Raw genomic sequence first — 115,343 nt, 5'->3', positions numbered from 1 at the left:
CAAAGTTTTATCCGTAGCCATTACGATTTTTAGCTCGTCATGACCGGTTACAGTAATGGTATCAGCCCGATAACCAGTGAAGCTTATAACAAGCTTGTTGTCATTGTCTGGTTTTGTTATTTGAAAGCCACCAAAAGCATCTGTTGTAACGCCTTTGCCGTTGGTTAGCCATACGATGCTCGCGCCAGTGAGTGGAAGCAGGTTGCCCTTTTTATCGCTTTGCAAAACGATGCCCTTAACGACGTTGCCCGATGGTGTAGCCAGCGAATCATTGTGATTTACATTGTCAACTTCAGGCAACTCATCTCTGTATTTGCAGCACTCCGGAAGTTTATCATAAATGGTTGTTGCTGCTTTTTTATCGCCAACATCGTGGCCTGCAGCGAGTATATTGCTTGCAATCACATCAAGGGATGTTTGGCTTTCGTTGTATTGAACTGTTAAAAGATGAGAGGTTACATCCCATTTGGCAGATTTTACCCCTGTGATTTTTGCTGCCTTTTCGATCCTTGCTTTACATTGTCCGCAAGTGCCGGCTACGGTCACCGTTGCTGTAGTGTCTTTATGTGATTGTGCATCGGCGTTGGAATAAACAAGCACGATGAACAAGCTAAGAATTATATATATCGATAGTTTCATTTTTTCTGCGATTATGTGATGGTAAGAAAACGGCGTCAATTCATTAACAAGACAAGATCCTGCAACTAAGGAATTCTTTGGATCGTGCAATTGTTTTCATTGTTCAATTAATATTCTATAGTTCAAGTGTGCGACGCAACGGCCGTTTAATCAAGGCTATGCTGCTGGGCTCCAAAAGAAAAATGTAGAAATTAATGCGTGGTCAAATTGATGGATCGTCTGTGAATGAATGACGGACACAGCTGAGTTGCAGCTGTATAAAAGGAGGGAAGAAGTTCTAAATTCTGTAAACGCAGTGACGGATGTATAAAGGTATACCAGGCGAAGGCGGTGGTGCCTTTGCATAAAAACACTGTGAAATGGCAGATGGAATTTGCTGTGCTTCCGGTATTAAAAAGAATTGCTGAGGAATGCTCTCAAACTGGAATTTCGCAAAAGAGAACTTAACATCTGAAGCGATGTGAGAATCTTTAACCTGCAAAGAAATGATATGCGTTTTGCAACAGTTCTTCATGCTCGCGGCCATCGCAGGAGGACAGTTGTTCTCGCTTTGCGTGGACGTATGCAGGAGGGTGGCAACAGTAGATTTCAATTTGCCGCAGCAATAGAATTGCTCCACTCCAATGCCCAAAGAGGCGAGGGAGTAAACACAAAACAATATAATGGCGGCGAATTTCTTCATTGATGCAAGGTTACAAAAAATAATTTGTTTACGAAATGAGTAACCTCATCAACGGATTGTTAAAAGGGTGAACGGCGGGAGGGAGCACACAGATGACGCTGATTTGACTGATTTACACTGATTTTTTGATGAGAGATGGCAGGCAGATGGCACGCAGATGACACGGATTGGACGGATTTGCACGGATTTTTAATGACTTTCAAAATGATTATTCGATCAGGGAGATGGCGTTTAATTTTGTTTGATCGAATTTATGACAAGCCCCAGCGGGGCGAAATGTTAGTAGCGTCATGAATATATGAGGAAATCAATTCCAGCCCCAGAGGGGCGACACGTTAAATTGTTTTGGTCGATGCGTAGCCATGTTGTGTAAGCAAGACGTTGCGGGTTGCCAGACCTGACAGATTTTTAAAACCTGTCAGGTCTGGGTGCAGCACCGAAATTATCCGCAAACTATTCTAAAAGGAACATCGTTTTATTGATAAGGACGCATAGTAAATTCTTAACTTTGTGTATTCAATTTCAGGGACTTAGCTTTGTATTTCCTGAAATTACTTTTATGTCAAAAAAATTATTTACACGCAAAGCCCGTGCTATGGTGTGGAGTGGCGAAAGCCCCCAAAGTTCAGTAATAACTAGGACACCTAAGGCGCGGGCTATGCAATTCCTATTATTACAGCATGGCTGTTTCCTTTGAAAAAAATGCGCTGGTTTTACGATTTGAAACCAGCACCCCTGAATTTGCACACAAAATGATTTATGCCGGCCTTCTCGATGCCCTTTCCAGCAAAGCCTGGGTCAATGGCGGAGAGATGACAAAAAGAGATGATTACAATTATTTGTTTGAATTGCTTAAAGAATGGCAGATCGCTAAACCAGAGTAAAAGTTTTAAACTGAAGGCCGCTGAACAAGCGGCTTTTTGTTTGGCCTCCCTGATGTCGAAATTAAATTTGAAGTATTCGCTATAAAGTGTAATTTTATACTGTACATAGTTAAATTTTATACTATGGCGAAAACACGAAAAATTTCAAGAATGGGCAAAACTTCCTCTGTTGTAAAAGGGACAAAGGGCAGTGGCATGAAAGCCGTTGCCGGTGGTGGCAAGGTTTACAAGTTTGATTTTACCATACTCTCAAAGAAACCTGAAAGCCATATGACGCCAATAGAAAAAATGCAACGATTGTCGATTGGCATCAGTAAAAAGGATCTTGAAGATTTAAAAAACAGGGCCGAATTGGATTATGATAAACTTGCTGCACTGCTTTCGGTAACAAGGTCCACACTCATTAATAAGCAAGGATCGGAAAAGTTTAATCCTACTTTAGGCGAAAGGATAATAGGACTGGCAGATATTTATTCATATGGGTATGAAGTTTTTGAAGATGAAGAGAGATTTAATCAGTGGATGTTCAGGCAGAACACCGCTTTGGGAGGAAAAACGCCGTATGAAATATGTAATAATCAGTTTGGCAGAGAAGAGGTAAGAAATGTAATTGGAAGAATAGACTATGGCGTATACTCATAAATGATCAGCATGAAAGTTTATAGAGTTGGTAAAACAAGATATGCTAATGATCTAACGGGAGAAGGGGCGAAGCTGCACGGTGGGCGATGGAATCATATCATGACGGCATGTATTTATACGTCAGAAAGCAGGGCGTTGGCCCTGTTGGAATATACAGTTAATGTGAATATCGAGGATATTCCCAGGTCCCTGAGCATCACCACGTTTGAAATTCCGGACGATATGGCAATACAGGAACTCTCCATAGCCCAGCTACCGGGAGACTGGAAGGAGTTTCCCGCTCCATCTTCTACAAAAGATTTTGGAACAGGATTATTGGATGGTGCTAATTTTCCTGTAATAAAAATTCCTTCGGTGGTTGTGTCGCAGGAATTCAATTTTTTATTTAATCCCAAACATCCGGATTTTAGAAAAATTAAAATAATAGATGTAAAGGATTTGGTTTACGACGTTAGAATTAAGTCCACATAATGCGAGCATCTTCACGGACCGGGCCGGAGAATATAAATTAAATTGATATTTTTGCATTAATAAAAAGAGCCGATTATTCGTAGTAATCGACTCCCAATTCAGAAAGAGGTTCTTTCTTACTTTTGTTTTGTGCAGTTGCAGATAAAGAACCTGAAGAACTGGCTGTTCACAGGGTAAATGGTCTTGCCATTCCTTACTACATGTCTGGCAAACACCATTTTCATTTCTCTGTCGCATTTAGGACAAAACTTGCTAGTTAGCATTGCTTTTCGTTTAAGTTAGAAGATGTTTGTGAGGGTTCGTTATCGCTGCCTCATCATCTCAGCGCTTAATAAGAAGGTATATGACATAATATAAAAAGCCTCAGCTACGAACTGAGGCTTAATTAATTTAGTCTATGGGATATAGCCTATCTATTGGTAGGTAAGGGATACGCCCTTAAGACATTGGTAACTAGCATAGCAAATATACAAGTGCATTTGAAAATATGAGCGAATTGACAATCGTTTCGTGAGATATTTATTTGTTCAATGTTAAGATCTTCAAGATGTTGAGAGTTGCTGTTATGATTTGTATCCTCATGAACGATAATTGAACAATCAGATTGATTTCAATTCGTGCAGACAGGAACCGGAGTGAGGCATATAACGTAAAAAGCCTTAGCTACGAACTAAGGCTTTTTTATTTTAAAACGAATAAAAATGATTTCAAACTAACTCAAATGTACAAACGCTTTTTAAAGTGACATCTTTTTGACGATCGTTTCGTGAGATATTTGTTTAGTCAATGTGAAGCATTTTTAGATCATAGCTCATCATGACAATCATGAAAATCTGCCTGCCCGAATAAATTCATTCAGGCGGGCGTTTTTACTTCTCTCTTATAATATCTGCCACTACCTTGTCAATTGGCAATGACACACATTCTGCAGAAAAATCTTTGCTATCAATAAAGCGGAAGGTTTCTGTTTCTCCGGTTGCTTCGTACATCTTTAATTCTCTTTCATCAAAATCAAAAGGTGTTTCACGAAGTGGTGCTTTGATTGGTTCTAAAGCTTTCACCCAATAATAAATGGAAACAATTTGGTCGCCTTCGCGAAAGGCACTCATCTGGAAAAAATCAGTGGTGTATAAATGATCAAGCACCTCCACTTCCAAATCCATTTCTTCTTTAAATTCCCGTTTCAGGCAATCGCGCGTGCCTTCGCCAAACTCAAGCCCACCGCCGGGAAACTTCGTGTAATAAGCTCCGCGGATGAATTCATCGCTTACTAAAATTCTTCCGGATTCGTCTTTTAAAATGCCGTATACGCGAAGAGTGATCATTAATTAGAAATTAGGAATTAGGAATTAGTTTTTATGCAGCACGGTGCTCCTTCTTGAACCTTTCAGTTACTCAGTTATTCGATTATTGTTCTAGAACCATTTCTTTTTCAAAAAGTACCAACTTAGAATTATCGACGCAACTACCGACAGGATCAGCGGAATATAAAATGCGTGCGGATAAGTTTGATAAGGTATCGGTACGTTCATTCCGTAAATGCCCGCCACCAAAGCTGGTAATGATAAAATGATGGTAATAGATGTCAGGCGCTTCATCACATTGTTAAGGTTGTTGCTGATGATGCTTGCAAATGCATCCAGCGTACTGCTTAAGATGTTGGTATAAGTGTTCGCCATTTCAAGCCCTTGTGAAATGTCAACTATAAGGTCATTCAGAAATTCTTTCTCTTCATCATTCAGGCCAAGGAAGTTTGTTCTTTCAAGCTTCAGCAACAACAACTCGTTTGATCGAAGTGCTGTTACAAAATATACAAGACTCTTTTGAATGCGCATCAATTCCAGCAGTTCCTCGTTACGATTAGAGTCATACAGTTTTTGCTCCAGTATGTTCCTGCGCTGATTGATCTCTTTCAAATAGGCCATATAGTTCTGCACTATTTTTTCGAAGATCTTCAGCACCATCATTTTCCTGTTATCGGGATGGCGGTTTTGAAATGTGCTAAGGAATTTCTTTATCGCAGCATTCTCGAAAGAGTTTACAGTGATAATCTGATTATGCGTAAGAATAATACAAATAGGAATGGTAATGTAAAACGCATCACTCTCGTTGAAAGAGTTGTTCTCAGTAGGCGTTTTGATAACGATCAGCTTCACATTATCTTCCTCTTCGTAGCGTGAACGTTCATCAATATCCAGTGAGTCGGTTAGAAAGTCTAAGGGTACATCCAGTTGCTCAGAAAGGTCGTTAAACTCTTCCTGTTTCAAAGGTGGCAATACATTGATCCATGCACCGTTTTCAGCCTTGTCAATAGCAACCGTTTGGTGGTTAATGTTTTTGAAAATTTGTATCACTAAATATTAGGAATTAGGAATTAGAAATTAGGAATTAGAAAGTTTTGCAAGGAAGTGAAAAATTAGAGTTAAGTATTAGTAGTGCAGGTTATCGAATGATTATCAAACACCACTAATTCCCAATTCCTAATTTCTAATTCCTAATTAATCTCAATGCATCCGGCAAAAACCATGTCAGCAGGACCGCACAGCCAGATATCAGAATAAGAACCTTCTCTATGGCGATCATATTCCACAGACAGTTTGCCGCCTTTTGTTGTAACGATCACTTCGTTAAAACCAATTTCATTATGAAAGTTAACCAAAGCACTTGCTGTAACGCCGGTGCCACAACTTAGCGTTTCGTCTTCAACACCGCGTTCGTAAGTGCGAACAATGATCTCATCATCGTTCTTTTGCTCTACGAAATTTACGTTCACGCCTTGTTTTGCAAACTTGTTGCTGAAGCGTATGTCGTGTCCTTTTTGGTACACATCATAATCCATTACATCGCTCACCATTTTCACATAGTGTGGGGAACCCGTATCCAGTAAAAAATCTTTATGATTAAGCTCTTCAATAGTAGAAACATCTTTCATTTTCAAACTAACGGTGCCATCCATGTCAATTTCGGCCTCATGCGATCCGTCTGCTGCAATAAAGCGATAAATGGTCCTGGTAATGCCGCGGTGAAAAGCAAACTTCACCAGGCAGCGGCCACCATTTCCGCACATAGTGCTTGTGTTGCCGTCTGAGTTATAGTATTTCATTTCGAAATCGTAATCGGCAGCGCTGTTCAACAACATAAGGCCATCTGCACCAATTCCAAAACGACGGTCACACAAAAATTTTACTTGCTCATTGGTTAAGGCATCGTATTCATGGTTACGGTTATCAAGAATCACAAAGTCATTTCCTGTTCCCTGGTACTTAAAAAAATTAAGTTTCATATATCTCCTTTATACTTTTTGATTGAGTCGGACAATTACCAAAGGTAAGATTTGTTGCATATATAATGCTTAATGCTTGATGCCTAATGCCTAACGCCTAACGCCTAACGCCTAACGCGTAACGCATTCAGAGTGTAACGGTTCTCCAGATTGCTGGGTTTCGAGGGCGTTAAGCGTTAGGCCTTTGGCGTTCAGCTAAATTGTGCTCACAATGCCCAGCACCTTTTCTATGAGTTTATTAACGGCTGCCGCGCTGTCTTTCGAGAATTCTTTGACAACGCGGTTGGCTACAACAGCGTTCAAACTAAGGCAATGGTGGCCCAGCAGGCGCCCAAGGCCATAAATGGCAGACGTTTCCATTTCAAAATTGGAAATCCGGTGCTGTCCAAAACTGAAGTCTGTAAGGCGGTCCACCAGTTGAGGATTGCTGAGGCCAAGACGCAAAACCCGGCCTTGCGGGCCATAAAATCCCGGGCAAGTAACGGTAATGCCTTGATGGAAACCATCCACAAAGTTCTTTAATAGAGAAGCCGAAGCGCCGCTTATATAAGGTTGCGAAGAATTATTCAGTTGTGTTTGGGTCATAAAAGATTGCAACAGCAATTTTTCCTCATCATTATGTTCGTGCCGGTAGAAGTTAAGCAGATTATCCAGGCCAAGGCCGTGCGTAGAGGCCACGAAATTATCCACCGGAATATCTTTCTGCAACGAGCCGCATGTGCCGAGACGCATAATCTGCAAAGCGGTAAGCTCTTCTTTAATGGTACGGGTTTCAAAATCGATGTTCACCAATGCATCGAGCTCGTTAATGACGATATCAATATTGTCGGGGCCAATTCCTGTAGAAACAACAGACAACCTTTTGTTATTGATAGTACCTGTGTGGGTGATAAATTCGCGGTGTTGGCGCTTGAATTCTACGTTATCAAAATGCCTGCTTAGCAACGCCACGCGATCAGGGTCGCCAACAGTTATGATGGTAGTTGCCAGTTCTTCGGGACGAACATCCAGGTGATAGACTGCTCCACGGCTGTTGATTATCAGTTCAGAAGGTGCTATTTGTTTCATTTGCAGAAATTTTATAAGAAAAAGGCCAATACTCCCAAAGCTAACACCTCAGCCTTAATTGAAGATTAAATATTTTATAGAAAGTTCTTTTTTTAAACATAAAAATACCCTTATTTTTGCAACCCCTCGCAAAAGGGATATTTATAAGGTCCTGTGGCCGAGTGGCTAGGCAGAGCTCTGCAAAAGCTTCTACAGCGGTTCGAATCCGCTCGGGACCTCGAAATAAGGATTACAACTTTGTAATCCTTATTTTATTTTACTCCGCTTTATTTTCAAGTCGCTTATTTTCAACATTTTACAACACTGAGTTGAAAATTCTCATTTTATCTTTATTCAAAGCAGATATTATTTAAATCGACCAAAAATCGACCAAAATTCAGGCGCGTTGAGCTTTCATTTTTAACGCCTTTGAATAATCGATTTCGAAGTCACAAACTTTAAAAAATATGTTGCCTGTAAAAGCAATTTGTGATCGAAGAGAAAGGCGAGTAGGAAACCAAATTTGCATTCAGTATTGTTTTAGTTCGGAAAAACGGACTGTATTAGGGACCGAAATTTATGTTCCAATGAAATATTGGCATAAGAAACTCTCACGCATAAAGCCGGAGATGCCGCCGGAATATGGAGACTACAGAGTATTGAACGGTCAAATAGGAAGAATGCTGAGAAATGTAGAGGACTTGATATTAATTGCGGAAAAAAACGGCAAAGATCCACTCGAATTTGTAAAACGTCAGTTTAAGCCTGACATGGAAATTGATCAGGTTAGAATAACGGAAGCCGCTGACAAGGACTTAAATTTTTACAACGAAATAGAAGCTTATATAAAAGTCAAGACAAATCGAACCTGTAAGGATATGCCTCGAATTTACAGGAACATGCGAGATCATTTAAAAAAGTTCGAAACCTTCCGCAAGAAGCCCATCACCTTCGATTGCTTGACATTGACATTTTACGAAGAGTTTGTAGAATTCCTGATGTATCACTATGTACAAAAGGGAAGATATCCAGGTACAGTAGGTTTAAAAACAAATACGGTTGGCAAGACTATTAAACAGCTACGAACTTTTCTAAGAGACAGAATTAGAAAAAGAATAATTCCTCCAATAGATATGACAGGGTGGGTTATAGTTGAAGAGGAGGTGGATGCAATTTATCTCAACTGGACTGAAATAGGCAGACTGTACAATGTTAACCTAAGTAAGCATCCGCATCTTGAAGACTACAGGAACGACTTTATTCTTGGTTGTTTAACGGGTTTGCGATTTTCAGATTTGACTAAGCTTGAACAAATTGATTTAAGAAACGGCATGTTGTATAAAAAACAACAAAAATCCGAACATTGGGTTGTAATACCGTTGAAAACTGAAGCCTTGGAAATCCTTCAAAATAGATTCGCAAAAGATGTTCCTGCTCCAACAAACGCCGAATTCAACCGGCACATTAAAACAATTGGTAAACTCGCAGGTCTACATCAAACCATTAAGCACTCTCACAAAAAAGGGAAAAAGGAAATAATTGAATCCAAGCCAAAATATGCTTGGATAACCTCGCACACTTGTAGAAGATCGTTTTGCACAAATGAATTTTTAGCTGGTACACCTGTCGAACTAATAATGAAAATTAGCGGTCATAAAAGTGTGAAGGACTTTTACAAATACATCCGGATTTTGCCAGAAGAGGCAGGGAGAAAAATGCAAGAGTTATGGGCTGCCCGTGGTGAGCAGAGCATTTTGAGCAAACAGTAATCTTCAATTACAAACCTAATTTATGAAACTAGATAAGAACTATACAGAGCTAGTAAATACTTTAAAGCAGGAGATTGTTAATAGTAGGTATCAGGCTGCACGATTGGTTAATAAGGAGCAACTGGTCTTGTATTTACGAACTGGCAAAATGTTGTCAGAGAAAGTAAAAGCTCAGAAATGGGGAACAAAGGTGTTGGAACAAATTTCATCAGACCTGCAAAAAGAATTACCAGGCTTGAAAGGATTTTCAACAAGTAACCTAAAGAAAATCCGCCTTTTTGCAGACACCTATTCGGGTTTCTTAATTGGTTCGACACCGTCGAACCAATTTGACCAAATAGCCAAGGACAATGAATTTTCAGAAGGAGATATACAATCAGGCGAAACAAAAAGTAACAGCTTTCTGGAATCCTTTTATCGGATCAGTTTTTCTCACCATTTTTCTATTTTATCAAAGGTGAAAACTTGGTCGGCTCGTTCTTTCTACATACAGTCTGCTGCTGTAAATTTCTGGTCTCTTACGATCCTAGAACACCATATAGAAAACGACCTTTTTATCAAAGAAGGTAAGCTTCCAAATAATTTTAATCAGACCTTGAAAAGGGCTTTAAAGCCATCTGCATTAAGAATTTTTAAAGACGAGTATTTTTTGGATTTTATTTCAGAAGAAGAAATCGAAGATGAGCGAGGACTTGAGGAACAGGTCGTTTTAAATATTCGCAATTTTATTTTGCAAATGGGAAAAGGATTTTGTTTCGTTGGCAACCAATACCGACTTGAAGTTGAAGGCGATGAATTTTTTATCGATCTTTTGTTTTTTAATCGTCATTTGCAATGTCTTGTTGCGTTTGAATTAAAGAAAGGAAAATTCAAACCTGCAGATGTCGGGCAGTTAAATTTTTATCTAAATGTGCTCGACGAAAAGATAAAACTTCCTAAAGAAAATTCCAGTATCGGAATAGTGCTTTGTAAGGAGAAGAATAATTCTGTAGTTGAATTTGCCATTAAAAGTTTTGATAAGGCGATGGGAGTAGCAACTTATAAAACGTCGAAGGAAGTGCCTAAGGCAATTAAGGATGTACTGCCTAATACAAATGAGCTTCTTGATTTTATGTGACAATTCTTTATGATCAAAAGATTTATAATTGATAGCAGCGTTAAAAAGCTTTTTGCCACTTGATATTTCTGATAGTCGAAAAAGATTACAAGGAGTCAACGCCTTATATACAATTCAATGCCTTTTGCGTTGTGCTAATTCTAAATGAAAGAGGCTGTGTTATGTTTGATACAGCCTCTAATCCATTTTAGACCGGACGGAATACATAAAGGGTCTATTAACTCAAAGAGTTTCAACGTTCTTTTTCAAAATGATTTATGTTGCCAATAGCATTAGAATTTTTAGGTTCAACGAAATCAATCAACTCAATTTTAGCACCAAGGGCAAAAGCAATTTTCGAAAGTATATCTAAACCAACTGAATAACGTCCTTGTTCAATGCGGCTAAGGTTAGCCGCATCTATATTAGCGATTTGAGCAAGCATTTTTGCTTCAATGTTTTTTTCTTTTCGCAATTCACGTATTCTTGCCCCAATTCGTTCTCTTTCTTGGGAAAGTAAAATTCTTTCATCTTCCCTGTCCCCGTCGCCTCCATAAATTCCAAGGCCTTCGTCATAATTCATTTTTATCCAAATCCAATACGCTACACTCATACTCATATCGCCTTCAAAATATTTCTGATAGTAATATGGAAATCTTCCTGCAAAATATTGTTGATTTTGTTTGGGCACCGGGAAATAGGTTTTCCATGTGAATATTTCCCCGTCTGGTGCAGTGACCTCAATAGTAGAGTCATCTACAAATCTTGCTTGTATCATAATTTTATTTGCCGTGTTTATAGTGGTGTCGCCACTTTTAAAAATTATGAAGTGAAGATAAAAAAAATTTTACAATTGGCAAATTTGCCAATTGTAAAATTTTATAAATAGAAATAATGAGGCTAAATGAAAGCTGTGGCATTTTCTATTTTACAGGAGTTATTAGTAATGTTCGAATATTTTTCAGATTTGCAAACATTTCGAAATTAACACCATTGATTGTTGTTTTTGCATTTTTTGAAATATTGCCTTCGATCCAGCTTCTTGCTTGATCAGGGGCTGCGTTTTCATACGGTAATGTTGCAATAAAGCCAAGAAATTGTTTCGCAGCTTCATCAGTTTTTGTAGTTGACGTGTTTGTAAAAGATGCTCTTATCTCTACAATTTTTTCAGGAGCGTCGCCTGAAATTCTAACATGCTCACTTGAAATTGCAGTTGTTTTGTCACAATCAACAAACATTACGTGATCCCCCAATTGTTTATCTATTGAAAATCCTTTTTCGCTTAATGGTTGATATAACGAGGCAGCCGAAATGTTCTTGATGTACACCTCAGTTTGGGAAGTATTTGCCTTGTTGCTTTTTTCATTTGAAGTGTCTTGCGAATTATTTGAGCAGGCTAGAAAAGTACAAAGAAAAAATATAAGAAAGAATGTAACGTTTAATTTGTTGGACATAGTTAGGTGTTTAGTGGGTGTTTAATATATTATATATCAGTACTTCTCGCATGGCTTCCAACAGGGATAGAGTTATAGCTCTTCTGGTATTTGTTCCGATTCTACCATCAATGCTATCTTTATTTTGAACAACTAGATTATTTGCGAATTCCGCAAAGGTTTAAGAGATATTCATGAAAAATACAAATCAATGTTAGTAATAGAACTATTGTCAGAGTTATTTTTAACGAGTTTGGTAGCTTGTCTTTAAAAAAGCTTAGACTTAATTCATTTTCAATCCAGTCTGTCTGCATTTCGTAAAAAAATTTAAAATGAGCAAACCATTGAGACAAGAAAACTTGTTTGCTTATTGAATTGCTGTAGAAATCTGAAATAATGTTTTGATATTTTAGTTCATAATTTGAATATTCAAATTGATTGTCAGCTTTGACGCAATTATATAAATCTCGGATAGAGTTATATAGTCTGGTTAAGCGGATTCCCTCTTCGTTATATTTATCAACTTTATTTTTAAAAACATCAATATAAATTATCGCAATTCCAACAAAAATCAGAAGAATTGATAGTTCCTTATTGAACGGAATGTTTTGATATGCAATTTGGATTATACCAACTGCCAATGAAATAAATCCAGTCCAGCCAGGTAGTTTATTAATTAAATCATAAGATGCGAAATTTTTCTTTGCACCAAAGCCAATGTCAAAACCTTTTTGTGCGAGTGTTTTCAAAAAATCATTTTTGTTCATAACTCTGAATCTTTAAGGGGTGTTGTTGGGCCACTTATTTGTTGCGAAGAATTTATTAAAGCAGGAGACGACAACTTCCGGTTGTATAAATAATATCTAGGGAATTTCATGATGGGAATTTCGTCCCGAAAATTTCTCTCCATTTGGATTTAGCACTTGTGGGATAAGTTTTTTCTTTTTCGATTGCTTCTAACGCAAGATTATAGCATTGTTTAGATTTGTATGAAAAATTTCCTGTGCGCCAAACATATTGTCTTGCTCCTGGACTTAACCAATATTCTTGTTGGTCATTTTGCTCTGAAAGATATTTGAAAAAGTCTCGACTCATCCAATCATAATACAAATAGGATTTGTCTTTATGTTCCCAACTACTTAGAAAATTGTAAGCCATAGTGTCAATTAAAAGTCCCCCCATAGGCACGGACCACGTGTCTTTCCAAGCCTTTGCCATTCTTGCCAATCGTTTCAAGTTCTTATTCCATTCATCGTTTTTTGCTCTGATTTCTGTAATTTCAGGTCTTGGATTAGTTGTTTTCCAGCTGCCACCATTATTTGCATCCGGAAAAGTATAAGAACCCGCGTTGTTAACAAATACTGGGACTATTTCATAATTAATATCATCTGCGAAGAAGATCTGAATTACCTGTCCATCAGCTTTCATAAAAGTTGGATTGTAGGTTTTTTCGATAGAGGTTTTTACTGCTTGAAGTAATGCAGACTGTCCGTTGCCTGAATAATTATTATATTTTGTGTATTCTGATGAAGGTAATTCAAAAACAAAGTCAATGTCACTAACATGAATGTCCGTGTCCCGACCATAAGAACCCACATAAAGGCTATGACTGGTATCGGATTCGGTCGCCCAAAAATCTTTATTTAGTTGTTTGGTAATTCGCTTGTATCTATAAGCAATTGTGTCTACTGTGGAATTAGCGATTTGGATATTATTGTTAAAAGTTTCAAACCAATTCGAAACGCTCATATGATGTAGGGTTTAGGTATTGCTTCGCCACGTAAGTCACAGACGAAGGGTTTAATAGGTTAATTGTGAACTTACTGTTTTTATTCAACATCTTCAAAAAATAAAGAAGTAGTAAGTTAGAATAAATTCATTGTTATCTTCATAAAAATGAAAAGTGATGAAAGAAAATGTGAGTAATGGTAACCCGGTTACCCCGATGTTGTTTCCATATCAACCGGAGCAATTCTGGCAATTATTGAGGCAGGTAATTAGAGAAGAAGTGACAAAAGCAGAAAATGAAAAACCGAATGTTTCGAGTTTCGAGACACCCGGCATGACCTATAAGCCCCTTTACAAAATTACAGAAATCTGCACCATCTTTCATATTACAAAGCCGACAGTCTATGATTGGGTGAAGCATGGAAAGTTAAAGCCCTTTAAGGTTCGCTCCAGAGTATTTTTTTTATGGCAGGATATTCAACAACTATTACATGGTAATTCATCATAGTAAACTGTGTTTATCAGTTTTGATACAAAAATTGCAATTTGTTTTTGTCGTTGATATTTATTTCTGATGTCTTTAGATCGTAAACGATTTTCAGTAAATTCGATGTGTTAGTTTGGCAATTAGATTTGAAATGAATGGGCAACCGGTTAATTGTTGCTAGACAAATAAATGGCGCAAGGTCTTTTCACCAGAAGAGCTGTTGTTTTCGTGGAAATTTTCGGAAATTAACGCTGGCAATTTTACTATCAAGCGATCAAGATTGTTATGAATAAAATAGGAAACAATGCTACTATTCACATTGATTTGTCCAATGTTGTAGAGGTCAAAACCGAAGAAGAGATACAGGAGGATTTTCGGCTAGGAGAGGAAATGAAAAAATACATTGGTAAATGGTTGGATCTAAATGACGACCAGCAGTTTGGTAAAGCCCAATTGATGGAAAAGGATACGGAGTTCTATACACACATGGGCCGGTTCTATGATGAAGCCCGGAGATTTTTCGAAACAAGGTTAAAAACGGACATTGCTCCGGGGAATTTAGTTTCAGTTTTGAATACGCTATTTACGAAACAGATTAGTGTATATCGGTATCAGTTGGACGGCCCGGATACTGCAAAAAGTGATAGGATTAATTATCAAATTAAGATATTAGAAGACCTTCGTGCGTTTGTCTTTATTGTACATCAGGCTAACCAGTCGCAACGGAAAATGGAAGAATTTAAGAGCTGTGTCGACTTTTGTACACTTGTCAAGAAATATGGAGATAGTGAAAACTTGCGCCAGGAGTATCTCCAACAGGTGAAAAATGCGCCTAGTAAGAAGTTGATGCTTGAACGACGAATCTCATCGTTGGAAAAAAACAAGGAGAGAACTGGGTGTCGTCTTCATTCCTGGTTTCCCAGGCCGGAAAATAAAATAGAGTTTGAATTTGGAGAGTATTACCGTATTGGTTATGCGTGGATGATTGCGGGATATAATGCGACCTGGCACGATCTTGAAACAGCTACGCTTCGCAACTTATCAGTGAATGCGGTGTTTCCGCCAGAAAGGAGAAGCGAGGCCTATGTAATGCTTATTCATCAGTTGATAAGAGGCGGAGCTATGGCTATACATATTGCGTTCCTCCATGAGGAATTAGATCATATTAACGCTGCCGGTAGTAGTAGTTTCAGTGGGATTCATCGCATGACGCATAAGATCCATTTTGAGGACTTTTCTGGTCAGCAATTTGAAAGGCTGGTGTTGGCCTATTTACAAAGAGTTAGTACGTACGGCGATTCGCCCAAATGGTATGGCGAATCCGGGGCGGATGGGGGCCGTGATATTTGGTCGCAGCACAATGACAAAACCTGGTGCTTTCAATGCGCAAATTATCAATCATTAACTTTTGGGAAAATTAAAAAAGATATTGATAAGTTGGTAAATGGAAAGACTGTTCCTTCTTGCTATGTAGTCATTGCCGGAGGCAAGGTTAGTGCCGGAACCCGGAAAAAGATTATAAACTATTGCAATCAGCAAAATATCGACAATGCAGATATTTGGAGCGGTGCGGAATTCCAGGAAAAGCTGCAGGGTCACGCGCCTGACTTACTGAAGCGATTTTGTGAAGGCGACCCATTTCCTGAAATTGAAGGAGGTGCATCTTAGGTGAGCATTTATAAAATCGTCTTAAAATTATATTTCAATTCATTAGAATAAATTATTCGTTACACTATGATTAAGGAAATCTTCCACGAATTCTATTCAATTACCACCAATTCGAATAACCCAACATGGAATATTGAGGTGCAGGCGGATACTGTAACTCTTGAAAAGATTGAAGCCTTAATTGATCTATTGGAAGATGAGCTTGTTGAATGTAATGGCAATGAAATCTCCATGATTGAATATGCTGCTGCGTTTAGCAAAGATCTTGTTTCTGCAAGAGTCGCTGATACTGTAAACAAAGACTTATATTTAGTTCTACAATTTGCAGGTAGTACATCAATTCTTAAACATCTTACAAGAAATAAATTGTTTGCATATTGTTTCGACTGGCTTTTGAATGCATTTGATGATGAAATTTCTGATAAGAAAGCGCGAGAGTATTCACTTGCCAATTTTGAGGCTCTCCTGTTTTCGAGAAATGAAACAATTCGTAAAGCATTTGAACAATATTTTGTGACTTGGTCTTCATGTTTATTTTACTACTCAAAGTGTACTGGTGGTCATAACAAATTAGCAAAGGATTGTGTCAGTGATAAGTTTTTAATAGAAATTGTCAGAAAATATTGTCTTAAGAATCCTTCTGAAGACACGGTATTTGCATTGAGCAGCGTTTCTGCCTGGTGCAATAAGCATGGGTTAGAACAAGAAGAGGATCAAGCGAATCTTGCTTTAATTGAAATGTATGAAAATCCAAAATCCGAAGTTGAAATAAAGGGCAGGATTGCTATGCATTTTAGTGTAGCCAGTAAAGTTTACGAAAAGCTGACCAGAAATCAGTGGGCCGATCTCGCATTAACAGAATATAGAAAATGTTTGGGTCAACACGAACTATTTCAAGTTCTTATTAGCAGATATTCCAATGTAAACGATGTAGAGTATCATTTTGATGAAATTATAAATGCAATTCAAGATTATTCAGCAACAAGACCTACAAATAACACACTGTTATATAACTATCATCACGACAGGATTTTTACCTTGGTTGAGAAACTTATTTTCTTGCTTACTAGAACAGGCGAAATTCAAAAGATTGTTCAGGTTTACGGTGCATATTTTGGGATTGCAGAAAATGATCTGATACAGGGGCCGTTGGTGTATATTTTACCTAATAGTTTCAATGGCGCTGTTTTTTCATTTGAAAGAGATGTAAAGCATCATGATAATAATGTTGACTTGAAGACAATAATGAATTTAGAAAATAGCTTTTTGGGGACTACTGCCACATTTAATGATGATTTGACATTTGAATATTCTGCGCCTAAACGATATGGCGTTCCTGATAGGACTTTCGCGGCGGAGTATTTTTCAAAAGTAGCCGAACGCTTAGCGATTGAATCTCTAAAAATGTATCATCAGACGCGCAACCTCAATGGGCTATTTTTTCATTTTGGTTCCAATTGGCCTATTCAGGCGCTAATTTCCGAAACCTTTGGTGTTACCGTTCCTGTTATACAAAGTTTTCAAAATCCATTAAATCAGCGACCTATAAACAACGTTCTCGTTTGTAGTGGTTCTACCTTTATGTCGGAGCTACAAACAAATGGAATAAAAGAAATTTTTGAATCCAATAATATTCAAGTCACTATTTGGGAAAGTCGAAACAATACGCTCGCCAGCTTCATTACCGAATACTCATCTGCTGCTTATGATTTAATTTGGATATTGGGTCATGGAGAATATGATGCCTATCAAACGGAAAAAACCTTTTTAAGTTTATCCGAAGAAATTAATATTTCTGTTGAAGAGTTAAGGAAGTTATCACCCAGTTATGTTGATCGTAGATTGTTGATATTGGATACCTGCGATTCTGCAAGCCGCGGATTGGTTGGTCCCGGTGCAATTGGTATCGGTGCCGTGCTTATAAATAAACATCAATCAGTTATTGGACATAGCTGGCCCGTCGAAAATATTTCGAGTCTAATTATGGGACTTCTTTTGTCAAATGAGTTATCAAATGGAAATACTTATGAAAACTCCCACAGTGCAGCTCTTGGGCAATTTCGTTCTGGAAGAGAGAATGTCCTAGAAGTATTGCAGCCTCAAATAACAAATGAAGATATACTTGATAGAATTTCAAACTGTAGTATAGATTTTAGTAATCCGTACTATTGGGCATCACCTGTGTATTTCATTTAGTCGCTTTTTTATGATACCGATCGTCATTAACTGAAGGTAAGCTTATTCCCTAAACCGATATTTACTAAGGATATGACTGCTTTAAACTGGAACATATTTCGTACAAAATTTCATCAACGGGAGCGCGATGCCTTTGAGTCATTGGCCTATATGCTTTTTTGCTATGAGCACAATATTAAGATTGGCATTTTTCGTTTCAAGAACCAAACCGGTATTGAAACAGAACCCATTGAGCATAATGGCCAAAAAATAGGATTTCAGGCAAAATTTTATGATATCAAGCTTTCAGATAATAAGGATGATATAATCCAATCTCTTAGAAAAGCAAAGGAAAAAAATCCGCTGCTTAATAAGATGCTGATCTATACTAACCAAGAATTGTCTGAAGGTAGGGACAAACATCAAAAAAAACCAAGTTATCTCAAAACGATTGAAGAGGTAGCAATAGAAGTGCAACTTGAGATAGAATGGCGGGTAAATAGCCATTTTGAAAAGCAGTTATCGGTTCCTGAGAATGCTTATTTGTTTAACTGGTACTTTGGTGCTGAAAAAAATATTGTTGATTTTCTGGAACAGCTAACAAAGCATTCAGAGGTAATTCTGTTTCCCATTCATACCAGTATCCATTACGGTGATAGGCAGCTAAAAATTGACAGGTCTTCATTGGTTTCAAAAATATTGAGCAGTCCATCAAAAGTGATTATTCTTTCCGGCGATGGAGGAAGTGGAAAGACCGCACTGGTCAAAGAAATGTGGTCAAGGCTACGACCTATATATGTGCTGAAAGCATCGGAGTTCAACCGGCCTAGTATAAGTCATTTATTGAAAGATTTTGGCGAATTTGGATTGGTTGATTTTGTTGCAGCACACAGCGAAGAAGTTGATAGAACCTTTATTATTGATTCGGCTGAAAAATTGGCCGACCTCGAAAACCAAGATGTATTTATTGAGTTTTTGTCAACCCTAATCTCCAACGAATGGAAAATAATTTTTACAACCAGAAATAGCTTTCTTGATGATTTGCGTTTCCAGATGTTGGAAATATACCGGTTAACTTTCCAAACCATTGTGATTGAAAATTTAACGCCAAGCGAGCTTAGGAAGTTAGCGGAGGAGTTTAGATTTACCACACCTAAAGATGCTAAGGTTTTCAGCCTTATCCAGAATTTATTTTACTTGCAGGAATACCTTGATCACTTCAACAATACCAGTAATGACTTGGATTATGGTGATTTTCGTGAACTGTTATGGCAAAAGAGAATACAAAAGTCGAAAATAAAAAAGAACAATATTCATCTGGAGAGAGAAAAGTGTTTCCTTGAAATTGCTAAAAGGCGTTGCAATACCGGTGACTTTTTTCTCACCGACCTTCCGTGCTCAGGAGACATTCTTGCACTTTTGTCTTCCGATGAAATTATTCAATACGATGATTCGCAAAAGGGATATTTTATTACACATGACATATACGAGGAATGGGCGCTTCAAAGATTGATAGAAAATCAGTTTGCAAAATTTACAGATTTCGCTGTTTTTTTTGACACAATCGGCGAGGCTTTGCCTATGCGAAGAGCTTTTCGATCCTGGTTATCAGACAAACTCCTCCAGGAAGATCCTGGACTGCGAGTTTTTGTCGAGAATTCATTTATTGATGACAAAATTCCTCCCTTTTGGAAAGACGAACTTCTTATCAGTATTTTACTTTCAGAATGTAGTACCTGGTTCTTTGAAACTTTTGAATCTATCATTTTAGAAAATGATCAGTATTATTTGAAGTCGATCGTTTTTTTGCTACGTACTGCTTGCAAGGAAGTAGATGAAATTTGGGAAAAAATAAACCAGGTCAATGTTGCTCAGTCAGGTGTTTTTTTTACTAAACCGAAAGGGAAAGGATGGGAAGCTACTATTGAATTTTTGTATAAACACATTGCAGTTATCTCTGGCGAAGACCTGGGTATTATCTTACCATTGTTAAAAGATTGGAACAATCAACATTCCTCAGGCACTATAACAAGGTTGGCCGGGCTTTTCGCCCTACATTTTTATAAAGATTCGGAGCTCAATGAATCTATGGGGTATCCTTCAACGATTGAAGAACAATTGTTGCTTATAGTGCTGGCAGCTGCCCGCGAATTAAAAACTGAACTTACGGAGCTCGGAGAAACGCTTCTACAAGTGCCATATAGCAGACGAACAGTTTTCAATAGTTTACGGAATAAAATATTAATTGATAACAATGCGAGTATTTATTTTATCTATGAACTGCCAGAGCTAACCATTCGGCTGCTAGATCAGGCGTGGCATAAGCCACAAGATGAGCCGACAGCACTTGGTGGAGGCATGAACATAGACAAGTACTATGCAATTCGCAGTCACGATTATTATCCTCCCAGCGCATATCAAACGCCTGTCTTTTCATTACTTCAGGCGGACTTTTCGCAAACCGTTCAGTTTATCCTTGATTTCAATAATCGTTCGACTTTAGCGTATGAGGAGTCTAAATATGGAAACACGCTAGAGGTCGTTGAATTAGAAGTTGATGGCGTTATAGTAAAGCAGTTAATAAGCCAAAGTTTATGGTGTATGCATCGGGGTTCCAGCTCACCTGTCACTCCTTATCTTTTACAGTCTATGCACATGGCATTGGAAAAGAAATTGATGTCAATAGCTGCAAATTCTGACGGCAAGAATCTGGTACAGTGGCTTAAATATCTTTTAAAAGAAACGAGGTCTGCTTCCATCACGGCAGTAGTTGCAAGTGTGGTGTTGGCTTATCCTGAGAAACTGTTCGAAATAGCGCTGATATTGTTCCATCAGTATCTTTTCTTTGTGTACGATAACCAGCGTTTAATAAGGGAAAACGAGGTCGAAAGTATTTATTCCTTTTGGAGAGGTATGGATCCGCACACAAAGAAATTTGAAGATGAACGAATCGCATCCTGCAAAGAGCCTCATCGAAGAAAGACACTGGAATCACTTGTTCTTGAATCACAGTTTTTTCGAACCGGAGATGTTAGCCAGGTACAAGCAGATCGACACAAGCGAGCGATTTTGGATATTATAGATAAGATGTATGCTGCTACTGATGGGCAAGATTCGAAATCGGAAAAATATAAAGTTTTTCGAATATTTCTTGCGCGCATCGATAGTCGTAAGATGTCGCCTAAAGTGGAGCACAGAGATGGAAAAGCTTTTATTCTCTTTAACCCGGAACTTGCAAATGATTTGCAGCAATTTAGTGATGAAGGAGCCCAACAACACGCAGAGATGTTGAAATTTAGGTTACTTAAGACGTGGGGGCTGGACAAATTTAGAAATCGACATGCGTCTGGCACTTACGAACAATATGAAATGCATCCTAGAAAAGTCGTGGAAGAAACAAAGCTTTTTATTGAAGAATTGAAACAGGGAAAAAATGATTTTCGTTTGTTCGACAACTGCATCCCTGCTTTTACCTGCGCCGCTCTTCTCAAACAGTATCACAAAGAGCTTTCAAAAAAAGACTTGAAATTTTGCAGAGACGTAATCATGGAGTTCGCAGTGCAACCAATTGAAGAAGGGTATGAATACCAAATTAGTGATGGGGTGGAGGCGGCCATTAGTGCGATTCCTTATTTGTACACTTTATTTCCAAAAGATAAAAATTTATATAATTTCATTCTATTAGTTATTTTGTTTGATACTTATCGAATCGGAGAATACAAACGAGTATGTGACTATTCAACGGAAGCAATTAATAGTATCCTTTTCCACACAGAACCAAAGGAAGCTAATGCAATCTTGTCCTGTTATTTAAAGTTCAAACCTCTCCTGGATGATGTAACTGATCCTAGGAAATTATATTTTGAAAATACCACGCGTATTCAAGCCCTACATCAATTTATTGACAGGATGGAACAAGATATAGGTGAGGCATTGACTGATGAATCGCTGTATTATCAGATTGATTTTGACGCGCTGACTATTACAGACTTTGAAATGGTTTTCAAATCATTTCCCGACGGCACAAAAGATCCACTGCATTTGGAATTTATAAAAAAGGCGCTTGAGAAGTTTCGTAACAAGCTACTATTAAATGATCGTTGTGGTAATGACGACGATGACATTGATGAAGGCATTGAGTATCGCGTTAAGTGCCGCTTCATAAGGAAGTATGCCAGATTCTTGCTTTGGAGAGAAGCCAATACTGTTGCTGAATGGGTAACTCCGTTCATTTCTCCATTTAATGTTAGCAATTATATGGCTATGTTTATTTCAGATGTGGTGTTGGAACAAGACAGATTACAGAAGTATGAACAATTTTGGGAAATATGGCAAACTTTATATCAGCCAATTAAGCAGGCGTCGCTAGGTAGCGAAGGGCATCATCTCGATTCAATTATTCATAACTATCTTTTAGCTTGGGGGTATTGGCAAGAAACTGCAAAGGAATGGCACACATTAAAGTCTGGAGATAGCGTCTTTTTTAAAAAGATATGCGGCGAAATGGGGGCGCATAAGGAGGTGCTTTATTCTATTGCCAGACTATTAAATGAAATAGGGAGTTCATATTTAAATGAAGGTGTGTACTGGGTTGCTGATATGATCGTTAATAATAAAAAATATGTTAACGAAGACATTCACCCAAATACAATTTACTACCTGAATCAGATTGCCCGAAAATTTATTTATTTAAATCGTACGAAAATAAAAAGCAATCGAATGCTAAGAAGCAGAATTCTTATTGTGCTTAATTTTCTGTTTGGACAAGGGTCAGTAACTGGGTATCTACTGAGGGAGGAAGTGTTTTAATTTTTCAATCAAGATAATTACCTATTACCAGCTCTTTAAAGCCACCGTTTTTATGTTTTTAAACATTTGCAGGATACGAAATTGGTTGCTATTTTAAGAGCTAAACGCCGTAAAATAGTTTACTTAACCCCAATCACACCTACAAATGAACTACGAAAAGGAGCTTGCAGAAAATTCAACCGCACAAAAAATAACAGCCAAACAGCTTATTAATATGATAAAATCTCCAGACGTGAATCAATTGAAATATTCCGGAGATGAAACAACAATAATAATAAGAGATTACATTGTCCAGGATGAAAATATTATTTTCTCTGAAAGCCTAACCGTAAAATATAGATTAACATTTGAGAATTGTTTTTTTGTTTGTGACAAGGGGCTTTTTATTATTGGAATGGTTTGCGAGAATTTCTTAACATTTGAAAACTGTTATTTTACGCGAGGCATTTATTTGGAAGATGGTACATTCAAAAAAGAGTTGTTGCTTAAGTCTATTCATTTAGAGAACATTCATCTGGGCGGAGGTATTTACGAGGAGATAAAATTATCCGCATTTGATGTTCAGAGCTTTTGGATTTCTGATGCTAAATTTAAAAAACTTGATCTTGAAACATATGTTGGAGGTAATGATTTTGGTGATCTTACGATAATGTGTAGTCAACCGGATGAATTAGGGGACATTATTATTGCAAACAAAAAATTTGATAGAATTTCCATTTATGGAACCAATAAGGACAAGAGGTTTGATTTTAAAAATATTGAATGTGACTTCTTATCAATAATAAATTTTATAAATGCAGGGTCTTTAAATTTTTTTGGGGTTAAACCAAGAAAATTGCATAATGAAGAACGTTACTTTCAAATCGTTAATTCAAGTCTTGAAAAAGTTCAATTCTTCAGAGTATATTTTTCCCAATATAAAGAGTTTATTATATTGGATAGTCTAATTGCTGATGCAATTTTTATTAATTGTAAGTGGACTAACAATATACGGGCACTAAAGGGGCCTAATTTTGGAAATTATCAAGAGTCGATTCGGAATGGGCGTAAGATTACAAAGGATGAATTTAATACAATAAAAGAATCCTATCGACAATTGAAAATTTCAATGAATAAACAAGGTGATAAAATCTACGAAGGTAAATTTTATGCTGAGGAAATGAATTATTACAATAAATTACTCGATTGGACGTGTCCACTGGGTAATCAATTTTGGGAAAAGGTAATTTTGCACTGGAGTAGAATATTCAGTAATTATGGCCAGAGTTTTATTCGACCATTCCTTTTTTTATTAATCGGCCATTTTTTGCTATTTAGTCTTGCTGTTTGTCTAAACGGACTATTACCATTGCATTATTCATATAGCAATCCAACTTCTGAGGGATTTAGAGAGGCGTTTGAAAAGTTTTTTATTTACATTAACCCGCTAAGAAGATTGGAAATGTCACTTACAGGCTATTTAGTGGTTATAGATATTTTTATGAGAGTGTGGTCTTCCTATATGTTATATAATATCATTCGCGCAACCAGAAGATTTATATCGTAGGGGTTTGAATATTTATGTAATTGAAGTTAAGAATCTTAAGTACTGCAATATGATTTGGTAATGGGGCTGGTCAGTATATTCTTTGACAAGATCCATGGGAAATTGTAGGCCTGTACTTAAAAATGTTAAATAAGTAAATTATGATCTGATTAGATACCGCTGATTTTCAATCGTGTTCTCTTTCGATTTCTCTGTATTGTTTGGTAGTTGAAAACTTAATGTTGCAATAAATCCTCCTTAATTTTTTGGAATTATTTCTTATTTTATTTGAAACAGCCCGAGCACGTCTTCTAAAATTATATTCACTTAATTCTTCCTTAGTACTCATGTCTAATATGCAAGGAATTTTTTTGCGCTCTTGCATCTTACGGGTCGTAGTTGTAGCTGTCTTGTACCTAACAATTAACTGGACAAGAATAATTATTTCAAAAAGAATTGAATGAACTGTTTCCATTTTCGTTTTTATTATATTGCGAAATAAGAAACATTACCTTTGAAAAGATTGACAAAGCTGCATTTAGTTAGTTTTGTCAAAGTTGTTAGAGTTTTATTTGCGCCAGTTCGTTTTCGAAATATGCTTTAAAATCCTCCTTTGCCCGTTTGTTTGGTTGTCTGAATAGACTTTTTGAGATTTCTAAACCAGGAAAATTATGGATTAGCGTTTTTGCCCTTTCGTCATCATTTTTGAATACTTGAGTGAACATTTTTTTTCGTTCCAAAATGTCAAGCCATAAAATAAAGGCTCCTTTGTGGCGAAGAAATTCGTTTTTATCGTTAATTAGCGGTCTGTCGGGATTTCTCAGTAGACTTAAACACTGGTCAATTAGTTTGGGATTTATAAAAAGCTCTTCAAATGAAAGGACTTTAAATTTATCAATAACTGGTTTTTTGGCGTCAATCGATTGCTGATTCTTGGATTGAATTGAAAAATAGCCTGCACTTCGAATTGGTTCCTCCAAAAAGTCACTTTCATCAGAACATTTTTCCAGAAGTGATTTCAGATGTTCATAGTAAACGAAATATTTACCATACACAAATACCATTTCATCGCTTACAGTTAACGAGTCTTCTATGTTTCCATTTTTGATAAGAGCGTTTTTCCATAATGGATTGTTATAATAAAATCCACGTTTTAACCTATAGTAGATGTTTTCTCTTGTGTCTTGTTGTCCAAAAGGCAAAGCTTCAAATAAATTCGCCGCATCGTTGTAGTCAATAGAATCTGTACGAAGTATAAAGTTTTCGATACTTTTAATTTCCTCAATAATAACATTCTTTGTAAATGGGCCTCGTAAATCTTCATGTCGCATTAGGAAGTCATATAACTTCCATTTTCCATAAAAGGTTTCGAGTAATTGCATCATGTGATTTCCATCAGTTATTTTGGGATATTGACCATCTGTTAGAAAAGAAGCCGTTAGTTCATTTTGCATATTGGCATAATAGTCCCGTTTTGAACTGTTAATTCTAATATTCGAGTTGCTCATTTGTTCCAAGTCAGGCTGATTCAATATGACACTTGATTCTACTTGTGGAGTATTAGCAGGTGGTTTAAATAGTGGCTCAAATGCAATGTAATTATCCAAAATTAGATACCAGGCTTTATAAAAATAGCCGCCTTTTATTCCATCATTAAACCAGTTTTTAAAAGGCTCACCTCCACCAATTGATTCTGAAAAACATGGGTCGTTTTCTAACCAATTGAAAGCAAAATTCTTTATTTTCTTTAACCTGATAATTTCTGCGTTTGACAAACTATCCATATTATCAACAACGTCAGGCAAAAAACTATTGAAGCCTTTTTGAAACCCTCTCGCATAATTTTTTAGAGCCTTAAGAACTATATCTCTTTTCCAATTTTTAAAATGTCCATGCTCATCATTTGAGCTTTCTATATTTAGTTCAATCATCTCCCAATATTTCATTAGTGGGTAGGCTCCATACACCGATACTCTATATGGACTATTATGATAATTCAAATCCCCTGAGTAATATTCTGGAACGTCTTCTCTTTTTTTAGGTTGGGGGACCAAGGAAAAGTAAGCATTCAAAACGCTTTCAGGAATGTGAAGATGTTTACTGAGTAAAGCGCCGATAAATGGAACAGTGCATATTTTATCATCGTTAATCTCTAATTGATCTTTAAGGAATTCGTAAAAAAGAAAATAACGACCATATACCTGAGCTTCACTATTGCCAATTGACGATATCAGTGGGTATTTGCTTACCTCTAGGTGCTTGTAATATTCGGCTTTAATTCTACGATAAACATATTTCTCGCCGTCGCCAATGCTCTTGTTGAATTTTCCAATTGCTTCATTTAAGCTAACAGCGTTAGCATCTTTAATAAAATCTTCTATTGCCATCAACTCTGCCTTTATAGTGTCTTTATTATACACTTTGTACTTTTCAAGAAACAAGTGTTTTTCCAATTCCAGATAAACAGCGGCGTAATATTCGCTAAGCAAAGTGAAAGCTTCGATGCTTGTTGTATAACTCGGATCGTAAGAAATAGTATCTCCTTCCTTTAATCTAGGAAAATTTTCACAATCTTCTTTTGTTGCTTTTCTTGAAACTCGAAACCTACTTTTTATCTTTTCGAAATTCTCAGTAAATAATCTAAAGGACTCTTCTGAAGACAAGCTTTGTAAAAAAGCACTTATTTGAGACTCATTTTTTTCGAAATCTGTGTATTGCACAAAGATTTCAATAGTTAAAAAATTCTTGTATGAAGTTGTATCACCATAAAGCCAGTCCTTTTTGGAAATAAGCCAAGCGTCAAATTGGAATTTATATTTACTCCTAAGCATTAAAAAATTGTCCCCAGTTTGTTGTTCACCGAGTATTTCTCTTTTATTTATTTCAAAAAATAGTTCGTCGAAATTTCGGAATTCACGATCGTTTTTCGATTGGAGAATTTCATTTAAAGTGGTTTGCATTGGAACATTATTGTTGATGAAATTTTGCAAAGCAATGCCAGCAGCCCTAAGTTCATTTTGCTCCTTGAAGTTTCGTTTACAAAATTCTTTTTCAGGAGTAGCTCCTGGATAGTTTAAAAAAATATCCAACAAATCACGTTTGAAATTGAAATACGGGACAGAATCCTTTGTTAATGGAGATTCCAGCGGATAACCGCCAAACCATTTTATGATGAAGCCAAATAGAATGTGTTTTTCGAGGTCATCTAGCGGTAGTTGATTGAGATGATCAATAGCTTCCTTTTGTTCAGGTATATTTTCATTTATGAAATTGAATTGTTCCCAGAGTAAATTCAAAAATGTTAAAGGTTCAAAATATTCGCTTCGTTCATTTTCGAAATATTGAATTGTTTGGCTGACGAGGTCTTGATTAGGAATATTCGCTTCGTTCGTGAAAAAGGTTAAATCATATTTTGAAGAAATAGGTTCTAATCGTTTACTTTTTTGAAGTCCAAATGTAATTCCACTATCAACAAAATCAGTGGAGAAACTTAATTCTTCACAGGTGGAAAAAAAATCGATATTTACTCTAATGCAACACAGCTGAATTTCGTCAAAGAGCAGGGTGAAAAGCTGGTGAGAAATAACAACATAGTTTTCGAAACTGTCAAGCTTTCTTTCGTGTCCCTCTACACTTGTATGATAATATTGATGTCCATCATAGTTACCCAGACAGCCTTCTAAAAGTATTTTACTATAGTGCCTAAAAAAGCCCAGCAGTTCGTGAAACTCAAAAATGTAATACTTAATAAGATCAATTTGGCCTTTTTCTGTTTTTTCAGATAGTAAATTTTTGTTCAATTCTTTACGGAATGGGTTAACAAACTGGGTAATGATATTGACATCACTATTCAGCAATTCATTAATTACCGCATTGTCTTGGTTTAGCCAAAATCCAATTATATGAAGAGCATTCTCCAGTTCTTTTGTTTTCATAATAGAGATTTCGAAAAAAATCTGAGACCAAAATGGTTGAATAATGTGAACTTAATTTTTTATTTTAATTTATAGAAATTTGTTTTACAATGAAAACGAATGCTGCGAAGGGATAACGAGTCAGTTTTCGATATTCTTTACCAGTAGGTTTCTCAATTGAGGGTCATTTAGAACAATTTCGAAAATCGAGGTTGTCATATCAGAAATGTCCATTTTTATTGACTGATAATTCAATCTGATATTGTTGGTATTTTTGGAATTTGTAGCCGGAGGTAATTCAAGTTTTTCATTTTTTATTTCGACGGTGGAAATAGAAGAATGAAATGCCTTTAGCTTTATTTCTTCCCCAGGATTGTCCGCCACCAATCCGACAAACTCTCCCGATGAAAGACTGGAAATCGTACTTGCTGGAACAGATAATTCTAGTTGTTTTGATTTTGAAATAGAGGTATCGCTGCTGTTAATTGACATGCTCTCTCTATCCTGGAAAATCTTTGCAAATCGGTCGCTTAAATGCTTAGCAGTTTCGCCACTTACTTGACCACTAATAATGTTCCCTGTGATATTGAAAATAATTTCAGCTTCCTCTTTTGAATACATCAATTTTAACTGGCTAAAGTCTTGCACAGCAATGGACGTGATTATTTTATTAGATCTCCCAGTGGCGATTGTTCTCATAATGCTTGCTGCCCGTATAGACGCAAATTCGTCGCATACCTGTGCACAAGGATATTTGCCGGGCTGATTGATAATTTTGTTAAGCCGGTCAACAAATAAAGAGAGAATGGGAGCAAGCGCTTCTTGTTGTTGCGTATTGTTTCCCAGACAAAATAATTTCGGATATTCAGGATCGTTTAGGTCAAGAGTAAAATCATTTCCCGACAGCACATAGTAGAACTCCGGTGTCGAAATTCTGCCTAATGGGATTTTGACGGATGCTACCTGGTTCCCCAAAGTTTCCATATCATCGGCTTTGTACAGTTGCACAAATGGATTAACCAACGTTGCTATTTCGGTTTGGGTCTGAAGAATGGTTAGGAGTTTATCCAAATCGATGTGCAATAATTCTATGGCATGGGGCAAGGTGCAATAACGACCATCTTCATATTTGCGGAGGAACCAAATAACAGCCGCCAGTAAATTAATGGGCGATTCGATAAAAAAATCCCCTTGTTTGCTTACCCAGGTTCTGTTCATGCTCATCAACAGGGAGCGGGCTGCGTCGATTGCACTGGTAAGGTTGGGCAATGTATCGGGATGAAGCGGATTGCACCTATTGGTACGAGATAGATCGTCAAAGTTGATGGTATAAAATTTCGTGTTGGGAGGATAGTTTTTTTTGTGATGCTCAAACAAATTGTAAGTGAAATTGGTCAGCTCAGGATACTTGTGGTCAAACACAAACAGCGCCATTTTTTTGGCCACCAATTGACGCAAAAAGTTTTCGATAATGAAGTAAGTTTTTCCACTTCCGGGTGAGCCCATGATCAGTATTCCGCGAAACGGATTGATAAAATTGATCCAGCTTTTTCGTTGTTTTCCTTTAAAAGTATAAACCGCAGGCAGGTTAAGTGAATATTCATTTGAAAGCAATCTTTCTTCCTGCGGAAAGCTTTCATTGGCGGTATTGAAAACTTCGTTTCCGAGTTTGTTTTTAATTACCCGTGTAATGAGTCCTGCGCCGGTTAAAGCCAGGATAAAACCGAATGTAGTTATCGTTATGTAAATGATTGTTCGTTCAATACTTGAAAAGCCATCTATTTGTAAAATTGATCGGCTGATAAAATAGATAATTAGTCCAGTGGTAAGAATTGCTACAGACTTAGTAATGGTTGCTTTTTCAGACTTCCGTCCTTTTATTCCCAATGCGGACAATAAGAGGAATCCCAAGGCAATAAGCTTTGTCTTTTCAAAATAGGTAAACAGACCAGTGTGGCTTATGTTTTTTAAGAGCTGATCGCTAATATGACTGGTAAGTTTCCATTCTTTGAAAGCAGCATAGCAGAAGAAATAAAAATGCAAAAGCAATATGACGATGGCTATCATTCTAGTCATGTCTATAATCTTCTTTAACCCTTGTTGGTTTTCGCCGGTTTGCATTGTCATAATTTGTTTTTTATTAATGGCGTAATTTTCTTTTTCTTCTCAATCTTAGGTCATCATTTTTTAGTTCATTGTTTAATGATGATTGTTGTTCGTCCTGTGTAAGAACTTGCAATAAATCAGTTGCGGGAGTAGAGATCTTTTGAGGTTCTCGAGAAGGACTAATCAATTCATTGGACAATTGAAATCGATCAGTCAGTGGGAACTGTGTTAGTTTTATCGAAAGGGGGTGGTTAAGTCTTTCCTGGATCCTGTTTGCACTATATTCCTTTCCTAAATCGCTTCCATTCAGAACGCATTTTTGCTGGTGGTCAACATAGGTGATTCCATAAATAATTCCCTTCTCATTTTGACGCAACACAACGTTGATATTTTCCTTTTGCAGGTTTTTAGAAAGCCCTTCAATTGATCTTGATTTGTGTTGCAGGAAGTAGAGGTCAATGGCGTTTTTAATTCTTGGCTTTAAGGTTAGTTTCAGTGGTTCGTTTTTAAGAAACTGTGTCTGCAAAAATGAAAGTCCGGGATTATTATAAATAAGGCTTGCTTTAATGGGGACACCCACTTTTTGACCTTTCTCATCCAACACGCGATATACAAGCCCGTTGCTCTTATATATGCGCGAATTCTCACCACCTCGGTCCGCCATCACATTGTATTGTTTCAATACCGCATTGAGTTCAGGTAGCGAAGTGTATTTGTAGTTTGTAAGGACCGCTGATAAAACATTTGAAATCGCTCGCTTGGTTTCAGTTTTACCGTAGGTGATCTTGGGAACGTTGATGGGCTTTAATTCGTGTTTGATCTTTTGCTTTCTTTCTGCAATAACCAATTTGAATTCCTGTTCAATTTCTTTTCTCGCTTTTTCTGATTGGTTGCGACCAATGTTAAACATTTTAATGGCCCTACCTTCTTTTTGAATATTCGTTGAGACAATATGGAGATGCGGATGTCCCGCATCGTGGTGCTGGTAGACAAGATAGGGCTGCTCTCCAAAGCCGATCTTGTGCATATATGCATCAGCAATACGTTGCAAAGCTTCGGAACTTAATTTCTCGGAAGGATCAAAATTTAGAGAGATATGCGTCGTGCTTAACTGGGTCCTTTGGTTAAGTGACTGTAGCTTTTCAAATGTTTTTAATTTGTCGGTGAATCCTAGTTGCTCGGTGTCCTTTCCAAAGTTCATTGAATGTATCAGTAATGCCTTATTCTCGCTTATTTTTAGCTCATTATAATTGAGCACATTTCGGAGGCTTTTACTGGTATTTATGATTGCAACCATGCGTCATTGATTTTGCCAATTTGTAGTTTAATGTCATTCATTTTTACGGCCAATAAACCTGTTGCCTGATCATGTTGCAGGAGCCAGTTTTTGACCTCGTAAATATGATCCAGTGTGTACATTTTTTTGACAACCTGGTTATAGTTAATGCCAATAGCATTCAACTCGTTTTTTAGTCGAATGAGCTCATGCATACAGTCGTCGAGTGACTGGTTGCGGGAGTAGATGGTGATGGGTTTGTCGAAGACTTTGCTGCGGATATAATCACTCAATTTCCGGCAAGTGGAATGGCTAAATTTTTCATTGATGGCATCCCATTCTTTGATGGTAATCCGTACTTGCAGGATCTTTGATCTCGTTGTTTTTTGTTCACTCATCACTCTATCTTTTACACGTTTCAAAAACAAAAACTACCAGCAATCGATCAAAATAACCGCCCACGACTCCGGAGTAAGGGTGGCAAGATCGTCCGTTGTATGACAACGGAACATCTTGCCGGTAGCGGCGAAGCAGGCTACCTCAGGAAAATTAGATTTTCGCGGGTTTTGACTATTTGAAAACTACAATCAGCTAAAACTTCTTTTCCGGAATTTCAAATTGCCAACCTTTGGTTAAGCGTCATACCATGAGTTTGCTTTCTTGATTCAAAAATAAGTATGACAAATAAGCATCGATCTACACCTTCAAAATTTGAAGATGTGTGCATGTAAAAAGATGTTCAAAGTAGTTTTATGTGGTCAACATTTTTTGGTGCAAAAAATAAAATCTTTACTATGTTATCGTCAAAAGAAATCAACCTGGTTTACGAGACTTTGTTAAGTTCTCCCGGAATGAAAGATGTGATTAAATTTTCCTTTTCTGCCGCGAGAAAAGATGTACTCGTGCTGGCCGGAATTATCGACCTGGGACTTGCAAAATTGCAGGAGCCGGGTTCGGAAATAATGTTCGGTGGAACGGATACGAGCGAGGTGATAAATAAAATCAAAGAAGAGATATTATTGAAGTCGGAACTCTCGGAAATGAACGAAAGAATGAAGTCGCTTGAAGCAAGAAACAAATAACAGAAATGTAAGAATGCAAAAGCTGAAAGAATAGTTGTGGTTATGTATTTATATTTTTGAAAAGCTGCTCATTGAAAAATAAAAAAGGGCATTTTGACTGCCCATAAAAATACCCGCGACCCGAATAAGAAAATGACCTGCCGGCATTTTCTTATTCGGGTCGCTCCGCTATCACGCAAAAAGACACCCAGCCATCGGACGGGTGGATTTTTGCCGCCTGATTTTTTAAGTCAGGCGATTTTTATCGGATGGGTGTTGAAGTCTTTCAGGTTGTGAAAAAATCCCCTGTATATTGTCAGACCGTTTCGAAACATATTCCATAAAAGACTGCAACCCATTTGCACGAGCGATGCGTTAATATACAAATCCTGTTTTTCCAGTGCCTCGAAAAGTGAACAACTCGGCACATCATTCTTTTTTTCAGAGGCAGTGAGCAGGTCGCCAAATTCTTCTGTAACAAAGGGAAGATTATCAACTGTTTCATATTTTTCAGAATTAGGTTGCCTGATAGTGCCAATGGTTGAAAGTATCACCTGACCTGTGTGGTGGCTGTTGCCAAAATCCAACCAATATTTCAAGGTCGAAGTGCGTTCCCTTTTTCGTTGCAGCATATCTGCGATTTCAAAACGTGCCGTTACGTTGTCCACGCAGGATATAAAAATATTGGCCTCAAAATGTTCAGGAAAATATTCCTGTCTTTCATATCCAAGCTTTTTTGTTTCAGCTTTCCAGTTGGTGCCCGACCACCGATTACAACGATTGATTAACGCAACAGATTTGTTTAGCCCTATTTCGCATTCCGCAAAACGTTGCCGTCCAATGTTGGGATTCGTAATGACATCATCATCCCAAAGGCGAACAAGTAACCCTGCGTGTCCGAGTTCGATCAAACTATGGTTCATTTCCATCAAGGCGATTAAAACCTTTGAACCTGTACCTCCTGTACCGATCAGGTTAACCGTTACAGGATTGGTTGCGTTCATCAGGTAGTTGTCTGTAAAGTGGACTTTCGTTTTTTCGTTTGTCATGGCAGTAAATTTTTAAAAGTTGTGTTGGCTGGCTTTAATACTTCCTTTGGAAATGGACTTCCCGTTTCAACAAGGTTTTTCCAAAGGTTCACGCAATTGCCTTTTACGGGGTTGTGGTCATTAATGAGGTGGCTGAAATAACTATTGAAAAAGTAGCTTTCCCAAGCCTGTATAAATTCTTCCAACGAAGCGGATTTTTTGATACACACGTCCACCGTTCCCATGCAAACATCCCCATCGTAATAAACATTAAAAAAAGGTGCGTGATATAATGTTGTGTTTTCAGTTGGCCTTCGGTTAGAGGCAAGCGCAAAAACAGCAAGGGTTTGTTTACTGGCGTGCCAAAGCAATGCAGGAACTGCGGCTTTACCACTTGGTATTTCAAGGCTTTCGGATAAGTACAATTGCTGTATTCTCGCTTTGGTAAACCATAGCACCTTCCCGTTTTCGCTGGGATCGATATGCAGGACATTGGTAGTTAGAATGCCAGTCGGTTTTAAAAAGGCATGGCTTTCTTCCTTGTCGGTATTTAATGCTATTGCGAGTGCTTTTGCTTCCCTTGTTGTCAGAGGGTGTGCGTTGATGGGGCTTCCAGCTTCGTCCATGTCAAAATACTCTACATAGGTATCTTTATGGTTGCTCTTCGTTTGATAGCAAACTAGTGCTGATACCGGATGATAAAGCGTTCCAAGATCGTCTTTGATGTTTGTCATTTTGTTGTCTTTAGAAGTTGTTCAGGAGGTCAATTAAATCTTCGATCAGTGTGAATAATCGGGTTTCAAAATCAAGATTGTTGTCAGGAATGGCGCAACCATCAAAGTGTTTACGAATGGCGGGTTCTTCAATTTGCGAGTATTCCTGTAATTCGGTGTTTATGCTGTCAAATACGGTTTGGAACAAATAGCCTTTGGTGTCCGCACAGAAAGAAATGTATTTGTCCATTGTGACAATATTTTGATAGTAATCGTCCTCTTCTTCCGTTTCGTTATTTAGGTAAGCGTTCCGGTTAATGGTGGTGTTTGGATATTGCTGGTAAAGAGCGAATGTTTTACCAGCGAGCAGGAAACAATCTTCATCGAAACTGTCCCTGCTTTTAAAATGGTTCAGACGCTGTTCAAATCTTAGCAAATTCTGGTGATTGAAAATCTTGTGTTCCATAATGTCACCAACCCACTCGCTTTGTTTGATCTCACTTAGATCAGTTGGCGTTTCTTCGTTCTCGTCGTCGGAAACAATCCATTCTGTTACCATTTCATACATCCAATGGAGATAGCTGTTTTCCTGACGGTAGTACGGCACATCGACAATATGATAGAGGTAGGAACATACCGACTGTAATAGTTGAGCGGCTTGTTTCCGATTCTTGTTTTTGGATATTCTAAAAAGCGGAACAATGGGAATATAATAGAGGCTCGAACCTGTATTGTATCGCTCTTCTGTTGTCAGAAAAGTTTTCTTACCATCCCGCATAACACCCAATTCTTCCCAATGCCTCAATTTATTTTGCAGTTGGGTTTCTGCATCCTGAATGGCAAGTGCGATGTTATAGGGAAAACCAAATTGTTTGGACTGCATGGGTTGTATATCGTAGTGTTCAGCCAACAGGGAAAGTGACCGATAAAAGTCATGTTCCTGTTTTTCCGCCTTTTTGCCGACAGGTAATTTTTCAGTCGTTTTTAGTTTGGGAAGGAACGTACATTTTACAAAACCATCGGCAGCATTGATATGGGAACTGATTTTCTTTTGTCTTTCCTTATTTCGTTTGCGTCCTTGGGACGCTCCATCCAATGCATGAACTCGCCCAACTGCTTGTGCAACTTTTGTTGCTTTGATTGTTTGGGCATCTTGATTGTGCCTGATATTATTTCGCGTTGCATAATCCATCGTTTTTGAATTTTAGGTTTATCCCTTTGTTCCCATGATGCATTCAAATTTGTATTGAACAGTATCGTCAACAATCGTTGGGGCTGATACTTTTGCGGTCGTTAAAATGGGGTAGGTATTGGAGTAAAAATTCATTACTGTTTCCACGCTCCATTTTGGTTCGGGATCGGTCAGTTTTATTTCCTGTCCTTTGTCCATCAGGATGAATACACGATCTAACTGTGTTGCTATTAACATGGCTTTAAAATTTTTGAGTTAATCAATTTCTTCTTGTTCATCAACATCTTCTTCTTGTTCTTCTTCGTCCTGTTCATCGTCATAATCATCTATTTTTTCGGGTTCATCTCCAAACAGGCTTGGCATGGCAAACTTTTCAGCAAGTGCCGATTTTCGTTTTCTTATTTCATCGGCTTTTTCGGGGTACTCGGCTGTTTCGGGAACCTTTGTCCATGCTTCCCTGAACTTGCCCTGTTTCTCGAGTTCATCGGCTTTTGCCATAGCGTCCTTGTATTTCTTTTCTTTCGTGTCCTGCTCCTTTTTCGCGTTGTCCGCTTTTTCTTTTTGCATCGCAGATTGTTTTTTTGCTTGCTCCATCTGCTTTACAAACGCTTCCATATTTACCATTAAGCCCGAAGCAGATTTAAGTGGAGCGGTGATGTTGTCAAAAAATCCGTTGTCAAGTTCGTCCGTTGTTCCACGAAGATTTAAAGGAGGTATTAATCCTTTGGCACTATCCCCGCATTCTTCGTTTCGCAGCAATAGGGAAACAATCAAATTGCTATTTGCTCCTTTGGAAATGGTCAGGTGCAAATCGCCTGTTAAGTCTAGTCCAGCCAGAAGACTGAAAAAATTGGTGTTCATCGTTTTTAAATTTTGTAGTGATTCAATCAATCTTTTGAAAATGGTATTCAACTTTAAGGAGGTGACTCGCTTCGCTTCGCCTATCATTTTTCCAAAAGAAAAACCGGAAAAAAGAAAGCAGATAAACAGTGCAGGTAAAGCGGAAAACCAAAAGGAAACGGAATAAGTCCCGCAGGGTGGCTTTGGGAGGAACGAACGAAGTCATTATGCCGTAGTCTTTTGGTTTTCTACCGGGGCTTTACCTGCAGTAGGTTAGCTGCCTTTTTGCCGGTTGACTTATGGAGAATGTAACAGCTACAAACAGGCTCCCTGATAATAAAGGCGCTGAAAAGTTTTCTTTCAGCGAACTACTATTTCGAGGGTAATGTTTCATTTTTAGTAATTTAGCTTTATTAGTAAACCGGCTAAATGCAAAGGCATGTATAAATTGGAGAGTGACGGCGAAGAGCCGTTTGTGATTGAGGTGGCGAACACCTGTTTCATCATCCAACCGTTCCAGGTAGAGGAAGGAATCACATTTATTACTACCATCAGGGAAAAGGAAATACGTTTTGAACCCGATCCTGAGACTGGTGATTTAAAACCGGACTATTATCCGATTGATGTGGATCGTGATGTCATTGATGCAATAGCGGATGGCATTGAAAAATATTGTCTATGAACTTTGGAGCGGAATTTGAAAATTATACCGAGCAAATTTTTGCGTTACCTCACGACAACGAAATGAACCATGCCGTATTAAGTGAAGGGAACGGTGCAGGCAAAATATATGTCGGGTTAGAACGCTGGGGTACAAAAGCGCTGATCGGAACACTTTACCCATCAAGTGCTAAGTCAAAAGAGTTTTTGTCACTGTATGCCGGGCATTTCAATTGCATTGAGCTTAACTCCACCCATTACAGTGTTCCTGAAGAAAGTGCCGTAAAGGAATGGACAAGCAAGGTGCCGGATGATTTTATTTTTTGCCCAAAATATCTGCAAACCATCACCCATAGCTCGCTAAGAGATGCAGAGCAATTCACTGAGCCTTTTATGCAAGGCCTTTTACATTTTGGCAATAAGCTGGGACCGATATTCCTGCAGTTTTCAGAAAGCGTTCGACCTGGTTCGTTTTCAAAAAAGTTGTTGGATTACCTTGAGCACCTTCGAACTTTATACCCCGAACAAAAGTTCTTCGTCGAACTGCGACATCCTGAATGGTTCGAACCCAATGTTTGGAACCCTTTTACAATGCAGTTAAAGGAACTAAAGGTTGGCCTGGTAATTACCGATACTCCAGCCGTTCGCTATGTGCTGCATATGACACTCACTATCCCCGAAGTGTTCATTCGCTTTGTTTGTCTCGGCAATCATCCGCAGGATGCCATCCGGATTGACCAATGGAAAGCCAAATTAGAGGATTGGAAAAAGCAGGGGATGGAACGCGCCTTTATCTTTTTGCATATCCAGGACGAACCGCAGATTGCCAGTTATGCAAAGAAGGTGCAACAACTCTTTTATGCATCCTGATCACCGAGGCAAAAGAAATTACTATGCCGAGTTTCCCATGCCAACCAACCGGAACGAGAAGCATTAGTACGACGCGAGAAAATTGAGAATAAAATTTTGAGATGATCATTTGAAATATCATTTTTTACTAGAATATTAAATAACCATGAGAATATTTTTGAGCTTAACATTTGCAGTCCTTTCATTTCTTTTCTCGACCGGTCAACCTCCAAAAGGCGCTAACTTGATTATAATTAAAAATGTTAATGAGGATTCGGTAACCAATGTCTTGATAAATGCAGGCTATGAAATTAAGAGCATAATTGCCCACAATATTGTTACAGAATATAAAAATGTAAATAGCTCTGTTCGTGTTAAACTTAATGTTCGAATGAAAGAAGGGAATGCTTATTTGACAGGTAGAGTCTCCGATGTGGCGGCAGCAATAGCATTTGGATATAAAAACGCTGATGATGTGAATGACCCAATTCAGAACAAAGGTATGAAAGGAAGTACCTACAGAGACAGCTGGAATAATATGGACAAGGTTGCGAAACTAATAGGTACAGATATAGAGTATGCTATTGAAAAAAAATGATTGACGTCTTTATTCTAGCACCATTACGCATTTACATTACATCACAAGCGTTCAGATTACACACACAATTCCAACTCGTAAATCTTTATTTTTCAACAACTAAAAAAAATAGCAATTAAATGCTAAAAATATTAGTAATCTTGCATTGGATAAAGTAAGTAATCTATGCAAAACGAGCAGCGAAATATTCTTCATTTCGACCTGGATACTTTTTTCGTTTCGGTGGAAAGAAAAAGAAATCCTAAGTTGATTGGAATGCCTGTCATCATCGGTGGACAGGAGAGGGGAGTAGTGGCGAGCTGTTCGTATGAGGCGCGTGCCTTTGGGGTGCATAGTGCTATGCCCATACGCCAGGCAAAGTTCTTATGCCCGCAGGGTATTTACATTAGCGGTGACTATGATGCATACACAAATGAATCAAAAGCCGTCACCCAAGTAATCGATACCAATGTGCCACTCTATGAGAAAGCATCTATTGATGAGTTCTATGTGGATCTTACCGGAATGGATAAATTTTTTGGCAGCTTCAAATACAGTAAGGAGTTAAAACAAAAAATCACCAAGGAAACAGGGCTACCGATTTCACTCGCGTTGGCCAGTAACAAGCTATTAAGTAAAGTTGCTACAAATGAAGTAAAGCCAAATGGGCAGATCATGATTGATTTTGGTGAAGAGCGAAACTATCTCGCTCCATTAAAGGTGCAGAAGTTACCGGGTGTCGGTGGGCAAACGCAAACGGTACTAAACAAACTGGGCATTTACACGATCAAAGTGCTATCAGAGATCCCGGAAGAAATGCTGATCGCAAAATTTGGTAAACCCGGTGCATCGCTTGCGAAAAGATCGAAAGGGATTGACGAGTCCCTTATTATTCCCTACCATGAATCCAAGTCCGTTTCCACGCAAGAGAGTTTTCTAAGCGATACCATCGATACAGAATACATGATAAGTCAACTTTCCAATATGACGGAACGTATTGCTTTTGAGCTGCGCCGGCAGGACAAGCTAACTGGCTGCGTCAGTGTTCGCTTGCGCTATGCGGACATGAATTCAGAAAGCAAGCAAAGCAGCATACGCTATACCAACCAGGATCATGAACTCATCTTTGCGGTCAAACAACTCTTTAAAAAACTCTATACGCGCAGGCAGCGTGTAGGGCAACTCGCGGTAAAGTTTACTGATCTCATACAGGGCACGTTGCAAATAGATCTCTTTGCACACACACAGGAACAGATCAAACTCTACCAGGCAATTGATTCTATAAAAAAGCAATTCGGTTCCACCATGGTGCTAAGGGCAAAAGGTTTATGAAAAGAATAAAAATTGGTTATGTATCTGAATTGTAAAACATATTTTTCGTTGCGCTATGGTACTTACTCCACCAAAGAATTGGTTGAAGCGGCAGAGGAAGCAGGCGCTACATTGCTTGCGCTCACCAACATCAATAATACTTCTGACCATTGGGACTTTGTAAAATATTGTCGTGATAAAAGTATTAAACCTATTGTTGGTGTCGAGATTCGCAATGAAAACAAGCTTTGTTATGTCTTGCTGGCCAGGAACAATGAAGGTTATTACGCGATTAATAAGTTTCTGTCGGAACAGCTCATCACCAGAAAACCCTTTCCTGATCGTTGCCCCATTCAATGTTTGAATGACGTGTATGTTATTTACCCGTTTGGCGTGATTGATCCTGCTGTTTTACTCGGCCATGAAATGATTGGTGTGCAAACAACCGAGGTCAATAAACTCTTTTCCATTCACAAAGAGCTACTGATAAAATTTGTTATTCGTCATCCTGTGACGTTTCAGAATAAACGATGCTATAATCTTCACAGGATACTCCGTGCGGTAGACATGAATATTTTGTTGAGTGATCAACAACCGGAGCATATCGCCGGCGCACACGAGACATTTTTGTCAATCAGGGAACTCATGACGGCTTTTAATCAATATCCGCAGGTGATTACCGGCACCTTTCATCTGCTCAATAACTGCCACATTGAAATGGATTATGCGGTTGATAAGAACAAGAAATATTATACGGCCAGCAAGAAGGATGATTTGAAATTACTGGAAAAGCTGTCAAAGGAAGGATTGCAGTATCGTTACGGCAACAAAAATAAAGAAGCCAAGACCCGCATCACGAATGAACTGAAAGTAATCGATGAACTCGATTTTTCTGCCTACTTTTTAATCACATGGGATTATATCCGGTATGCTGTTTCCCGTGGATTCTTTTACGTGGGTCGTGGTTCGGGTGCCAACTCCATTGTGGCCTATTGTTTAAAGATCACTGATGTAGAGCCGATCACCCTTGATTTATATTTTGAACGATTTCTCAACTCGCAGCGAACATCGCCTCCAGACTTTGATATCGATTTTTCGTGGACCGACCGCGACGAAGTGATGGACTATGTGTTTAAACGATATGGCGAAGAACATGTGGCACTCCTCGGCATGGTGAGTACCTTTCAATCAAAAGCAGCCATCCGTGAATTTGGAAAAGTATGGGGATTGCCAAAAGAAGAAATAGATGAACTGGTTGCCGGAAAGCATAGCCCCACTGATAAAAACCATCAGCAGATTTTATACTATGCGAATATGGTGAGGGACTGGCCCAATGGATTAAGTATTCATCCCTGTGGCATATTGATTAGCGAAAAACCCATTCACTATTACACATCTACTACCATGCTGCAAAAGCAAATGCCGGTCACCCATATCGACATGTTTGTAGCCGAAAATATTGGTCTCTCAAAATTCGATATCCTTAGCCAGCGTGGACTCGGTCACATCAAGGATACACTCAAGATCGTACGTGAAACGAAAGGAATAGATTTGGATATACATAAGGTGGAGCAATTTAAAGTTGATCCAATAATCAATGACAATCTTGCCAAGGGCAATAGTATTGGTTGCTTCTATATCGAATCACCTTCGATGCGTAGTGTCCTGCGCAAACTACAATGCGATAATTATATCACGCTTGTTGCCGCCAGTAGTATCATTCGTCCGGGCGTGGGGAGTAGTGGCATGATGCAGCAATATATCTGGCGCTATCACAATCGTGATAAATTTGAGTACCTGCATCCAATCATGAAAGACTTGCTGGAAGAAACTTTTGGGGTGATGGTATACCAGGAAGACGTGATTAAGATTGGTCACTACTTTGGTGGATTGACACTCGCAGAAGCGGATACTTTAAGACGTGCCATGAGTGGTAAGTATAGAGGTCAGGAAGAAATGAGAAGGGTAGAACAAAAATTTTTCGATAATTGCCGAGAGAAGGAATATCCTGAATCCGTCTATCGTGAAGTATGGAGGCAGATGGCCAGCTTTGCCGGTTATTCTTTTAGCAAGGCGCATTCCGCATCCTTTGCTGTTGAAAGTTATCAAAGCCTGTATTTAAAAACTTATTATCCTGTTGAATTTCTTGTAGCGGTGATTAACAACATGGGAGGCTTTTATAACACCGAGCTGTATTTCCTGCAACTCAAAAAAGCAGGTGCGAATGTGCAAGCGCCTTGCGTAAACAAATCAGAAAAACTGACTGCCATTGTGGATGGCAATGTGTACGTTGGTTTTCAGTTTGTAAAGGATTTGCAATCATCCACTGTTGAAACGATCCTTAGTGAACGATACCGGGATGGCGAGTACCAACATTTGCATGAGTTTATCGAGCGAACAAAAATTTCTTCTACACAACTTGAACTGTTGATAGACGTCGGTGCACTTCGGTTCACCGGTAAGACAAAAAAGCAATTGCTATGGGAAGCATCCTTCTTACAATCCAAAGCAAACAAGCATATTCCAGCGCATCAATCTTTTTTTAAAGAGCCTCAACCTGTATTTGATTTACCCTTGCTCGAAGACAATCCTTTAGAGGATATGTTACAGGAAATTGAAACACTTCGTTTCCCACTCGGTAATATCTTTGACCTCTTGCAGGAAGATCCTTACACCTACAAATTGGCAAAAGATATTCCTAACCTACTTGGCAAAGAAGCTGTATTTATTGGCTACCTTGTTTGCACGAAAGATACCTATACCAAGAAAGAACAGCAGCTCATGCATTTCGGCACATGGGTAGATGCGGAAGGCAACTGGCTGGATTCGGTGCATTTTCCAAATGCTGCCATGCGTTACAAATTCCAGGGGAGGGGATTTTATAAAATCAAAGGGTTGATCGTGGGAGAGTTTGGTGAGTATGCGATCAATGTGACAGGGATGGCGAAGATTGGGATTAAGCAAATACGAGACAAATGAATGTACAAAACTTATTGTAACCTCCGTTTTCAATTGAAATGAGTAAATTATTGAACACGTTTTTCAAACTTATTCTGGTTAACAATTTTGGACTTATTCTCACTTCGAGTTCATAGTACAAAATGCTTTGAGCTCGAAAGTGATCTCGTGGACCGGAATTGGAACCATTGAGCCAAATCTTTCAAACTTGTCAACGATCAAATATTATCGGAATTCCATATAGGTATTAGTACGTAGCGAAATAGGCATTTGTACTATAGTTTGCCAATACCACTTTTAGGGAATTGTTTTGTAAATTAGATTGATATTTTTTTGTAAAAATTGTCCTATTAATTTATAACCCTTAGATAGAAATTATGCAATTCTTGTTGCGAATTTATTTCCAACTAATCGAGATTTTTTATACACTCGGCTAATGATGATTTTTGAGTTATAATTAGTGGAGCCAACGATCACCTATTTTTTGTACTAATTAAGTGTTCCATGGAAGTCTGCCGTCGATTTGTATTGCAGTAAGTATTGATAAACAATTGAAAATATCTTTAACTAAACCCAATGAAAAATCCTGCATTTACTTTTTTTATCGCATTAATTATTGCTTCATTTTGCTACGCAAGCTGTAAAAAAAACGGCCATGTGGTTGAAACAATTAATGAAACAATTAAAGCATATAAAATAAGTGACCAGGATACAGGCGGCTTTGCTATTGCAGACGTAAGTTTTCTTGATAAGAACACTGGATTTATAGCTACTGGATTTGATTTTTCAGCGCAATGCTTCTTCACTTTAAAAACGACAGATGGTGGAGAACACTGGCAGAAAATTCCCGTGTTGGTTGATGGTGTAACTGCTGGTTTACATTGCATACGAGCCATTACAAAAGATATGTTATATGCAACTTACGGAACTATGATAAGAACCAACAACGAGCAGGGTGTATGCATGAGTAAGGATGGAGGTCTAACGTGGTCTAAGCTTAGTACATTGCCGGGGCACACGATGGGCCTTTGGTTTTTAAATACCAATAAAGGGTTTGTCTGCAATGGGCGTGTGAATAAAACCGAAGACGGCGGCGCCAGCTGGCAGGAAATGTATTCGACCAATTCTATGTTAACCATTGGGCAGGTTTTTTTCAAGAATGATACAACTGGCTATGCTTATGGGGGCTTTACAGACGATTATGGAAGTAGTGGAATATTGATAAAGACAACTGATGGAGGGAAAACCTGGAAAGAAAACTCATTGCGGGAGTTAATTACAAGTATTGATTTTACTGATGCAAATACGGGATATGCACTTACTTATGAAAACAAAGTTTATAAAACTACAGATGGCGCGGAACACTGGACTTTACTCAATGACCGGTTACAGGGACTGTATTTTGTTTCTGCTGTAAATGGGAATACAAAATACTTCACCAGCTCTCGGGAGGTATACAAAACAGACGACGACTTCAAAACTTTTTCAGTTATATATACAATTACAGATTCTCGGTTTCAGGGTTGGACAGTTGCTGCCAGACCCGAAGAAAATACCACCTATCTTTTCACAGAACGCTCGGTTATTAAAATAACTTCTAACAATTAGTAGAACTCTGTTACTAAAACCCAAAAATAAAAAACCATGAAAAGTCGTACGTTTAAAAGGCTTGCGTCGTTGAGCCTTGTATTCATATTATTTACAGGATATAGTATAGCACAAGACAGTCTCCAAATAGTAGATGTAGGAAGAAATGGCAAAGTAAAGTTTGCTGCAATTGATACCCACATTCACAAAATAAAAACTAATTCAAAGGACTTTATAAAAGGTGTATTAAAAGCAAATGCAAATGCGGATTTTTATAAATATAGGGAAACGAAAGACAGCCACAAAATTCAACATGAAATCTTTCAACAAACATTTAAGGGACTTAAAATTGAGTTTGCAATGTATGGCGTGCATAAAGATTCATCAGGTAATATAATGTTTATTAATGGTGATTATGCTGACATTCCGGATCAAATTAGTATTTCGCCAAAATACAATTTTGAAGAAGCATTTACAAAATTCATTGCACTAAGTAAAGCAACGGGCTATACTCTATTAAAATTGCCTGGGGAAAAAACATTTGAACAAAAAGACAGAAAAGAAAGAACAGACAGTACAGAATTGGTGATTATTAAGGGAACTGACGACAAGTGGTACTTGGCTTATAAAGTACATATTGGCTTAAACAATCAAATAGGTACTTCTTTAACGTATATAGATTGTGAAACCGGGGCGGCAGTTTTTGCCCAGCCAATGTATTGTTCGATTAATACGCCTGGCACTGCCCAAACAAGATATTCTGGCACAAGAAATATTATTGGCGATTCCTTTAGCGGTGGTTTTCGGTTAAGAGAAAATGCAAGGGGAGGAACAACAACGCAAATTCAGACTTTTAATTTTCATGGTGCTCCAGCAGCATATGTGTCAGATGTAACAAACGGAATTGCCAATGCCACAGACTTTTCTGATAATGATAATAACTGGACGGCTGCAGAATATAACAACACAGCCCGTGATCAGGCGGCGTTAGATGCACACTGGGGCGCTGAAAGCACGTTCGATTATTTTAGAACTGTACATGGGCGTGACAGCTATGATGGTGCAAATGGTACAATAACGAATTATGTTCATGTTCGAACACGCGATGCGTTCGGTAACGTTATTGATATGGATAATGCATTTTGGAGTGATGCAGACCAGGCCATGTTCTATGGCGATGGACTTTTATATGGACCTACCGTAGCTTTGGACGTGTGCGGCCATGAATTAGGGCATGGAGTATGCTTTAGTTCTATTGGAAGTGGAACTGGCTTGAGATATGAAAAAGAATCAGGAGCTCTAAATGAAAGTTTGTCTGATATTTGGGGAGCATGTGTAGAACAATATACAGACCCAACCAAGCAAACATGGATTATAGGTGAGGATATGAAAACAGGTGGATTTCGGTCGCTTATGAACCCTAAAGCATTTGGACAGCCGGATACTTATATGAGTACCACTAATTGGGTAAATACTACATCATGCACTCCGTCTGCAAGCAATGACCAATGCGGCGTTCATACAAATAGTGGAGTGGGCAACAAATGGTTTTATCTTTTGTCTGTGGGTGATGCACAAACAAATGATCTAGGCAACGCATATACTGTAGCAGGAATTGGAATAACAAAGGCTGCGCAAATTGTATACTATGCGGAAACAAATGGCGCTTTACTACCCACTGATGGGTATTCAGCAATGCGTAATGCAACCATTCAAGCCGCGAAAATTTTATTTGGTGACTATTCTTGTGAAGTTATAAATACAACGAATGCATGGTATGCTGTAGGCGTAGGGGCGGCTTATCCAAATTGGGGACTTGTCATTTCAGGACCAAGCAGCTTTTGCACTTCCGGTTATTATGAATTGTTAAATGTGCCGGCCGGCGCTACTGTTACTTGGAGTGCGGCGCCAGGGGTAGTTTTAACGCCAAGTGGAAACAATGTAACTGTTACTAAACTGCAGAATACATTTTTTACTTTAACTGCGATGATAAGTCCTTGTTTGACTGCTACGAAACCGGACATCACTGCTGGAGGGCCTGGAATGCAAAATGTAACATTATCCAAACCTGGTTCCGGTACCGCATGTTATACCTCAGGTTCTTACAATCGCTTTGTCATATCTAATCCCGGAGGTTCGACAACGCCAATACAAGTAGCAAGTGCTGCTAGCAATACAATTGTATCATTAACCTCTGGTGGTAGTAATGCTACCGTAGCCGCTCCGAGTTTTTGGGTGTCGGCTACTTCTGGTTCATATCCGCAAATTAAAGTCCGACTGCAAAACTCATGCGATTGGAGCGATTGGAGAACGATAACTATTCCCACTTGCTCAGGTTCGTTTGCTGCGGTATTCTCGGCTTCACCTAACCCGGCTACTTCTACCATCAACATCGAAGCTGCTGAAACCTTACAAGAAGACTATGATATACAGCTTTATGATATCTATAATAATAAACCTGTATTAACACAAAAGAACGCTAAAGGCAGTAAGACCACTCAATTAAGTGTAGGGCATCTTCGTAAGGGACAATACTGGCTCATCATCACAAACAAACAGGGTGAGATAGTGACTAAACAACAAATGTTATTGCAATAGTTCGGTTTTCTGCTCACTTTAAAATAAAAAAGGATGCTCCATAAATAATTGGAGCATCCTTTTTTAATGCTAATTAAGATGGTTATTCTATCTTAAAAATTTAACTTTAAGGAGTGCAGATCAGAACAGGCTTAAGCTCTGATAAGGATTAAACGGTTCATCACTACCGAGTGGGGGCAATCCTGCATATGCAAATTTATCACGCGGATTAAATGCTGTTTGAAAGCCTTTAGCAACTGTCCATGCATCCATCTCTTTCGTTTCGTATTGCGTTTTCGCGATATCCATGATGTCATCTTTGGAGAGTTTGCCAAACATCCATTCCTGTGCGAGGTCCTCATTTAAAATTGTCGGCATTCTCTTTTTGGCATTGTGAACCTGCGCTGATAGTTCATTTGCCACGGTAGTGACAATCGTAAAGTTCTCGACTACTTCGCCTGTTTCCTCGCTTACCCAAGTGCCCCATATTCCTGCCATATAAAATGGGTTATTTTCCTGGTGATCCGTTACAACAAGATGGTAGGGAATTTTAATTGGGTCTTTTAATATCTTACCACTTTTGCCAACTTGTTTTATGTGTCTCCATTCCCAATAGCCGGTTGACGGTACGAGGCATCTGCGATATTGAGCCGCACCAGCATACATGGAAGTTTTTCCTTTGTCATTTACAAACAATCCTTCGCAGGTCGCATTAAGCGTTGTGTACATGAATCTCCATTTGGCGAGCTCTTCCCTGGATTTTAAAAACGGCCATTTGCTTTCCTCCGGAATGTATCCCCATTCCATTAGTTTCAATTCCGGGCCAGTATCTGTTGCTTTGACGATGGGGTAGGGTTGGTTGTAAAGTGGTCCCTGGTTGAGATCACAATTGATCCATTCTCGATTTTTTCCTACAAATACTTCAAGATCTTTCAATCGGATGTATTCTCCTCTCGACACTTTAATGCCGTTGTAATAACACATAATTAGTCGTTTTCGTGATCGTGAAAATATTCATCTATCATTTGACCTATGCGTTCAGCTGCTTGTTGACGCCCTTCTGGAATGGAGGTCCAGAAATGATCTCCTTGCGCATTGGTTGCCCGGTGAATAAACAAATCCTTAGCGCCCGGATAGGTCGCAACATAGATTACGCCTTTGGCTGTATCCTTACTTTTTATGTGGATAGGCTTACCGTTGTAGTCAACATCAAATTCTACGTTCAATGGTATCATGGGAACACCTGTTCTATTGTATTCTAAGATAATATTTTTCTGCTAAACTGGGGTGTTGAAACGGTTAATCAAGTTGGCTGCCCAATCCCGTTAGTGCATAAAAAAGGGGAACTATATTTCCCCTTCGTCTGCAAATGAATAATAGGTTTCGGGCGTTAGTACGATGTGATCAAGAATTTTGATATCTAATAGTTTTCCACCTTCTTTTAATTTCATCGTTATTTGTTTGTCCGCTTCACTGGGCTTAACGTTTGCACTGGGGTGGTTGTGGCAAATGATTGCTTGTGTTGCACCCACTTTTAGCAATAGTCCGAAAATTAATCTTGGATCAACTGTTGTATGGTCGATAGAACCACTTGAAATTTCGCAGATGCCCAATACGCGATTTCCTTTATTTAAGGGCATCACTTTGAATTGTTCCAACAGTTCAATTTTATCCATGTTCCAAGAAGCGAGGAACAGTTTGTGCGCATCAGAAGAACATTTTATTTGTGGTCTTTCAGATGCTTTAATCTTTGCGTTGTAGATAATTTCTAATTCTGATACTTGCATCCAGTCTGTTGTAACTTGATTCTTTTCCATAATTCAAAAGTTTAAATGAATAAATTATGGAAGATGTCATTGACCATTATTTGGAACGGCGCAAGGAGGAACGAAATAAATGAGTGCCTTGTGGGATGGTTTGTGTTTATGTCGTAGTTCCTTGTAAGCCCTTCCAAATAATGGTCTAACTTTTGAAATATTTGATGCATAAAAATTCTTCAAAAAAATACCTTTTTTAATTGTTCTAATACAAACAACTGATTCCATCTGTGATTATAGAACTACATAATCTTTGTTTTGCAATCTCCGACAAAACGAAATTTTATTGCAATGCAGAGTTATAAAGAACCTAGACTCTGTGACTCAGGATGGAGCAGGATAGTTGGAGAAGGGTAGATTCATAATTTCCGAATGAAAACTATTAACCCTCATCCCTTTGCTTGTTATGAACAACGATTTTATTAATCGCCTGGAGCGGCTTGGTTCCTTAATTCACAGGAGGTCAACTGGCAGTCCCAAAGATCTGGCTAAGAAATTAGAACTTTCAGAAAGATCCCTATACAACTACATAAATTTAATTAGAGATATTGGAGCTACCGTAAAATTTTGCCAAAGTAGCAACTCATACTACTACGAAGAACATGGGCGATTAGTTATGAAATTTATTATTAATGATTATCCAACTTAGCTTCCACAAGTAGCCCATTCAAATTTGTTTTTTAGAAATAGGAGGACATACATACGCAGGACATAAAATATGTTTTAGCCTTAAAGAATTTCAATGTTGCATTTAATATTTGCAATGTTTTGTGCTTAGGATATATTGCTTGAAAATGTCAAAACAGAAGCTCCTTTTATGTGCCTAGATTTTATTACAGTATTTACAAGTCATAGTTTATTTACATCACCCAACTATTAGGAAATTAATTTTTGGTGTTAAGTTCAGTGCATGCTTTTTGCAGTCGGCCAGACTATTATTAAAGTTTAATGTAAAGACAGAGAAATTGGAAAATTGATTCTTTCGGGAAATATTAAATTTCCTTCATCAGAGATAGACCTTATTAAAATCGAAGCTGAAAAAATATTATCTAAGTTGCCAAAACAAGTAAGCTAGGGATCCTATATGAAACAAACAATCGTTTTCTTATTGCTGTTAGGATTTGTGAAGTTTGGGTTCACCCAGCATTATATTATCAGAGGAACAGTCAGAGACTCATCCATAAAGAAAGGTATTGAAAATGCTTCAGTGACTGTATTTCGAGCAAAGGATTCGTTATTATTATCCTTTACTCGTACGACGCCGGAGGGGCGATTTAAAATTGACTCTATTTTTGAATCGCAAATTTTTGTTATGGTCTACTTTCCTGGATATGCGGAATTTGTCGATACAATGGATATTTCAAAGATCGATTCGACGGTTTCAATCTTTCTTTCTTCAAAAGCAAAGATTTTACAAGAAATAATTGTTCATCAAAAAATTGAATGGCAAAGAATAAAAGGAGATACAATTGAATACAAGGCCGATAGTTTTTATGTCCCGGTAAATGCCTCGGTGGAAGATCTTTTGAAAAAATTGCCCGGGTTAAAAGTGAATCGACTTGGGACTATAACATCGCAGGGCGAAGCTGTCAATCGCGTTCTTGTTGATGGTGAGGAGTTTTTTGGGAACGACCCGACATTAACAACAAGAAATGTACGTGCCGATATGATTGATAAAGTGCAGGTTTATGATGCTAAGAGCAACCAGAGGACAACGACAGCGATTGACAATGGTGTGAGGGTAAAGACTATCAATCTGAAATTAAAAGCTGACAAAAAAGACATTTCATTTGGTAAGGCGAAAGCCAGTGTAGGAACTGATGCGCATTATGATAATTCCCTAATGGCCAACAAATTCAAGGATAAGAAGAAATTGGCTATCTATGGCATACATTCCAATATCGGTAATACTAAATTAAATAGTGGCGATCAAAATAATTATGGCGATAATTTGCAACTGGATCTAAGCGGATTAACAGATGATATCTTCAACAAATGGAATGGCCAGTACTCAGGAAATGGTCATCCAACTGCATTATCTGGAGGAGTACATTTTAATAATAAGTTTGATACTGACAAGCAAAGTATTAATGTAAATTATAAAGGTTCCACGCTAGAAGTAGAGGGCAACAAGACTACCAATGCTTTAACTCTTTTGCCGGAAAATCAAAACCGGAGCCTGGAGGTTGAAAAATTTAGGAATGACATTCAAGGCCACAATATTAACGGTAAGTATGAATTGATGATAGATTCTACAAGTAATTTGAATGTCAGTTTCGAGGGGGCGATAAGTCATAAAACAACCCTAAGCGAATATTTGTCAAAAACTTATAGAAATGATTCTATCTTACTTAATGAAGGTCAAAGAGATAGAACTACAGAATCTGGCAATGAAAGTCTTTTTGGCAATATCAACTGGCAAAAAAAGCTTAATAAAAAGGGAAGGTGGGTTTCATTAGATTTTAAGATGGGAACCAGACAGATAAATGGAGATGGCTATTTATCGACATTAAATAAATTTTACTCGGACTCCTCAAGACAGGAGACATTTACTGAACAAACTGATCAATATAAAACCCTGCATTATAATCAATTTTATATGGATGGAAAAGCAGAATATACGGAGCCGCTTGGGAATGACTCCTACCTACTTTTTAACTTTAAGTATACCGATACTAAAAGTAGTTCTGAAAGAAATTCTTATGATAAATCTTCTACAGGCAAATATGATCAATTCAATGACAGTTTAAGCAATAACTACTCTTTTTTTATGTCATCGAAATGGGGTGGAATCGGCTACATGCTTATAAAAAATAAATTCTATATAATTTCTAATTTTTCTTTGATGGATACACACTTTCGACAACAAGTAGTATCGAAGTATGAAAATGCGTTAGAGAGACATTTCAATTTTGTGATTCCCAGCACAGAATTTAGTTACAGCTTTTCGAAACAAGCCAGGATGTACTATTCTTATAACGGTAGTGTAATACCGCCCACAGTACAGCAAATTCAGCCGATTGTTACGAACAATGATCCTTTAAATGTTTTTGTTGGCAATCCTTTGCTTAAACCAGCATTTAAACATCTAATCACAGGGAAATACTCTAATTATAAAACTATTGAACATCGAAATTTTTTAGCAAGGGCCTCATTTGGTTTTGTAAACAATGCCATTACTTCAAAGGATGAAATTGATTCTCTTGGTCGCAGGATAGTTCAGTCGATTAATACAAATGGAAACTATAATCTTTCATTGTATTCAGAGTATGAATTTATTTGGGAGAAACCTGACTTTTCGATAAAACCTAACATTGAGGTAAAGAAATCAAAATACTCAAATATTGTCAATCAGGCAAAAAACAGTACAGTTCGAACGAGTATCGAAGGAGGATTAGATTTTTACATCGCCAAAGACAAATTATTTGAAATTGATTTTAATACCTCGTTTCTTTATGTGCAAAGTACCTCTTCATTAGGGAAAAATAATTCCTTTGATTTTACAACATGGCATTTACAACCAGACCTGTCCTTATTTCTACCGTGCAAGTTCAGATTTGATAGTGACTTGGACTATTATCACAGGCAGCAATCTGTTTTCGGCCAGGTGTATAACGATATATTTATTGTGAATGCTACTCTTTCAAAAATCCTTACAAAAAATAATGCGCTTAGCATTAAACTAACTGTGAAGGACATATTTAATAATAACCGGGGAATTGAAAGATCTGAAAGTACAAACGCAATTACTCAAAATACATATGATGTAATCAGGCGATTTGGTCTGATTTCCCTACAATGGGATTTTAGTAAAAGCAATAAGAAAGTAAAGTAACCTTTTATGAAATTAGTAGTGTTGATCTTATTTCAATTACTGTTAGGCTTTAACAGCTCATTTTGTCAACAGCCTGAGATAATTAGGGGTGGCGTAATTGAATACGAAAGGAAATTCAATATTTATTCGTTGTATAGCAAGAATGATCCTAATGCTGCGGAACAGAAAAGAATGTATTCTCAGTTTAAGACAAATTATTACAATCTATATTTTTCAGAGTCTGAAACGCTTTATAAAGAAGGTAGGGCAGCAACTGAAAACACCGTGTTTCCATCTCAACCAGGAGAAGAAAATATTGTTTTTACAGACCTTAAGAACAAAAAAAGAATTAGCGAGAAAAAGGTTTTTGAAACTGTATTCACTATTGGAGATAGTCTTCGTAAGATTGAGTGGAAGATAAAGGAGGAGAGACGATATATTGCCGGTTTTGAATGTAAAAGAGCTGATGCTGTTATAATGGATTCTATTTACATTGTCGCTTATTTTTGCGAACAAATTGTTACTTCTGGAGGTCCAGAATCTATAGGGGGGTTACCAGGAATGATTTTGGGGTTGGCTATTCCAATTGAACATGTTACATGGTTTGCCACAAAAGTGTCTTCGAACAATGAAGTTGAGATCAATAAAATAAGGACTAAAGAGAAAATTATTTCGTATCTAGAGTTTAAGGATTTCATTTTATCTCATTCGAAAGTTTGGGGAGAGAGAAAAACTATATATACAATATCGTGTCTACTTTGATTGGACCAAAAAGAAACAAAGAATCTTGATGATAAAGAACACGGATACATTTACTACGTGATCATTTGTGATGTTTGGTTGAATTAACTGCAGTCATTAACTTACCACAGCAGTTCAGTGTTTTTTTGTTAATATCAAATTGCGTAGGAACTCCTTATTTACAGGCAACCAGCCATACGAGGCAAGCTACTGCAACAAGAATTTTTTTCATTGGGTTAAGGTTTGGGCGCTAATATAGAGGAATCTGAACGCAAAGGACGGCTTTACATTCTCGTACCTCTTTGAATATTTGATATGTTACAAAGGTTTTTCTGGTAAGAAATCTCTCGGAGAACATTTGAAAATTTTTGCCAATTCGTTTAAGTGTTTAATGTTGTACTTATCGCGATAATTTGGATTTTCAATGTTTCCAATAAAACCCTCTGAAACATCTAAATGCCTCGCGAGGTTAGCTTGACTAATATTTCTTTCCAATCTCATTTCTTTTACTTTATCAATAACAAACTTTTCAATTGGTGTAATTTCTATCATCAAACGAAGCAACCTGATTATAGAAAAATTGCCACACAGACATGTCTGTGTGATTTTGTTTTATTTTGTATATTCGTTTTTGATGAGATAGGTATTCATATATTTTTGCGATTCTTCATAAACTAATTTGAAGCATTCGCTTTGAGTCTCGATTTTGAAACCTAGGAAATTTCATGCACACGAGACGATAGGTAGAATGCCCACGCTACGGCGTGGGCTCTCTTATTCGTGTGCGGGTTCTCCTAGGTACCCAAAATCGGTAAGTTGAGTTCCGCGCCATTTTTTATTCCTGCGATGCTGCTTACAATGGACTCATGATTTCAAAACCATTGTAATTATGAACAAGCTTCAAAGTAAATCTACGGATGAACAATTGTTGGCCCTGCAACAAGGTGATGAAAAGGCTTTGAGTTATTTCTTTGATAAATATTATCCTGCCTTGGTTTATTACGGACACTCTATCACTTCCAACAAGGAATTTGCAGAAGAAACTGCAGCGGATGCAATTTTAAAACTATGGGATAGGCGTGAGCGCTTCTTTGCAGAAAATTCTCTGCGTAGCTTCCTTTACCTCGTGGTGCGTAACGCCAGCATAAATTATATAAAAGCAGAAAAGAAAGAGATGACTGCCATTGCTGATTACACGTTTATAATTGAAGAAGTTCAAGCTAATGATTTTGAATTGTTTGTCCAGGCGCAAACCTATCAACAAATCCTGCATGCCATAGAGAGCTTGCCGAAGCGATACCAGAGAATATTCCAGCAATTTTATATCGAAGGAAAAAGCTATACTGAAATTGCTACGGCATTAGATACTTCCATCAATAACGTTCGCATTCAAAAAATGCGAGCGCTTATACTCTTGCGTAAAAAACTACCATTCACTGTTTTCATCGGTTTAGCATTTCAGGTTGTTAAAAGCATGATATAATTTTTTTGCTATTTTTTGTAATGAGCGTTTCAATCTGTTGTTTTAATTGTACAGGACGCAGAATTCATGGTATTTCCGTAATTATACCTGCAAAAAAAGCCGCCAAAGTTTATTAAATTTAAAGCAATGAACTTCCAGATTCAAGAAACGGAGGAAAGAGCGCAACGCATCGCTTACCTGGTTGCGGGGTTTATCAACAAAACCCTGACAACACGTGAGCATGACGAGCTGGATGAATGGGTAGGACAAAGTGATGAAAACATGGAATTATTTGCCAGGTTAACCGATGAACGGAACATAAACGAAGCCATGAGCTTCATGCAAAGCCTTGACAAAGACTCAGCCTACGATAAAATCAAAACGCAAATTTTTCCTGAGAAATCGAAACGCAAATGGTTACTTCCAGCGTCCATAGCAGCGATTGTATTAATTGCCTTTGGCATTGACTGGTTTATTAAATCCAACACAGTAGAATCGACCCCGATACCATCGACCATTGCTTTTAACAATGCACCAGATAAGCAACCGGGATCTGCAAAGGCAGTCTTACAATTGACAGATGGTAAAACCATCGAACTTGTTAATTCTACAAACGGAACAGTCGCAAAAGAAGGTGCCGTTGTTATTGCCGCCAATGGCGAATCTATTGCTTACACCGGAAGTAAAAGTTCGGTGAATGCGACAGCGTATAATACACTAACAGTTCCCAAAGGCGGTCGATATAAATTACAATTATCGGATGGTTCACAGGTATGGTTAAACGCGGCATCCTCCATTAAATATCCTGTCGCCTTTACAGGAAATGAAAGAAAAGTGTTTATCGAAGGAGAGGCTTTTTTTGAGATTGCAAAAGATGCATCGAAGCCGTTTTCGGTACAAACGACAAACGCCTCCATACAGGTGCTTGGAACCACTTTTAACATCAATACCTATATTGACGAACCTCGCGAATCGGCAGTGCTGGTAGAAGGATCAATAAAAGTGGTGACTGGTAAGCAGCAACAGATACTGGTTCCGGGACAACAGGCGAATATTGAACCGTCAGGGACTGTGACCACAGGGGTCGCCAGCATGCAGGAAGTAACTGGCTGGAAGGATGATAATTTTGTCTTTAAAGACGAGCCGATTGAAAACATCATGCGGCAGCTTGCACGATGGTATGATGTAGACATTTCGTATCAAGGAAAAATAGAACGGCACTTTAACGCTTCGATTTCAAGAAAAGAACCACTTTCTAAAATACTACGATTACTAGAACGAACTGGGCAGGTACGGTTTACGATGAGTGCTAATAAATTAGAAGTTAGCCCATAGTACTGTCAGAAAAACCACTTATATACTTCAAACTGCGCCGTGAGTATTAAGGCACTCCGGTATTCAATTGAAAAAGGGCAGTCGGTGTTCACCGGCCAGCACAACCCTGGAATTTAAAAAACTGCATTCTCTCAAGTTAAAACCAACACAACTATGCATGTAGCTGCATATGGCAGGCTATTGCCTGAACGCTTATGTCAAGTACCTTCACTCAAGCAGGTAGTAGGGATACTATTTGTTTGTTTGGCTCTCTCTGCAAAAAGTGCAAATGCACAAAAGATTTCCCTATCGGTAAACAAGCAACCTCTTGAAAAGGTTTTTGCGCTGATCGAGGAACAAAGTTCCTTCCATTTTTTCTATACCCGTGAGGATATGGCAAGTCGTCCACTAGTTTCAATTCATTTAAAAAATGCTTCCATTAATTCAGTGTTAGACGCATGTTTTAAAAACATTGGTTTGACCTATCAGATTGAGGACCATTACATCACCATTAAATCATCAGGCAGGCAACCTGAAAGCAACCAAAAAGATTCCCTACAGCTGTTACGGGTAACCGGTATAGTTAGCAATGAACAAGGCGAGGCTTTGCCAGGAGCAACCATCCAGATTAAAGGCTCACAGACCTATCAGAATACAGATAACAAAGGAAATTTTGTTATTGACGCATTGCCCAAAGGAGCCGTTTTGATTATTAGTAGTGTCGGTTACGTACCCCAAGAAATTACGATCATAAAAGAAAACTTTTCTCATGTGTTCTTAAAAGTAGCGGTTGCAGCCCTTGACGAAACCATCGTCATAGCCTACGGCACCACCACCCGACGTCTGAATACAGGTGCTGTAGGCAGGCTAACCGCCAATGAAATCAGCAAGCAACCTGTTGCCAATCCTCTTGGTGCTTTGGAGGGAAGAATCACCGGTTTACAAATAACGCAAAGCAATGGGTTGCCGGGTTCTAATTTCAAAGTGCTTATCAGGGGAATGAACTCCATTCAAAGTGGAACTGATCCCTTGTACATCATCGACGGTGTACCTTTCCTGAACAATGTTACCAGTTTTTCTAAAAGAAGTGGCCTGGTTGCTAATAGTCCATTTAATAATATTGATCCTTCTACCATTGAAAGCATTGAGGTTTTAAAAGATGCCGATGCAACTGCCATTTACGGAAGCAGGGGCGCAAATGGAGTGATTCTCATTACAACGAAAAAGTATAAAGAAGGGGGGACCCATTTGAGTTTTACGTATGCTCAAAATTTTTCAAAGGTCCGGAATTCAATGGGCCTGATGAATACGCCAACTTACCTGATGATGCGCAGAGAGGCGTTTAAAAATGACGCGATAGAGCCGGATGAGACGAACGCTCCTGATTTATTGGTATGGGACACTTCAAGATATAATGATTGGCGAAAAATGCTAATCGGTAAAACTGCTCTTTCCGAAAATGCCCAGGTTCAACTAAGCGGTGGTAATGCCAATACCAAATTTGGTTTTGGGTTGGGTTATCTAAATGATGGAACAGTGTTTACCGGTAATTTTTTTGACAGGCGCATAAATGGAAATGTTTTTGTCGCACATCAATCCCTTGACAAGCGATTCAATTTTAATTTCAGTTCATCTTATACCGACGAGGAAACACATTTACCTCAACAAGACATGACGGCTTATATCTATTTGCCACCCAATATGTATGCGCCTTACGATTCAACAGGAGCGCTGCAATGGCAGGATAAACCCGGCACCATATCCAATGGTAATCCTTATGGCACTTTGCAACAACCTTACAATACATCAACTGACAGGTTTACTGCAACAGGAATTATAAGTTATAAGTTTTTTGATCACCTAACATTAAAAACGTCATTGGGCTATAACCAGTTTTTGTTCAACGAAAATGCTTTTTATCCGATTTCCTCACAGGACCCGTCTTATTTGCCACAGGGAAGCAACTCCTTTGGGATCAGTTCTGAAAAAATATGGAACATTGAACCCCAAATAGAATACAACAACGAAAGGGTTGGAAAGAAAGGAAAACTTGCCGTGCTACTCGGTACAACTTTCCAGGAAAGTATTGACAAATCACAGGTTACTGATGGCTATGGTTACAATAGTGACTTGCTGCTGAAGTCTATCAATGCTGCACCAAATATTGTTGTTAACAGTACCTCCAATCAATATCATTACAATGCGCTTTTTGCAAGGATCAATTACAACTGGTCAGGTAAATACCTGATCAATGCAACCGGTAGAAGAGATGGTTCCAGCCGCTTCGGACCGGGAAAACAATTTGCCAACTTCGGCGCAATCGGTGCCGCATGGATATTTTCGGAAGAACAGTTTGTACAAAATAAACTGCCCTTTTTATCCTTCGGTAAACTCCGCGGTAGTTATGGCATCACAGGCAATGATAGGATAGGAAATTACCAGTACCTGGATACGTATGTTATTACACGTTATCCTTACCAGGGACAACCGGCACTCAGACCTTCAAGGTTATACAATCCTGATTTTAGTTGGGAAAATAATATCAAAGGTGAGATTGCTGTGGAGTTTGGCTTTCTAAAAAACAGGATTATGCTCAATGCAGCGTGGTTCAAAAATAGGAGTACCAACCAAATCATTCAATACAGTTTGCCCGGGCAGACGGGTGCCACTAGCATCCTTATGAATTTCCCCGGTGTCGTGAGCAACAAAGGATGGGAGATAGAACTGCAAACAGTGAATATTCGAAAATCAAAATTCGATTGGAAGACTGCATTCAATATCAGCATTACAAAAAACAGTCTTGATAAATTTCCGGGACTTGAAAGTTCATCATATGCCACTCGATACCAAATTGGTGAACCGTTGAATCTAAAAAGAGGTTACCAGTTTCTTGGCGTTGATCCCGAAAATGGGGTTTACCGTTTTAATGATCTCAATAAAGATGGCATCATTAATACCGGAGATTATATAACCATTGGCACTACTGATCCCAGCTTTTATGGGGGACTATTAAATACATTTCGTTATAGAAACTGGCAATTGGATATTCATTTACAGTTTGTGAAACAGAAAGGAATTGATCCAGTGTATGGTTCGTATTCAACCCCGGGTCTCATGGCTAACCAAAGCAATTTGGTATTGGATCGTTGGCAAGCGGCTGGTGACCTGAGGCCATACCAACTGTATTCACAAGACTATTCCGGTGCGGCTGTTCAGGCGACTGATTTTGTAAACCAATCAAGCGCTATATTGACCGATGCCTCATTCATCCGGCTTAAAAATATTTCAATACAATATAGTCTTAACGATAAACTGCTGAGCCGGGTAAAATTGGCAAGTGCGCAAGTATTTCTGCAGGCCCAAAATCTCGCAACCATAACCAGTTACAAAGGATTAGATCCGGAATCTAAAAGCACAACCACATTGCCACCTTTGGTAACTATTGCAGCAGGCGTTAAACTTTCATTTTAAAAAATTGACCATGAAAACAATTGCCATACTTCTACTTAGTATAATATTGACCATTGCAAATGGTTGTAAAAAATTCGTAACGATTGATCCACCGGATGATCAGATTGTAAACCCTAAACCATTTACAAATGATGCGACGGCAACTGAAACCATCACCGGTATTTACAGCGAGATGATGAATGGTACCAATCAATTTTCAAGCGGGTATACTTCTTTGCTCGAAGGCTTGTATGCAGATGAATTGTACTATTATACGCCTGGTAGGTTTGACGAATTTACCGCAAGCAATATCTCACAAACCAATCACGGGCTTATTGAAAGTAGTTTTTGGATACCCATGTATAAATATATTTATGCGGCCAATCTTGCACTTGAACAACTCAAAGCATCTACCGTACTTACATCCGCAGTTAAACAAAGGCTATCAGGTGAAGCCTTGTTCATCCGTGTTTTTTGTTATGATTACCTCGTAGATATTTTCGGAGATGTGCCATTGGAGTTGACTTCATCTTATAAAGTCAATATGAACTTTCCAAGAACATCGCAATACGAAGTGTATAAGCAGATGGTGAATGATATTAAAGAAGCCATTGATTTACTTCCTGATGATTATCCGGAACCCGAAAGAACAAGGCCAAACAAATGGGCGGCAAAAACTCTGTTGGCAAGAATTCAGTTAGAAACAAATGATTATTCAAATGCAGCCATAACAACGAGTGAGGTCATCGCTAATAATCAATTTCATTTAGACAATGATCTGTCAACTATTTTCCAAAAAGAAAGTGCGGAGGCGATTTGGCAACTGCAACCGGTACTTCCCAATTATAATACGACAGAAGGCAATTTGATATTGCCGGCCAACAACAATACACAGCCGTCATTTCTCATCACGACAAAATTGCTGGATGCTTTTGAAGAAGGGGATCTTCGAAAAGCGGCATGGATAAAATCTCGCGTTTTTAATGGCAAAATCCTCTTTTATCCATTTAAGTATAAAGTGCGTACTAGCCTGGAAGTGTCTGAAAATTACGTGGTCATGAGACTGGCTGAATTGTATTTAATCCGTGCCGAAGCCAATGCGCAATTGGGAAATTTAGAAATTGCTGTTAAAGACATAAATGTTATTCGTGCAAGAGCGGGTCTTAAACCTACGACTGCTAATGACCTGCATAGCATTTTACAAGCGATAGAGCAGGAAAGACGAATGGAACTATGTTTTGAATGGGGACATCGCTGGTTTGATTTGAAACGAACTGGAAGGGCTGCTACTGTATTAAGCATTATCAAACCTGATTGGGTACCGAGCGATACCCTCTGGCCAATACCTATTGGTCAAATCAATTTAAACCCCGCATTGACGCAGAACAAAGGATACTAATTACAACTTCATTTTTTTTACACTTTAAATTTATACTACGGTATGAAAAGGATAATCATGTGCGTATGCCTTCTTGCATCGGCAATTGTGTTATATGCGCAAACCTCTACCAAACAAGGCTTGCAACCTGGAGATACATTGCCAAATATTATTTTTGGTGAGACCTTATTAAACAATCCACCGGGAAAATCTTTTAATGATCTAAAAGGCAAACTCATCATTTTAGATTTATGGGGCATAGGCTGTAGTTCCTGTGTACAGGCAATGCCGCACCTTGATTCTTTGCAGGAGGAGTTTAAAGACAATGTTCAAATAATGATGGTCAGTAATGATAGGCGAGCGAATGTTGAAAGATATTTAAAAAAGATAATGAAGTCCCTTCCAACGACACCCATGATGACAGGGGATTCAATATTGAACAGGTTATTTCCACATTTAAGTGTTCCCCATCATGTTTGGATTGATCAACGGGGTGTTATCAGGTACATAACAAGTTATGAAAACGCCACAGCAGAAAATATTGAAAAGTTTTTCCGTGGCGAACATTTAGCATTTTCCCATAAAAAAGAATTGTTAGGATTTAATGACGAAGCAAATCTTTATGCAGAAGGTAACGGAAGATGGGATAAGGCAATCAAGTATCATACTTTGTATGCAACCGCTCTGGATGGAGTAGAATTCACTTTCCCTCAAGTAGTGACGGATACTTCAAGCGATACCCAGATCCTGAGAGTGGTCAATTATCCAATAAAAACATTGTTCCAAATTGCTTATAACAATTCGTTTGGTGATGGAACATTTAGTAAGAATAATCGCGTGGAAGTTCAATCTGACAGCACTATTGATTTTATGACGCGTCCTTATGTTGATAGTTTGGCTGATACCTGGAAAGCAAAAAGGGCAAGTTATGAAGCGGTTATTCCGGGTAGGGACCAACGCGAATTGTATGCTGCTATGCGCAGAGATTTGAACATCTATTCTCCTTTTATAGCTTCAGTTGAAAAGAGAAAAGTTGAATGCCTGATTCTTGTCGATAAAAGAGCAAATCCAACCGTAGTAAATAGTATGGAGGTTTCTACGCGTGATAAAAAGTCTAAGTACAGAAATAAAGGCTTTTCAGTATATCAATACCTGAAAGATAGCAATGTGGACATTAAAACGCCAATCATAGACGAAACAAAAACTGATAGGAACCAGGATCCTGAAATGAGTGTGTCGATGGATGGCATTGAAAAACCGACAAGAATGGAAGAAGTTAGAAAAGAGTTGCAAAAACATGGGCTTGACCTAGTCAAGGATTTAAGGGATATAGATATACTCGTTATTAAAGACAAAAAATAAAAAAAGGGCTGGAGCATGATCCCTGATCATTGCATCCAGCCAACCTTACCGATTAATTTCGGGTTCTAACGGTGTAGGGTTGAGTGAGGTCAGGTGATCCAGTGCCATCATCCTGTGCTATAACCGCACAGCGGTGAAGCGTGCCTGAACAAGTCCATGGATCTTGTCCGTCATTACCTGTCATTTGGTAAAATGCCGGATTGTTTATTTGTGAATCATTAGGGTAGGCCGTGTAAACGAAATTTTTGGTAATCCCTTTATGGCTTGTCCTAATCGTAAACGAATTCAAAGTGATTGCTGTTAAAAGAGCGACTGCTCCCAAATAATACTTTTTCATATAAAACAAATGTTTTCAGATTTAAAATATAGATGCCGTTTTTAATTCGCATGCCACCAAAAAAAGGGCAGCAGTTCATACCCATTGGAATAAGAACTTACCTATGATGCTTGGGTATGGCCGCATGCCCTTTTTCCCAAGTTTAATTCTTGGTTCTTGGAGTGTACGGAACTGTCAGGTCTGGTAAACCGGTTCCATCATCCTGTGCTTCAACCGCACATCTGTGTGAACCTCCCGGACAAGTAATGCTGCTCACTTGTTGGTAATGCGCGGAGTTGTTGATAAAAGCATCGTTGGGATAATCCAGGTATTTATAGATGTTGGTAGTCCCACGATGGTTTTCTGTTCTTAAGGTAAATGAATTCAAAGTAATCGCTGTTACGAGGGCAACAAAGCCTAAAAGATACTGTTTCATAAAAAGTGTGTAAAGTTTAAAATGGTGCCTACTATGTCACAGGTGTTGGGCTTCTCCTGATTGCAATATTTTTATTTGATTTGATATCATACCAACCGTAAGTGGCAAGCGACGTGAAAAATATATTGAATACCAAATGTTGTTTCCATGATAATAAACTGATAATGCCGCCACATGAGCAAGGTAGGTTAGGAATAAAGATGAGCATATATCCTATGTACAATGTAAATGATGCAAGTAGGAGTGCTGCAAGAAACAGTCCTGTTTTCCGGAGCGTCGGAAACAATAGAAGACTTACGACGCCAAATTCTGTAATAGGAACGATCCATGATATTAAACCAGCGATATGGTGAAATAAGGGCGAATCTTTTAAAGTGAGCAGGAAAGTATTGTGATCAATATATTTTTGAATGGCAGTATAAGCAAACAATAACACTAGTATCGCTGCAATGATTTCTGATTTGATATTTCGCATATAGGTTAAGGTTAATAATGGTCAGGCAAAAATGCTTGTGTAAAGTTTGTGATTCTTTACATTAGTTTTTTGGGGATTTATTTCGCAAATGGGAGAGAATATTGTTAAAAAAGTAGCCCTATTTTTTACGGACAGAGGCAGGTGGATATCCGAAGTATTTAGTAAAGGCTGCACCAAAACTGCTGGGTCTAGAATAACCGACCATCGCACCGATCTCCTTAATAGGCTTATCTGTTTCCGCTAATAGTTTTTTGGCTTCATGCAATCTTGCTTCAATAAGATAATCGTAGGCATTTTTACCGAATAATTGTTTAAAACCTTTCTTAAGAGCATGCAGGTTCAAATGTATTTTCCTGGAGATGTCCTTTAATAAAAAATGTTTGCTGATATCCTCGAGTATGATCCTACGTGCTTCATGTAATGCCTCTTGTTGTTCTTCCGATAAGGAAATTTGCTTCTCAGGTTTATTAAATGCTTCGCTCAGTAGTAACATAAAAAGCTCTTCAATTTTATTCTCCATGAAAGTATTTCCCAGTTGGCCTGAAAATGGGCAGTGAATAATCTCGTAAAGAACATCCATAATTTTGCGTGGAGCAAACCTGGGAGATTTGGTAACTGCAAAAGGTTTGTTTTCTTTTAAGCGCCTGAGATTCTTTTTTAGGGCTATGAATTCCTCCAGAAACATTTCAATGAAGTCAAGACCGAAGGATGACCCAATTGCGAAATAATTCTTACCTTTTTCAAAAACAAAAGAAGCTTGTTTCAGAGGATCCTGAACAAGAATGAAGTGTTCCTTTCTTATTAAGAACTTTCCTGCACCTTGAATATGGGTGTTAAATGTCTCCTCTTTTCCGAGCAGGTATTGAAAGGTAAAACCGGTGTGATCAATAGTGACCTTTGATTTTTGGTTGAAAAGAAAATAGGCGCAGAAAAATGAAAAATTATCGAAGAACCTTTGCTGGATAAGGATTTCGCCTGCTTCGCCATTGTAAGAGAGTGGCTCGCTTCCAGGTAAAATATCTCCAACATATCCGTTCAGCATTTTAGGAGAGAGCATAAGTTGTCCATATACATCAGAATACAGGCGGATCATAAGCAATAAGGTTCAGTGAGACAATAAATAGGAAAATACAAAAATCTTCAACTGATAAAAAGTGTATTAATAGGGAAGATGCATCCAGATGAATATAAAATAAATCATTTACCATGATAACGTTGATAATTACCGAATTTGTTGGCAGTATATGTGAGCCTTATACCCGCTTTGTGGTATATGATATTGTTGTATTTGGAGAATAACATGTTGGCTGCAATACCAAAATTGTTTAGATATCTTTTTGCAAATAATTTTCTACCATTTTCGAAACATTTACTCATTGGAGCTGCTTTCAAAACGCCTCTATAACTCCGATCTTTATCCCAAACTTTACCTATGACCTTCAACAACAAAAAGATCAGTATGCTCCCTTTTGTCAAAAGCTCTATAACCAACTAGAAGTATCCTTAGAAAAGATTGCAGGAGAAGAGGACGATAGGATATTACCGCTGGCTGAACGATCTATACAGGTCGCTAAAAGCGTTATGGAGCAACTAAGAAAAGATATTACTGCCTATGTGTTCAACACACAGGAGGAGGAGATACATTTTTTTAAAGAAGAGAAACCCCGCTTCTACAGCAAGTTGATATATTTTCTCAAAGTCTACAAAATTGAAACGCGTCGTCCCACCGGTAGCAATGAAACCCAACAAAAATATCTGCAGAAAGAACTCAGGCGCTTAACGCATTACTTTGAAGAGAATCTCCAGTTTTACCAGTATTATCGTTCTGGCGCCACTTATCTCGATGAGAAATATTTTCTAAGAGGCCGGCAGGATATTTATCTTACGCTTGACACCTATCATTTTGACGCCGATCCAGCGTTTTCTACCAGCCATGATTTCAGGGTGGCGAAAATTCATGCGCATGAATTGTTACGAATCTACCTGATCGGTTCACTGGAAGATCTTGAGAGAAAAGATGACATTGTAAGAATGCCTGTCGGATCCCGCCAACCCGTTGCCTGGACAGGTTCTAAGACTTCACTGATTGAGTTGCTGTATGCTTTACAATCTACGGGCGTGTTTAATAATGGCGCTGCGGATATTAAATTGCTCGCCACCTATTTTGAACAAATGTTTGCTATTGATCTTGGCAACTATTACCGAATATTCCAGGAGATCAGGATAAGGAAAGGCAACCGTGCCGCCTTTCTCGAATCGCTTGCTGATAAATTGCTACAACGTATGGATGATTCCGACGAAAATCCCAAACAGTATTTGTAAAAAAGTAATTGAATGCCTCTCGCGGAGAATGACCGCAGGCTTTCAAAAAGGGCTTTTGTACCTAAAAAAACTAATACCGTATACGGGTCATAGTGTGAAAATATTCTATTGGATTTTATATACAACAAGAATTTATGAAGGAAATACCGATCGGCATTTAGTTCGTACCGATAGCGTAAAAATAAAAACTTTAAAAAAAGTCATACCGTATACGGGTCGTAGTGTGAAAAAACGCTTTTTTATGATAGCATCTTTGTTGGCAAACAACGAGGATATCTAACCAAAAGAAAATGAGATGATGCAAATAATAGATTGGACGGGCTACTGCAAAATGATGTCTCTTTTGCTTGTCCTGTATTACGGGTTCATTGGCGCAAAATATTTTAAGTATGAACTCTTGAATGTATTTGGGATAAAAAGAGTAACAAATCAAAAAGCGTCAGTACCTGTTAATGATATGAAAGATCCTGTTGAAGGATAGGTTGTGTAGGTTGTACTTTCCGGGAGCTGCCACTTTGGTAATGATTGATTTGTGGGGGCAGGTCAGGGCTAGCGACCGGAAAGTTTTTGTAAGGATTTTTTGACTTTTAAATACAAGCGTTATGTGGAGATTGAAAAAAGGTGTTGGATCATGCTATCGTAAAGAAGTCCTACTGGTTGCCGTAATTGTAATGTGTAAAGGACTATTATACGCGCAGGACGGGGTGGCCGGTATACAGGAGGCTAACACGAAGGTGAGGGGCTATTTTGATGTAGGCTGTAACCTGATGTATGCGGTGGGTGCCATTCTTGGTTTGATTGGCGCAGTGAAAGTGTACCAGAAATGGTCAAACGGCCACCCAGATACAGGTTCAACGGCAGCGGCCTGGTTTGGTAGTTGTGTTTTCCTGGTGGTGGTGGCAACCGTATTAAAATCATTCTTTGGAATTTAAAAAGCAGTAATGGCAGCAAGCATTTATACAATTAACAAAGGAGTAAACGCCAGCATCGAATTCAAAGGGTTGAAGGCGCAGTACATCTGGTGGCTGGCCGGTGGCTTACTCTGTTTATTAGTAATGTTTGCGATCATGTATGTGCTCGGTGTCAATGCTTACCTGTGCCTGCTTGTCATCGTTGGTTGTGGCGCCCTACTGTTTAGCCAGGTGTACCGCATGAGTAAAACATACGGGCAACATGGGCTCATGAAACGAGCGGCACAAAGAAAAGTTCCAAAGGTCATAAAATGTAATTCGCGAAAGCTGTTCATTAAAAACAAGTAGTAATGGAAAAGTGGCTAACCGACATATTACCCATTATGGATGTGGAGCATGACGCGATTGTCAGCAAACAGGGAGACATCAGTATTGTTTTCAAATGTTCATTGCCTGAGATCTTTACGCTCAGTGATGAAAACTATGAAGCCATCCACCAGGGACTGGTCAAAGCCATTAAAGTGTTGCCAAAAGATAGTATACTTCATAAGCAGGATTGGTTTAACCGTACCCTATATCATTCACCCGAGATTAGAAATAATGGCTTTTTGAAAGCAACCAGTGCAAAGCATTTTGAAGGGAGACCCTATTTATCCCATGAAAGTTTTATTGTTATTACTAAGAAAGCAGGTAACAGAAAAGCAGCAAGCTCCATCGTTAGTAATTTATTCAGATCATCCATTGTTGCGGAACAAACCATCAATCCGCTTGCCATTGAAGAGTTTGAGGATGTGTGCGGCCAATTTCAACGGATACTGGAAAGCGTAGGGATCGGTATGAGAAGAATGAAAGATAATGAACTGTTGAGTGCGTCGTCAAAGGCCGGTATTATAGAAAGGTATTGCAACCTGTCCTCCACTAATGAGCCCGTGTTTATTAACGATGTCCAGTTTAAAGATGATTTTAAAATTGGTGATAAACACGTTCAGCTTTACACGCTTGCAGATACAGAAGATATGCCAGCGCTCTGCGCCAGCAAGGTTACCTATGAAAAGTTCAGTACAGACAGGACAAAGTTCAGTATTGGTTTTGCGTCCTCTCTTGGACTACTGCTGCCCTGCGATCATATCTACAATCAATATATCATTATTGGGGATGCGCAGTCCAGTATAAAGAAACTGGAAAGTAAAAGATTACGGCTGCAATCGCTCAGCAATTACAGCCGGGAGAATGCGATTGCAAGGGATGCGGTCAATGAATTTTTAAATGAATGTATCAGCCAGGCAAGGTTACCGGTCCGGGCACATTTTAATTTGCTCGTTTGGGCAGATCACAAAGAAGAATTAAAGGAGATAAAAAACATGGTTGCTACTTCACTTGCGCAAATGAACGCGGTGGCAAAACAGGAAACTGTAGGAGCTGCGCAGATATATTGGGCAGGCATTCCGGGCAACGCGGCAGATCTTCCTCTCAATGATACTTTTGAAACATTCGCAGAGCAGGCATCTTGTTTTCTGACACTTGAAACCAACTACAAAAGTTGTTTGCCTGAAAACGGTATCCGCTTTTGTGATCGGTTGAGCGGTAAGCCGGTTTATGTAGACTTGTTTGATGCGCCTAGAAAGGAAGGTGTTACTTCGAATATGGGCATGCTCGTCTGTGGAACCAGCGGGGGAGGAAAAAGTATGACGGTTAACCATATCCTGCGAACATTGTATGATCAGCAGGCCCACTGCGTAGTGGTTGATATTGGTGGTAGTTACAAAGGCTTATGTGAACTGGTACAAGGTTATTATTTCACGTACGAAGAATCAAACCCTATTCGCTTTAATCCCTTTTATTTAGCAGAAGGTGATATTCTTGATACAGAGAAAAAGGAAAGCCTGAAGGCACTGTTGATTGCTCTTTGGAAACAGGAGAATGAAAGGTTCAATCGAAGTGAATATGTGGCCCTTTCCAATGCGCTTTCCGGTTACTATGAATACCTGCAACAAAGGCCAAAAATATTTCCTTGCTTTAATACTTTTTATGAATACCTGCAGGAAGATTATGTACACGTGTTAAAGGCGCACAATGTGAAAGAAAGTGATTTTGATGTCAGCAATTTTCTCTACGTATTGCGTCCCTATTATCATGGAGAGTTTGATTACCTGTTGAATGCCAAAGAAAATCTTGATCTCCTTCACCAACCATTTGTCGTGTTTGAACTCGATGCCATTAAAGATCATCCAATTCTTTTCCCCGTGGTTACCCTCATCATTATGGAAATGTTCATCTCCAAGATGCGCAAGCTTTCCGGTAAAAGAAAAGTGTTGGTAATCGATGAGGCGTGGAAGGCCATAGCAAAATCAGGGATGGCAGAGTTTTTAAAATATGCTTTTAAAACCATTCGCAAGTTCAATGGTATCCCTTGCGTGATCACGCAGGAACTGGATGACCTGGTTAATTCACCGATCATCAAAGATGCGATCATCAATAACGCCGATATCAAAATACTAATGGACATGCGCAAGTTTATCAACAAGTTTGATAAGCTGCAGGACACGCTTGGTTTATCGGAGAAATCCAAAACCATACTCTTGTCGGTCAACAAGGATAACCGCGAGATTTTTATCGATCTCGGGGGACATGTTTCCAAAGTCTATAAGAATGAACTCTGCCCGGAAGAATACTTTGCCTTCACAACAGATGGAAGGGAAAGGGTTAAAGTGCTACAGTATGCAGCAACCTATGGGAGCATGGAAAAAGGAATAACCAGGCTGGTAGATGATATTAAGAATGGGAAGTGACTTCATTCAAACGTTGTATTCATTAACCTACAAATACATCTTATGAAAGTTTCAATGTTGTTTTTGATTGTGCCAGTATTAGTTCTTAGTGGCTGCATGAATTCAGCTTCAGACAAAATTCGCGAGTTTATCCCTGGAACCTATGTGAGACAAATTCACAATGAGTATACCAATGGCTCGGATACATTGATGATAAAATTGCAGGATGAATCTGCTGGAGTCTATTTGATTGACAAAATGGTAGGATATCAGAAACATATTGATGGACGGACTTTTCCTCCCAAACATGAAACATCACAGTGGACTGCTGTTTATGATGAAAAGCTGCATCAGCTGATTGTTCAAAACCAAGGATTCATCATAGTATTTGACCCCGCGAAAAATCAGTTGATGTCGAATCGAACCTTATATGATAAAATAACAAAAAAATAGTAGATCGATGAAACGGTTATGTATTGGCTTCGTGCTTTGTTGCACGCTCACCCTTATGCCCACTCAGCAAAGTCATGCGTTTATATGGGAGATTGTAAGGCAGGCCATTATTGCTGCGATCAAAGCAGCTGACCTGGCCGTACAACGCCTGCAGAATAAAACGATCTGGTTACAAACAGTGCAGAAGAACCTGGAAAATATTCTCTCAAAAGTGAAGCTCGATGAAATCACCGATTGGACAAAGAAGCACAAAGAACAGTACCAGCAATACTTCGATGAACTCAAACAAATAAAGGATGCCATCAGCACTTATAAAAAAGTAAAAGAAATCATCGAAAAGCAAAAGCTGTTGGTTGACGAGTATAAGGTTGCCTTTAACCGTTTTAAACAGGATAAGCATTTTACTACTGGTGAGATCACGTATATGGCGCAAGTGTACACAGGTATCATGGATCAAAGTGTGGACAATCTCGATCAATTGTTTCTAGTCATTGATGCCTTCAATACGGAGATGACAGATGGCAGGAGACTCGAAATTATTAGCTCGGTCGCAAAACAGGTTGATGATAATCTAAATGATCTGAGGGATTTTAACCGGCAGTGCACGCTGCTAAGTTTGCAGCGATCAAAAGATGAGAATGAACTTAAAACGATGCGACTTTATTACGGGCTTCCGGGTAACTAAAAAGCAAAGGGTATGAAAAAGGTATGGATGTTTTTTTTGATCGTGCTATTTAGCATCAAGAGCAACGCACAGAATCAGCAAATCAAAGTGTATTTACAACAAATAGCCGCGAATAAAGCGTATATCGAATTACTTCAGAAGGGCTACCAGATTGTAAAGCAGGGATGGAAGACCATCGGGGATATTAAGCAGGCACATTTTACACTCGACGGCGATTTTTTCAAAAGCCTGGAATCCATCAATCCCAAAATAAAAAACTATGCAAAAACAGTGGGAGGTTTTGTGTTGCTGAATGCTGCGAGGGAAGAGATGGATAATCTTCGGGTAAACGTAGCTTCCAACAGTCTTTTCAGCGAAAATGAAAAAGCCTATGTGGATCAAGCGGCGTCCAATGTTAAAGGTAACTGTACGCTTCAGTCTTCTTTTTTGCAATCACTTATTACTGCATCCGAATTAAAAATGAGCGATGATGAAAGAATAAAACGGATCGATGAAGTCTTTATGGAAGCACAGGATCTGTATTCATTTAGCAGGTCATTTAAAACGGATGTGCAGTTGCTCGTCTTACAAAAGCAAAAGGAGCAAAAAGATGTAGATCATTTCAAGCAGGTAATTGATGTAAAATAGTTATCAGAAAAGTTTAAAAGTGGTGTATGAAAATGAAGGTATTGATATTAGTGATTTTCTTTTTAACTGCCGGCCTAAGCAGCAAGGTGGAAGCGCAGGCCACTGAACTTGCTCAACTTGCTTTGAATATTGAAAAACTGGCGCAGTTCAAACAAATCCTGGCTGACCTGAAAAAAGGGTACGAGATTTTATCCGGTGGTTACAAAACCATTAAAGATCTATCCGAAGGAAATTTCAATTTACACAAAGTGTTCCTGGATGGTTTACTCGAAGTCAGCCCAACTGTAAAAAAGTACAAGCGGGTAGCAGATATTGTAGATTATCAGATAATGCTGGTTAAGGAATACAAAGCTGCGCTTGCAAGGTTTAAAACAAGTGGATGGTTCAGCGTTGATGAACTCGATTATATCAGTAAAGTGTACGATAACCTGTTCACACTTTCTGTAAAAAACCTGGATGATCTGCTGACAGTTGTTACCGCTAAGAAATTACGTATGAGTGATGACGAACGTTTGAAGGCCATCGATAAAATATTTGAGGACATGGAAGATAAACTGGTATTTCTCCGGTCATTCAATAACAGTAATTCAATTCTAATGGGGCAGCGGTTGAAGGAATCAAATGAAATAAAAGGTATGCAGCATTACTATAAATGATAATTGATAGGATCAAAATGTTTTAAAAATCGTGGCGTATGAAAATGTGTAGTAAGATAAGTGTAGGAATCGTGTTGCAGTTTTTGCCGGCCACGCTATTCGCTCAGAATGGCCTGGGTGATGATATCAAGGGACTACATTCGGTGCTTGATCAACTCTATAAAGAACTGATTCCTCTTTGTTCCCAGTTGATCGGAGTGGGAAGGGGTATCGCTGGTTTTGCCGCCATGTGGTATATCGCTTATCGAGTTTGGGGGCATCTTGCAAGAGCGGAGCCCATTGATTTCTATCCATTGTTCAGGCCCTTTGTGATTGGCTTTGCTATCATCATCTTTCCTTCGGTGATCCAGCTCATCAATGGCGTCATGCAGCCCACGGTTACCGGAACGGCGGCAATGGTTAACCATTCGGATGATGCGATTGCGGCGCTGTTAAAACAAAAGGAAGAAGCAATCAAACAATCAGATATCTGGCAAATGTATGTGGGGGAAGATGGCAATGGTGATAGGAGCAAGTGGTATAAATACACCTATGACGAAGACCCAAATAAAGAAGATTTGCTCCATGGAATAGGTAATGATATAAAGTTTGCTATGGCAAAAGCGTCCTACAGTTTTCGCAATTCGATCAAGGAGTGGATGAGTGAAGTGTTACAGGTTTTGTTTGCTGCTTCATCACTTTGCATCAATACCATCCGGACATTTAATCTAATCATTCTTGCCATACTCGGACCACTCGCTTTTGGATTTTCGGTCTTTGATGGGTTTCAACATACCATCAGGCATTGGCTCGCCAGGTATATCAATGTATTCTTATGGCTGCCCATAGCCAATATATTCGGGGCCTTGATTGGAAAGATCCAGGAGAATATGTTGAAGATTGATCTCACGCAGATCAATCAAAATGGAGATACTTTCTTTAGCCGTACCGATATGGGATACCTCGTGTTTTTAATCATCGGGATCATTGGATATTTCACTGTGCCGTCTATTGCCAACCAGATCTTATGGGTCGGTGGAGGTGATGGGATCACTTCCAAAGCAACTGCACTGGGTTCAACGGCTGTGCAGTCAACTACCAATCTTGCAGGAACGGCCATTAACCAGACGGCAGAAAAGGGCCGCGAAATGATGGGACTATAATCAACAAAAACATATGTAATGTTTTCAAAAATGAAACATATAGATACCGCCTTCCGGTATGTAAGAGCCTTTACGTTCGTAATTATTTTGGGGTCACTGGTGCTTTGTGGATTTGTGATCTACAAAAGTTACGAGCTCGCGTCCATTGCGAAAAATAAAGTATATGTGCTGGCTAGTGGTAAGGCGCTGGAAGCGCTGGCAGCCGACAGGAAAGACAATATACCGGTGGAGGCGAAGGATCATGTGTATATGTTCCACCATTATTTTTTTACGCTCGACCCCGATGATAAAGTCATCCAGCGCAATATCACCAAGGCGCTGTATCTCTCGGATGCTTCTGCAAAAAGACAATATGAGAACCTGAAAGAGTCAGGGTATTATTCAAACATCATTGCAGGAAACATCAGCCAGCAAATCAGCATTGACAGCATTCAAATCAATGTAGATACTTACCCGTATTATTTCCGGTGCTATGGGACGCAACAAATTATCCGCGCCACGTCCATCGTCTACTGGCTGCTGATAACTGAAGGCTATTTACGCAACGTGGAAAGAAGTGAAAACAACAGTCATGGTTTCCTCGTGGAAAAATGGCACACGATAGAAAACCGCGATGAAAAAACAGTCAACCGTTAGTTATGCTGAAATTATTTAAAAGGAAGAGAACCGTTTTGCTTAGCACTCATCCAATTGTTTCCAAAGCGGTCTCGCTGATCAGTAAGCACGCCAGAGATTTTGCCAAATGGCTGCAGGAGCAAACAAAGACATGGAGCAAGTGGGAATGGCAAATTTTGTTATTTATTTTCTGCACTGTTGTATTCCTGGTTTGTGGACAGATCATTCGGGGATCGCTGAAAGAACCTGTAATAATACTAATTCCAGAAGTGCGTATCAGGCCATTGCAACACTACCGCCCGGAGGAAATGAAATCTAACTCGATCATTATCCTGGATAATCTTACGCGATACAAAAAGTTCCTGGATAGTCTAAGGACGCATGACCGTATACAGTATAGCCTAATCACCAGTGCCAACCCTGGTTTGATTGACAGTCTTAACCAACTCATCGATTTATATCAAACACAAATAAAATAATTACCAATGATACATCCATCTAACAGCAAAGCGGGTTATACACCGAAGTTTTTGCGGCAAAGAAAATTTCTTGTTTTGGTGCCGCTGTTTGTTCTTCCACTTATCAGCTTTTTATTTTGGTCCACCGGTCTTATAGGAAGCAAAATAGAAAATGAGCATTCAAGTGTAAAGTCGAATGGATTAAACACGACATTACCTGGCGCACCGAGCATGAAAGATAGTAGTTGGAGCAAACTTAATTTTTATGAAGCTGCGGACAAGGAAGCGGCGAAGAGAGCATCCCTTGCTAAAAGTGATCCCTACTATAAGCTTGCTCCGATGGAAATTGTAGAACCAACTGATACGAACCTTCTACCGGTTAGTACAAAAAGCAAAAGCGGCAACAATCCCTATAACACCAGTGCATTGCAATATTCATCGGTTGCAACTACTTCAAAAGATCCCAATGAACTGAAGGTATATCAAAAGCTGGATGCATTAAATAAAGCGCTGCAGGAAGAGAGGCCATCGCCAGGACAACGATCAATTGATCTACAGAGCAGCCAGAACGGTATTTCAACAAATGATAATGATATTACAAGGCTTGAATCGATGATGCAGCAATTGCAATCAACGGGCAACACTACTAACCCGGAAATGGATCAGATCAATGGCATGCTTGAAAAGATCCTTGATATACAGCATCCTGAGCGAGTAAAAAATACCCTGCTGGAAAATTCAATTAAAAATAAGGAGCAGGTCTTCCCTGTGGAGGCGAATAGCAATGAACTACCTGTTACCATGTTGCAAAGCAGGAATAGCGCTGGTAAAACTGAACCAAAATCAGTTGTCACGGGTAGCAGCGTTAAATTTTACTCTTTGGATGAAGTGGATAATAACGATGCAACTAACGGAGCAGGTAATGCAATAAAAGCGATGATACCAGAAGAACAGGTATTGGTAAGTGGTTCTACAATAAAGCTGCAACTTGTAGAAGAAGTGTACATCAATGGTGTACTTGTTCCAAAAGGGCAGTCGATTTACGGCGAAGTTGGTTTACAGAACGAACGGTTGAAAATTGAGATTCATTCAATTTGCCGCGGCAGTTCAATACTGCCTGTAAAATTATCCGTGTATGATCTCGATGGCATGGAGGGTATTTATATGCCAGGGGCGATTGGCAGAGACGTAGCCAAACAATCTACCGACCAGGCGATTCAAAGTATGGGTATTTCATCACTTGATCCATCTATTGGAGCCCAGGCAGCAAGTGCCGGCATACAGGCAGCAAAATCACTAATCGGAAAAAAGGTAAAGCAAGTGCGGGTATCCGTTAGAGCAGGATATCAAGTGTTACTGCTGGACAAAACATCTGGTAATTAATTATCCCAAACTAAAATAAACGACTATGTGCAGAATGACACCTTTGTGGCTCATCATTTTTCTTTTATTTATATCGCCTTCAATGATGGCGCAGCCCGCGGCGGAGAAAAGTAAATGGAACGTGATCGCCCCTTATCCGATTGACATCACCTGGAACAAAACAAGCAACCTGATTTTTCCATATCCTGTCATCAGTGTTGACAGGGGTACATCCAATGTGCTTGTCCAAAAAGCAAAGCATGTGGGTAATATTTTACAACTGAAAGCTTCAGGCAAAAATGCCGATACCACGAATTTATCGGTAGTCACCTCTGATGGCAAATTTTACTCTTTTCTTGTGGCATATAATGACAATCCTACCCATCTAAACCTCATGTTCCAAAATGATTCTGTTAGTAAGACAGAAGCATTACCCATTGGAGAAAATGAAGCGATGATTCGGGAGGGAATATCAATGGTACAACGTGCGAAACCATTTATGCAAAAGGCAATACGTGAACAGGGGATAGGGTTAAAGCTTTGTGGTATTTATCTCTATCATGACATCTGCTTTTTTAAAGTGGCGATAAATAACCAGTCTGCTTTCAAATTTGATCTTGAGAACGTCCGCCTAAATATAAAGGATAAACACAAAGCAAAAAGATCCGCCTCGCAGGAAAAGGAGATTCCAATTCTTGCAAGTTCAAAGGAGGTCGTTGAAGGCAATGCTAAAGGTGTGCTAGTAATACCGACGAGAGTGTTTTCCATCGCACCCAAACAACGGTTGTTAATAACCTTGCTTGAAAAAGATGAAGGCCGTAGTATCCATTTGACCATTGATGCAAGCAGGTTGCTAAAGGTCCACGCAATAAAATAAGCTTCATATCATGGAGACGGAATATGTAATAACAGATGATGCTTTAAGAAAAATTCAAAGTGGATTGGATCATGGAAAATGCTGGCTTGCATTTAATACCTATAAATACTTTCTCGAAAAAGAGGATGTCCGCACATTTAGTGACAGAGATGAAGCTGAAGAATATTGCTATAGAAATATTGGTGAGTATGAATGTTTCGAAGCAGTACGTATTTCATCGATCAAGGATTTGCAAGCAGATTTAAAATTCGGGTTTGATCTGGACAAATTTATTCATTCACAAAACAATACAATTTTTATGGAGGAAAATGTAATCACATTCAACGAAAAGCAGTTGCAAAGAACAGGTTTCGCGGAGGCATTTACTCCGGAACTGCAACAAAAAATGAACGAGCGTGTTCCAGTCATCGAACATGTATTTAAGAAAGAGTTTGACGGAGATAAGGTGAATGCCACTTTGCACCTGCGAAAGTCGGAATCCTCTGATCACTATCATTTGAACAAGTTTGACCTGTCATTGCAGAAGGAAGGGCAGCTTAGCGAGACAAAACAAACTTTTTACATAAACACAGTGAAAAGCATGAATGCAGAAGGTGAGAAGAACCCCGATAATCTTTTCACTTTAAAAGAAGGGTATAACCTTCTTGCCGGTAGGCCGGTGTTTAAGCACATGACCAATATCGAAGGCAATGCTTATGATTCGTGGGTGCAGCTCAATTTGAAAAACAAATTGGAGACCGGTAATTTCGAAATGAAGCAGTACACAAAAAACTACGGGTTTGATTTGGAATCTGTATTAAACAAGTATCCCATAAAGGAACTGACCAATGATCAGTATAAAGCCAACCTGGTTGATTCACTCAACAGGGGAAATTTGCAAAAGGCCACTTTTGTAGGCGCTGATGGGAAAGAAGAAAAGCTATACATATCCCCGGTAGTAACCATGAGCCAGCTGAATGTCTACGACCTTGACAAGCAGCGTATTCCTACTGAAAAGCTACTCGAAAAGGGATTGGTAGGAACTGAACTGGCGGTACAGTTGAAGGAGCGAATGAAACAACCAACAGAGGCCGAAGCAAAACTTGGACAGTCTGAAAATTTGAAAGAGTCCCATAAACAAACGCTAAAGCAGGCCACTGAACAAAAGACACGCAAGCAAAGTATAAAACACAAACACCATTAAAGTGAATATCGACAAACTGGTATATGAGTTTATGGATGTTGCAAGGGAAGACCCGACAATGGGGCCTTCCCATATCAGTTTGTACTTGACGATCGTTTTTATGTACCAGCAACACGATAGAAAAATGCCCATTGAAATAAAAGCAAGGCAACTGATGGTTGCTGCCAAAATCAAGAGTGCGGGAACCTATTACAAATACCTGCAAAATCTCATTGAGAAAAGATTCATATCCTATCAACCATCCCGTTCTCCTGTTACAGGTAGCCTGATTACTATTAATGAGAAGTTAGATTGATCAGGGCAGTATTGAATTCAGCGCTTTCTGCAAATCATTTTTCCATTTGTCGAAATTATTTGTAGTGTTGCTGTAGTCATGAAAGATACGATGGAAGGAGTTTGGGTTGGAGGCGATATACTGATTTTTACCTTCTGTTTTTATCAGGGTTAGTACTTCGTCCAATTTTACTATTTCATCTTTTAATTGCTTTACTTCTTTAGGCGTTTCCCAGATATATGTGGCCTCTGCCGTATCCAATGTTTCCCATAAGAAAACGAACGAATCTGTAGTTTCCAAAAGGAAAATAAATGATAATGGTTTAGGAATAAACCGAAGCTTCATGATAGAATGACAATGGATTGAAGAAAGATATTCCAAGTGTTTGTAATGCTTTCGGTCAGATACTTTTAGCAGAGAATCAATAAATGATTTTTCATCAGGATAAAATATTTTTGGTTTAAATGTTTCCTCCCCAAACTCGGCAATAAATTCCTCCATACTGAATAGGTTTTTGGGTTTGTCTGCGGTTTTATCTATAATGGATTTTGTGAAATTGATCTTTACTTCTTCAATCAAGGTCTCATTGATCCTTTCAACTTCCGGCGATTGTGCCTTGTGACCTACAACGATGTTGTCTTCCAATTCTAAGGTAGCGTTGATGCTAATTTTGTTTGCATTGAGGATTTTTGCAAAGTAATTTTTGATGGCATCATGTTCCTCTTTTAGAAAGTTGTTATTGATGATAAATTCTACTTCCTGGCTAACCCACTTGAATTTTTTTCTAAGCAAAACACAGCCATTATAGAATTGAATATCTTTCATCGAAATTGAAAAGGTTTCTGTCTTAAACGATTTTACAGGTTTTCTCACAGGTTGGTGCATGGGCGCGACATAACTGTCAAAGTCTTTATAAGCTGGGGGAATTGGTTCTTTATAATTGAAATTAGGTTTTAGGATTTTAAACGTTTTCAAAAGCCAATGGGTGTCGATGTTTGGAATAGAAATGCTTTCTATGGCAGCTAGTATTTCCAGCTGTGCTTCATTATAGGAAGGAAAGTTTATCCTGGCACTTTCGATAGATATAAAATGGCAATACAATTTCCTGTTATTTTTATCTAAACGTGCTATCTGCACTTTCCAAGCGATACCTTGCTTTATTTCGCCAGTATCATAATTTGCAAGTACATCAATTTTCTCCAGCTCCAAAGTCTTTTCAGCAGTAATAAAACATTTGCCTTCTTTAAAATAAAGTAATAGGTATTCGCCAGTCATATGTTGAACAATATGTGGTGTAGGAATTTTGCATAAAGTAACATCAACATATACTTTGAAGAAAGCAATTTGTTGTAATTTTTTTAATTATAGTCATCAATGATAAAAGCAAAACAAGGAACAAGAAAACAGGAAATAAATAATAATGAACTATAAACATGAGACAAGAAACAAGAGACAAGAAACAAGAGACAAGAGATGAATGTAGCTCTTTATTGATTCAAATGCCCGTTGAATAATGGTTTGGGAGAGGTTCAAATAAAATGTAAGTAACAATATTTCTAATCAGTCTAAGCCATAGGGATCAAGGAGCCTTTCTTTTGCCAAGCTTTTCTTTGGCGCTTGAAAAGAAAAGCGGCGCGAAAAAAGTCACCTCATTAAAGAGATGACTTACAGTAACGGCTAATTTATTCCAGTTAGCTGAGTGACATTCGATCCAAGCAAAGATTGAACGCAGTTTGTGTTCTCAGTTGCGCAACTCCTCCCAGTAATACTGATTTTAATTTTGTCTCTTCATTCCTGTATTGTTTCACGTTTTGAAAATATCCTGTGATGCCGTTGTACACACCAAACAAAGTTCCTTTGGTGGTCTCCAGTTGTTGAGAAGGTGCAGCGAGTGTGTATTCAAATGTCTTGTCACAAATGTTGATGAATTGAGTGGATAGTTCATCCTGCTGACCTGCCTGTACTTTTTTTAGTACTTCTTTATTTGGCACCATTGCAAGTTGAATCAGTTTCTTTACTTCCGCATCCTCAATTTTTACCTTAGCCCACTGGTTAAATATTTCATTCATTTGCCAGGATAGTTTATTGGTAATGCCCATTAATGTATGCGCCTGCACCAATCTTTCTTTGGCACTTGGTGTATGTCTTATTTTAAATGAATTGCTACAGTTATTTAGTGCTGCGGCTAACGTGTTCGCACACACGACACGGATTGGCGTGAAGGCAGCGGTTATGCTTCCGAGTCCATCATGTGAAGTGGTCAGGAAAAGATACTGTTCAATAAAATCGTCGTTGCCCACTTTGATATAGGAAGGAAGTTTTGCAGTAATAAAAATCCGTTCACCATTTCCGAGTGCGCCCGCTGTTTCATATTGTACGCCGTCGCCTTCGACAATAGAATCAAAGAAGGTAAAAGCATCTTTGTTCTGTACGATTTCATAGTCTTTGCCTACTACCCCTAAAACCTGTTCGGTGTCAGTTCGCAAAGTAGCGTAATAATTGGGTACCTCTATTTCAGGAATTTTTATTTCAACTTCTTCATTCGCCTGTTCGTTTTCATTATCAAAAGTGTACAGCTTTCTTTTTTCTACTGTATAATCTAGTCCTGCAAATTTTATTGCTTCACTACTGGTTGGAAAATTCTCCACTATTTTTCCAAGCCCGTGCCACGGCTTTTGCTGTACGCTAAAAAAACTATGTCTATTTGTTTTTTCGTTGAAATTTATATTATGTGCCATGATCTTAACATTTAAAATGTGTGATGAATAATTTGAGTAAAGCATTTTGAAAGATGCGTGACGCAGTGAACCCGCGCCACGCGGAGGTTTTAGAATGGTAGGTCCTGCTTCGGTTCTTCCGCTGCAAGGTTTTCATTAACTGCATTGTTCCCGTCATTACGTGAAGGCGTAAAGAATTTTAGCTGCTGTACATGCATGTTGAGCGAGCCTTTCGGTTGGCCGTCCATGTTGAGCCAGACATTCAAGCCTATTTTTCCAAAGAGTTCGACTACCGAACCTTTTTTTAAATAGCCCGCTACCGTGGTATTGTTCCAGTAGGAACAACTGATATAGGTTACTTTTTTTACCACTTCAGTTTGTCCCTTTGGCTTGTAGCGGTCATTGATCGCAATGGAAAAGTTTACTACTTCGCGACCATCTTTTAAGGTCGCTGTCTTCGCGTCTGCTGTTAATCTGCCGGTGATTTCCATAACTGTATATTTGTAAGTGAATAAATGCTTAGTGGTTGAAAAGTGTGAGGTTCTGCGTTTGTGTCTTGTTGGGATAGTTCGTGTGGCTATACTTTCTCGTTAAGTGATACACGGTAATGTCTTCATTTTGAAGGATCGCCCAAGCGGAGAGAAGTGCCTTAGTGCGGGTGATATGTCTTTTGCGTTGAATCTCCCATGATAGATACATGAGTTTTGATAATTGCTTATTGTTGTACATATCATTTGAGTTTTACTGGTAAATGTTTAATGAGGAGTAAAAGCCAGTTCTTCTATTTGTTTTATAGATGTCGGCTAGATCGCCTCGTTCACAAACCTGTAGCAACCCGGCATTAAGGCTGACCGCGTGAAAGTCAAGGCTTGGAAGGAGAATACACTCCCGCTAACATGCACGCCGAAGGCGGCCAACCGGGAGGAAGATTTTCCGCATCAACTCTGAAGGAGCAAGCGAAGTGAAACGAAAGCGCAGGCCTTGCTTTCGAAGGGCAGCATAATACCTTCGCTATAAGGGAGCAGAAGGAGCATATGGTTAATAATGAGCCTTACAGTTAACCAGGAAAAAAAAGTTCAATCAAGCAGGAGGGGGAAATTCGATTGAGATGATAAAGGAACCGCCATTGTGAAAAGCGAATCATAGCATAAGGAATAAAGGAAGAGGTAAGTTGATCATCACATTCAGGGTGATTTTGCTTTTACAGGCCAATTTTCGTAATTTATTGTGCTGACGCTATTTCTTCAAATGAAGGTTTGCTCGCTTAAATCATAATATATCAAAATGCGCCTTTTCTTTATATACGATGATAATTACTATACTGCTGACTTCGAAAAGCAAGATGGACACTATGCAGTTGAAAATATTAGAATTGATTTTTTGGATGGCCTTGCTGACATACCTATCAAATCTATGAAAATTCATTGCGTTGATTGCAATCATGAGTTACTGTGGATGGATGAGCACGGAAATTCAAATTTATTGATTAACACAATCGGAAATCTGATGACAGCTAACTTCGGCAAAGATTTGTGAACTATTAAAACTATTGAATGAGTATTTTCGTCATCCAGCAAATCGCCGCAATTTTTAGAATAGTGAATGGTCTCATCTAAGGATAGAAATTCTTGAATGAAGGCAAATTGTTTGTTTAGGTAGGTTGTTTTAAAAGTTATTGGTCGGTGATGGCTTTTTATTCAATACTCAACGTACAGATGCGTGGCTTAAAGCCGTTGAGCCATGAACAAACAATACAAAAATGGAGGTCATTCGCAGGGAGCAGGGAACTTCACTGAATGAAAATTAAGATGCTATTTTCGAAAATTTAAAAATGTTTTTTTTTCATTTCGCTAAATGGCATTCATTGTTTGACCTCAATTTGAATTCATACCGTTTCGCAAATTTTCAATTTTCTTTCTGTCAACATTATATAACAACGGTTTGTACATTTTATAATAGTAAGTCGATCAATGGCCGTGACGATATTTTGTACATTATTACACCTGTATGAATTATTTATGAGATTTTTGCCTAGTTTGCGAATTGACCAAATAAATTGCTGAATAGTTGTCTACAGTTCAAGATTATAATGAGAGAGAGCTACTTAAACGAATAGCTGAAGGTGATGAGTTGGCTTTTGGGCAGTTATTTTATGCATGGAAAGGTAAATTATATGGGTTCCTATTTAATTTGACCCGGTCCGAGGCGAAGTCGGAAGATGTTGTTCAGGATGTGTTTTTTAAGGTTTGGCAAAACAGGGACAAACTCAGGGAAATTGATAACTTTTCATCCTATCTATTACGAATGGCACAAAACCATGCCATCGATCAGTTAAGAAAACTTTCAAGGGAGTCTACCTTTATTGCAGCGTTGGGTGAACAAGAGCTGCAAACCAAAAGTCCTGAAGACGCATTACTAAAGAAAGAAATACAAAAAGTTATTGAAACGGCGCTTGAGCTGTTACCCCCCAGGCAACGGGAAGTATTTAAACTTCACCAACAACAGGGACTCAAACATGAAGAAATAGCCAATCTCCTGGGCCTTTCCGTTTCAACTGTTCAGAACCATATGTTCCGTGCGCTCGAAAATATTCGGAAATATTTTAATGCCCATTTTCCCGATGCATCAAACTACCTAATGCTTTTGATGGTCGGCTACTTCTATTTTTGAAAAAAATATTTTTATCTACTGGGTATTTATTCTTTCGCAATCGTCTTTTAAACAGGTACAAATAAAATTGATGGAGCAGAATCGTTTTTTATTCTTGATCGAAAGATATTTATCTAATGATATTAGTCTGGAGGATTATGAGGAATTAAGATTGAATATTGCAGCGTCCGATGATGGTCAGTTGCTGGAGTTGCTATCGGCTGCATGGGAAGGCTATGAGACTAAACATGATATTCCAAATGACAAATCGGAGCAGATTCTGGCGAAGATCCTGCACAAGCCTAAGGTTCGTAGCATGAGTTTTATCAGGAAGTTGGGTTGGGCCGCTGCTATCATCTCTTTTGTTGTGGGAGGTAGTTATATCCTATTCAAGGGTAGAATGAGTACTGAAAAATCCGATATGGTGGCTAAAAATGCGATCATCCAGCCGGGTAAAGACGGAGCAATTTTGACCCTTGATGACGGTTCTCGAATTAGCCTGGATTCGGTAAAAGACGGGGTCCTTGCGGTACAACATGGCGTCAGTATTCGGATAGTCAATGGAATGGTGGTCTATGAAGGAAGCTCCGATGAATTGGTTTACAATACTATTACTACTCCTAAAGGAAGGAAGTATCAAATTACATTGTCAGATAATACAAAAGTATGGCTTAACGCTGCAAGTACTGTACGCTATCCAATTGTGTTCGGTAAGACTCACAGAGACGTTTTTGTTAGCGGGGAAGCTTATTTTGAAGTTGCCCAAAATTCAAATAGCCCTTTTCGTCTAAGTGTCAATGACAAAGCATTTGTTGATGTACTTGGAACTAGTTTCAATGTTAATTCCTACGAAGTAGAAAGCAATACCATTTATACGACACTCGTTGATGGGAGGATAAAAATATCTCTGAATACAGACCAAAAAAACAATCCAGGGACAACTCCTGATAAATTAAAAAGTGGGAAATCAGCATCTATAGTCATGACGCCGGGCCAGCAGGCAATTGCCGGAGGAGATGATTTAAAGATCAGCAACAGAGTAAATATAGAGAGCGTCATTGCCTGGAAAAATGGGACATTTTATTTCGAGGGCGTATCATTTTCTGACATCATGAAAGAAGTAGAAAGGTGGTATGATGTCAAAGTAGAATATGAAGGTGCGGTCCCAACAATTCAATTTGAAGGTGAAATTTCAAGAGATATGTCATTGCAAGATTTCTTAACAACGCTTAGTAGATATGGCGTACACTATAGATTAGAGAATAGGAGAGTTGTTGTTTTGAGGTGATTTTTTGACAACCTGGAAAAAATGAATCTAAATGTTTTTTCTATTTGGTGTAAATGATTTTATAGCATCTGCAATTCTTTTCTTTTTGGATCAATACAGGAACACGAATATCCCGGGGCTTCGTTGTTTGTAGTTGATTTTGAAGGAATATTAAACCATCGATAATAACCAAACTGTTATGAGACTAACTGTTCTTTTGCTCGCACTTGCGTTAACGTGTGTGCATGTCAAGACTATTGCACAAACCGTAACAATTTCAGGAAGTAACCTGAGTTTTAAGGAAATCTCTTCGACTGTTAAAAAACAAACCGGCTACTTGCTGTTTGTAAAAAAAGGTGATTTGTCCAACCTGAAGCCGATTTCCGTTACAAATATGCCCTTAAAGGAATTTCTTGATCTTCTTATTAAAGATCTCCCGCTTGAATATTCAATTGTCGATAAGACAATAATTATTTCTCCAAAAAAAAATAATCCCCCGGATCAAAGCGTCATTAGCAGTGCGCCTGCTTATCCCAATGCAACAATCGTATCTCTAAAAGTTGTTGATACAATGGGGCATGCACTTGTCGGCGCAAGTGTAAGCGTTAAGAATAGCAAAATTTCAGGAATTACAGGAGGCGATGGAGTTGTAAGACTACCTGTTAATGAAAATGACGTCGTTGCGATATCATTTGTTGGCTACCAGGCAATAAATATTGTTATAACCCAGAGAAATATCAAAGACCTGTCAATGACATTGGGTTTGAGACCAATGGAATCACGACTTGAAGAGATTACGGTTGTGTCAACCGGTTACCAAAATATTGATCGCGAAAAACTTACTGGTGCGGTAACCACAGTTGGTTCGAAAGAACTTTCAAAAAGAAATGCTGTAAATATTTTAGATAACCTTGAGGGCATTGTTCCGGGTTTGGTTAGGTACCAGAATACAACAACAATCCGGGGCGTTAGTACAATGCAAGCGAACAAGGATGTATTGGTAGTAGTAGACGGCCTGCCGATTGAAGGGTCGGTGGCAAACATTAATCCCTACGATGTTGAAACCATCAACGTACTAAAAGATGCCGCTGCAAGTGCTATCTATGGAGCAAGAGCGTCTAATGGAGTCATCGTTATTACTACGAAGCGTGCAAAAGAAGTTGGTAAAACAGTTCTACAAGTTTCCGGTAATGTAACGTATAATGAAAAACCTGATTATAGCTACTATAATTATATGACTCCCAGCCAGCAGGTTGATTGGGAAAGTAATTATTATCAATGGTGGTTTGATGGCGCAAGCGGAACCGTTGCAAATCCTATTACTACTTTAGAAAGTTATATTCAACAGGGGGCACCCATAAGTCCAGTTCAGTATGCCTATTTTCGACAACGAAAGGATCCTTCCAATTTTACAAAGAACCAACTTGATGCTTTACTGAATCAATATCGTAAAAATAATTTTCCCCAGGAATACAAGGACAATGCCTTGGAAAATTTGATACTTCAGCAATATAACATTGCACTGCGTACTAATAATGGAAGATCTCAATCAAATTTGGTGGTGAATTATAAGACTTCCAATGAGGGGATGATAAATTCATATAACAGGCAGTTAAATTTATTTTATAAAGGTAACTATTCGATTGGCAAATGGTTGGATGCAGAGTACGGTATCAATACTGTTATTGGAAAAGGCAGGGCCCACAACAATACCTTTGCCCTCAATCCATTTACCGTACCTTCTTATATCAATCTCTTTAATACGGATGGAAGCAGAGCTTATTACAGAACAAATCAGTTCAACGAATATAACACGATCACAGAAACAACCCCTAAACTTTATTCATTAGCCTTTAATCATCTTGATGAATTAGAAAGAGATTATTACAACACATCGCTTCTAAATACAAGATATTATTTGAACCTGAATTTTAAGATTCTTCCAGGTTTAACCTTTAACCCAATGTTTCAGTATGAAGACAACAGAGGTGACGCATCTGCCTATTCTGAAGCGGGTAGTTATTCGATGAGATGGTTACAGGATGTATATACTACCAGGTCCGGCAGCAACGGCAATTATACCTATACAAATTTATTGCCGCAGGGTGGTAGATTAACCTCTACCCAGGTGAAGAGTCCTAGTTATACCGGAAGAGCACAAGCCACATATAGCAAGAATTTTGAAAAACATTACCTGTCAGTTTTAGCAGGAACTGAATTTCGGCAAGCACGTACGTATGGTACCAAAGGTTTGTTGTTAGGATATGATGACCAGTTACAAACGCAATCCACGAACACTGTGAATTTTGGAAGTCTTTATAATGTCACATCAACCTTTTTAAATCCCGCATATTCACCGCAGGCATTCGATTATCCGGATATTGTTGATTCAATGGGATTGATCAACGACGTTAAGCACCGGTATTCGTCGGCTTACGCGAATTTATCCTATGTGTATGATTCCAGGTACAGCCTGTTTGGCTCTATCAGAAAGGATTATGCCGATTTATTCGGTGCAGATAAAAAATACCGAGGGCGCCCGTTGTGGTCTGTTGGCGCCGCATGGATATTGTCAAAAGAAAATTTCCTTCGGAACGTTAGCGCTATTAATTTATTAAAACTGCGAGCTTCTTATGGGCTCACTGGTAATATTGACCCGACAACACCTAGCGTTCTAACTGCCACAACTGGCGTTAACAGCGATACCCAGTTACCGAATGCTACTGTTACCTCACCTCCTAATCCTCAATTGAGATGGGAAAAGACGGCTACTTCAAACCTTGGAATCGATTTTTATTTGTTCAACAATCGCTTACGTGGTGCAATTGATTGGTACATCAAAAAAGGAACCGACCTATTTGCCAAAAAACGATTGGATCCTTCTGAAGGGTTCACCAGTATGGTTATCAATAATGCAAGTATGACCAATAATGGTTTTGAATTAGGTGTCACATACGACTGGGTAAAACCTTCCAAGTTTAATGATTTTCGTTGGAGTACCGGTGTCGTTGCATCATTCAATAAAAATAAGATTACCTATGTAGATGAAGCTACTACAAATCCGATAGATTTAGCTACCGGTATCGGATATAAAACCGGATATCCCGTACACGCACTTTATTCCTATCAATATGCAGGTTTGGACAGTGTAGGGCAGGCACAGTGGTATAATGCTGCAGGTCAGAAAACTTCTGTACAATTAGGAAGTAAGGATATCAATGCACTCGTATATTCCGGGGGGACAGATCCGAAAACTGCTATAGCATTCAATAATGATATTCGTTACAAAGGATTTAGTTTAAATATCTACATGGTTTATTATGCTGGTCATTATTTGAGGGCAAGACAATCACCTACGCCTTATCAAACGCCTTATTATGCAGCGTTGCCTTCCTATTTACTTGACAGTTGGACACCAACAAATAAAAATACTGATGTGCCTGGTAGTGGACAATATTATAGGACAGGCCTTGCAAATACTCAAATGCCCTATTCAGATTTTCTGGTAAGGCCAGCTGATTTTATAAAAATCAGAAACATCATTCTTGCGTATGATTTTCCTGTTGCTATAACATCAAAACTTAAGTCAACCGGAGCGCAATTAAGATTGCAGGTAAATAATCCCAGGGCTATTTGGGTTAAACAGAAAGATGTCCATGTAGATACAGAAACCGGCAGCTTTCCTTTAACCACCTCATATGTCGGAGGCTTTAATATTAACTTTTAACTTTTTACTTGTATGATAAAGAACATAAGCGTTGTTATTATTGCTATAGGCATGATGTTCATAGCAAGTTGCAGCAAATACACAGACATTACACCCAAAGGCAAAAACCTGCTTAACAGGATTGTCGATCTTGATTTGTTACTTAATTATGACTATGCAGGTAATAAGTTTAACTTCATGAATGAGTCAATTTTAATCAATGATATGTATCCCCAGGCTGTAAACGTACCTAACATAATTAATGGTACTGCCAGAGATCTTAACTATTTGTATGTGACATACGATACTACAGTTGATAGAATTAGCTTAACTACCACGGATCCTGTTTACCAGGGTCTGTATTCAGTCATTGCAAACGTATCGAACATTGTGATCGCAAATGTTGATAACGCAAGCGGGGATAAAATTAAAGGCAAACAGTTGAAAGCTGAAGCCTACATTTTGAGGGCCTATATGCATTATCTTCTTGTGAACATATTTGCCAAAGCCTATGATCCTGCAAGTGCTTCCAAGGATGGTGGCATACCTTACGTAACGGATTTTGACCTTGGGAAAGTAAATGCCAAGGTTTCTGTTGAAGAAGTATACAAAAACCTTTTGGCTGATATTGATGCCGGGCTAACATTGAATTCGCTGCCGGATAAGCCGCAGAATAGCATGCGAATCGGGAATGGTTTTGCCTATGCTGTCAAAGCCCGGATTTTGTTATCCATGCGTAACTACACTGACGCATTGACGGCGGTGGAAAAAGCATTGACCTATAACAACGTGCTTGAGGACCACCGTCCATTTTTATCCACCAAAAGTGGGGGACAGGGGTTACCTGTATCAAGGGATGGGCTTAACGCTCCTGATAATCTTTTATATGCGTACTATGGAAAATCTTTTCCAACCACTTTTTCACCAAGCCTGGAAATTTTGAGCAATTATTATGAGCCCGGAAATATCATCAAAGATTCGACTCCTACTTACAATTATTTATATGGTCAAATTTTGTCTGGCATCCCCGGAGTGCCCATGTTTTTATCGGTCGGGGCATATCAACAAAACTCTGCAGGCATGACCGTTTCTGATCTTTACTTAATGAAGGCAGAATGTCTTATTCGTTTGGGCAATTTCAGCGAAGGGATGGATGCCGTAAATGAAGTTAGGAAGCGTCGTATTTATCCGTTCACTCCAAAAAGCGCGAATAACGAGGCCGACGCAATGAATTACCTGCAAAAAACAGATCGAATCGAATTTTTATATACCTGGAGGAATTTTGTAGACCTGAAAAGATGGAATGCAGAAGGGAAGTATAAAGTTACGGTCACAAGAACCGTGAGTGGTAAGACGTATACGCTTTCTCCAGGATCGAGTCTCTGGATATTCCCATTTCCTAAAAATGCAACGGATTATAACCCTAGTCTTAAGCAAAACTTTTAACCCTTCTACCCCTGGCAAATACAAAACAAGTACGAAATAGAAAACGTAAATAGTATGCAAAAATTGAAACTGTCAATTGTATTTCTCTTGACCTTCTTTTTATCTATCGGTATTGGATATGCGCAAAATCAAATCACTTTAAGAGTGTGTGATCTGGCTCCTGAACTGAAGTATTCGAAATGGATAAAAGGAAATCCTGTATCCTCATTGAATGGAGATAAAATTTACGTCGTTGAGTTCTGGGCAACATGGTGCGGACCTTGCATTGCAGCTATGCCGCATTTATCTGAATTACAGGAAAAGTATAAAGAACAAGCCGTTTTTATTGGTTGTAATGTGTGGGAAGGTGCACATTCCTCAGAAAAGAAAAAGTACGAAGATTATCTCCCTAGTATTATGCGATTTGTTAACAGCAGCGCCAATCGAATGAGTTATAACGTGATTGCTGACAACAATGAAGAGGAGATGAGTCGCAACTGGCTTAGGGCAGCGGGTCTTGAAGGTATCCCACAAACCTTTGTAATCAAAAATGGTAAAGTCCTTTGGATTGGCAACCCAGTTGAATTGGACAAAGTAATGGATGGAGTGGTAAAAGGAACATTTGACATTTCCGTTAATAAAAAAGAATCAGAAGCGAAGGCCAGCGAGACCAGGGAAATGGCAGAACGGATCAGGGCCGGTTATACGGAAGTCCAACAAGCAGAAGCGGCGAAAAACTATGATCTGGCGCTTAAATTAGCGGAGGAGAACGCAGTTAAAGTTCCACAGCTCCAGATGGTTTTAAAGGTAGAAAAAATGAAAATTCTTTTTCTTGCAAAAAGAGAAAAGGAAGCACTTGAATATGGCCGTGAGCTTTCGAAGCAGAATGGTTATGCTACAATGGTTGGTTCCACTATTTGTGATGAGAACGGATATTCCAAGGATGCTTATCTGCTTGCCGCTGAAAGTTTTCTTTCTGTCAAACAAACGAATTGTCTCATTTTGGATAAGGCGGCTTTGTCTTACAGTAAGGCTGGTGATTTCAAGGCAGCAGTTGAAACACAGCAAAAGGCTGTTGAACTTGCTAAGATCGAAGTAAAAGATCCCAAATTTGGGGGCCGGGTATTCGACTATACGATTACAGATTTCGAGGCGAAAGTAAAAGCATACCAAGAGCAGATTAAATAAAATCAGGAAGAAAGAAAATCAAATTTACATTCAATATACTTCTAAAATGCAAATTTCAATGAGAGAGATATTAGCGTTGCTGCTTTTCTCTATGAGTTTTCGCTCCTTTGCAGAAAGTAAATCAATAGTGTTGAACAATATTGATACGTTACAAAACAAAAATGAATTGCGCATAGGTGATCCGGCACCTGAGGTGAAAGTGAGGTGGATAAAAGGCAAGCCTGTTCAAAAGTTTGAAAAGGGAATGGTTTATGTTTTCGAGTTTTGGGCAACCTGGTGCGGCCCTTGTATAAAAGCGATGCCGCACGTTACTGAACTGGCAAAAAAGTATGCGGGAAAAGCAACTTTTACGGGTGTAAGCGTGTGGGAACGTGGTAAACCAGGACAAAACATCAATGAGCTTGTTGACAAATTTGTTAAGGACATGGATGATAGGATGGGATACAACGTTGCAATGGATGGTATTGATGGATACATGGTCAAAAATTGGGTAGAGGCAACTGGCCAAACATCAATACCTGCGACCATAATTGTTGATGGCAATGGAAAAATCGCTTGGATAGGTCAACCCATGGAGATGGATAGTGTGTTACTCCAAATTATAGAAGGCAAATTTGATTCGAAAGGCTTCGCAGCTAAGATTGCCAAATCACAGGAGAGTACGTTTAAAGGAAATAAAGAACTGGAAGCACAAGTGGCAGCCCTAAAACCAATCCAGGACGCCATTGATTCGAAAGATTATGGCCTTGCTATGAAACGATACAATTCGACTATCCAGGCCGATCCTTCGAAGAAGAGTTTTTTGTTTATAGCCTATTATACTTCGTTGATTCATTTAGATCCAGACCAGGCCTATAGCGATGCGCTACGTTTTAAAGACTCCGCTATGATTCAATATGCCATCGTTCGCGTTTTTTCAGCTGAAGAAAATTTAAATAAAAAATTTTATGCCTATGCAATTAGTTATTTTGAGAAGCAACCAAATAATTTTGGATTCTGGCCAATGTCAAGCGCGGCTTATTTTAATTTCGGAGATGTGGCCAAGGCAGTAGAGACACTTCAAAAGTTTATAGACTGGTGTAATGCTGCGAAAGCTCCTCCACCAGCTGCATATCTCGAGAAAGAAATGGATAGACTTCAGAGATATAAAAATGTGCTGGAGAAGAAATAGTTTTTATGTAGCATTTTATCAAAGGTCGTCGCCTGTAATAACAGGTGTCAGTTTTTACTTTCTTCATAACATTAACAAAAAATAGTTTAGAAGTATTCGTTCATCGAAAATTAGGTTTTTCTCGTGGTGTACAGGGGAGTGTTATTTTTAATAACCTCCCTTTTTAATGATAATCTGTTATTGGCTATACTTCTAAATTTATTTACTTTCCAGAAACATTTAAAGCCGGGCCCTGGAATGAGCCCGGCTTTGTTATTGTTACAAAATAAAAAATTTAGACTGATCGGCCCCATAATTAAACAATACGTTTTTTTTGATCGGTTTAAGGTTTGTTTGTTCCACCTTTATATCTCCAGTTCGATCACCATTAATGCTAAAGAATATTTCCGGGGTTATTATTGCTTTAATGCTGTCGAATACCAGGTCTTTGCTGTTTTCTATATTGAACAAAGGTCCGTTATGATCGCAGCTTAAAACGATGTCATGCATTTTAATGTTTCGGGCCTCAATGATGTCGGCTCCTTTTTTTGATTTGATGGTAATATTGTCAAGAGTAATATTTTCAATACTCATCTCAGGTAAACCTCTAATCAAAATTGCACGATTGGCGCCTTCGCAGATGATATTGCTAACTGAAAAATTTCTGAATTGAGGGGTGCCTTCGTCAGTTGCCGGTATATCGACTTTTCCATTCGTTTCGGCTAATGATTTTGCTTTTGAAAAATAATACATGTCGAATAAAATAGCATCGTTGACAATGCCATGCATATTGATGTTACGTATATAGACATTTTCAACAATACCTCCGCGGCCCCTCGCAGTTTTAAATCTTAGTCCAATATCAGTTCCTATAAAAATGCAATCTTCAACAAAAATATCATGGGCCCCGCCGGACATCTCACTGCCTATGACAAAGCCACCATGAGCATGATACACAATATTGTTTCTAATGATGATAAATTGTGAAGGCTTTCCTCTTTTACGCCCTTCTTCATCTTTACCGGATTTGAGACAAATACCATCGTCTCCGCAATCTATGGTGCAGTTTTGTACCGCTACATAAGCAGAGGATTCGATATCTATGCCATCACCGTTTTGGGCGCTTGGAAGATTTCTAACGTTGAGATTCTCCATCGTTACATTTTCACTCAATATTATGTGCAGGCCCCATGCAGGTGAGTTTTGAAAAGTAGCATTTTGCAAGAGAACGTTTTTGCAATTCGTTAAAACCAATAAGTTCGGTCGAAGGAAATCCTTGATAGCAGTAAAGTCCGTTGAGTCTTTTTTGGGTTCATCTTTTTGTTTTTCCCCTAATAAATATCCGCTGGAAGGATACCATGTTTTTCCATCGGCGCCAATGATGCCACCTGACGCGATGAGTTTCTGCCATTCGGGTTCGGTCATCTTGTCTTTTTTTACGGAACGCCAGGCTTCTCCATTGCCATCTATCACTCCATCTCCCGTGATAGCGACATTGATTAAGTCGGTTCCTGTAATTGGCGCTAAATTTCTAACGGTTTCCTTTCCTTCAAAATTGGCCTTAACTAATGGGTATAAAGTTTTATCAGATGTGAACTGCAAAAGTGCCGCTCTTTCCAAATGAAGGTTTACATTGTTTTTCAATTGAATCGGTCCGGTTAGCCAGACACCATTGGGTATGAGTACGACCCCGCCACCTTGTTCACTTATCTTTTCAATGGCTCTGTTGATGCTTACGGTATTGAGCGTTATACCATCTGGCTTTGCGCCCGTGGCAAAGATGCTTATGGTGTCATTTTTAAAGACGGGTTTATTTATTGGTGGCAGGTTTGACCATGAATACGGTGTCTTATCCTGCGCCCTCAATACATTGGCGACGCAGGTGCTAAGACAAACGATAAGACTAAGTTTTATATTCCACTTCATGCTGGGTGCTTTCATTGTGCTTTATTCTTATTTTTTTTTATGACTCGTTTAATCAATAGGTCCATCTTGGGTCTCCAATAGCACCACCGGTGGAACTGACAGTTCTCAAGATCGAGTTTTGCGGCAGGTAGAAAACATTCGTCTCTGCTGTCCAACCAAGATCGAGTGTGTTGTTTCCTATCATTGTAATATTGCTGGTTGGGAATGCCAGGTCCGCCGTTGTCTTACCGTTGGTGAGTTTGAAATGATTATTGTTGGTATAGCTAAGCGATGTACCGGCGCCGTTTGCACGAATGGTAGTTGCCTGAACGGTAGCGTTTGGCAAAGGAATGTTAGCGACAATACTATTGGTAATGCTGAATCTTACAGGATTGGCATTGGCGTCCATCAGAACATATTTATCCTTACCGCCAAGATTATTGATGGTGCAATGGTCAAAACTGATGCTAGGCATATTTATCAACACAGTGGAGGAGGAAGCAAGGGCCTGTCCCACATTGTAGAAGGTCGATTTGGTCACCTGCATCGTCTTGAATTCGAGTTTGTCCAAATGAAAGCAGTTATAACTCAATCCTGTTGCCACGTTGTAGATAATGGAGTTGTTTACTTTGATCAAATCCATTTTATAATCACCGGCGTTGGCACCTCTGTTTGCACGCATGAAGCTTGTAGCGGCACCGTGAACTTTACAGTTGTCGACAATTACCTGGGTATAGGTGGCGAGTTCTGCATCAGCTGCTACACCTGTCAGATTAATAAAATATAGTGCGCCTGAAGGCGTGCCGTCCAGATCAATACCGTAAAGTTTAATTCCGGCACCATTTCCACGAAGTGTAAATTCTTTGAAATTCACTTTGGTATCAGTAGGGTCATTGGAAGTTGACTTAAGAGTAATAGTTTTTTGCATTAATACAAAGCTTGTATTTCCGGCATCATAGGTTCCTGGGTTGAGGCCAATGATATCGTTATTGGCTGCATTGTTGATGGCTGCTGCAATATCATCACCCGGGTTTAAGATGGTGGAATACACCGTTGGAGCACCGGTTCTGAAGTTGAGAAATCCACGGCTTTTTGTTCCGGCGAAAATTTCCGCATAGTAGCCGGTATCGGCAACAAGGCCCGTAAAGCTTGTCATCCCTGTACTAAGTTCATCTGCCGTCAACGTGTGAGTGGTCGACGTTCCCCCTTTAACAGCCAACTTAATATCAGTCAGCCCTGGAGTAATACGCCATCTCAGTGTTGCTTTGTTTTCGGTGAGTTCTGTTTCCCTGATAGGTAAGAATATTTGCACACCGTTAATGGCGAATGATGCGCCATTAAGCCATTTCGATTCGGGTTGGTCCTCATACGTGTTAGCCTTTACGCGAATAAAATATTTCGTCCGAAGGGCAACCTGGTCTTCAGTGATCGTCACCGCCGTTGTATCGGTTTTTACTGACATGCTCGTTGTGGCAAAATTTGAATCCGTGGAAATTTCAGCAGTGTAGTTGATGGTCTGACCTCCACTGCGCAAAGGAGCATCCCAAGTTATGTGTGCGGATACTGAGTCCGTTTTTACTGAAACACCGCTGGGCTTGAAAAGTCTCGGCGGTTGCAAGTCTGCACTAGGGTCGTCTTTCTTACAGGCAACTGCACCGATAATCATTGTTGTCAGTATGCCAAACAGGATTTTATTTAAAGAGGATTGTAACATGTTGGATTGTTTTTAGTAGCCGTAGTTTTGAATTGTCTTGGTGTTTTGTAACAAAGTGGTTTGGTGGAAAGGCAACACCTCTTTTTTATTGGATTCGAAATAGACAGCGAAACCGGTAGAAGTACCTGTAATGGAAGCTTCATTTAGGCTGGCCCGCCAATTTTTGGTGGTATACCCGGAAGGTGCCGTGGATGTACCTAATCCTGGTTGGAATAGCGTTACACTCGGCGAACCACCATATGTATCCAAAGTCGCAAATTCCAGGTTAGCGTTGATAACATTGTAAGGTGCAGCTTTCGAATAAACATAATTGGGAATGTTTGCGTATACACTTTCACCGTTCATTAGCTGGCGAAGTTTGGTACGTGTTTCTTCAAATTTGGCGCCCATGATATTCCAACGGATAAGATCGTATTTACGAATGCCTTCCGCGCCAAACTCCAGTAGTCTTTCTTTTACTATGGCATTGAAGAAGTCAGGATAGTTGTCAGGCATAACGGGCAGTCTGTCCTCATGTCCTAAAAATGCTCTCTTTCTAACTTCCAGTAAAGCGTTTTTGCCTTCTTCAGTAGGCCCATTGTTCAACTCATTGTCTGCTTCAGCGAAATACAATAAGACATCTGCAAATCGGATTACCGGCCAGTTTACAGCCAGGTTTTGGGTGGTGCCAACCATGTTTGTCCAGGAGCGACGGAATTTTGCGTCGGTCATGTTGTTTAAAGTGTTCATCACTTTTTGGCTAGTTGCATCGATTTCATAAGAACCGATTGTTACATCACGGCGACAATCACCAAGTTGGTCAAATTCGTAGAAATAAGTTGGGATGGCCAGTTCTCCGCCTCCACCTTGTCCAAACCTGGAGGATGCATTGATGCGCAAACCGTTGTAATAGCCAAGTTTCGTATCGGTACGTGCGCCTGCGCCATAAGCCCCCACTTCAAACATCAGTTCAAAAGTGGGATCGGTTCTAGTGCTTGTATGCAGTGATTTGAAAACATTTTCATAGCTTGGATTCAGGCTATGCTGATCTCTTCTGTTCATTAACTCTTTGCATTCATCGTAAGCAACCTGGTAGTATTTTTTATAATCGCTGCTTCGTTCCATCATGTTGGTTTCTTTATTCATCATGTATCCAGCGCGAAACATCGCAATGCGGGCACGCAAAGCTTTTACCGCTCCCTTGGTAAACCTGGTATCAGGGTTGGGAGATTCGGTGCGCCATGGAACCAATTGTTCTGCTTCCTTCAGGTCTTCTAACAGGTGCTCAAGTATGATCGGGCCTGCTGTTACTGATGCATCCAGTACAGCAACTTTTGACGATGGTTCCCATTGTGCCACAACATTTCCCCAGTTTTTTACGAGTGACAAATAGAAATGTGCACGCAATGCCAGTGCTTCTCCCAAATAGGAGCCCATCAGGGCTTTTGAATCCGATCCTTCGGCATATAAAGCAGAATTTTTGATCCCGTCAATACAAATATTTGCCCTTTCAATGCCTGAATACAATTGATTAAATCCATTCAGCAACTCACTGTTTTCATAGGTGGCTCCATACATACTAATGCCCCGGCGGTCCTGCGGACTGTAACTACCTGAAGTTTTAAAATCATCTGCAGACAGGGCCCAGATAGTACCTTCTTTGGTGACACCATTGTCTCCGCACAATTGGTTGTAGACACCAATAAGTGCGGAGTTGGTGTATGATGTGCTGGTGAATGCTACAGCTTGAGAAATGGTTGAGGGGTTTTCAATATCAAGATACTTTTTGCAACCAGTTGAAGTATTTAAGACGATGGCCATTCCAATGGCAATAAGACTTTTGTTATATTTTGAGTTTAACATTTTACAATCATTTTTTTCGTTTGATTAAAAACCAATTTCCAAGCCTCCAACGATATAACGGCTACGCGGGTACGCTGCATAGTCAACTCCGGGTGTCAGCGGGTTGCTTCTTCTTGTATTGGCCTCAGGATCATAACCGGTGTATTTGGTAAATGTCCAAAGATTGTTTACCGTAGCATAGAAGCGGAACCTTGAAAATACTTTTGTTCGTTTGATGAAATTTCCCGGCAACGAATACCCTAGGGTTACATTGGAGATGCGAATAAATGAACCGTCTTCAATGGCATAACTGGTGAGAATGTAATTCCCCGCTGGAGGGGTCCAGAATGTTGTATTGGCATTCATTGCTTCAAGTTGTTTTGGATCAGTCACTTTTACGCCATTGTCATCGTACCATTTCCATCTGTTGCTAACAACTTCCAGCATGTTATTGTCTTTATACAGATACTGTCCGGTAAATTCAGTTTTGTTTGCGTTATAGGTTTTATTACCATAAGAGAAGTTGATGAACAGGGAAGCGTCAAAATTTTTATAGGAAAATTGCTGACCCAGGCCACCTGCAAATTTTGGAAAGGCATTGCCTAAGATTTTTTTGTCTGCTTCTGTAATATCATCGCCTTCTGTACCTGATATTTTTTTAAGCTTCATGTCGCCTGGTTGTGGCGCTTTGCCTCCAAGAGCAATCGCACTGGCATTCGCAATGCCCTTTTTTAAAGTAAATGAATAGCTGTTAGCGGTTGCATTGTATACTGCATCAAAATCTTCCAGTTCATAACGGCCATCACTTTGATATCCATAAAACTGCCCGATAGAAGAACCAACTTCAGCCAGGAAGTCGTTACCATTGATACCCCCGGATGCCACAGTGTAAGATTTTTTAGGATTTCCATATTGGTCCACCCCCAGGTTGACTATCCTGTTCTGATTATGTGAAATGTTGAAATTGATCGTATAATTGAAATTTTTGTTGCTTACCACCCGGGCATTTAATTGGAGTTCAATACCCTTGTTGGATGTCTTTCCTATATTTTGCAATTGGCTGGTGTAACCTGATGTGGAGGGGATTTGTGCAGTTAACAACAAGTCTTTCGTGTTGTTGCTATAAACATCTACCGATAGGTTCAATTTACTATCGAGAAAACTCATGTCAAGGCCAATATTTCTTGATATGGTTGTTTCCCATTTGATATTAGGATTGGCAAAAGATGATGGAGCAAAACCTGGTGTCACGGCTTCTACTACCGCATACCCGTTGTTGCTACTGGAAGCATACAGTGTTTTATACAGATCCACACCGATACGGTTATTACCTCCCGCACCATAGCTCAATCGCAGTTTCAGGTTGTTGAACCAACTTTGTTCAAGCTTCTTGAAAAAGTTTTCTCGAGCAATGTTCCAGGCCAACTGTGCAGAAGGGAAAGTTGCATACCTGTTTTCAGGTGCGAAAAGCGATGATCCGTCACGCCTTACAATAAACGATGTCATGTATTTATCCCTGAAAGAATAGTTTGCGCGTCCAAACCAGGACGACAGACGTGTCTGGGAGACAGATGTAGTGGGAGGATCCTGGATGGCGCCCGAAGGTGGTGTTGCTTTTTGGATACCGGCATAGGCCTGATCCGCTGTTATATCTACCGGCAGCCATTTTACATTTACGGCTGCGTTATTGGTGTTGCTTTGATTGATTTCCTGACCCAACAAAAGGGTGATACTATGGTCCGCTTTTATTTTCAGATCATAGGATAAAGTATTTGTATTGGTGAGGGTGATGGTATTACTATTTGACATATCCACGACAGGCATGTTCGCATTTTGCCTTGCCACCGAAGTGATGGCACTGCTAAACTGATTTGTTTTTCGATAGCTATCCGTAACACCAAACACTGTCTTGAAATTCAAACCTGGCAGGATCGAATATTGGGCATTGATACTTGATATCACCTGATTGAGGTAGTCCGTTTTGTCCACAGCGTTTGCATCAAGCACAGGACCGGTGAGGTTTGTGAGGTTGGCATAATCGGGGTCAAATTCGTCCGCTGATGAACTGCCCTCTCCCAAATCTTCATAAGGTTTATAGCGCACGGCATTACGCAATTTATTATTGCTTTGAGACCCAGTATTGGACGTACCTGCTCCCCATACCTGCTGTCTGCTGTAACGCGCCGAAAATCCCCATTTAAATTTTGGCGAAATGATATTGTCATATCGGAAAGCTGTAAAAATTCGACCTGCTCCGGAATTCAGCATAATCCCATCTTCTTTGTAATTATTAAGGGTAAAATTGAAGTTAGACGCTTTGGTTCCGCCATTGATATTAAAGCTTTCTGTATGTGAAAATGCGTCGCGGCCAAAAACACGATCCTGCCAGTCAACAAATGGAACGTTTTTGTAAATATCAAGGTCTTCCCATGTTCCGTAAGATTTGGTAAAGGCATCTTTGGTTTGCTGATCGGAGTTGTTGTTGTACAATTGGTATTGATACATCACATAATCATAAGGCTTCATTACAGGCAGTTTGTTAACAATCGAGCGTACACCGGCAAACCCGTTGAAAGAAACGGTTGTTCTTCCCCCTTTTCCGCCTTTGGTAGTAATGAGGACTACACCGTTTGCGCCACGGGCTCCATACACCGCCGTTGAGGCGACGTCTTTCAGCACGTCGATGGATTGGATCTCCTGGGGAGAAATAATTGCCAGGGCATTTTCCACCTGGATTCCGTCAACGATATAGAGGGGTGAATTATCCTGTGTAATTGAACCGCCGCCACGAACCCGTATCAATATATCGGCTCCCGGTTTACCTTCTGAGGTTGTTACCGATACGCCCGCCAGTTTTCCCGCCAACGCTTCTGCAGCGGTAGCTACCGGAAAATCTTTTATGTCTTTTCCGGTAATGGACGACACTGCTCCGGTGACATTTCTTTTGGCGACGCTTCCGTAACCAATGTTTACAACCACGTCATCCAGCATCTTACCTTCATCTTCCGTCATTTTTACGTTAATGGTAGTTTGATTGCTTACCACATATTCCATCGGCGCATATCCGATATACGAAATGGCCAATACTACATGGTCACTTTGCGGCACTAAAATCCGGAATTCTCCTTTTTGGTCCGTTAATGTACTTTTAGTGCTTCCTTTTACCTGGACCGTCGCTCCATTTAGGGGCTCGTCGCCCTTTCCTGAAATCTTGCCAGTTATATACTTTGTCTGAGAAAATGCCATGTACTGAAACAGGCAGAGGAGGGCCGCTAATAGAGGGATTCTTTTCATGCAAGCGTTAGTTTTTGGGTTAAGGCGCTGGTATATTTTGTCTTACGGCGCCATTAAATTATAAGTAAGAGATCGCCAAAAGCAGCAGAAGGAAATGCCTAAGGCCGCAATCGATTGGATAACAAACCTATGAGGATCAGTAGTGTAAAAGGTGGAGAAATTCGTAAAAAAGGAATAAAAAATGATATTTAACCAGATTGTAAGGATAAGGACATACCTGGCAACCAAGGTATTCAAGGCAATGGATTTTTAAGTTTCCGGATAAGATGATCGTTTCATCCCGCCAGCTGGGCCCGAACCGGGGTACATATCAATTATCAGAAGTATTTGCTCAATAATTCATCTTCTGCCAATACATCAGTATTTAAGTTTGGCGCCGGGCATTTTTACCAAAGTTTACCGGTTAGTTTTCATACTTCATTTTGATTGGAAACCATTAGTAAAAATATGGGGAAGTTCAATAGTTATGTATTCCGGTGCAGCGGGCCGAACTATTGAAGTTTTCCTATCCCGATTTTTAAACGATTAAAAACTAAAAACTGCCGTGATGAAATTAACATTTCCACCTTGTGGCAAATTGCTCAGACAAACTGTAGGAATGGGTACCCTCTCTATGGTTTTACTTACAATGGTAGCAGAACCATCCTATGCCCTCAACAATCACTTCGAAAACTTTCCAGGGATCTCCAACGCAGATTTACCGGTTACAGGCCTGGTTAAAAATGCTTCCGGCAGTGTATTGGCGGGGGCAAACGTTCTACTAAAAGGCACCAAAGTAGGGACCGTTACCGACGAAAAGGGATATTTTAAATTAACTATTCCTGATAAGAATGCTGTAAACCCGGTTCTGATCATCTCAATTATCGGGTTTAAAGAAATAGAAGTACCCGTTAACGGGAAAACGGCCCTAAACATTACAATGACCGAAGAATCCAAAGGGCTGAATGAAGTGGTGGTTATTGGATACGGCACTGTCAAGAAAAAGGACCTTACCGGTTCTGTAGCCTCTGTAAAAGGAGAGGAACTTGCCAATGTGCCGTCACAAAATGTAATGGAATCCATACAAGGAAAAATTCCCGGCGCTGATATTACCAGGTCCAGTGGGCAAACAGGGTCAGGTATAAACGTTACCCTACGTGGAAACAGATCCATGGTTGGAAGCAATAGTCCTTTGTTTGTCGTGGACGGGGCTATCTTTTATGGAAATATAGGAGACATCAACCCTAATGATGTTCAGTCTATCGATGTATTAAAAGACGCGTCTTCTACTGCAATTTACGGTTCAAGAGGTGCAAATGGCGTTATTTTAATAACTACCAAGCGCGGCGTTCCTGGAAAAGCGCAGGTTGGACTAAATGCTTATGCCGGCTCTTCCAAGGCGGCGCGCTACTATAACGTGGCAACAGGTCCGGAATATGTCGCATGGAAAAGAGAGGCCAACCGGGCCACGGGCAAGTGGAACAGTCCGGCCGACGACTCAAAGATTTTTGGTGTAGCGGAAATAGAAGATATTGCATCCGGTACATGGACAAATTACCGACCCCTGTTATTACATAACGGTCTCCAGCAGGACTATCAGGTGAGTGTCACTTCAGGTACCGATAAAACTAAAATTTATTTTTCCGGTGATTACTACCAGGAAAACGGTATTCTTAAATTAGACAATTTAAAGCGTTATTCAGGTCGTTTGAATATTGATCAAACGATCAGTAAAGTTTTTAAAGCCGGAATGCAGGCGCAAATTGTCTATTATAACCAGGGGATAAGGGTAGATCCCCTAAATGCTGCCAACAAGATCAACCCCTTGGGAAGTGCTTTTGACAGTGCAGGAAATTTTGTGTTACAGCCCGTTCCCGGCGGAGCCTTTAATCCCTTAACCGATGAACAACCGGATACCTACGCCGGCAATAGCCGTAGTAACAGGTCCTTTGGGTCCATTTATGCAGAACTTACCCCACTTGCCGGTTTAAGCATTCGTTCCAGCTTTACTGCCAACCTTTCTCAATCCAGAACGGGTTATTATTATGGGGTTAACTCTATTACCAGGGGAGGCTCAGCGGCCAGGTCACAATACAATACTTCCAATTCGGCAGATATTCTTTGGGAAAATGTGATCAGGTATGATAAAAAAATCAATGACCACGCCATTACGCTGACAGGAATTACAAGTTACCAGGATCGGACAACAGATGCAGGAGCCGAGCAAGGCGATGGACAATTGTTGCCCTCGCAAATTTATTATGGGCTGAGTTCGGCCACATCAGGTATGATTGCTTCAACCAGTTATTCACGCCAAGACATTGTTTCGGGCGCTGCGAGGATTAACTACTCTTACAAAAGCAAATATTTATTGACTGTTACGGCACGTGCTGATGGATCTTCAAAATTGGCAGAAGGTAATAAATGGACATTTTTCCCTTCGGTCGCTGCAGCGTGGAGATTAAGCGAGGAATCATTTTTAAAAAACAGCACGACGACTAATGATCTAAAATTACGTGTGAGCTATGGTGTTGCAGGTAATGATCCTTACAATCCTTACGTGACACAGAGTTTGCTCACACGACAGCCTTATTCATTTGACGAGACCCTTGCCCCGGGATATACATTTAGCCCGCAAATCGGCAATCCCGATTTGCGTTGGGAAACTTCCACGACCCTGGATATAGGTCTTGATTTCGGATTTTTTAACAACCGCATCAATGGAGCAATTGATTATTACAATACCCGAACCAGCAATTTGCTGTTGCCGAGACAACTTCCACCTACAACCGGTGTAACCTCAACAGTTCAAAATATTGGCCGGACCAATAATAGCGGGGTTGAATTGATGTTGACATCAAACAATGTCATTTCAAAAGACTGGTCATGGACAACATCCATTACGTTTACAAAAAATGTTGAACGGATCAAACAATTGGTAACTGATGGAGTGAATGATATTGCATCGGGATATTTCGTAGGTTATCCCACTTCAGTATACTATGATTATGAACGTATAGGCATCTGGCAGACAAAGGATGCTGCTGAAGCTGCGAAATTCGGACAGACCCCTGGCACCATTCGTGTAAAAGACCAAAATAATGATGGAAAAATAGATAGTCAGAATGATCGCGTTGTTTTGGGCACCCCGCGTCCCAAATGGAGCGGAGGTCTTGATAATACTGTTCGTTTCAAAAATATTGATTTGAATGTGTATGTATTTGCCAGAATGGGCCAGATGATTGCGCCTGATTATTTGGGTGTAAAGACCAGCTACCAGGAGAATACAGCGCAGGCCGGACTTGATTACTGGACACCTGAAAATGCCACTGACATGTATCCTCGTCCCAATGCCAACGGCGGAATTCTTTATACTTCTACATTAAGATACACTGATGGATCATTTGTAAGAGTTCGCGATATCACGCTGGGTTATACACTTCCTCAAAAATGGGCAGGTAAAATATTCAAGAGCTTCCGGGTATATGCCAACGCTAAGAACTATATCACATTTACAAACAGCAGGATCAAAGATTATGATCCGGAAAGAGGGGGTTCTGAAAATTTTCCAATGACAAAATTATTAACTGCAGGTGTCAATATCACCTTTTAATTACTCAGCCATGAAAAAAAACTTTTTATATACGATTGCTATATGCGCAGCAGTAACGATCTTTTTTTCCTGTAAAAAAACATTGACAGAATACAATCCTGGCGGTTATACTGCGGAGTCTGTTTACTCCACGCCGGCAGGTTTTGAAACGCTGGTTAATGCCGCTTATGAATACCAGCGTTGGTGGTATGGTAAGGAAGAGGGTTATAGTCTTTCTGAAATGGGCACAGATATCTGGACAAGTGGCTCCGGAGATGTATATCCCGAACTTAACCGCTACAATAACCTACAGGCCAGTAGCGGTGCAGTTACAACCGAATGGCAACAGCTGTATGCCGCCGTGAATCTTTGTAATGCAGGCATCAATCATATAGCGGATGTCGGGTACCCCGAGTCGCAGCGTGTGATACGCGAGGCTGAACTTCGTTTCCTGAGAGCGTTTTATTATTGGCACATTGTTGAAACCTGGGGTGGGGTGCATTTTACCACGCAGGAGACACAAGGAATTGTTACGGTAGCCAATAAAACTCCTGTTGACACATTTTACAACCAGATATTTGCAGATTTGCATTGGGCCGAAGCGAATCTTCCGGTTACTACGACCGATTATGGGCGCGTAACCAAACCTGCAGCAAAAGCATTCCTGAGCCGGATGTATCTTACCCGAAACATGAACCGCGAAGCTTTAGATGAGGCAAACGACGTAATAAAGAATTATGGATTTGCTTTGCAGGGCAATTATGCTGATTTGTGGAAGATGAGTAATATGAAAAATAAAGAGGTTGTATATGCCGTGAATTATTCTGCCAACTTAAGTTTAAATGATCTCAAAGATCCAATTCTGTTTCCCTTAGGGCATGGCAGAGGCGGTAATAACGGACACCTGGTGTTCCTCATGAAATATGATGATCAGCCTGGCATGACAAGAGATATTTTGAATGGCCGGCCATTTGTAAGATACGCCCCGACAAGATATTTGGCAGATCTTTTCAATGAAGATAATGATGCAAGATTTCTAGGGACCTTTCAAACGGTTTGGTACTCCAACAGCACCAGCCGGCCGGCAGGTATGAACCTTGGTGATACAGCCATTTTTGTTTCAAAGAATAATGTGCCCGCTACGACAAAACCGTACAGAATTTATGATAGAAGCAAGACCTACAAGGCCGATGGGTCAATGGCAGACAATGCACACTATTTAACGCTTCTGAAATTCCAGGATCCTACAAGGCCAAGTTCCAACGAACAACAAAGTGCCCGGGATGTATTTGTGATCCGGCTTGCAGAGTTATATTTAAATGCTGCGGAGGCTTCTTTCAAACTTGGTTTGATGGATTCGGCAGTTTATTATGTAAACATCATTCGGGCAAGAGCTGCAAAACCTGGCAAAGCTGATGCCATGAAAATATCGGCGACGGACATCAACCTGGATTTTATTCTTGACGAGCGTGCACGTGAATTTGCCGGTGAACAAATTCGCTGGTTTGATTTAAAACGCACGGGCAAACTTATTGATCGTATAAAGGCATATAATCCTGATGCCGCTTCAAATATCCAGGATTATCATGTGGTTAGACCGATTCCACAAACGCAAATTGACGCAGTGACCAACAGAGATGCGTTTAAGCAGAATGATGGTTACCAATAGATGGCTAACTGTATTTTACGATACTGTTTGAAAAAAAATTTCGGTCTAAGTATACAACCGATGATGCCGGGCCAGTTCGAATATGTTCGAACTGGCCCTATTGTCTGTTGTCGAAGTGGGTTAATGCGTGTTTATGGAAGTCTTAATTTTTATATCTTTACCACTATTGCTTTTTGATTGCTTTACGATTGATGTGCGTTATGAATAAAACCATCTACCGCTTATACCTAACTTCCTTATGCTGTTTGTTGGGGCACTTTGTTTCCATTGCCCAACTAAATTGTAAAATTGAGCATTACTCCACTGAAGACGGCCTCTCACATGATATTGTATCATCCATGTTTATGGACAGAGAAGGTTTTATGTGGTTCGGTACGTGGAACGGGATCAACCGTTTTGACGGGCACAAGTTTGTGACCTTTAAATCATCGCCCGGTGATCAATCTTCCTTGAAAAATGACAGGATTGATCAAATTACAGAAGATGATTTTAACCATCTGTGGTTGAAATCTTATGACGGACAAATTTACCGATTTGATAAAAGAACCCAGCAATTCAAAGCACTATCTGCTATTACTAATTTACCAAAAGGACAACACGTTTATTATTCAAGAATATTGGCCATTGATCAACAAAAAATGTGGGTGGGTACCGAACACAATGGGTTGATTATGGTTACAAATATTAGCAAAGATTCTTCGCAATCAATCGGCTACAATTCTCAAGCCGCTCCAGCTAACCGTTTGCCGGCAAATGAAATTAATTTTTTCAAGATAGACACAACAGGTGCACTATGGGTAGCAACGCCAAAAGGGCTAACCAGGTTTATAAAAAACAACAGTGGCATTTTTGAGAAATCCAATTCAATAGCAAATGAAATCTCTGCGAATATTATTAGCGTAGCTGAGCATGGCGGGTCCATCTGTTTTGGTGCTGCTACAGGTGAAATATTTTTGTATGACCAGTCGAGTAAGCAAATAAATACAATTCGGGTACAGGGTTGCGTTAATTCGCTTCTGATCAATCACAGCAATACTTTTATGTATGCGAGTACCAGTTCGGGGAAGTTATTTCAAATGGATATGGCAACCCAAAAAATCAATAGTTATTCAGCGGCGGGACAATCCTCTCTGGCGGATTTATTTGAAGACAGGATGGGCAATTTATGGATCAAACCTGTGTTGGATGGTGTTCTGAAATTCAATACAAGCAATCATCAGTTCAAGTTATTTACCCATAAAAATAATGGCAATGAAATCTATCACCTGGATCATTTCCGGGTATTTGAAGATAACCAGGGAACCGTTTGGATAAATATGTTGCGTGGAGGGTTTGGTTATTATGATCCTGTTACAGACCAGGTAGAATATTTTTATGATGAACCTAACGGTCATGACAGGAGATTTTCCAATATTGTCAGTTCTGTTTTTTATGATCCCAACGGAATACTTTGGCTTCGTACAGATGAACGTGGAATAGAAAAGATAACTTTTCAGCGCAACGATTTTAAACAACATCTGCTTATAAATCCGGGAGTATTTCAAACTGACAACGAGCTCAGGGCAATGCTACAGGATAGAAAGGGCAGGCTATGGATTGGTGCAAAAAGTGGCAAATTGTATTTGTACCAAAACGACAAAGAAATTAAGCTTCAATTTCAAAATTTACCGGTTAAAGGAATTGGTGTGGTCTACACAATCATGCAGGATAGATCAGGTGCGATGTGGTTGGGAACTAAAACAAATGGACTATACAAAGCGATTCCAATAAATGCAGAAGAAACAATTTTCAAATTAATTCACTTTGACAATGATCTTAAAAATGCACTTGTAATAAATGGTAATGAAATCTATTCATTGCTGGAAGATAATACAGGTAGAGTTTGGGTGGGGACATTTGATAACGGGCTAACGGTAATAAAAAACAGCAATGATCCTAAAGAATTAAAACTTGATACAAACGCTTTAGCAGGTTACCCTTCATCCCGGTTCAGAAAGGTACGTCACATGGCATTTGATAAAGATGGAAATGTTTGGGTTGGCACCACAGATGGACTCTTGGTCATAAATGGAAAAAATACTACACGTTGTAGTTTTAGAACCTACCAAAAAATACCTGGTGACCATTCAAGTCTGAGCAATAATAATATTCAATTCATTTATAGAGATTCCAAAAATGAAATGTGGTTGGCTACGTCGAATGGCTTGTCAAAAGCTGGAGGCATACACCCGGATATTGATCTGAAATTTGATGTTTATACAATGGCCAATGGATTGTTAAATGATTATCTTGTAAGCTGTGTGGAGGACGGGCAGGGTAATATCTGGTTCGCCACACAGGCGGGCCTGGCAAAACTGGATTCAACAAGAAAGATTTTCCGGGTTTATAATTCATTTGCAGGAGTGCCTAAGTACGCATTTTCTGAAGGCTCTGCTACCAGGTTAAATGATGGTAAGATAGCATTTGGAACATTGAAGGGATACCTGACATTTGATCCGAAAAAGATCCTGGATCACCCAATTAATGGTGGCATTGCCTTTACCAATCTGCAAATCAATAACCGCGATATAACACCGGCTGAACATAATTCTTTGTTGTCGTACGCTGTAAATTATACAGATGCAATTACGTTAAAATACAATCAAAATATCATCAGTGTTGATTTTGCAGTGCCAGATTTTAGATGGGGAAGCAGGCCCGCATTTGCATACCGTTTGAAAGGATTTGACAATGACTGGCAAATCAACAATTCAGATAATCGTGCCACATACACCAATATTCCACCGGGAAATTATGTGTTCGAGGTGAAATGTCTGAGTAAGGGGTTATACCATGATATTGCCCCTAAGAGTATGAAGATCGGTATTCTTCCACCACCCTGGAAAACCTGGTGGGCCTATTTGATCTATTCAATTGTTGCTTTCTGGGGTATAATGATGATAAGAAGAATTGGACTAACAATGCTGCGTCTTCGGCAAAAGATCGCATTGGAGAAAAAGCTTTCTGAAATCAAATTGAATTTTTTCACAAATGTGTCTCATGAATTAAGAACGCCTTTGACCCTAATTGTAAATCCCATTGATGAGGTGCTTAAAAGCGAAAATCTTTCGCACAGAGGACAACAGTACATGGAAGTGGTACAGAAAAATGCAGAAAGAATGAGCCGCTTTGTCGATCAGTTATTAATGATGCGTAAGCTGGACAGCGGCAATGTAAAACTAACCTGCTCCCAAATTGATCTCGTGGCATTTATTAAAGACATCACTACTTATTTTAGTGAAGTGGCCAATGAAAAGCAAATCACATTACGCTTTCATAGTGATTTTGATCGAAAAGACGCTGTCATTGATTTAGATAAATTTGAAACTGTCATTTATAATTTACTTGCCAACGCTTTCAAATTTACAGCTGATAGAAAGGTTATTAATGTCAGGATTTTAAGAACAGAAAAACCAGAGGAAGTATTGATAGAAGTTTCAGATCAGGGAGCCGGTGTGCCAAAAGAAAAAATAGATAAAATTTTTGACCTCTTTTATGAGTATGAAGGTGCAGGGCACCAAAATAAGAATGGACTGGGAATCGGACTGGCACTAAGCAAGCAACTGGTTGAATTACATAACGGCACTATACACGCAAAAAATAATACGAATGGCGGTCTAACGGTAAAGATTATGTTGCCAATCGTAGATCATGCGCGATTGCATCAAGAAAAGGATTTGACTATAACGGTAGCTGGTCCGGACGTGTCTGCTGATTTTGAGAATAGTAAAACAGGTCAATTCACGGATGGAGACAGACCTGCCGCATTCGAATCCACGACCCAGATATTATTGGTAGAAGACAACGCGGACCTGCAGTTTTTTCTCAAAAGCCAGTTAGCAGATTATTTTAAAGTAGAGGTGGCAAAAAATGGTCTTGAAGGTTTGCAAAAAGCAAAACTATTATTACCTGATTTGATACTGAGCGATATCATGATGCCGGAAATGGATGGATTGGAAATGCTTTCTCTTTTGAAGAAAGATTCCTTAACGAGCCATATTCCTGTAATATTATTAACGGCGAAGAGTGCGGTTGAAAGTCAGATTGAAGGCCTGAATACGGGAGCTGATTACTATATCACAAAACCGTTCAGTCATGATTTTCTGATTGCAGCCATTCAAAATCAAATCAAAAAGCAGCAGCGCGTATTGCAATCCCTTTTGGAAAACAGGAAGGTGGTGCAGATTGGACCTGAAGATGTGGCCATACTGCCGTTGGATGAACAATTTCTGAAAAAGGTCGCAAGTATCGTTGAAGATAAAATGATTGAGTCGGATTTCGATATTGACACGGTAGCGGAAACACTTGCAATGAGCAGAAGTTCCTTTTATAAAAAATTCAAATCGCTTACCGGAATTGCTCCGGTAGAATTTGTCAGGGAAATGCGTTTGAAAAAATCACTGTATTATTTCGATGCCGGTTATACGAACATTTCGGAGGTTGCTTATATGGTTGGATTTAACGATCCGAAATATTTTGGATATTGTTTCAAAATTAAATTTGAGATGACACCCAAAAACTACATGAAGCAAATCAAGGAAACGACGGCGAATAAGTAGAATCTGGGCCTCTCAGATTTTATTTATCGATTTTTCGACCTAAATGCATAATAATTCAACATTTGTAGAGGGCAAAAACAATAGGTTTGTCACCCTATAAATGCCAGAGCCATCACCGGGCCTACTCATATATCTGAGATTGGGCGTTAGGTAAAGGTGGCTTGCCTGTGCGTATTGTTATCAAGAAAGAAAATCGATTAGTCTGTATGTTTAAGAAAATTGTTTCCGCATCATCTCTGTTTTTATTTTTTAGCTTATCCTTATTTTCACAAATACTTCCTTATCAAAATCCGAAACTAACAGCGGAGGAAAGAGCAAAAGATTTACTTGGAAGATTGACGCTTCGTGAAAAGATCAGCCAGACAATGAACAATTCACCAGCTATTGAAAGGTTAGGTATTCCGGCTACGGATTGGTGGAACGAAGCGCTTCACGGTGTCGCAAGAGCTGGTAAGGCAACGGTATTTCCACAAACAATCGGGCTTGCAGCCACCTTTGATGTAGACGCGGTTTTTAATACGTACAATATGATTTCCGATGAGGCACGTGCCAAGCATCACGAATTCAAACGCAACAATTTGTTCAAACGATACCAGGGACTGACGTTTTGGACTCCCAATATCAATATTTTGAGAGATCCCCGTTGGGGCAGGGGCATGGAGACCTATGGGGAAGATCCATTTTTAACTGCATCCATGGGGGTTGCGGTCGTGAGGGGCCTGCAAGGTGATGGATCGCAACCTTATGATAAAACACACGCATGCGCCAAGCACTATGCAGTACATAGCGGTCCGGAATGGAGCAGGCATAGTTTTGATGCAAAAAACATTTCACAACGGGATTTATGGGAAACCTATCTTCCGGCATTTAAGGCATTGGTAACACAAGCAGGGGTAAAAGAAGTAATGTGTGCCTATAACAGGTTTGAAGGAGAGCCTTGTTGTTCCAGCAAACAGTTGCTCGTAGACATTCTCAGAAATAAATGGGGATACGATGATCTCATTGTATCGGACTGCGGCGCTATCAGGGATTTTTATGGCAAAGGGAAACATGAAACCCACTCCAGCGCTGAAGCTGCTTCTGCGGACGCTGTTTTATCAGGCACCGATCTGGCATGTGATGGTTCTTACGCCTACCTGGAAAGCGCGGTGAGCCAGGGTTTAATCAGCGAAGCAGATATCGATAAATCGGTGCTTCGTTTACTGCGTGCACGAATTCAGTTGGGCATGTTCGATGATGATAGCCTTGTTTCCTGGTCACATATTCCATATTCAGTGGTAGAGTCGCAGGAGCATGTTTCACAGGCATTGGAAATGGCTCGTAAGAGTATTGTGTTACTTAGAAATCAAAACAATATTCTGCCCTTAAACAGAAATTTAAAAAAGCTGGCAGTAATTGGTCCGAATGCTATGGATTCAGTCATGCTGTGGGCAAATTACAACGGTATTCCGTCACATTCCGTTACTATCCTGGATGGAATAAAATCAAAACTGTCGCCCGATAGGATCATATTTGAACAAGGTTGCGGCCTTGTTGATAAAACTTATTTTGTAAACGTTATCAATAATTGCCAATTTGAAGGGGTACCTGGTTTCAAGGCTAGTTTTTGGAACACCAGAGATTTTTCGGGTGGTGTCGTTGCCACCGATCAAATAAATAAGCCCTTGAATTATGATGGTGGTGGCAATACAGTTTTCGCACCTGGTGTCAACCTAACGGAATTTTCAGCAAGATTTGAAACGGTATTTACTGCACCCCAATCAACAGAGGTGTTACTAAGTGTGTCTGCCGATGATGGGTATCGAATTAAAATTGACGACAAGGAAGTTCTTGCCAGTTGGAATGTTGGCAAACAAAGTAGAAAGACTTATAAGTTACAAACTGAAAAAGGACGCGCATATAAAATTATGCTGGAGTACTTTCAAAGTGATGGCAATGCGACATTAAATTTTAACATCGGTTATAATAAACAAATAGAGAACGAGGCGATTGTAGAAAAAATAAAGGATGCAGAGGCAATTGTTTTTGTTGGCGGTATTTCCTCTGCGCTGGAAGGCGAAGAAATGGGAGTGGATCTTCCCGGATTTAAGAAAGGGGACAGAACCAGTATTGATTTACCCAAGGTGCAGGAAGATTTATTGCGCCTATTGAAGGCAACAGGAAAGCCGGTAATTCTCGTGCTTTGCAATGGTAATACGATGGCGCTTCCGTGGCAGAGTAAAAACCTGGATGGCATTGTTGAGGCGTGGTATCCTGGTCAGCAGGGTGGAAGAGCAGTGGCAGATGTTTTATTTGGGGATTATAATCCGGGTGCAAGATTGCCTGTGACATTTTATGCTTCGGTTAATGATCTTCCGGACTTTGAGGATTACAGCATGACAAAGGGCAGGACTTACAGGTATTTTAATGGGAAACCCGTCTACCCATTTGGTTATGGCCTTAGTTATACAACATTCAAGTATGGGAAAGCGCAGTTAAGTTCAACAGCACTTCGCCTGGGAGATTCGCTAACAGTTGATATCCCTGTTACCAATATGGGTAACCGGGATGGTGATGAAGTTGTTCAATTGTATATCCGCAACCCACGGGACAAGAAAGGACCGATTAAGTCGTTACGCGGTTTTAAAAGAATAACCGTCCAAAAAGGAGAAACCGTTCAGGTAAAACTTGCTTTATCTCCCTTTGCATTTGAGTTTTTCGATCCTCAATCGCAAACAATGAAAATCATGCCGGGTGTCTATGAACTACAATACGGCACCAGTTCCGCGGCAAGTGATTTAAAAACTATAAAAGTAAAAATCGACTAGTAGTTGGAACAACCATATAATTTATGAAAAACAGATGGCCCAATAAAAGCCATCTGTTTTTGTTTAAATAAGTATCGTGTTATCAAATAGTCGACCATTTTTCCCAATTATTGATCAACTCTCCATTCATGCATTGATAATTTAGTCCATTCTTCAAAGCATTATTAATTATTAAACATTGTTTGTTGTATGAAAAAACTAAATTTAGCCATTGGCTTGGCTTACCTATGCATGCATTTTCAATTTTGTAGCAAAGGCGGTAACGCTGCCGCTCCTGTACAAAGTTCAGACCCTGTCTCTTCCATTGGATTATTATCTGTATCCAAACCTGTTATTCCATCGGAAACATTTAATGTTACCAACTACGGTGCATCTACAAGTTCTTCAAATAACACTACAGCCATTCAAAATGCGATCAATGCTGCTAATGCAGCAGGCGGTGGTACGGTTTCAATTCCGTCCGGAACATTTTTATCGGGTCCGCTTCAAATCAAAAACAACGTTAACCTTCAATTATCATCCGGTACCATTTTGAAAGCACTTGCTTATGGTACGTACCCGGGCTCCGGAGGTACTGCAGATGTCGCCCCTTTGATCAATCTTGCGGGGTCTACCAATGCCAAAATCAGTGGCCCTGGTGTTTTGGAGGGACAGGGTTCAGCGTGGTGGAGCGCCTACGCTACCACCAAGGCAAGTGGCAATGCCATTGCCCGTCCGGCGATGATCGGATTAACGAGTGCCAGTACAATTGAGATTTCTGGTATTACCATTCAAAATGCTCCAAACAGTCATATAGGCATAGGAAAAAATAATAATAGTGTGACCGTTTCGGGTGTTACCATCAATTCTCCAGAAAGTTCACCCAATACTGATGGAATTGATATCTGGTCTCCTAATGTTGATGTTTTAAATTGTAATATCAGTTGTGGAGATGATAATATCGCCATGAACAGCAACAGTGAGTACGTAAATATTTCAAACTGTACTTTTGGAACAGGCCACGGATGCTCAATAGGTAGTTATGCTTCTAACGTAAACCATATTACGGTTGATAATTGCACGTTCAATGGTACAGATAATGGCGTTCGTATCAAATCAAACCGTACACGAAGCGGTGTTGTGCAATACTTGACCTATTCTAACCTGACCATGACCAATGTGTCAAATCCATTTTTTATAGCCGAATATTACCCTGACAATACTATACCATCAACTGCTAATGGTGATGTTGCCCAAACAATTACAACAACCACACCCGTATGGAAATACATGACCTTCAAAAATATAACCGTAACCGGTGCGGATAAGGCGGGTATCATTTGGGCGGTTCCAGAAAAGGCAATGCGCGATCTAACCTTCGATAACGTGAAAATAACTGCTGCTGTAGGTATGAAAATGAATTATGCCAATAACGTAATTTTTACCAATGGCTCAAAAATAACAGCATCAAGTGGTAATGCGTTTATCAGCACATATCAGTCATCTATCACCGGAATTAATCTCACTACCGGCGTGCCCCAGTAGTCGAAAATTAGTCTGGCTCTTTGCCTGATTACAAAAATGATAGGCTGAGACAACACCCCACATTTTCTTTAAGTAAAACCAGTTTATAAAATTGAAACCGATAAATAAAAGGACAATTTTTTGAATAGGAATTTTTAAAAAATAAACATGCCATAATGAAAAACATAAGATTGTTTTTTCTATTGATAATAGTATCACTGAATTTTTCCTGTGAAAAAAGAATGACGTCAGGACTAGATACCAATGAACAAATTAGCAGTTTGGCTACTGCAACAACACTCGCCAGCAGCTTCACTCCAAACATCGTGGTAGCCAAAGATGGTAGTGGTAATTATTCTACCGTGCAGGCGGCTGTGAATGCTGCGCCAGCTAATAGCGGTACACGAACCATTATCTATATTAAAAATGGAACTTACAAAGAAGTGATAACCATCGATGCTTCCAAGAAAAATA

General features: G+C 39.3%; 91 protein-coding genes and 1 tRNA gene (2 of these 92 cut by a window edge). 56 read left to right on the top strand and 36 right to left on the bottom strand.

Annotation, left to right across the window (positions count from 1 at the left end; translation table 11 throughout):
* A protein-coding gene (locus tag KTO63_RS09480; protein ID WP_217791020.1) for a TonB-dependent receptor domain-containing protein crosses the window boundary here: on the bottom strand, positions 1–639 show its 5' end (the start). Its footprint begins 1,926 nt before the window's first position; 639 of the gene's 2,565 nt are visible here — the first part of the coding sequence; its start codon is at positions 637–639; the stop codon falls past the left edge of the window.
* Positions 640–916: 277 nt separating this feature from the next.
* Entirely contained in the window at positions 917–1,321 is a 405-nt protein-coding gene (locus tag KTO63_RS09475) for an HYC_CC_PP family protein (protein ID WP_217791019.1), read from the bottom strand.
* Between the two features lie 680 nt (positions 1,322–2,001).
* On the opposite strand from KTO63_RS09475, the gene KTO63_RS09470 reads away from it, so the two are divergent.
* The 3 genes from KTO63_RS09470 (at position 2,002) to KTO63_RS09460 (ending at position 3,318) form a co-directional block, all read left to right on the top strand.
* Positions 2,002–2,205: a hypothetical protein gene (locus KTO63_RS09470; protein WP_217791018.1), complete on the top strand. Its 204-nt coding sequence runs from the start codon at positions 2,002–2,004 to the stop codon at positions 2,203–2,205.
* Positions 2,206–2,328: 123 nt separating this feature from the next.
* Positions 2,329–2,847: a type II RES/Xre toxin-antitoxin system antitoxin gene (gene parS, locus KTO63_RS09465; protein WP_217791017.1), complete on the top strand. Its 519-nt coding sequence runs from the start codon at positions 2,329–2,331 to the stop codon at positions 2,845–2,847.
* A 9-nt stretch (positions 2,848–2,856) separates the two neighbouring features.
* Complete coding sequence (locus KTO63_RS09460) at positions 2,857–3,318, top strand: RES family NAD+ phosphorylase (protein ID WP_217791016.1); 462 nt, start codon at positions 2,857–2,859, stop codon at positions 3,316–3,318.
* Positions 3,319–4,187: 869 nt separating this feature from the next.
* Here the strand turns inward: KTO63_RS09460 and KTO63_RS09455 are convergent.
* From KTO63_RS09455 to KTO63_RS09440, 4 genes are all read right to left on the bottom strand, one after another.
* On the bottom strand, positions 4,188–4,643 hold the full coding sequence (locus KTO63_RS09455; RefSeq protein WP_217791015.1) for an NUDIX hydrolase: 456 nt from the start codon (positions 4,641–4,643) through the stop codon (positions 4,188–4,190).
* Between the two features lie 90 nt (positions 4,644–4,733).
* Complete coding sequence (locus KTO63_RS09450; RefSeq protein ID WP_217791014.1) at positions 4,734–5,672, bottom strand: magnesium transporter CorA family protein; 939 nt, start codon at positions 5,670–5,672, stop codon at positions 4,734–4,736.
* A 140-nt stretch (positions 5,673–5,812) separates the two neighbouring features.
* Positions 5,813–6,601: a diaminopimelate epimerase gene (gene dapF / locus KTO63_RS09445; protein WP_217791013.1), complete on the bottom strand. Its 789-nt coding sequence runs from the start codon at positions 6,599–6,601 to the stop codon at positions 5,813–5,815.
* Between the two features lie 195 nt (positions 6,602–6,796).
* Positions 6,797–7,669, bottom strand: coding sequence for a nucleoside phosphorylase (locus KTO63_RS09440; RefSeq protein ID WP_217791012.1), 873 nt, complete (start codon positions 7,667–7,669; stop codon positions 6,797–6,799).
* Positions 7,670–7,816: 147 nt separating this feature from the next.
* Between KTO63_RS09440 and KTO63_RS09435 the strand changes: the two genes are divergently transcribed.
* The 3 genes from KTO63_RS09435 to KTO63_RS09425 all read left to right on the top strand — a co-directional run bounded on the left by KTO63_RS09435 (position 7,817) and on the right by KTO63_RS09425 (position 10,534).
* Positions 7,817–7,887 (top strand) — tRNA-Cys (locus KTO63_RS09435).
* 228 nt (positions 7,888–8,115) lie between these two features.
* A complete protein-coding gene (locus tag KTO63_RS09430; RefSeq protein ID WP_217791011.1) occupies positions 8,116–9,417 on the top strand; it encodes a site-specific integrase in 1,302 nt (433 codons plus the stop codon).
* Between the two features lie 22 nt (positions 9,418–9,439).
* The gene (locus tag KTO63_RS09425) at positions 9,440–10,534 is read left to right on the top strand and encodes a PDDEXK nuclease domain-containing protein (protein WP_217791010.1); all 1,095 of its coding nucleotides are present in this window, start codon (positions 9,440–9,442) and stop codon (positions 10,532–10,534) included.
* A 232-nt stretch (positions 10,535–10,766) separates the two neighbouring features.
* Here the strand turns inward: KTO63_RS09425 and KTO63_RS09420 are convergent, their stop codons facing one another.
* The 4 genes from KTO63_RS09420 to KTO63_RS09405 form a co-directional block, all read right to left on the bottom strand.
* Positions 10,767–11,291 (bottom strand): helix-turn-helix domain-containing protein, encoded by a 525-nt coding sequence (locus KTO63_RS09420; protein ID WP_217791009.1) that lies wholly within the window; start codon positions 11,289–11,291, stop codon positions 10,767–10,769.
* Positions 11,292–11,436: 145 nt separating this feature from the next.
* On the bottom strand, positions 11,437–11,967 hold the full coding sequence (locus KTO63_RS09415) for a hypothetical protein (RefSeq protein WP_217791008.1): 531 nt from the start codon (positions 11,965–11,967) through the stop codon (positions 11,437–11,439).
* Between the two features lie 137 nt (positions 11,968–12,104).
* The gene (locus tag KTO63_RS09410) at positions 12,105–12,713 is read right to left on the bottom strand and encodes an SLATT domain-containing protein (RefSeq protein WP_217791007.1); all 609 of its coding nucleotides are present in this window, start codon (positions 12,711–12,713) and stop codon (positions 12,105–12,107) included.
* Between the two features lie 106 nt (positions 12,714–12,819).
* Positions 12,820–13,695: an SMODS domain-containing nucleotidyltransferase gene (locus KTO63_RS09405; protein ID WP_217791006.1), complete on the bottom strand. Its 876-nt coding sequence runs from the start codon at positions 13,693–13,695 to the stop codon at positions 12,820–12,822.
* Between the two features lie 157 nt (positions 13,696–13,852).
* Here KTO63_RS09405 and KTO63_RS09400 point away from each other — a divergent pair, with 157 nt between their 5' ends.
* The 5 genes from KTO63_RS09400 to KTO63_RS09380 all read left to right on the top strand — a co-directional run bounded on the left by KTO63_RS09400 (position 13,853) and on the right by KTO63_RS09380 (position 24,359).
* Complete coding sequence (locus KTO63_RS09400) at positions 13,853–14,182, top strand: helix-turn-helix domain-containing protein (RefSeq protein ID WP_217791005.1); 330 nt, start codon at positions 13,853–13,855, stop codon at positions 14,180–14,182.
* A 264-nt stretch (positions 14,183–14,446) separates the two neighbouring features.
* On the top strand, positions 14,447–15,829 hold the full coding sequence (locus KTO63_RS09395) for a hypothetical protein (RefSeq protein ID WP_217791004.1): 1,383 nt from the start codon (positions 14,447–14,449) through the stop codon (positions 15,827–15,829).
* Between the two features lie 66 nt (positions 15,830–15,895).
* Positions 15,896–18,025 carry a CHAT domain-containing protein gene (locus KTO63_RS09390; RefSeq protein WP_217791003.1) on the top strand — a complete coding sequence of 710 codons (2,130 nt, stop codon included), beginning with the start codon at positions 15,896–15,898 and terminating at the stop codon, positions 18,023–18,025.
* 72 nt (positions 18,026–18,097) lie between these two features.
* Positions 18,098–22,813 carry an AVAST type 4 anti-phage nuclease Avs4 gene (gene avs4, locus KTO63_RS09385; protein WP_217791002.1) on the top strand — a complete coding sequence of 1,572 codons (4,716 nt, stop codon included), beginning with the start codon at positions 18,098–18,100 and terminating at the stop codon, positions 22,811–22,813.
* Between the two features lie 145 nt (positions 22,814–22,958).
* Entirely contained in the window at positions 22,959–24,359 is a 1,401-nt protein-coding gene (locus KTO63_RS09380; protein ID WP_217791001.1) for a hypothetical protein, read from the top strand.
* Positions 24,360–24,898: 539 nt separating this feature from the next.
* Here the strand turns inward: KTO63_RS09380 and KTO63_RS09375 are convergent.
* From KTO63_RS09375 to KTO63_RS09360, 4 genes are all read right to left on the bottom strand, one after another.
* Entirely contained in the window at positions 24,899–28,273 is a 3,375-nt protein-coding gene (locus tag KTO63_RS09375; RefSeq protein WP_217791000.1) for a hypothetical protein, read from the bottom strand.
* 120 nt (positions 28,274–28,393) lie between these two features.
* Positions 28,394–30,379 carry a YWFCY domain-containing protein gene (locus KTO63_RS09370; protein WP_217790999.1) on the bottom strand — a complete coding sequence of 662 codons (1,986 nt, stop codon included), beginning with the start codon at positions 30,377–30,379 and terminating at the stop codon, positions 28,394–28,396.
* Between the two features lie 13 nt (positions 30,380–30,392).
* A complete protein-coding gene (locus tag KTO63_RS09365; protein WP_217790998.1) occupies positions 30,393–31,655 on the bottom strand; it encodes a relaxase/mobilization nuclease domain-containing protein in 1,263 nt (420 codons plus the stop codon).
* Positions 31,640–32,032 carry a plasmid mobilization protein gene (locus KTO63_RS09360; RefSeq protein WP_217790997.1) on the bottom strand — a complete coding sequence of 131 codons (393 nt, stop codon included), beginning with the start codon at positions 32,030–32,032 and terminating at the stop codon, positions 31,640–31,642. The genes KTO63_RS09365 and KTO63_RS09360 overlap by 16 nt, the downstream gene beginning before the upstream one ends.
* 354 nt (positions 32,033–32,386) lie before the next feature.
* On the opposite strand from KTO63_RS09360, the gene KTO63_RS09355 reads away from it, so the two are divergent.
* The gene (locus tag KTO63_RS09355; RefSeq protein WP_217790996.1) at positions 32,387–32,716 is read left to right on the top strand and encodes a hypothetical protein; all 330 of its coding nucleotides are present in this window, start codon (positions 32,387–32,389) and stop codon (positions 32,714–32,716) included.
* Between the two features lie 230 nt (positions 32,717–32,946).
* On the opposite strand, the gene KTO63_RS09350 is transcribed toward KTO63_RS09355, so the two are convergent.
* Genes KTO63_RS09350 through KTO63_RS09330 form a run of 5 tightly spaced genes read right to left on the bottom strand, consistent with a single transcriptional unit; the run spans position 32,947 to position 36,489 of the window.
* Positions 32,947–33,744, bottom strand: coding sequence for a PRTRC system ThiF family protein (locus KTO63_RS09350; protein ID WP_217790995.1), 798 nt, complete (start codon positions 33,742–33,744; stop codon positions 32,947–32,949).
* Positions 33,741–34,457: a prokaryotic E2 ligase family D protein gene (locus KTO63_RS09345; RefSeq protein ID WP_217790994.1), complete on the bottom strand. Its 717-nt coding sequence runs from the start codon at positions 34,455–34,457 to the stop codon at positions 33,741–33,743. Before KTO63_RS09345 ends, KTO63_RS09350 begins: the two co-directional genes overlap by 4 nt.
* Positions 34,458–34,467: 10 nt before the next feature.
* On the bottom strand, positions 34,468–35,628 hold the full coding sequence (locus KTO63_RS09340) for a hypothetical protein (RefSeq protein WP_217790993.1): 1,161 nt from the start codon (positions 35,626–35,628) through the stop codon (positions 34,468–34,470).
* 18 nt (positions 35,629–35,646) lie between these two features.
* Positions 35,647–35,865 carry a PRTRC system protein C gene (locus KTO63_RS09335; protein WP_217790992.1) on the bottom strand — a complete coding sequence of 73 codons (219 nt, stop codon included), beginning with the start codon at positions 35,863–35,865 and terminating at the stop codon, positions 35,647–35,649.
* A gap of 18 nt (positions 35,866–35,883) precedes the next feature.
* A complete protein-coding gene (locus KTO63_RS09330) occupies positions 35,884–36,489 on the bottom strand; it encodes a PRTRC system protein E (protein ID WP_217790991.1) in 606 nt (201 codons plus the stop codon).
* A gap of 40 nt (positions 36,490–36,529) precedes the next feature.
* Between KTO63_RS09330 and KTO63_RS26375 the strand changes: the two genes are divergently transcribed.
* The 8 genes from KTO63_RS26375 (at position 36,530) to KTO63_RS09295 (ending at position 47,008) form a co-directional block, all read left to right on the top strand.
* A complete protein-coding gene (locus KTO63_RS26375; protein WP_262901967.1) occupies positions 36,530–36,655 on the top strand; it encodes a hypothetical protein in 126 nt (41 codons plus the stop codon).
* Positions 36,656–36,907: 252 nt separating this feature from the next.
* Positions 36,908–37,150: a hypothetical protein gene (locus tag KTO63_RS09325; RefSeq protein WP_217790990.1), complete on the top strand. Its 243-nt coding sequence runs from the start codon at positions 36,908–36,910 to the stop codon at positions 37,148–37,150.
* On the top strand, positions 37,147–37,998 hold the full coding sequence (locus KTO63_RS09320; protein ID WP_217790989.1) for a DUF72 domain-containing protein: 852 nt from the start codon (positions 37,147–37,149) through the stop codon (positions 37,996–37,998). Before KTO63_RS09325 ends, KTO63_RS09320 begins: the two co-directional genes overlap by 4 nt.
* A 145-nt stretch (positions 37,999–38,143) precedes the next feature.
* A complete protein-coding gene (locus KTO63_RS09315) occupies positions 38,144–38,575 on the top strand; it encodes a hypothetical protein (RefSeq protein ID WP_217790988.1) in 432 nt (143 codons plus the stop codon).
* Positions 38,576–38,740: 165 nt separating this feature from the next.
* Positions 38,741–39,886 carry a DNA polymerase IV gene (gene dinB, locus KTO63_RS09310; RefSeq protein WP_217790987.1) on the top strand — a complete coding sequence of 382 codons (1,146 nt, stop codon included), beginning with the start codon at positions 38,741–38,743 and terminating at the stop codon, positions 39,884–39,886.
* A gap of 18 nt (positions 39,887–39,904) precedes the next feature.
* The gene (locus KTO63_RS09305; RefSeq protein ID WP_217790986.1) at positions 39,905–42,844 is read left to right on the top strand and encodes a DNA polymerase III subunit alpha; all 2,940 of its coding nucleotides are present in this window, start codon (positions 39,905–39,907) and stop codon (positions 42,842–42,844) included.
* 555 nt (positions 42,845–43,399) lie between these two features.
* On the top strand, positions 43,400–44,431 hold the full coding sequence (locus KTO63_RS09300) for a WD40/YVTN/BNR-like repeat-containing protein (protein ID WP_217790985.1): 1,032 nt from the start codon (positions 43,400–43,402) through the stop codon (positions 44,429–44,431).
* A 36-nt stretch (positions 44,432–44,467) separates the two neighbouring features.
* Positions 44,468–47,008 (top strand): M4 family metallopeptidase, encoded by a 2,541-nt coding sequence (locus tag KTO63_RS09295; RefSeq protein ID WP_217790984.1) that lies wholly within the window; start codon positions 44,468–44,470, stop codon positions 47,006–47,008.
* Between the two features lie 120 nt (positions 47,009–47,128).
* Here the strand turns inward: KTO63_RS09295 and KTO63_RS09290 are convergent, their stop codons facing one another.
* The 3 genes from KTO63_RS09290 to KTO63_RS09280 form a co-directional block, all read right to left on the bottom strand.
* Positions 47,129–47,971 (bottom strand): SOS response-associated peptidase, encoded by an 843-nt coding sequence (locus KTO63_RS09290; RefSeq protein ID WP_217790983.1) that lies wholly within the window; start codon positions 47,969–47,971, stop codon positions 47,129–47,131.
* 2 nt (positions 47,972–47,973) lie between these two features.
* Positions 47,974–48,222: a hypothetical protein gene (locus KTO63_RS09285; RefSeq protein ID WP_217790982.1), complete on the bottom strand. Its 249-nt coding sequence runs from the start codon at positions 48,220–48,222 to the stop codon at positions 47,974–47,976.
* A gap of 111 nt (positions 48,223–48,333) precedes the next feature.
* Complete coding sequence (locus KTO63_RS09280; RefSeq protein WP_217790981.1) at positions 48,334–48,804, bottom strand: JAB domain-containing protein; 471 nt, start codon at positions 48,802–48,804, stop codon at positions 48,334–48,336.
* Between the two features lie 406 nt (positions 48,805–49,210).
* On the opposite strand from KTO63_RS09280, the gene KTO63_RS26525 reads away from it, so the two are divergent.
* From KTO63_RS26525 to KTO63_RS09265, 3 genes are all read left to right on the top strand, one after another.
* A complete protein-coding gene (locus tag KTO63_RS26525) occupies positions 49,211–49,453 on the top strand; it encodes an HTH domain-containing protein (protein ID WP_217790980.1) in 243 nt (80 codons plus the stop codon).
* Between the two features lie 435 nt (positions 49,454–49,888).
* On the top strand, positions 49,889–52,639 hold the full coding sequence (locus tag KTO63_RS09270; protein ID WP_217790979.1) for a TonB-dependent receptor: 2,751 nt from the start codon (positions 49,889–49,891) through the stop codon (positions 52,637–52,639).
* Positions 52,640–52,645: 6 nt separating this feature from the next.
* Positions 52,646–53,380 (top strand): GLPGLI family protein, encoded by a 735-nt coding sequence (locus KTO63_RS09265; protein ID WP_217790978.1) that lies wholly within the window; start codon positions 52,646–52,648, stop codon positions 53,378–53,380.
* A gap of 297 nt (positions 53,381–53,677) precedes the next feature.
* On the opposite strand, the gene KTO63_RS09260 is transcribed toward KTO63_RS09265, so the two are convergent.
* Complete coding sequence (locus KTO63_RS09260; RefSeq protein WP_232373111.1) at positions 53,678–53,860, bottom strand: helix-turn-helix transcriptional regulator; 183 nt, start codon at positions 53,858–53,860, stop codon at positions 53,678–53,680.
* Positions 53,861–54,248: 388 nt separating this feature from the next.
* On the opposite strand from KTO63_RS09260, the gene KTO63_RS09255 reads away from it, so the two are divergent.
* The 5 genes from KTO63_RS09255 (at position 54,249) to KTO63_RS09235 (ending at position 62,325) form a co-directional block, all read left to right on the top strand.
* Positions 54,249–54,842 (top strand): RNA polymerase sigma factor, encoded by a 594-nt coding sequence (locus KTO63_RS09255; RefSeq protein ID WP_217790976.1) that lies wholly within the window; start codon positions 54,249–54,251, stop codon positions 54,840–54,842.
* 126 nt (positions 54,843–54,968) lie between these two features.
* On the top strand, positions 54,969–56,156 hold the full coding sequence (locus tag KTO63_RS09250) for a FecR family protein (protein ID WP_217790975.1): 1,188 nt from the start codon (positions 54,969–54,971) through the stop codon (positions 56,154–56,156).
* Positions 56,157–56,309: 153 nt separating this feature from the next.
* Entirely contained in the window at positions 56,310–59,606 is a 3,297-nt protein-coding gene (locus KTO63_RS09245) for a SusC/RagA family TonB-linked outer membrane protein (RefSeq protein WP_217790974.1), read from the top strand.
* 10 nt (positions 59,607–59,616) lie between these two features.
* A complete protein-coding gene (locus KTO63_RS09240; RefSeq protein WP_217790973.1) occupies positions 59,617–60,984 on the top strand; it encodes a RagB/SusD family nutrient uptake outer membrane protein in 1,368 nt (455 codons plus the stop codon).
* 42 nt (positions 60,985–61,026) lie between these two features.
* Positions 61,027–62,325 (top strand): TlpA family protein disulfide reductase, encoded by a 1,299-nt coding sequence (locus tag KTO63_RS09235; RefSeq protein WP_217790972.1) that lies wholly within the window; start codon positions 61,027–61,029, stop codon positions 62,323–62,325.
* 52 nt (positions 62,326–62,377) lie between these two features.
* On the opposite strand, the gene KTO63_RS09230 is transcribed toward KTO63_RS09235, so the two are convergent.
* From KTO63_RS09230 to KTO63_RS09210, 5 genes are all read right to left on the bottom strand, one after another.
* Positions 62,378–62,662 carry a hypothetical protein gene (locus KTO63_RS09230; RefSeq protein WP_217790971.1) on the bottom strand — a complete coding sequence of 95 codons (285 nt, stop codon included), beginning with the start codon at positions 62,660–62,662 and terminating at the stop codon, positions 62,378–62,380.
* 142 nt (positions 62,663–62,804) lie between these two features.
* On the bottom strand, positions 62,805–63,077 hold the full coding sequence (locus KTO63_RS09225) for a DUF6520 family protein (protein ID WP_217790970.1): 273 nt from the start codon (positions 63,075–63,077) through the stop codon (positions 62,805–62,807).
* Positions 63,078–63,108: 31 nt separating this feature from the next.
* Positions 63,109–63,552, bottom strand: a complete 444-nt coding sequence (locus KTO63_RS09220; RefSeq protein ID WP_217790969.1) for a MauE/DoxX family redox-associated membrane protein — start codon at positions 63,550–63,552, stop codon at positions 63,109–63,111.
* Positions 63,553–63,670: 118 nt separating this feature from the next.
* Positions 63,671–64,645 (bottom strand): helix-turn-helix domain-containing protein, encoded by a 975-nt coding sequence (locus KTO63_RS09215; protein ID WP_217790968.1) that lies wholly within the window; start codon positions 64,643–64,645, stop codon positions 63,671–63,673.
* Between the two features lie 104 nt (positions 64,646–64,749).
* On the bottom strand, positions 64,750–64,929 hold the full coding sequence (locus tag KTO63_RS09210) for a hypothetical protein (RefSeq protein WP_217790967.1): 180 nt from the start codon (positions 64,927–64,929) through the stop codon (positions 64,750–64,752).
* 204 nt (positions 64,930–65,133) lie between these two features.
* Here KTO63_RS09210 and KTO63_RS09205 point away from each other — a divergent pair, with 204 nt between their 5' ends.
* From KTO63_RS09205 to KTO63_RS09130, 16 genes are all read left to right on the top strand, one after another.
* Positions 65,134–65,874, top strand: coding sequence for an RteC domain-containing protein (locus KTO63_RS09205; RefSeq protein WP_217790966.1), 741 nt, complete (start codon positions 65,134–65,136; stop codon positions 65,872–65,874).
* 295 nt (positions 65,875–66,169) lie between these two features.
* Positions 66,170–66,355, top strand: coding sequence for a hypothetical protein (locus KTO63_RS09200; protein WP_217790965.1), 186 nt, complete (start codon positions 66,170–66,172; stop codon positions 66,353–66,355).
* 121 nt (positions 66,356–66,476) lie between these two features.
* Positions 66,477–66,806: a DUF4134 domain-containing protein gene (locus tag KTO63_RS09195; protein ID WP_217790964.1), complete on the top strand. Its 330-nt coding sequence runs from the start codon at positions 66,477–66,479 to the stop codon at positions 66,804–66,806.
* A gap of 9 nt (positions 66,807–66,815) precedes the next feature.
* Positions 66,816–67,133 carry a DUF4133 domain-containing protein gene (locus KTO63_RS09190; protein WP_217790963.1) on the top strand — a complete coding sequence of 106 codons (318 nt, stop codon included), beginning with the start codon at positions 66,816–66,818 and terminating at the stop codon, positions 67,131–67,133.
* A gap of 2 nt (positions 67,134–67,135) precedes the next feature.
* Positions 67,136–69,574, top strand: a complete 2,439-nt coding sequence (locus KTO63_RS09185; protein WP_217790962.1) for a TraG family conjugative transposon ATPase — start codon at positions 67,136–67,138, stop codon at positions 69,572–69,574.
* 42 nt (positions 69,575–69,616) lie between these two features.
* The gene (locus KTO63_RS09180) at positions 69,617–70,006 is read left to right on the top strand and encodes a hypothetical protein (protein ID WP_217790961.1); all 390 of its coding nucleotides are present in this window, start codon (positions 69,617–69,619) and stop codon (positions 70,004–70,006) included.
* Positions 70,007–70,013: 7 nt separating this feature from the next.
* A complete protein-coding gene (locus KTO63_RS09175; protein WP_217790960.1) occupies positions 70,014–70,691 on the top strand; it encodes a conjugal transfer protein TraI in 678 nt (225 codons plus the stop codon).
* 12 nt (positions 70,692–70,703) lie between these two features.
* On the top strand, positions 70,704–71,318 hold the full coding sequence (locus KTO63_RS09170) for a hypothetical protein (protein WP_217790959.1): 615 nt from the start codon (positions 70,704–70,706) through the stop codon (positions 71,316–71,318).
* A 26-nt stretch (positions 71,319–71,344) separates the two neighbouring features.
* A complete protein-coding gene (locus KTO63_RS09165; protein WP_217790958.1) occupies positions 71,345–71,974 on the top strand; it encodes a TerB family tellurite resistance protein in 630 nt (209 codons plus the stop codon).
* A 38-nt stretch (positions 71,975–72,012) separates the two neighbouring features.
* The gene (gene traJ / locus KTO63_RS09160; RefSeq protein ID WP_232373109.1) at positions 72,013–73,116 is read left to right on the top strand and encodes a conjugative transposon protein TraJ; all 1,104 of its coding nucleotides are present in this window, start codon (positions 72,013–72,015) and stop codon (positions 73,114–73,116) included.
* A gap of 30 nt (positions 73,117–73,146) precedes the next feature.
* Complete coding sequence (gene traK, locus KTO63_RS09155) at positions 73,147–73,752, top strand: conjugative transposon protein TraK (RefSeq protein WP_232373108.1); 606 nt, start codon at positions 73,147–73,149, stop codon at positions 73,750–73,752.
* Positions 73,753–73,754: 2 nt separating this feature from the next.
* Positions 73,755–74,210 (top strand): hypothetical protein, encoded by a 456-nt coding sequence (locus KTO63_RS09150; protein WP_217790956.1) that lies wholly within the window; start codon positions 73,755–73,757, stop codon positions 74,208–74,210.
* 6 nt (positions 74,211–74,216) lie between these two features.
* Positions 74,217–75,572: a conjugative transposon protein TraM gene (gene traM / locus KTO63_RS09145; RefSeq protein ID WP_217790955.1), complete on the top strand. Its 1,356-nt coding sequence runs from the start codon at positions 74,217–74,219 to the stop codon at positions 75,570–75,572.
* A 25-nt stretch (positions 75,573–75,597) separates the two neighbouring features.
* The gene (gene traN / locus KTO63_RS09140; protein ID WP_217790954.1) at positions 75,598–76,428 is read left to right on the top strand and encodes a conjugative transposon protein TraN; all 831 of its coding nucleotides are present in this window, start codon (positions 75,598–75,600) and stop codon (positions 76,426–76,428) included.
* A 10-nt stretch (positions 76,429–76,438) separates the two neighbouring features.
* Positions 76,439–77,611 carry a hypothetical protein gene (locus tag KTO63_RS09135; RefSeq protein ID WP_217790953.1) on the top strand — a complete coding sequence of 391 codons (1,173 nt, stop codon included), beginning with the start codon at positions 76,439–76,441 and terminating at the stop codon, positions 77,609–77,611.
* Position 77,612: 1 nt separating this feature from the next.
* On the top strand, positions 77,613–77,906 hold the full coding sequence (locus KTO63_RS09130; protein WP_217790952.1) for a hypothetical protein: 294 nt from the start codon (positions 77,613–77,615) through the stop codon (positions 77,904–77,906).
* On the opposite strand, the gene KTO63_RS09125 is transcribed toward KTO63_RS09130, so the two are convergent.
* From KTO63_RS09125 to KTO63_RS09110, 4 genes are all read right to left on the bottom strand, one after another.
* Positions 77,907–79,160 (bottom strand): hypothetical protein, encoded by a 1,254-nt coding sequence (locus tag KTO63_RS09125; protein ID WP_217790951.1) that lies wholly within the window; start codon positions 79,158–79,160, stop codon positions 77,907–77,909.
* 416 nt (positions 79,161–79,576) lie between these two features.
* Positions 79,577–80,623: a DUF932 domain-containing protein gene (locus KTO63_RS09120; protein ID WP_217790950.1), complete on the bottom strand. Its 1,047-nt coding sequence runs from the start codon at positions 80,621–80,623 to the stop codon at positions 79,577–79,579.
* A gap of 89 nt (positions 80,624–80,712) precedes the next feature.
* Positions 80,713–81,093, bottom strand: a complete 381-nt coding sequence (locus KTO63_RS09115) for a single-stranded DNA-binding protein (protein ID WP_217790949.1) — start codon at positions 81,091–81,093, stop codon at positions 80,713–80,715.
* Between the two features lie 28 nt (positions 81,094–81,121).
* Positions 81,122–81,331 (bottom strand): hypothetical protein, encoded by a 210-nt coding sequence (locus KTO63_RS09110; RefSeq protein ID WP_217790948.1) that lies wholly within the window; start codon positions 81,329–81,331, stop codon positions 81,122–81,124.
* A gap of 1,338 nt (positions 81,332–82,669) precedes the next feature.
* Here KTO63_RS09110 and KTO63_RS09105 point away from each other — a divergent pair.
* The 6 genes from KTO63_RS09105 (at position 82,670) to KTO63_RS09080 (ending at position 92,008) form a co-directional block, all read left to right on the top strand.
* Complete coding sequence (locus KTO63_RS09105) at positions 82,670–83,272, top strand: RNA polymerase sigma factor (RefSeq protein WP_217790947.1); 603 nt, start codon at positions 82,670–82,672, stop codon at positions 83,270–83,272.
* A 70-nt stretch (positions 83,273–83,342) separates the two neighbouring features.
* Complete coding sequence (locus KTO63_RS09100) at positions 83,343–84,539, top strand: FecR family protein (RefSeq protein ID WP_217790946.1); 1,197 nt, start codon at positions 83,343–83,345, stop codon at positions 84,537–84,539.
* 178 nt (positions 84,540–84,717) lie between these two features.
* Positions 84,718–88,245 carry a SusC/RagA family TonB-linked outer membrane protein gene (locus KTO63_RS09095; RefSeq protein WP_217790945.1) on the top strand — a complete coding sequence of 1,176 codons (3,528 nt, stop codon included), beginning with the start codon at positions 84,718–84,720 and terminating at the stop codon, positions 88,243–88,245.
* 12 nt (positions 88,246–88,257) lie between these two features.
* Positions 88,258–89,670, top strand: coding sequence for a RagB/SusD family nutrient uptake outer membrane protein (locus KTO63_RS09090; protein ID WP_217790944.1), 1,413 nt, complete (start codon positions 88,258–88,260; stop codon positions 89,668–89,670).
* 54 nt (positions 89,671–89,724) lie between these two features.
* Entirely contained in the window at positions 89,725–90,837 is a 1,113-nt protein-coding gene (locus KTO63_RS09085) for a TlpA family protein disulfide reductase (protein WP_217790943.1), read from the top strand.
* 58 nt (positions 90,838–90,895) lie between these two features.
* On the top strand, positions 90,896–92,008 hold the full coding sequence (locus KTO63_RS09080; protein ID WP_217790942.1) for a TlpA family protein disulfide reductase: 1,113 nt from the start codon (positions 90,896–90,898) through the stop codon (positions 92,006–92,008).
* A 258-nt stretch (positions 92,009–92,266) separates the two neighbouring features.
* Here the strand turns inward: KTO63_RS09080 and KTO63_RS09075 are convergent, their stop codons facing one another.
* Genes KTO63_RS09075 through KTO63_RS09060 form a run of 4 tightly spaced genes read right to left on the bottom strand, consistent with a single transcriptional unit; the run spans position 92,267 to position 100,721 of the window.
* Positions 92,267–93,913: a glycoside hydrolase family 28 protein gene (locus KTO63_RS09075; protein WP_217790941.1), complete on the bottom strand. Its 1,647-nt coding sequence runs from the start codon at positions 93,911–93,913 to the stop codon at positions 92,267–92,269.
* A gap of 52 nt (positions 93,914–93,965) precedes the next feature.
* Positions 93,966–95,606 carry a DUF4957 domain-containing protein gene (locus KTO63_RS09070; RefSeq protein ID WP_217790940.1) on the bottom strand — a complete coding sequence of 547 codons (1,641 nt, stop codon included), beginning with the start codon at positions 95,604–95,606 and terminating at the stop codon, positions 93,966–93,968.
* A gap of 12 nt (positions 95,607–95,618) precedes the next feature.
* Complete coding sequence (locus KTO63_RS09065; protein ID WP_217790939.1) at positions 95,619–97,448, bottom strand: RagB/SusD family nutrient uptake outer membrane protein; 1,830 nt, start codon at positions 97,446–97,448, stop codon at positions 95,619–95,621.
* A gap of 24 nt (positions 97,449–97,472) precedes the next feature.
* Positions 97,473–100,721 carry a SusC/RagA family TonB-linked outer membrane protein gene (locus KTO63_RS09060; RefSeq protein ID WP_217790938.1) on the bottom strand — a complete coding sequence of 1,083 codons (3,249 nt, stop codon included), beginning with the start codon at positions 100,719–100,721 and terminating at the stop codon, positions 97,473–97,475.
* A 547-nt stretch (positions 100,722–101,268) separates the two neighbouring features.
* Between KTO63_RS09060 and KTO63_RS09055 the strand changes: the two genes are divergently transcribed.
* From KTO63_RS09055 to KTO63_RS09030, 6 genes are all read left to right on the top strand, one after another.
* A complete protein-coding gene (locus KTO63_RS09055) occupies positions 101,269–104,313 on the top strand; it encodes a SusC/RagA family TonB-linked outer membrane protein (RefSeq protein WP_217790937.1) in 3,045 nt (1,014 codons plus the stop codon).
* 10 nt (positions 104,314–104,323) lie between these two features.
* Positions 104,324–105,961: a RagB/SusD family nutrient uptake outer membrane protein gene (locus KTO63_RS09050; RefSeq protein WP_217790936.1), complete on the top strand. Its 1,638-nt coding sequence runs from the start codon at positions 104,324–104,326 to the stop codon at positions 105,959–105,961.
* A 191-nt stretch (positions 105,962–106,152) separates the two neighbouring features.
* Positions 106,153–110,559 carry a hybrid sensor histidine kinase/response regulator transcription factor gene (locus tag KTO63_RS09045; protein WP_317195754.1) on the top strand — a complete coding sequence of 1,469 codons (4,407 nt, stop codon included), beginning with the start codon at positions 106,153–106,155 and terminating at the stop codon, positions 110,557–110,559.
* A 206-nt stretch (positions 110,560–110,765) separates the two neighbouring features.
* Positions 110,766–113,366 carry a xylan 1,4-beta-xylosidase gene (gene xyl3A, locus KTO63_RS09040; RefSeq protein ID WP_217790934.1) on the top strand — a complete coding sequence of 867 codons (2,601 nt, stop codon included), beginning with the start codon at positions 110,766–110,768 and terminating at the stop codon, positions 113,364–113,366.
* Positions 113,367–113,555: 189 nt separating this feature from the next.
* Positions 113,556–114,890, top strand: coding sequence for a glycoside hydrolase family 28 protein (locus KTO63_RS09035; RefSeq protein ID WP_217790933.1), 1,335 nt, complete (start codon positions 113,556–113,558; stop codon positions 114,888–114,890).
* A gap of 155 nt (positions 114,891–115,045) precedes the next feature.
* Positions 115,046–115,343: the 5' end (the start) of a pectinesterase family protein gene (locus KTO63_RS09030; RefSeq protein WP_217790932.1), read on the top strand. Its footprint extends 1,226 nt past the window's final position; only the first 298 of its 1,524 coding nucleotides appear in the window; it begins with the start codon at positions 115,046–115,048; its stop codon lies beyond the right edge, outside the window.

The sequence above is a fragment of the Pinibacter aurantiacus genome, from assembly GCF_019130065.1.
Taxonomy (GTDB): Bacteria; Bacteroidota; Bacteroidia; order Chitinophagales; family Chitinophagaceae; genus Pinibacter; species Pinibacter aurantiacus.
This window is presented reverse-complemented; position numbering and strand designations above follow the sequence as displayed.

Excerpts from the sequence above, each read along its gene's own strand:
- KTO63_RS09270 (WP_217790979.1), top strand. The coding sequence starts at position 49,889 with ATGAAACAAACAATCGTTTTCTTATTGCTGTTAGGATTTGTGAAGTTT.
- KTO63_RS09085 (WP_217790943.1), top strand. The coding sequence starts at position 89,725 with ATGCAAAAATTGAAACTGTCAATTGTATTTCTCTTGACCTTCTTTTTA.
- KTO63_RS09190 (WP_217790963.1), top strand. The coding sequence starts at position 66,816 with ATGGCAGCAAGCATTTATACAATTAACAAAGGAGTAAACGCCAGCATC.
- KTO63_RS09260 (WP_232373111.1), bottom strand. The coding sequence starts at position 53,860 with ATGAGATTGGAAAGAAATATTAGTCAAGCTAACCTCGCGAGGCATTTA.
- KTO63_RS09470 (WP_217791018.1), top strand. The coding sequence starts at position 2,002 with ATGGCTGTTTCCTTTGAAAAAAATGCGCTGGTTTTACGATTTGAAACC.
- KTO63_RS09395 (WP_217791004.1), top strand. The coding sequence starts at position 14,447 with ATGAATAAAATAGGAAACAATGCTACTATTCACATTGATTTGTCCAAT.
- KTO63_RS09375 (WP_217791000.1), bottom strand. The coding sequence starts at position 28,273 with ATGAAAACAAAAGAACTGGAGAATGCTCTTCATATAATTGGATTTTGG.
- KTO63_RS09285 (WP_217790982.1), bottom strand. The coding sequence starts at position 48,222 with ATGATACCATTGAACGTAGAATTTGATGTTGACTACAACGGTAAGCCT.
- KTO63_RS09345 (WP_217790994.1), bottom strand. The coding sequence starts at position 34,457 with ATGACAAACATCAAAGACGATCTTGGAACGCTTTATCATCCGGTATCA.
- KTO63_RS09245 (WP_217790974.1), top strand. The coding sequence starts at position 56,310 with ATGCATGTAGCTGCATATGGCAGGCTATTGCCTGAACGCTTATGTCAA.
- KTO63_RS09420 (WP_217791009.1), bottom strand. The coding sequence starts at position 11,291 with ATGATACAAGCAAGATTTGTAGATGACTCTACTATTGAGGTCACTGCA.
- KTO63_RS09240 (WP_217790973.1), top strand. The coding sequence starts at position 59,617 with ATGAAAACAATTGCCATACTTCTACTTAGTATAATATTGACCATTGCA.
- KTO63_RS09045 (WP_317195754.1), top strand. The coding sequence starts at position 106,153 with ATGTGCGTTATGAATAAAACCATCTACCGCTTATACCTAACTTCCTTA.
- traN (WP_217790954.1), top strand. The coding sequence starts at position 75,598 with ATGTGCAGAATGACACCTTTGTGGCTCATCATTTTTCTTTTATTTATA.
- KTO63_RS09220 (WP_217790969.1), bottom strand. The coding sequence starts at position 63,552 with ATGCGAAATATCAAATCAGAAATCATTGCAGCGATACTAGTGTTATTG.
- KTO63_RS09255 (WP_217790976.1), top strand. The coding sequence starts at position 54,249 with ATGAACAAGCTTCAAAGTAAATCTACGGATGAACAATTGTTGGCCCTG.
- KTO63_RS09115 (WP_217790949.1), bottom strand. The coding sequence starts at position 81,093 with ATGGAAATCACCGGCAGATTAACAGCAGACGCGAAGACAGCGACCTTA.
- avs4 (WP_217791002.1), top strand. The coding sequence starts at position 18,098 with ATGACTGCTTTAAACTGGAACATATTTCGTACAAAATTTCATCAACGG.
- KTO63_RS26375 (WP_262901967.1), top strand. The coding sequence starts at position 36,530 with ATGGTATTCAACTTTAAGGAGGTGACTCGCTTCGCTTCGCCTATCATT.
- KTO63_RS09430 (WP_217791011.1), top strand. The coding sequence starts at position 8,116 with ATGTTGCCTGTAAAAGCAATTTGTGATCGAAGAGAAAGGCGAGTAGGA.
- KTO63_RS09380 (WP_217791001.1), top strand. The coding sequence starts at position 22,959 with ATGAACTACGAAAAGGAGCTTGCAGAAAATTCAACCGCACAAAAAATA.
- KTO63_RS09095 (WP_217790945.1), top strand. The coding sequence starts at position 84,718 with ATGAGACTAACTGTTCTTTTGCTCGCACTTGCGTTAACGTGTGTGCAT.
- KTO63_RS09360 (WP_217790997.1), bottom strand. The coding sequence starts at position 32,032 with ATGAGTGAACAAAAAACAACGAGATCAAAGATCCTGCAAGTACGGATT.
- KTO63_RS09150 (WP_217790956.1), top strand. The coding sequence starts at position 73,755 with ATGCTGAAATTATTTAAAAGGAAGAGAACCGTTTTGCTTAGCACTCAT.
- KTO63_RS09185 (WP_217790962.1), top strand. The coding sequence starts at position 67,136 with ATGGAAAAGTGGCTAACCGACATATTACCCATTATGGATGTGGAGCAT.
- KTO63_RS09090 (WP_217790944.1), top strand. The coding sequence starts at position 88,258 with ATGATAAAGAACATAAGCGTTGTTATTATTGCTATAGGCATGATGTTC.
- KTO63_RS09205 (WP_217790966.1), top strand. The coding sequence starts at position 65,134 with ATGGAGCAACTAAGAAAAGATATTACTGCCTATGTGTTCAACACACAG.
- xyl3A (WP_217790934.1), top strand. The coding sequence starts at position 110,766 with ATGTTTAAGAAAATTGTTTCCGCATCATCTCTGTTTTTATTTTTTAGC.
- KTO63_RS09410 (WP_217791007.1), bottom strand. The coding sequence starts at position 12,713 with ATGAACAAAAATGATTTTTTGAAAACACTCGCACAAAAAGGTTTTGAC.
- KTO63_RS09180 (WP_217790961.1), top strand. The coding sequence starts at position 69,617 with ATGAAAGTTTCAATGTTGTTTTTGATTGTGCCAGTATTAGTTCTTAGT.
- KTO63_RS09050 (WP_217790936.1), top strand. The coding sequence starts at position 104,324 with ATGAAAAAAAACTTTTTATATACGATTGCTATATGCGCAGCAGTAACG.
- KTO63_RS09400 (WP_217791005.1), top strand. The coding sequence starts at position 13,853 with ATGAAAGAAAATGTGAGTAATGGTAACCCGGTTACCCCGATGTTGTTT.
- KTO63_RS09120 (WP_217790950.1), bottom strand. The coding sequence starts at position 80,623 with ATGGCACATAATATAAATTTCAACGAAAAAACAAATAGACATAGTTTT.
- KTO63_RS09135 (WP_217790953.1), top strand. The coding sequence starts at position 76,439 with ATGGAGACGGAATATGTAATAACAGATGATGCTTTAAGAAAAATTCAA.
- dapF (WP_217791013.1), bottom strand. The coding sequence starts at position 6,601 with ATGAAACTTAATTTTTTTAAGTACCAGGGAACAGGAAATGACTTTGTG.
- KTO63_RS26525 (WP_217790980.1), top strand. The coding sequence starts at position 49,211 with ATGAACAACGATTTTATTAATCGCCTGGAGCGGCTTGGTTCCTTAATT.
- KTO63_RS09080 (WP_217790942.1), top strand. The coding sequence starts at position 90,896 with ATGAGAGAGATATTAGCGTTGCTGCTTTTCTCTATGAGTTTTCGCTCC.
- KTO63_RS09290 (WP_217790983.1), bottom strand. The coding sequence starts at position 47,971 with ATGTGTTATTACAACGGCATTAAAGTGTCGAGAGGAGAATACATCCGA.
- KTO63_RS09035 (WP_217790933.1), top strand. The coding sequence starts at position 113,556 with ATGAAAAAACTAAATTTAGCCATTGGCTTGGCTTACCTATGCATGCAT.
- KTO63_RS09425 (WP_217791010.1), top strand. The coding sequence starts at position 9,440 with ATGAAACTAGATAAGAACTATACAGAGCTAGTAAATACTTTAAAGCAG.
- KTO63_RS09055 (WP_217790937.1), top strand. The coding sequence starts at position 101,269 with ATGAAATTAACATTTCCACCTTGTGGCAAATTGCTCAGACAAACTGTA.
- KTO63_RS09110 (WP_217790948.1), bottom strand. The coding sequence starts at position 81,331 with ATGTACAACAATAAGCAATTATCAAAACTCATGTATCTATCATGGGAG.
- KTO63_RS09210 (WP_217790967.1), bottom strand. The coding sequence starts at position 64,929 with ATGAGTAAATGTTTCGAAAATGGTAGAAAATTATTTGCAAAAAGATAT.
- KTO63_RS09335 (WP_217790992.1), bottom strand. The coding sequence starts at position 35,865 with ATGTTAATAGCAACACAGTTAGATCGTGTATTCATCCTGATGGACAAA.
- KTO63_RS09340 (WP_217790993.1), bottom strand. The coding sequence starts at position 35,628 with ATGGATTATGCAACGCGAAATAATATCAGGCACAATCAAGATGCCCAA.
- traK (WP_232373108.1), top strand. The coding sequence starts at position 73,147 with ATGAAACATATAGATACCGCCTTCCGGTATGTAAGAGCCTTTACGTTC.
- KTO63_RS09390 (WP_217791003.1), top strand. The coding sequence starts at position 15,896 with ATGATTAAGGAAATCTTCCACGAATTCTATTCAATTACCACCAATTCG.
- KTO63_RS09165 (WP_217790958.1), top strand. The coding sequence starts at position 71,345 with ATGAAAATGAAGGTATTGATATTAGTGATTTTCTTTTTAACTGCCGGC.
- traJ (WP_232373109.1), top strand. The coding sequence starts at position 72,013 with ATGAAAATGTGTAGTAAGATAAGTGTAGGAATCGTGTTGCAGTTTTTG.
- KTO63_RS09265 (WP_217790978.1), top strand. The coding sequence starts at position 52,646 with ATGAAATTAGTAGTGTTGATCTTATTTCAATTACTGTTAGGCTTTAAC.
- dinB (WP_217790987.1), top strand. The coding sequence starts at position 38,741 with ATGCAAAACGAGCAGCGAAATATTCTTCATTTCGACCTGGATACTTTT.
- KTO63_RS09455 (WP_217791015.1), bottom strand. The coding sequence starts at position 4,643 with ATGATCACTCTTCGCGTATACGGCATTTTAAAAGACGAATCCGGAAGA.
- KTO63_RS09235 (WP_217790972.1), top strand. The coding sequence starts at position 61,027 with ATGAAAAGGATAATCATGTGCGTATGCCTTCTTGCATCGGCAATTGTG.
- KTO63_RS09215 (WP_217790968.1), bottom strand. The coding sequence starts at position 64,645 with ATGATCCGCCTGTATTCTGATGTATATGGACAACTTATGCTCTCTCCT.
- KTO63_RS09330 (WP_217790991.1), bottom strand. The coding sequence starts at position 36,489 with ATGAACACCAATTTTTTCAGTCTTCTGGCTGGACTAGACTTAACAGGC.
- KTO63_RS09250 (WP_217790975.1), top strand. The coding sequence starts at position 54,969 with ATGAACTTCCAGATTCAAGAAACGGAGGAAAGAGCGCAACGCATCGCT.
- KTO63_RS09475 (WP_217791019.1), bottom strand. The coding sequence starts at position 1,321 with ATGAAGAAATTCGCCGCCATTATATTGTTTTGTGTTTACTCCCTCGCC.
- KTO63_RS09315 (WP_217790988.1), top strand. The coding sequence starts at position 38,144 with ATGAGAATATTTTTGAGCTTAACATTTGCAGTCCTTTCATTTCTTTTC.
- KTO63_RS09065 (WP_217790939.1), bottom strand. The coding sequence starts at position 97,448 with ATGTTAAACTCAAAATATAACAAAAGTCTTATTGCCATTGGAATGGCC.
- KTO63_RS09320 (WP_217790989.1), top strand. The coding sequence starts at position 37,147 with ATGAACTTTGGAGCGGAATTTGAAAATTATACCGAGCAAATTTTTGCG.
- KTO63_RS09070 (WP_217790940.1), bottom strand. The coding sequence starts at position 95,606 with ATGTTACAATCCTCTTTAAATAAAATCCTGTTTGGCATACTGACAACA.
- KTO63_RS09175 (WP_217790960.1), top strand. The coding sequence starts at position 70,014 with ATGAAACGGTTATGTATTGGCTTCGTGCTTTGTTGCACGCTCACCCTT.
- KTO63_RS09460 (WP_217791016.1), top strand. The coding sequence starts at position 2,857 with ATGAAAGTTTATAGAGTTGGTAAAACAAGATATGCTAATGATCTAACG.
- parS (WP_217791017.1), top strand. The coding sequence starts at position 2,329 with ATGGCGAAAACACGAAAAATTTCAAGAATGGGCAAAACTTCCTCTGTT.
- KTO63_RS09100 (WP_217790946.1), top strand. The coding sequence starts at position 83,343 with ATGGAGCAGAATCGTTTTTTATTCTTGATCGAAAGATATTTATCTAAT.
- KTO63_RS09295 (WP_217790984.1), top strand. The coding sequence starts at position 44,468 with ATGAAAAGTCGTACGTTTAAAAGGCTTGCGTCGTTGAGCCTTGTATTC.
- KTO63_RS09325 (WP_217790990.1), top strand. The coding sequence starts at position 36,908 with ATGTATAAATTGGAGAGTGACGGCGAAGAGCCGTTTGTGATTGAGGTG.
- KTO63_RS09350 (WP_217790995.1), bottom strand. The coding sequence starts at position 33,744 with ATGACAAACGAAAAAACGAAAGTCCACTTTACAGACAACTACCTGATG.
- KTO63_RS09195 (WP_217790964.1), top strand. The coding sequence starts at position 66,477 with ATGTGGAGATTGAAAAAAGGTGTTGGATCATGCTATCGTAAAGAAGTC.
- KTO63_RS09125 (WP_217790951.1), bottom strand. The coding sequence starts at position 79,160 with ATGACTGGCGAATACCTATTACTTTATTTTAAAGAAGGCAAATGTTTT.
- KTO63_RS09300 (WP_217790985.1), top strand. The coding sequence starts at position 43,400 with ATGAAAAATCCTGCATTTACTTTTTTTATCGCATTAATTATTGCTTCA.
- KTO63_RS09230 (WP_217790971.1), bottom strand. The coding sequence starts at position 62,662 with ATGAAAAAGTATTATTTGGGAGCAGTCGCTCTTTTAACAGCAATCACT.
- KTO63_RS09200 (WP_217790965.1), top strand. The coding sequence starts at position 66,170 with ATGATGCAAATAATAGATTGGACGGGCTACTGCAAAATGATGTCTCTT.
- KTO63_RS09370 (WP_217790999.1), bottom strand. The coding sequence starts at position 30,379 with ATGACAATGCAAACCGGCGAAAACCAACAAGGGTTAAAGAAGATTATA.
- KTO63_RS09365 (WP_217790998.1), bottom strand. The coding sequence starts at position 31,655 with ATGGTTGCAATCATAAATACCAGTAAAAGCCTCCGAAATGTGCTCAAT.
- KTO63_RS09170 (WP_217790959.1), top strand. The coding sequence starts at position 70,704 with ATGAAAAAGGTATGGATGTTTTTTTTGATCGTGCTATTTAGCATCAAG.
- KTO63_RS09225 (WP_217790970.1), bottom strand. The coding sequence starts at position 63,077 with ATGAAACAGTATCTTTTAGGCTTTGTTGCCCTCGTAACAGCGATTACT.
- KTO63_RS09355 (WP_217790996.1), top strand. The coding sequence starts at position 32,387 with ATGTGGTCAACATTTTTTGGTGCAAAAAATAAAATCTTTACTATGTTA.
- KTO63_RS09415 (WP_217791008.1), bottom strand. The coding sequence starts at position 11,967 with ATGTCCAACAAATTAAACGTTACATTCTTTCTTATATTTTTTCTTTGT.
- KTO63_RS09405 (WP_217791006.1), bottom strand. The coding sequence starts at position 13,695 with ATGAGCGTTTCGAATTGGTTTGAAACTTTTAACAATAATATCCAAATC.
- KTO63_RS09440 (WP_217791012.1), bottom strand. The coding sequence starts at position 7,669 with ATGAAACAAATAGCACCTTCTGAACTGATAATCAACAGCCGTGGAGCA.
- KTO63_RS09305 (WP_217790986.1), top strand. The coding sequence starts at position 39,905 with ATGTATCTGAATTGTAAAACATATTTTTCGTTGCGCTATGGTACTTAC.
- traM (WP_217790955.1), top strand. The coding sequence starts at position 74,217 with ATGATACATCCATCTAACAGCAAAGCGGGTTATACACCGAAGTTTTTG.
- KTO63_RS09280 (WP_217790981.1), bottom strand. The coding sequence starts at position 48,804 with ATGGAAAAGAATCAAGTTACAACAGACTGGATGCAAGTATCAGAATTA.
- KTO63_RS09075 (WP_217790941.1), bottom strand. The coding sequence starts at position 93,913 with ATGAAGTGGAATATAAAACTTAGTCTTATCGTTTGTCTTAGCACCTGC.
- KTO63_RS09060 (WP_217790938.1), bottom strand. The coding sequence starts at position 100,721 with ATGAAAAGAATCCCTCTATTAGCGGCCCTCCTCTGCCTGTTTCAGTAC.